The sequence below is a fragment of the Paenibacillus sp. FW101-FHT12H11 genome (assembly GCF_058790355.1).
The window spans coordinates 439,175-554,517 of the sequence record NZ_JBYTCO010000003.1 but is presented as its reverse complement, the minus strand read 5'-3'; the positions used below and the strand labels follow the sequence as shown (position 1 = coordinate 554,517).

General features: G+C 44.9%; 93 protein-coding genes (2 of these 93 running past the window's edge). 13 read left to right on the top strand and 80 right to left on the bottom strand.

The window, feature by feature from the left end:
• From AC3WTJ_RS12615 to AC3WTJ_RS12595, 5 genes are all read right to left on the bottom strand, one after another.
• Positions 1-428 carry the 5' end (the start) of a mannitol-1-phosphate 5-dehydrogenase gene (locus AC3WTJ_RS12615; protein WP_492522231.1) on the bottom strand. Its footprint begins 730 nt before the window's first position, so the window shows 428 of its 1,158 coding nt (coding positions 1-428); the start codon lies at positions 426-428; its stop codon lies off the left edge, out of view.
• Positions 428-862 carry a PTS mannitol transporter subunit IIA gene (locus AC3WTJ_RS12610; protein WP_492522033.1) on the bottom strand — a complete coding sequence of 145 codons (435 nt, stop codon included), beginning with the start codon at positions 860-862 and terminating at the stop codon, positions 428-430. The genes AC3WTJ_RS12615 and AC3WTJ_RS12610 overlap by 1 nt, the downstream gene beginning before the upstream one ends.
• Before the next feature lie 24 nt (positions 863-886).
• A complete protein-coding gene (locus AC3WTJ_RS12605) occupies positions 887-2,926 on the bottom strand; it encodes a BglG family transcription antiterminator (protein WP_492522032.1) in 2,040 nt (679 codons plus the stop codon).
• 65 nt (positions 2,927-2,991) lie between these two features.
• Positions 2,992-4,422 (bottom strand): PTS mannitol transporter subunit IIBC, encoded by a 1,431-nt coding sequence (locus AC3WTJ_RS12600; RefSeq protein WP_127449027.1) that lies wholly within the window; start codon positions 4,420-4,422, stop codon positions 2,992-2,994.
• Positions 4,423-4,611: 189 nt separating this feature from the next.
• Positions 4,612-5,649 (bottom strand): NADH:flavin oxidoreductase/NADH oxidase, encoded by a 1,038-nt coding sequence (locus AC3WTJ_RS12595; protein WP_492522031.1) that lies wholly within the window; start codon positions 5,647-5,649, stop codon positions 4,612-4,614.
• Between the two features lie 292 nt (positions 5,650-5,941).
• On the opposite strand from AC3WTJ_RS12595, the gene AC3WTJ_RS12590 reads away from it, so the two are divergent.
• A complete protein-coding gene (locus AC3WTJ_RS12590) occupies positions 5,942-6,841 on the top strand; it encodes a LysR family transcriptional regulator (protein WP_492522030.1) in 900 nt (299 codons plus the stop codon).
• Here AC3WTJ_RS12590 and AC3WTJ_RS12585 read toward each other — a convergent pair.
• The 5 genes from AC3WTJ_RS12585 to AC3WTJ_RS12565 form a co-directional block, all read right to left on the bottom strand.
• Positions 6,795-7,166: a LysR substrate-binding domain-containing protein gene (locus AC3WTJ_RS12585; RefSeq protein ID WP_492522029.1), complete on the bottom strand. Its 372-nt coding sequence runs from the start codon at positions 7,164-7,166 to the stop codon at positions 6,795-6,797. The genes AC3WTJ_RS12590 and AC3WTJ_RS12585 overlap by 47 nt on opposite strands.
• A gap of 13 nt (positions 7,167-7,179) precedes the next feature.
• Positions 7,180-7,302 carry a LysR family transcriptional regulator gene (locus AC3WTJ_RS12580; RefSeq protein WP_492522028.1) on the bottom strand — a complete coding sequence of 41 codons (123 nt, stop codon included), beginning with the start codon at positions 7,300-7,302 and terminating at the stop codon, positions 7,180-7,182.
• A gap of 635 nt (positions 7,303-7,937) precedes the next feature.
• A complete protein-coding gene (locus AC3WTJ_RS12575; RefSeq protein ID WP_492522027.1) occupies positions 7,938-9,104 on the bottom strand; it encodes an iron-containing alcohol dehydrogenase in 1,167 nt (388 codons plus the stop codon).
• 42 nt (positions 9,105-9,146) lie between these two features.
• The gene (locus tag AC3WTJ_RS12570; RefSeq protein WP_127449019.1) at positions 9,147-9,608 is read right to left on the bottom strand and encodes a DinB family protein; all 462 of its coding nucleotides are present in this window, start codon (positions 9,606-9,608) and stop codon (positions 9,147-9,149) included.
• A gap of 19 nt (positions 9,609-9,627) precedes the next feature.
• Entirely contained in the window at positions 9,628-10,290 is a 663-nt protein-coding gene (locus AC3WTJ_RS12565) for a type 1 glutamine amidotransferase domain-containing protein (RefSeq protein ID WP_492522026.1), read from the bottom strand.
• Positions 10,291-10,600: 310 nt separating this feature from the next.
• Between AC3WTJ_RS12565 and AC3WTJ_RS12560 the strand changes: the two genes are divergently transcribed.
• Positions 10,601-11,389 carry a GNAT family N-acetyltransferase gene (locus AC3WTJ_RS12560; protein WP_492522025.1) on the top strand — a complete coding sequence of 263 codons (789 nt, stop codon included), beginning with the start codon at positions 10,601-10,603 and terminating at the stop codon, positions 11,387-11,389.
• Between the two features lie 91 nt (positions 11,390-11,480).
• On the opposite strand, the gene AC3WTJ_RS12555 is transcribed toward AC3WTJ_RS12560, so the two are convergent.
• The 16 genes from AC3WTJ_RS12555 to AC3WTJ_RS12480 form a co-directional block, all read right to left on the bottom strand.
• A complete protein-coding gene (locus tag AC3WTJ_RS12555; protein WP_492522024.1) occupies positions 11,481-15,278 on the bottom strand; it encodes a rhamnogalacturonan lyase family protein in 3,798 nt (1,265 codons plus the stop codon).
• Positions 15,279-16,386: 1,108 nt separating this feature from the next.
• Positions 16,387-17,502 carry a type I phosphomannose isomerase catalytic subunit gene (locus tag AC3WTJ_RS12550; RefSeq protein WP_492522023.1) on the bottom strand — a complete coding sequence of 372 codons (1,116 nt, stop codon included), beginning with the start codon at positions 17,500-17,502 and terminating at the stop codon, positions 16,387-16,389.
• Positions 17,503-17,504: 2 nt separating this feature from the next.
• On the bottom strand, positions 17,505-19,601 hold the full coding sequence (locus AC3WTJ_RS12545) for a beta-galactosidase (protein ID WP_492522022.1): 2,097 nt from the start codon (positions 19,599-19,601) through the stop codon (positions 17,505-17,507).
• An 18-nt stretch (positions 19,602-19,619) separates the two neighbouring features.
• Positions 19,620-20,678 (bottom strand): Gfo/Idh/MocA family protein, encoded by a 1,059-nt coding sequence (locus AC3WTJ_RS12540; protein ID WP_492522021.1) that lies wholly within the window; start codon positions 20,676-20,678, stop codon positions 19,620-19,622.
• A complete protein-coding gene (locus AC3WTJ_RS12535) occupies positions 20,675-21,499 on the bottom strand; it encodes a sugar phosphate isomerase/epimerase family protein (protein WP_492522020.1) in 825 nt (274 codons plus the stop codon). Before AC3WTJ_RS12535 ends, AC3WTJ_RS12540 begins: the two co-directional genes overlap by 4 nt.
• Positions 21,500-21,525: 26 nt before the next feature.
• Positions 21,526-23,052 (bottom strand): extracellular solute-binding protein, encoded by a 1,527-nt coding sequence (locus tag AC3WTJ_RS12530; RefSeq protein ID WP_492522019.1) that lies wholly within the window; start codon positions 23,050-23,052, stop codon positions 21,526-21,528.
• 27 nt (positions 23,053-23,079) lie between these two features.
• Positions 23,080-23,958 carry a carbohydrate ABC transporter permease gene (locus tag AC3WTJ_RS12525; protein WP_492522018.1) on the bottom strand — a complete coding sequence of 293 codons (879 nt, stop codon included), beginning with the start codon at positions 23,956-23,958 and terminating at the stop codon, positions 23,080-23,082.
• A gap of 12 nt (positions 23,959-23,970) precedes the next feature.
• Entirely contained in the window at positions 23,971-24,936 is a 966-nt protein-coding gene (locus tag AC3WTJ_RS12520; protein WP_492522017.1) for an ABC transporter permease, read from the bottom strand.
• Positions 24,937-25,113: 177 nt separating this feature from the next.
• A complete protein-coding gene (locus AC3WTJ_RS12515; protein ID WP_492522016.1) occupies positions 25,114-27,465 on the bottom strand; it encodes a helix-turn-helix domain-containing protein in 2,352 nt (783 codons plus the stop codon).
• Positions 27,466-27,650: 185 nt separating this feature from the next.
• Positions 27,651-28,094 carry a VOC family protein gene (locus tag AC3WTJ_RS12510; protein ID WP_127449014.1) on the bottom strand — a complete coding sequence of 148 codons (444 nt, stop codon included), beginning with the start codon at positions 28,092-28,094 and terminating at the stop codon, positions 27,651-27,653.
• A 17-nt stretch (positions 28,095-28,111) separates the two neighbouring features.
• Positions 28,112-28,996, bottom strand: coding sequence for a TolB family protein (locus AC3WTJ_RS12505; protein WP_492522015.1), 885 nt, complete (start codon positions 28,994-28,996; stop codon positions 28,112-28,114).
• 34 nt (positions 28,997-29,030) lie between these two features.
• Positions 29,031-29,729 carry an SDR family oxidoreductase gene (locus tag AC3WTJ_RS12500; RefSeq protein WP_492522014.1) on the bottom strand — a complete coding sequence of 233 codons (699 nt, stop codon included), beginning with the start codon at positions 29,727-29,729 and terminating at the stop codon, positions 29,031-29,033.
• A 23-nt stretch (positions 29,730-29,752) separates the two neighbouring features.
• On the bottom strand, positions 29,753-30,205 hold the full coding sequence (locus AC3WTJ_RS12495; RefSeq protein ID WP_492522013.1) for a VOC family protein: 453 nt from the start codon (positions 30,203-30,205) through the stop codon (positions 29,753-29,755).
• A gap of 37 nt (positions 30,206-30,242) precedes the next feature.
• Positions 30,243-31,142, bottom strand: coding sequence for a carbohydrate ABC transporter permease (locus AC3WTJ_RS12490; protein WP_157324923.1), 900 nt, complete (start codon positions 31,140-31,142; stop codon positions 30,243-30,245).
• Positions 31,143-31,160: 18 nt separating this feature from the next.
• Positions 31,161-32,048, bottom strand: coding sequence for an ABC transporter permease (locus tag AC3WTJ_RS12485; protein ID WP_492522230.1), 888 nt, complete (start codon positions 32,046-32,048; stop codon positions 31,161-31,163).
• Positions 32,049-32,138: 90 nt separating this feature from the next.
• Positions 32,139-33,818 carry an extracellular solute-binding protein gene (locus tag AC3WTJ_RS12480; RefSeq protein WP_492522012.1) on the bottom strand — a complete coding sequence of 560 codons (1,680 nt, stop codon included), beginning with the start codon at positions 33,816-33,818 and terminating at the stop codon, positions 32,139-32,141.
• Positions 33,819-34,251: 433 nt separating this feature from the next.
• Between AC3WTJ_RS12480 and AC3WTJ_RS12475 the strand changes: the two genes are divergently transcribed.
• Positions 34,252-35,112, top strand: coding sequence for a 3-keto-disaccharide hydrolase (locus tag AC3WTJ_RS12475; protein ID WP_492522011.1), 861 nt, complete (start codon positions 34,252-34,254; stop codon positions 35,110-35,112).
• Here the strand turns inward: AC3WTJ_RS12475 and AC3WTJ_RS12470 are convergent.
• Positions 35,109-36,152, bottom strand: a complete 1,044-nt coding sequence (locus AC3WTJ_RS12470; RefSeq protein WP_492522010.1) for a LacI family DNA-binding transcriptional regulator — start codon at positions 36,150-36,152, stop codon at positions 35,109-35,111. The genes AC3WTJ_RS12475 and AC3WTJ_RS12470 overlap by 4 nt on opposite strands.
• 104 nt (positions 36,153-36,256) lie before the next feature.
• Between AC3WTJ_RS12470 and AC3WTJ_RS12465 the strand changes: the two genes are divergently transcribed.
• Positions 36,257-37,090: a sugar phosphate isomerase/epimerase family protein gene (locus AC3WTJ_RS12465; protein WP_492522009.1), complete on the top strand. Its 834-nt coding sequence runs from the start codon at positions 36,257-36,259 to the stop codon at positions 37,088-37,090.
• A gap of 79 nt (positions 37,091-37,169) precedes the next feature.
• Here AC3WTJ_RS12465 and AC3WTJ_RS12460 read toward each other — a convergent pair whose 3' ends face one another.
• From AC3WTJ_RS12460 to AC3WTJ_RS12410, 11 genes are all read right to left on the bottom strand, one after another.
• Positions 37,170-38,369, bottom strand: a complete 1,200-nt coding sequence (locus AC3WTJ_RS12460) for an MFS transporter (RefSeq protein ID WP_492522008.1) — start codon at positions 38,367-38,369, stop codon at positions 37,170-37,172.
• A gap of 61 nt (positions 38,370-38,430) precedes the next feature.
• Positions 38,431-39,030, bottom strand: coding sequence for a TetR/AcrR family transcriptional regulator (locus AC3WTJ_RS12455; RefSeq protein ID WP_492522007.1), 600 nt, complete (start codon positions 39,028-39,030; stop codon positions 38,431-38,433).
• Positions 39,031-39,136: 106 nt separating this feature from the next.
• Complete coding sequence (locus AC3WTJ_RS12450) at positions 39,137-40,327, bottom strand: oxalate decarboxylase family bicupin (protein WP_492522006.1); 1,191 nt, start codon at positions 40,325-40,327, stop codon at positions 39,137-39,139.
• 172 nt (positions 40,328-40,499) lie between these two features.
• Positions 40,500-41,171, bottom strand: coding sequence for a deoxyribose-phosphate aldolase (gene deoC / locus AC3WTJ_RS12445; RefSeq protein ID WP_492522005.1), 672 nt, complete (start codon positions 41,169-41,171; stop codon positions 40,500-40,502).
• Positions 41,172-41,201: 30 nt separating this feature from the next.
• Positions 41,202-42,158, bottom strand: coding sequence for a DNA-binding transcriptional repressor DeoR (gene deoR / locus AC3WTJ_RS12440; RefSeq protein ID WP_492522004.1), 957 nt, complete (start codon positions 42,156-42,158; stop codon positions 41,202-41,204).
• A 285-nt stretch (positions 42,159-42,443) separates the two neighbouring features.
• The gene (locus tag AC3WTJ_RS12435) at positions 42,444-42,761 is read right to left on the bottom strand and encodes an NIPSNAP family protein (RefSeq protein ID WP_492522003.1); all 318 of its coding nucleotides are present in this window, start codon (positions 42,759-42,761) and stop codon (positions 42,444-42,446) included.
• A gap of 39 nt (positions 42,762-42,800) precedes the next feature.
• A complete protein-coding gene (locus AC3WTJ_RS12430; RefSeq protein WP_492522002.1) occupies positions 42,801-43,754 on the bottom strand; it encodes an aldo/keto reductase in 954 nt (317 codons plus the stop codon).
• Between the two features lie 60 nt (positions 43,755-43,814).
• Entirely contained in the window at positions 43,815-45,014 is a 1,200-nt protein-coding gene (locus AC3WTJ_RS12425) for an MFS transporter (RefSeq protein ID WP_492522001.1), read from the bottom strand.
• A 187-nt stretch (positions 45,015-45,201) separates the two neighbouring features.
• Positions 45,202-46,944: an ABC transporter ATP-binding protein gene (locus AC3WTJ_RS12420; RefSeq protein WP_492522000.1), complete on the bottom strand. Its 1,743-nt coding sequence runs from the start codon at positions 46,942-46,944 to the stop codon at positions 45,202-45,204.
• A gap of 195 nt (positions 46,945-47,139) precedes the next feature.
• Positions 47,140-47,844, bottom strand: coding sequence for an aspartate/glutamate racemase family protein (locus AC3WTJ_RS12415; protein WP_492521999.1), 705 nt, complete (start codon positions 47,842-47,844; stop codon positions 47,140-47,142).
• 15 nt (positions 47,845-47,859) lie between these two features.
• Positions 47,860-48,750 carry a LysR family transcriptional regulator gene (locus AC3WTJ_RS12410; protein ID WP_492521998.1) on the bottom strand — a complete coding sequence of 297 codons (891 nt, stop codon included), beginning with the start codon at positions 48,748-48,750 and terminating at the stop codon, positions 47,860-47,862.
• Between the two features lie 117 nt (positions 48,751-48,867).
• Between AC3WTJ_RS12410 and AC3WTJ_RS12405 the strand changes: the two genes are divergently transcribed.
• Positions 48,868-50,058 carry an MFS transporter gene (locus tag AC3WTJ_RS12405; protein WP_492521997.1) on the top strand — a complete coding sequence of 397 codons (1,191 nt, stop codon included), beginning with the start codon at positions 48,868-48,870 and terminating at the stop codon, positions 50,056-50,058.
• A gap of 63 nt (positions 50,059-50,121) precedes the next feature.
• On the opposite strand, the gene AC3WTJ_RS12400 is transcribed toward AC3WTJ_RS12405, so the two are convergent.
• From AC3WTJ_RS12400 to AC3WTJ_RS12350, 11 genes are all read right to left on the bottom strand, one after another.
• Positions 50,122-50,667: a glutathione peroxidase gene (locus tag AC3WTJ_RS12400; RefSeq protein ID WP_492521996.1), complete on the bottom strand. Its 546-nt coding sequence runs from the start codon at positions 50,665-50,667 to the stop codon at positions 50,122-50,124.
• A gap of 181 nt (positions 50,668-50,848) precedes the next feature.
• The gene (locus AC3WTJ_RS12395) at positions 50,849-51,832 is read right to left on the bottom strand and encodes a glucosamine inositolphosphorylceramide transferase family protein (protein WP_492521995.1); all 984 of its coding nucleotides are present in this window, start codon (positions 51,830-51,832) and stop codon (positions 50,849-50,851) included.
• 147 nt (positions 51,833-51,979) lie between these two features.
• Positions 51,980-52,327, bottom strand: coding sequence for a helix-turn-helix domain-containing protein (locus tag AC3WTJ_RS12390; protein WP_157324967.1), 348 nt, complete (start codon positions 52,325-52,327; stop codon positions 51,980-51,982).
• Complete coding sequence (locus AC3WTJ_RS12385; protein WP_492521994.1) at positions 52,324-53,274, bottom strand: hypothetical protein; 951 nt, start codon at positions 53,272-53,274, stop codon at positions 52,324-52,326. Before AC3WTJ_RS12385 ends, AC3WTJ_RS12390 begins: the two co-directional genes overlap by 4 nt.
• Before the next feature lie 35 nt (positions 53,275-53,309).
• The gene (locus AC3WTJ_RS12380; RefSeq protein ID WP_492521993.1) at positions 53,310-53,975 is read right to left on the bottom strand and encodes a YoaK family protein; all 666 of its coding nucleotides are present in this window, start codon (positions 53,973-53,975) and stop codon (positions 53,310-53,312) included.
• Positions 53,976-54,021: 46 nt separating this feature from the next.
• Positions 54,022-55,635 (bottom strand): ATP-binding protein, encoded by a 1,614-nt coding sequence (locus AC3WTJ_RS12375; protein ID WP_492521992.1) that lies wholly within the window; start codon positions 55,633-55,635, stop codon positions 54,022-54,024.
• Between the two features lie 167 nt (positions 55,636-55,802).
• Positions 55,803-64,499: a cadherin-like beta sandwich domain-containing protein gene (locus AC3WTJ_RS12370; protein ID WP_492521991.1), complete on the bottom strand. Its 8,697-nt coding sequence runs from the start codon at positions 64,497-64,499 to the stop codon at positions 55,803-55,805.
• Positions 64,500-64,885: 386 nt separating this feature from the next.
• The gene (locus AC3WTJ_RS12365; protein ID WP_492521990.1) at positions 64,886-66,169 is read right to left on the bottom strand and encodes a hypothetical protein; all 1,284 of its coding nucleotides are present in this window, start codon (positions 66,167-66,169) and stop codon (positions 64,886-64,888) included.
• Between the two features lie 44 nt (positions 66,170-66,213).
• Positions 66,214-67,329: a GerAB/ArcD/ProY family transporter gene (locus AC3WTJ_RS12360; RefSeq protein ID WP_492521989.1), complete on the bottom strand. Its 1,116-nt coding sequence runs from the start codon at positions 67,327-67,329 to the stop codon at positions 66,214-66,216.
• 36 nt (positions 67,330-67,365) lie between these two features.
• Positions 67,366-68,529 carry a Ger(x)C family spore germination protein gene (locus AC3WTJ_RS12355; protein WP_492521988.1) on the bottom strand — a complete coding sequence of 388 codons (1,164 nt, stop codon included), beginning with the start codon at positions 68,527-68,529 and terminating at the stop codon, positions 67,366-67,368.
• Positions 68,526-70,055: a spore germination protein gene (locus tag AC3WTJ_RS12350; protein WP_492521987.1), complete on the bottom strand. Its 1,530-nt coding sequence runs from the start codon at positions 70,053-70,055 to the stop codon at positions 68,526-68,528. Before AC3WTJ_RS12350 ends, AC3WTJ_RS12355 begins: the two co-directional genes overlap by 4 nt.
• Before the next feature lie 376 nt (positions 70,056-70,431).
• On the opposite strand from AC3WTJ_RS12350, the gene AC3WTJ_RS12345 reads away from it, so the two are divergent.
• Positions 70,432-71,622 carry an MFS transporter gene (locus AC3WTJ_RS12345; protein ID WP_492521986.1) on the top strand — a complete coding sequence of 397 codons (1,191 nt, stop codon included), beginning with the start codon at positions 70,432-70,434 and terminating at the stop codon, positions 71,620-71,622.
• Between the two features lie 70 nt (positions 71,623-71,692).
• Here the strand turns inward: AC3WTJ_RS12345 and AC3WTJ_RS12340 are convergent, their stop codons facing one another.
• The 4 genes from AC3WTJ_RS12340 to AC3WTJ_RS12325 form a co-directional block, all read right to left on the bottom strand.
• Complete coding sequence (locus AC3WTJ_RS12340) at positions 71,693-71,983, bottom strand: ArsR/SmtB family transcription factor (protein ID WP_492522229.1); 291 nt, start codon at positions 71,981-71,983, stop codon at positions 71,693-71,695.
• Positions 71,984-72,063: 80 nt separating this feature from the next.
• Positions 72,064-73,755, bottom strand: coding sequence for a CotH kinase family protein (locus AC3WTJ_RS12335; protein ID WP_492521985.1), 1,692 nt, complete (start codon positions 73,753-73,755; stop codon positions 72,064-72,066).
• A 111-nt stretch (positions 73,756-73,866) separates the two neighbouring features.
• Positions 73,867-74,379: a GNAT family N-acetyltransferase gene (locus AC3WTJ_RS12330; protein WP_492522228.1), complete on the bottom strand. Its 513-nt coding sequence runs from the start codon at positions 74,377-74,379 to the stop codon at positions 73,867-73,869.
• 133 nt (positions 74,380-74,512) lie between these two features.
• Positions 74,513-75,676, bottom strand: a complete 1,164-nt coding sequence (locus AC3WTJ_RS12325) for a DUF4317 domain-containing protein (RefSeq protein ID WP_492521984.1) — start codon at positions 75,674-75,676, stop codon at positions 74,513-74,515.
• 291 nt (positions 75,677-75,967) lie between these two features.
• Here AC3WTJ_RS12325 and AC3WTJ_RS12320 point away from each other — a divergent pair, with 291 nt between their 5' ends.
• Together AC3WTJ_RS12320 and AC3WTJ_RS12315 are read left to right on the top strand one after the other, a co-directional pair.
• Positions 75,968-76,726: a phytanoyl-CoA dioxygenase family protein gene (locus AC3WTJ_RS12320; protein ID WP_492521983.1), complete on the top strand. Its 759-nt coding sequence runs from the start codon at positions 75,968-75,970 to the stop codon at positions 76,724-76,726.
• 36 nt (positions 76,727-76,762) lie between these two features.
• Positions 76,763-77,593, top strand: a complete 831-nt coding sequence (locus AC3WTJ_RS12315; protein ID WP_492521982.1) for a helix-turn-helix transcriptional regulator — start codon at positions 76,763-76,765, stop codon at positions 77,591-77,593.
• 49 nt (positions 77,594-77,642) lie between these two features.
• On the opposite strand, the gene AC3WTJ_RS12310 is transcribed toward AC3WTJ_RS12315, so the two are convergent.
• The 20 genes from AC3WTJ_RS12310 to AC3WTJ_RS12215 form a co-directional block, all read right to left on the bottom strand.
• On the bottom strand, positions 77,643-78,470 hold the full coding sequence (locus tag AC3WTJ_RS12310) for a carbohydrate ABC transporter permease (protein ID WP_492521981.1): 828 nt from the start codon (positions 78,468-78,470) through the stop codon (positions 77,643-77,645).
• A 15-nt stretch (positions 78,471-78,485) separates the two neighbouring features.
• On the bottom strand, positions 78,486-79,367 hold the full coding sequence (locus AC3WTJ_RS12305) for a carbohydrate ABC transporter permease (protein ID WP_492521980.1): 882 nt from the start codon (positions 79,365-79,367) through the stop codon (positions 78,486-78,488).
• 101 nt (positions 79,368-79,468) lie between these two features.
• On the bottom strand, positions 79,469-80,821 hold the full coding sequence (locus tag AC3WTJ_RS12300) for an ABC transporter substrate-binding protein (protein ID WP_492521979.1): 1,353 nt from the start codon (positions 80,819-80,821) through the stop codon (positions 79,469-79,471).
• A 242-nt stretch (positions 80,822-81,063) separates the two neighbouring features.
• Positions 81,064-81,840, bottom strand: coding sequence for an AraC family ligand binding domain-containing protein (locus AC3WTJ_RS12295; protein WP_492521978.1), 777 nt, complete (start codon positions 81,838-81,840; stop codon positions 81,064-81,066).
• A gap of 25 nt (positions 81,841-81,865) precedes the next feature.
• A complete protein-coding gene (locus AC3WTJ_RS12290) occupies positions 81,866-82,441 on the bottom strand; it encodes a LysE family translocator (RefSeq protein ID WP_492521977.1) in 576 nt (191 codons plus the stop codon).
• Positions 82,442-82,611: 170 nt separating this feature from the next.
• Positions 82,612-87,906: a cadherin-like beta sandwich domain-containing protein gene (locus tag AC3WTJ_RS12285; protein WP_492521976.1), complete on the bottom strand. Its 5,295-nt coding sequence runs from the start codon at positions 87,904-87,906 to the stop codon at positions 82,612-82,614.
• 250 nt (positions 87,907-88,156) lie between these two features.
• On the bottom strand, positions 88,157-88,717 hold the full coding sequence (locus AC3WTJ_RS12280) for a HupE/UreJ family protein (protein ID WP_492521975.1): 561 nt from the start codon (positions 88,715-88,717) through the stop codon (positions 88,157-88,159).
• Between the two features lie 2 nt (positions 88,718-88,719).
• A complete protein-coding gene (locus AC3WTJ_RS12275; protein WP_492521974.1) occupies positions 88,720-89,391 on the bottom strand; it encodes a hypothetical protein in 672 nt (223 codons plus the stop codon).
• Positions 89,392-89,686: 295 nt separating this feature from the next.
• Complete coding sequence (locus tag AC3WTJ_RS12270; protein WP_492521973.1) at positions 89,687-90,907, bottom strand: MFS transporter; 1,221 nt, start codon at positions 90,905-90,907, stop codon at positions 89,687-89,689.
• A 101-nt stretch (positions 90,908-91,008) separates the two neighbouring features.
• Positions 91,009-91,686: an ABC transporter ATP-binding protein gene (locus AC3WTJ_RS12265; protein WP_492521972.1), complete on the bottom strand. Its 678-nt coding sequence runs from the start codon at positions 91,684-91,686 to the stop codon at positions 91,009-91,011.
• The gene (locus AC3WTJ_RS12260) at positions 91,683-92,801 is read right to left on the bottom strand and encodes an ABC transporter permease (RefSeq protein ID WP_492521971.1); all 1,119 of its coding nucleotides are present in this window, start codon (positions 92,799-92,801) and stop codon (positions 91,683-91,685) included. Before AC3WTJ_RS12260 ends, AC3WTJ_RS12265 begins: the two co-directional genes overlap by 4 nt.
• Before the next feature lie 63 nt (positions 92,802-92,864).
• Positions 92,865-94,241 carry a sensor histidine kinase gene (locus AC3WTJ_RS12255; RefSeq protein ID WP_492521970.1) on the bottom strand — a complete coding sequence of 459 codons (1,377 nt, stop codon included), beginning with the start codon at positions 94,239-94,241 and terminating at the stop codon, positions 92,865-92,867.
• Positions 94,238-94,915: a response regulator transcription factor gene (locus AC3WTJ_RS12250; RefSeq protein WP_492521969.1), complete on the bottom strand. Its 678-nt coding sequence runs from the start codon at positions 94,913-94,915 to the stop codon at positions 94,238-94,240. Before AC3WTJ_RS12250 ends, AC3WTJ_RS12255 begins: the two co-directional genes overlap by 4 nt.
• A 163-nt stretch (positions 94,916-95,078) precedes the next feature.
• The gene (locus tag AC3WTJ_RS12245) at positions 95,079-96,293 is read right to left on the bottom strand and encodes a M24 family metallopeptidase (protein WP_492521968.1); all 1,215 of its coding nucleotides are present in this window, start codon (positions 96,291-96,293) and stop codon (positions 95,079-95,081) included.
• Between the two features lie 43 nt (positions 96,294-96,336).
• Entirely contained in the window at positions 96,337-97,083 is a 747-nt protein-coding gene (locus AC3WTJ_RS12240) for an amino acid ABC transporter ATP-binding protein (protein WP_492521967.1), read from the bottom strand.
• Between the two features lie 13 nt (positions 97,084-97,096).
• A complete protein-coding gene (locus AC3WTJ_RS12235) occupies positions 97,097-97,741 on the bottom strand; it encodes an amino acid ABC transporter permease (protein ID WP_492521966.1) in 645 nt (214 codons plus the stop codon).
• Positions 97,742-97,767: 26 nt separating this feature from the next.
• On the bottom strand, positions 97,768-98,631 hold the full coding sequence (locus AC3WTJ_RS12230; protein WP_492521965.1) for a transporter substrate-binding domain-containing protein: 864 nt from the start codon (positions 98,629-98,631) through the stop codon (positions 97,768-97,770).
• A 191-nt stretch (positions 98,632-98,822) separates the two neighbouring features.
• Positions 98,823-99,287 carry a DinB family protein gene (locus tag AC3WTJ_RS12225; RefSeq protein ID WP_492521964.1) on the bottom strand — a complete coding sequence of 155 codons (465 nt, stop codon included), beginning with the start codon at positions 99,285-99,287 and terminating at the stop codon, positions 98,823-98,825.
• A 53-nt stretch (positions 99,288-99,340) separates the two neighbouring features.
• Positions 99,341-99,727, bottom strand: a complete 387-nt coding sequence (locus AC3WTJ_RS12220) for a WecB/TagA/CpsF family glycosyltransferase (RefSeq protein ID WP_492521963.1) — start codon at positions 99,725-99,727, stop codon at positions 99,341-99,343.
• A 296-nt stretch (positions 99,728-100,023) separates the two neighbouring features.
• On the bottom strand, positions 100,024-100,491 hold the full coding sequence (locus AC3WTJ_RS12215; RefSeq protein ID WP_127448935.1) for a hypothetical protein: 468 nt from the start codon (positions 100,489-100,491) through the stop codon (positions 100,024-100,026).
• Between the two features lie 199 nt (positions 100,492-100,690).
• Here AC3WTJ_RS12215 and AC3WTJ_RS12210 point away from each other — a divergent pair, with 199 nt between their 5' ends.
• Together AC3WTJ_RS12210 and AC3WTJ_RS12205 are read left to right on the top strand one after the other, a co-directional pair.
• Positions 100,691-101,101, top strand: coding sequence for a MerR family transcriptional regulator (locus AC3WTJ_RS12210; protein ID WP_492521962.1), 411 nt, complete (start codon positions 100,691-100,693; stop codon positions 101,099-101,101).
• Between the two features lies 1 nt (position 101,102).
• Positions 101,103-101,864, top strand: coding sequence for an SDR family oxidoreductase (locus AC3WTJ_RS12205; protein ID WP_492521961.1), 762 nt, complete (start codon positions 101,103-101,105; stop codon positions 101,862-101,864).
• A gap of 376 nt (positions 101,865-102,240) precedes the next feature.
• Here the strand turns inward: AC3WTJ_RS12205 and AC3WTJ_RS12200 are convergent, their stop codons facing one another.
• The gene (locus AC3WTJ_RS12200; RefSeq protein ID WP_492521960.1) at positions 102,241-102,762 is read right to left on the bottom strand and encodes a GNAT family N-acetyltransferase; all 522 of its coding nucleotides are present in this window, start codon (positions 102,760-102,762) and stop codon (positions 102,241-102,243) included.
• A 220-nt stretch (positions 102,763-102,982) separates the two neighbouring features.
• Entirely contained in the window at positions 102,983-103,549 is a 567-nt protein-coding gene (locus AC3WTJ_RS12195) for an HXXEE domain-containing protein (protein ID WP_492521959.1), read from the bottom strand.
• 314 nt (positions 103,550-103,863) lie between these two features.
• Here AC3WTJ_RS12195 and AC3WTJ_RS12190 point away from each other — a divergent pair, with 314 nt between their 5' ends.
• From AC3WTJ_RS12190 to AC3WTJ_RS12180, 3 genes are read left to right on the top strand one after another with little or no spacing between them, the layout of a single operon-like run.
• Positions 103,864-104,946 carry an endospore germination permease gene (locus tag AC3WTJ_RS12190; protein WP_492521958.1) on the top strand — a complete coding sequence of 361 codons (1,083 nt, stop codon included), beginning with the start codon at positions 103,864-103,866 and terminating at the stop codon, positions 104,944-104,946.
• Positions 104,943-106,346, top strand: coding sequence for a spore germination protein (locus tag AC3WTJ_RS12185; protein WP_492521957.1), 1,404 nt, complete (start codon positions 104,943-104,945; stop codon positions 106,344-106,346). Before AC3WTJ_RS12190 ends, AC3WTJ_RS12185 begins: the two co-directional genes overlap by 4 nt.
• On the top strand, positions 106,343-107,452 hold the full coding sequence (locus AC3WTJ_RS12180; RefSeq protein ID WP_492521956.1) for a Ger(x)C family spore germination protein: 1,110 nt from the start codon (positions 106,343-106,345) through the stop codon (positions 107,450-107,452). The genes AC3WTJ_RS12185 and AC3WTJ_RS12180 overlap by 4 nt, the downstream gene beginning before the upstream one ends.
• Positions 107,453-107,581: 129 nt before the next feature.
• Here AC3WTJ_RS12180 and AC3WTJ_RS12175 read toward each other — a convergent pair whose 3' ends face one another.
• The 5 genes from AC3WTJ_RS12175 to AC3WTJ_RS12155 all read right to left on the bottom strand — a co-directional run.
• The gene (locus tag AC3WTJ_RS12175) at positions 107,582-108,052 is read right to left on the bottom strand and encodes an HAD family hydrolase (protein ID WP_492521955.1); all 471 of its coding nucleotides are present in this window, start codon (positions 108,050-108,052) and stop codon (positions 107,582-107,584) included.
• 462 nt (positions 108,053-108,514) lie between these two features.
• On the bottom strand, positions 108,515-109,252 hold the full coding sequence (locus AC3WTJ_RS12170) for an SDR family NAD(P)-dependent oxidoreductase (protein ID WP_492521954.1): 738 nt from the start codon (positions 109,250-109,252) through the stop codon (positions 108,515-108,517).
• Between the two features lie 430 nt (positions 109,253-109,682).
• Positions 109,683-110,894, bottom strand: coding sequence for an MFS transporter (locus AC3WTJ_RS12165; RefSeq protein WP_492521953.1), 1,212 nt, complete (start codon positions 110,892-110,894; stop codon positions 109,683-109,685).
• Between the two features lie 63 nt (positions 110,895-110,957).
• Positions 110,958-111,485, bottom strand: a complete 528-nt coding sequence (locus AC3WTJ_RS12160) for a TetR/AcrR family transcriptional regulator (protein ID WP_492521952.1) — start codon at positions 111,483-111,485, stop codon at positions 110,958-110,960.
• Between the two features lie 646 nt (positions 111,486-112,131).
• On the bottom strand, positions 112,132-115,343 hold the 3' portion of the coding sequence (locus tag AC3WTJ_RS12155) for a glycoside hydrolase family 9 protein (RefSeq protein WP_492521951.1). 3,181 nt of this gene lie beyond the right edge of the window; the window shows 3,212 of its 6,393 coding nt (coding positions 3,182-6,393); its start codon lies off the right edge, out of view — the gene reads right to left on this strand; its stop codon occupies positions 112,132-112,134.

Sequence of the window (115,343 nt, the reverse complement as noted above, 5' to 3'; positions counted from 1 at the left end):
CGCAGCTCTTCACTTAGCAAAGCATACACGTGTTCTTTGAGCTGCGAACTGCCGCCAATCGCATTCTCACACGCGATGATGTGCAGCGGCGCGGCTCCCCTCGCGATTCTTCGCTCGATCCCTTTGGCAATTCCGCCTGCAATATGCTTCAGAATATTGACGCCAACCGCTGTTGTCACAAGATCAGCCTGAGCAACAGCTTCAGCTACATCTTCCAGATTTTTGCCGTTGATTGCTGTAACGCCGGAAACCGTGAAAGTCTCTTGCGCTTCATTCGCATAACGCACCGTATACGTTTTTCTTTCCTGCAGCAGCTCCACCAAGGTATCGTTGACATCCGAGAAGATAACTTCATAACCGGCTTGTGACAAAAGCAGTCCGATGAAGCCTCTTCCGATGTTACCCGCTCCAAAATGTACAGCCTTCATCATTCCATCCCGCTTTCAAAAATTTTCACCATCGCTTCAGGTGTAGAAGCTTGCATGATTTGCTCGATGTTCTCATCTTCCGAGCAGATCATCGCGACATTGGTCAATATGTCCAGATGATCATTGCCTGCGGCAGCAATCCCGATTACCAAATTGGCCGTCTCTCCGTCACCAAAGTCCACACCGTCCGGAATTTGAACAATGGACAGCCCCGTAGAAAGGATCATTGATTTGGAATCCTGTGTGCCGTGTGGAATGGCTAATCCATTGCCCATAAATGTCGATAAGGTTTGCTCTCTTTCGATCATTTTATCGATATAACCGGCTGAAGCATGGCCTGCATCTACCAGCAATTGGCCCGCCATTCGAATGGCCTCGAATTTGTCTTTAGGTTTCGCGTTCAGCATTACTTTATTGGTTGATAAGATACTCATCGTAGATCTCTCCCCATATCCGATTTATTTTTTATTCTCTAGAAAAGCTGCTAACTCTTGGGATAAAAAGTGCTTAATTTCTGACTGGCTGCCTGATCTCAACAGTTCAATCATTTCAGGGATGAGCAGGAAAGAGCTGATTTCGCTTAGCACTTCCAAACTCTCCTTGGAGAGCTCCTGCGGACCGAGCATAAGCAGCAATTGTCTCACGCCGGATTTTTTCCCGCTTTCTAACGGCAAGTCATCATCTAATCGAAACAAAGTGAAGGAAGGTTTTTTCACCTGTTCACTTCGGATATGGAAAAGCGCCAGACCCGTGTCAGGAATCACTTGACTGCTCAACTTCTCCCGCGCAAGCAGCAGCTCAACGATAGGTCTTACATCTTCAAAGACACCCGCTCTGCTGACATAGCTGCATATATGCTGCAAGGCCTCTTCCAAGTCTTCATAGCTTTGCTCGATGTGAAACACCGTAAATTGATCAATGATGCTTACAATTTCATTAATATAAAACTGGATGCGATGCAAACGATCTCTTGATCCTGCCCCCAGGTGCATGGGAATCGGTTCAACAGACTCTTTTTGTAAAGTCACATTTTGAATAAAAAGCCTTAGCCGTTCCGCCTCATCTTTCGTCAATAACGGACTGAGCTTCATGTATTGATCGGAAGGGATCGGAAGGTCCACTGTCGATATGATTAAGTCGTAGTCCTTCTTAGGGATACGCGCAGCTTCAAACCAGGAAGCATTGCCGATAATATTTATTTGCGGGAGCTCTTTCGTTAGGCGTACAGCCAGCATTTTCGAGGTTCCTATGCCGCTTGTGCAGACCAGAATGGCTCTTACATTTCGCTTAAATTGTTTCTGCCTCTCGATGGAAGCACCGAAATGCATGACCAGGAACCCGATTTCTTCGTCCGGTATGGCCATTTCACTGATGGTCGTATCGACAGCTTCCCGAATGGCTTCGAACAGGACTTCATAATCTTTTTTGATTTGCGTCAAAAGCGGATTGCGAATCGTAGCTCCCGCCAATAACCGTTTAATCGCAGACTCCAGATGGCTCAGCAGCCCATCTTTCAAGGAACGGTCATCGCTGAATGGAACTCCTAGATTTCTTTCCATTCTGCGGATCAGCTTCCATACCATTTCCATGTAACTCAACTCATCGATCGGAAGCAGTAAATTGGCATGAGGTTCAGAAGTAGGTTCCAACAGCTCAGCAATATACGAGATTTCAGCTGGAGTTAGCTGGATTGGAATTTCTTCGGTCAAGTGATCAATGGTATGGGTAAGCAGTTTGCTAGGACGCGCCGAGTGATGATCACTATTCGCCTCGATCGGTCTGCCCATCTGAATTCTGGCAATTGTTATCGAGAGGGAAATGAGTAAGTTGGTATACTCCTCCTCGGAGATATCGCTTAAGCCTTCGTCTTCAGCCAGCCAAAGCGCTTCTTCCACTTTCGTAAAATTCTCTTTTCCTATCAGCTTCAAAAGCTTTTGCGCTAACGGTGAATGTTGGCTCTCATTTTTTCCAAAGAGATCAGACTCATCAAGCCCGTTTCTCGCCAGGTATAAGATCATCCTCCGTTTGTTAGCTTCTGTGCCGCTCAACTCAACGCCGTAACCCCTTTTGCGAACGAGGGTGAGATTAGACCGATTAACCCAGCTATCTAACTCATCCAGATCATTCGTAATGGTTGGAATCGTGACAGCCAACTCATGGGACAATGTAAAAAGCTTAACGGGCTCCTCCTCCTGAAGCAGTAGGCAGAGCAGCAGCATCCTTCGTTCTTCAGCTGAATAGGCCACATTCACCCTGCCATCTAGCAGATATCTCAATGCCTCCAACTTCTCCGGCTCCGCCAGAAGTTGAATCCCTTTTCCCGATTTCTTACGCAGCGCTATGCCGAGATTCCCCAGAACAGCCTCCAACTCAGACAATTCTCTATGAACCGTTCTAGTGCTTACATTAATCTCAGCAGCTATTTCTCCTGCCGTAATGTCATCCCTTTGCTTCATTAACAGCTCAAGGATCTGCCGATGCCTGTTTGAGAGGCTCATAATTATTCTCCTCACGAACAAAATGGAGATAACGCCGGCAAGATGCCAGCGTTAGATACTTATATTTAGCCCAATCGTTTCACAAGTTCATCATATTCCGGGCTTTTCATGAAATTATCAATCGAAATATGTTCAGCTTGCGGTGCTTTGTTTCGTGCGCGGTCCGTCAAGGATTTATGCGTAATCACGATGTCAGCATCGGATGGGATATCATTAATTGCGGTATTGATGACGTTGATATTGATACTGGCTTCTTTCATTTTCTTTCTTAAAATAGAAGCTCCCATCGCGCTTGATCCCATCCCGGCATCACAGGAGAAAACGATTTTCTGCACATTGTTGGCAGACTTCGTTACAGGAACATCTACACGCTCTGCTGCCGCTGCAGCCGGGGCTTGCTTCATTTCTTTCATTCTCGCTTTAGCCTGATCCAAATCTTCGCTTTCCGTTTGCTTCGTTGTTTTCAACAACAGAGCGCCTACTGCGAAAGAAACGATCGTTGAAGTGATTACGCCGCTGAAAATCGGCAGCATACCGCCTTTTGGAGCCATCGCGATGTAAGCAAAAATACTTCCTGGTGAAGGAGGCGCAACCAGACCCGCATTGAAAAGAGAGAACGTGAACGTACCTGTCACACCACCTGCAATCACCGCTAGAATAAGACGCGGATTCATCAGGATGTATGGGAAATAGATTTCATGGATACCGCCGAAAAAGTGAATGATAGCAGAACCTGGAGCGGAAAGTTTCGCTGCACCGCGTCCAACAATCCAGTAGGCCAATAGAATACCAAGTCCTGGACCAGGGTTGGACTCTAGCATGAATAAGATGGACTTGCCTGTTTTGGATGCTTGATCAAGTGCGATCGGGCTTAGAACGCCGTGGTTAATCGCGTTGTTCAAGAACAGCACTTTACCTGGTTCGATGAGAATATTGGCCAGCGGAAGCAAACCTGCATTAACTAACGCTTGAACTCCGGAAGCAAGTGCTTTACTCACGACTTGAACGGCAGGGCCGACAACCGTGTAAGCCAGAACGGCTAGGATAGCTCCAATGATGCCTGATGAGAAATTGTTTACAAGCATCTCAAAACCGGACTTGATTTTACCCTCAATCGACTTATCGAACTGCTTCAACACCCACGCGGCGAAAGGACCTACGATCATTGCCCCCATAAACATCGGAATATCCGTCCCGATAACGACCCCCATCGTGGTTACTGCCCCAATGACACCACCACGTGTGCCGTGAATCATCGTCCCTCCCGTATACCCAATCAAGAGCGGAAGAAGATAAGTTATCATTGGACCTACGAGCTTAGCCAAATATTCATTTGGAATCCAGCCCGTTGGAATAAATAAAGCTGTAATCAATCCCCAAGCGATAAACGCCCCGATATTAGGCATCACCATGCCGCTTAAGAAACGACCGAAACTTTGCACTTTCACCCGGAATCCGCCGGATGATGCTTGCTTTTGTGCAGCAATTTCACTCATTAGAATAACCTCCCTTTGTCTGTTTCATGATCTTATCGTAATGCAAAAACGCTTTCATGATCAATCAAATCAAAATCCCTTTTCGTCATGAATAATGTTGACATCATTTAAACCTGTTATTACTGCACTCCCTGTTAACGTGCAAAAGACAGCCGATTGATCACCGGCTGCCTCCTCATTATGATCGATTTACTTAAGTCCAAAACCCATGCCATATACGCCAGGAAACTCTATTTCTTTTCCTAGCTTCTTAGCAGCTTCTAACGTCCAATATGGATTTCTTAACATCCCGCGGCCCACACCCACGAGATCTGCGTCCTCGTTGCCGATCACGGAATTCGCTAACGCCGGATCGTCTAACCGTCCCACGGCAATCACCGGTACATTCAGCGCATTCCTGATTTCTCTTGCCATAGGTACTTGATACGCCACATGGGTGCCCGGTCTCCCGTGCGCAAGAATTGGCCCTTCTCCACCGGAGCTGATATGAAACATGTCCACACCTGCTTCCTTATACACTTTGGAAAAGGCAATACTTTCTGTAAGCCCATAACCGCCATCCACGTATTCTCTTGCCGAAATACGCATCAAAAGCGGCATGTCATCAGGCATCACGCCTTTGACGGCCCGAATAACCTGCTGACCGAACAATGGCAAATCTTTGCCGTATTCATCCGTGCGTTTGTTTGTATACGCAGACTGGAACTGGTGAATCAAATAGCCATGAGCTCCGTGAATTTCAATCGTATCTACGCCAGCCTTGATCGCACGTTCGGCAGCCAGACGATACTTGTCCACCATGTGCTTGACTTCGTCCGTAGTGAGTGCTCGTGGTGTTTTATATGTTTCCGTCTCATCGAATGGAATAGCAGAAGGCGCTACAGGAACTTCTGCATGTTCCGCTTTACGTCCCGCATGAGCAATCTGAATGCCCACTTTGGCCCCGTATTGGTGAACGGCATCAACGATTCGCTTCAATGGTGCGATCTGTTCGTCAGACCATAATCCAAGGTCAAAATCCGTAATTCGGCCATCTGGCTCAATATCCGTCATTTCAATGATGATAAGTCCCGCTCCGCCGATCGCGCGGCTAAGATAGTGATTATAATGCCAATCATTTATGACTCCGTCATTATTTCTGACAGCATATTGGCACATTGGCGGCATGACGACACGATTTTTCAGTTCCAATCCTTTCAGCTTGTAGGGTGTAAATAAATGGTCCATTTTTTGTTCCTCCTATCATTATATGAAAGAAATAGTCCTCATCATTTTTTTAACCATAACCAGTAGCATAACCATCAAACATAGCAATATCCCAGTAGGAATGCGTTCCCCCATCGTTGGATATATTACCAGGGCTCCACGTATCCTTACGTAAATAATTTGTTCCCGAAATGCAAAAGATCATCTTAGCATTTCGTCGTGTTTGCCGTATCCATACTGTAACATCTTAGAGCTTCGAATCGAACTACCGATAAGTTAGGTGAGGAATAACCAAAGGTTATGGGGGATGGACGTGAAGATCGAATGGTTAGAAGCCTTCCGGCAAACGGCTGAAACGAAGAGTTTAACAAAAGCTAGTGACATTCTGCATATTAGTCAGCCCGCCTTAAGCAAACAAATTCGCACCCTGGAGGATGAATTAGGAGCACAATTATTGGTGCGTTCCTCCACTGGCGTAACGCTAACGCAATCCGGCCAGATTGTACTTGAAAGAAGCAAGAAAATAATGAACGAACTAAACGATCTGAGAAAAGAGATTGCGCTAACTCAAGACGAAGGCAAAGTTGATCTTGTCATTGGATCATGGCCAAGCGTTGCAACTATGTTTTTGCCAAACCATATGGCGGCTAGTCAACGGGAAGATACCAAAATGGCATTCAAAATCAGGGTGTTTTACAGCTTTTTTGACCTGATAAAAAATATAGAAAACGGTACCATCGATGCGGCCTTATTTGATGACAGAGGCGTCCAACATCATTTTCATTCGACCCCCGTTTTTAAAGAAAACTTTTTCTTATTTGTGAATGCCAATCATCCCTTTTTCGGAAATAAAGAAAATGTATCCTTTCATGAGATAAAAGATGACCCCTTTGTTATGCTTCCTGAGGGGTGCGATGTCAGGATGCTGGTGGAAAAGGAATTTTCAACTAGAGGAGAAACGTTACATATCGCGTTAGAAATTGAGTTGGGACAGAGCATCCTTGGTTTTGTACAAGCCAATCTGGGCATAACCATTTTGCCTGAAATCTTCATTAACCAAACGAATGATTCGATTAAAGCAATCCCGATTACAGATTTCAGATTAACCCGTCAAATCTCTGTCGTTACCCGTGAAAAATCAATAAGTAAGCAATTATTAACTTTATTTAATGCGAGTTCGAAGCCAAATGAACATCTCCCGGTTCATCCCTGATATCTTCCGAAACACGCTGAATAAATTCATTAATGACGAGCACATGTTTATGTTTGGATTTAAAACCAATGAATATTTCATTATGAACCTTCAAATCTTCGAAAATGATTTTCCATCTTGGATTGGTCCCATTCTGATCCTTCAAAATATGCGTTGGGAGCAGACTCATCCCCGCCCCTTCCTCAACGGCCTTTAGAATTAAATGCATGCTAGGGATAACATGGGCTGGATTAATGGTGGTCCCTTTTTGAAAAACTCTTTCCAATATCTTCTTATAATAGGAAGTTCCAGGCCATAGCTGATCCACTTTTGTTCGGAGAGCCATCGTTCCTTCTCCTTCAAAAGCGTGAAAGGTGCTGGCTCAATGCGGGCTGGGTCATGATCCGCGTCTTAGCGGCCTCCGATACGGAATTATGCTTAAAAATGGCAATAAAGCTTCTGTACCATTCAAAATCGACCATGGCCACTCCTTCCTCTCACATACACAACAAATTACAAAATAAAGACTCGTAAATAAATTTATTTATATACAGGTCAATTAATTTACTGCTGTAGCCATACCGTAACATGATGAATGCGTGATTAGAACTATCATTAAGTTTAGAATGCATAACAAAAAGTTATGGCTCATGTGCCTTCACTCAGGACTGCAACGCTAGAAATTCAACGTTACTGTGACACTAAGCAAGGGGAATCTCATACTAGCTTGAAGTTGGTCAACACCCTAAAGGAACTACAGGCCACTATTCTAGCAAATTCAGCCGCTTACACGTTCAAGCGGAACTGCAGGACCTTATTTGACTGCCTAACCCCGTTTTCTTTAAGAAAACGGACAAATAGCGCCCCACAGTTCCCCTCCACGCAAAAAAGAGCCTTTTTCGATGAGATAGCGCCCTGTAGTTCCCCTGCTAGGGACGAGTCGTTCAAAAGCTTCCCCCAAATCGTCGACTGGATTTAAGAGAACCACTTGATCTCCCAAAGGCGCAGAATCTCTTAATAGTTTTGACTGACTTCAGTAAGCGCGGTCGGAGAAATGAATTAAAGGGCTATCTCTCTGGTCGTATGAACCTTCGAGACAGCCCCAATTTTCAATAAATTACAGTGAATTTCTCAAAATTTTTCGGACATCCTCATTCGTAAGAGGAACATAGTTACCTATTTGATCGGCGAGCATAGCTCTTTCCGTCATTAACTCAATTTCCTTATCATCAATGCCATAGTCTGAGAGCTTAGTAGGCGCTCCAATGGATGTCCAAAATTTCACGAGCGACTCGATCGCTTCCGCTGCCAGTTGCGTATCCGTTTTTCCTGCTGGATCCAAATCGAATACACGCACACCCAACTGCGCGACTTTCTCAGGACGCACAGCCGCGACATGTTCCATCCAGCGTGGGAAAAGAATCGCTAGGCCTCCACCGTGCGGGATATCATGGACAGCCGATACGGCATGTTCAATGTAATGCGTTGCCCAATCGGTTTTAACGCCCATTGCGGTTAGTCCGTTCAAGGCCAATGTTCCATTCAACAACATGACTTCTCGATATTCGTAATTGTTCAAATCGTTCACGAGCTTAGGTGCCGTCTCGATAACGGTGTGAAGAATCGCTTCACCGATTCTTTCTTGAAGTGGTGCATTGCTAGAGGCATGGAAATACTGTTCGAAGACATGGGACATAATATCAACAATGCCGTATACCGTTTGATCACGTGGTACAGTGAAGGTAAGCTCTGGATCCAGAATACTGAATCTTGGATAGACATGAATGGAGTTAAACGATTTTTTCTCATTCTCTTCCCAATTGGTAATGACGGAATTTCCGTTCATCTCGGAACCTGTTGCCGCTAACGTTAGAATAGCACCAATCGGAACAGAGATTGATGAAGCTGTCGCTTTCTTAAGCACGAAATCCCATACGTCTCCATCGTACGGCACGCCCGCGGCAATTGCTTTTGCACAATCGAGCACACTGCCGCCACCAACGGCAAGGATGAAATCAAGCTGATTTTCTCTTATCAGGCTAATCCCTTTTTTGACGGTCGTGAGACGCGGGTTTGGCTCAACGCCTCCTAACTCAACAACTGTAGCGTCGATTTCTTTCAGTTCCTGAATAACCTTGTCGTAAAGGCCGCTCTTTTTGATACTGCCGCCACCATACAATAACAAAATACGTTTGCCATAAGCGGGAATTTCTTTTTTCAAACTGCTTAATTGACCTTTTCCAAATAGAAGCTTAGTCGGATTATAAAACTCAAATTTATCCATTATCGTTGTTACCCCTCTCGAATGCGAATGAATTTCTGCTAATTATACGCTCAAATCGACATAAAACGGCGGCGTTACGCCTAACATGCGGGCATATACGAAGAGCTGTCCTTTATGATGGGCCTCATGTCCAATTAAACGATGAAGCACTTCTACGATTGGTTCTACATTTTCAAAAATAGTTGCGTCTTGTTGCAAATCTGATTCTGAATAAGAGGCAAGTTTTTGTTCGTGTTCGGCGGTTAACTGCTGAAGAAGCTCACGAGCTTCCGAAATGGTCGACGGAACGGGTGGGACGATCATATCGCGCGATTCAATAGCGGCAAAAAAGAAATCCGGTGTCATCGCAAGATGATGGATAAGCTCAATTGTCGTCATCCCGCCGTCCCATGGGCGCCATGTTCCTCCTGATTCAGGCAATAGCGCTACAAGTTCACGCAAGGCATTGCGGTGCATTTTCCAACGTTTCATTACTTGTTGTGTAGTTGTAAGTTCATTTTTCATTGTAAATAGCCCCCCCTGATTATTTATTTAGTTGACGAATAACTTCCTTAGCGGCACTTTCCGCAGATTGTGGGTTTTGGCTTGTAATGAGATTGCCGTCCACTTGAAAGTTATCAGTCCAATTCGGCGCTAAGACGATATTAGCTCCCAATTCGCGAAGGCGTGTTTCTAATAAAAACGGCATGTATTTATCTAAAGTCGTTTCTCTTTCTTCCTCATCGGTGAACGCCGCGATCGTTTTTCCTGCTACGAGAGGCGTGTCATCTGACAATTTCACGCCGACAAGTGCTGCCGGACCATGACAAACAGCGGCAACGATTTTACCGGATTCATACATCGTACGGATCATGGATTGCAGCACCTCGTTATCTGGCATGTCGAACATCGTTCCATGTCCACCCGGGATGAAAATAGCATCGTAAGAATGAATGTCGTTCACATTTTCCAACTTCATAGTGTCTTTCAGGTATTTAGCCATATCTAACATCTCTTGAGGAGCGCCTTCTAGACTTCTATGATCTAGAGGAACCTTCCCACCTAGTGGGCTTGCTATCGTAACTTCATATCCTTTATTGTTAAATGCGAGGTATGGCTCTACAAATTCTGACAACCATAATCCTGTTCGCTCATTCTCATTTATTTGATCGGCAGTTGTGACTACCATTAGAATACGTTTGGTCATTGAAATTCCCCCTTTTCGTCCATGCAGCTGACTTACGAAAGATATTATTGCCTCTGAGACGCTTATTACACATCTTAAAAACCGAATGTGATGATATTTTTTATATCAGCAGCTGCATTCGCCTATTGTTTTGGCGGTAAACATACTTTAACACCTTGGCACTGTGGATTGTACTACAGGTAAGTTGGGGGCGACATAATGAAAAGTTATGGGGATAACCTCATAAACATTTCGTTATTTGTTCGAAGAAATTTTACGCTTTACAATAACGGAATGCAGGCCCTAATCCTATACCCAGTGAGGTCAAACCATGATAAGCACGCCAGACATCATCAAACAAAACATGATTCATATTATGAAGCAAATGAGCGGCTCCTGTCCTCGCATGTCATTCGTGAAGGCACCACAAGTGATTCGTTACGAAAGCGATCTTCCTCATTCGCTATTCAATCGGATTATCACCTATGAAGGACTGAAATCCGATGGCGCATTGAACGATATCGCAACAATTGCCGATCATTATCGGTCATCTAAGCGCCCTTTCTCATGGTTGATCTGGTCGCATGACACCGATGCGGCTGAGCTGGCAAGTGTTCTGGAGGAACAAGGACTTAAAAAGTCCGGTCAATCTCCCGGGATGTCACTTTCCCTTACGGATTGGACGTATAAGGCTCCAAGCATTTCTAGCTTCGAAATCAAACCTATCCGGACAACAGCGGAATTCTCCTGGTTCAAAGAGATTGCCCTTCCTGCATTCGGCCTACAAGGAGAATCTGGCGAGGTATTCATGCAAGTAAACGAATCGTTAGCGCTCGGTAAACAAGCCATTTTACGGCATTATGTCGGATTCCTGGATGGACGTCCTGCCGGAGTGGTTACAGCCTTTCAAGATGGAGAAACCATTGGCATCTACAATGTAGCTACTGCTGGAGAATACAGACGGCAAGGTATCGGAAGCGCTTTGACCGCGCATGCCATTCGTGAGGGACAAGCCGCAGGCGGCAAGATAGCCGTACTGCAGTCAAGCGAGATGGGCGTTAGTGTGTATCGAGCGCTTGGATTCAGCGAAGAGGTTCGAATCGATTTTTATATCGGATAAATATACACTAAAAAACGGAGCCTTTAGACCGCAAATGCGGGGCTCCGTTTTTGGTTGCTTTTGTATTTGTTATTTTGCTCCTGCCAGTTTCCTAGTTCAGAATCTGAGTAGCAAGTATGACCAGATCCTCAATGTCTACAGTGCCATCGCCGCTCAAGTCGAACTGCTTCCACGAGTTCCAGTCGGAATCCGCGGACGACTTGCCGTAAGCTTTGGCCGCCAGCGCCAGGTCGCCGATGCTGATCTTGTTGTCATTGTTGAAATCGCCTCCGCCATTCGGCTTGATGACTGCATCCAGGAACGTCTGCAACGCCGTCTGCAGCTGAGCTGTCGCCTGATCCACCGCTGCCTGATCGGCTGCCGGGTTATTCGCAACCGCCTTGGCCTGATCGATCGCCGCCTGCAGCGTGGCCTTCGTACCTGTCGGATAATTACCGACTCCGCTGCCCTCCGCTGCTTGGTCATGCTTAGCCTGGGCATCCGCAATCAAAGCATTCAGAGCCGACTTATCCACCACAACCTGCTGCTCAATTCTCAAGCTGTGGCTCACTTCGTCGAGCGTTGTCTCCACGCCGTTAGCATCCGCCGTAATCGCCTTGCTGAGCAGGATCGACGTATTCCCTACCGCTTCCGGCTTCGTCCTGAAGCTCAGCTTCAAGAGTTCCCCATTCGGATCTGTCTGCTTCGCGCCAAGATGTACACCCAGTACACGCAGCTTGCCGTCAACCTGTTTGTGACTGACGACAACGAATTGATTATCGGCCATCGTAACAGGATCGTAAACCTGCTCCACAACCGTCGGATCGAATTCGAAGGTCAGATCCTGGGCCATCACTCCTGATTCCAGATCCTTCCCGCTGTAAATCAGATCGAACGTTTCACCGGGCTGTGCCGTAGCCGGTCCCGTAAGCTTAATTTTGCTCTGGGCATTCGGTGCCGTCTTTGGAATAGCGATGTCCGTCCTCATAGTGGGCAGCTTTGCCTCGTCACCCAGATAGAAGCTCGCGAATCCCATCTGATCGTAGCCGGTGTTCTTATTCGCCACGCCGCTGCGGTACATCGGATCGTGCATCAGTGTGCGAATACCGTACTCCGTCGGCGACAGAGTCGTGACGATGGCCAGACGGTTATTGCTGCCCCGAAGAATGAGCTCCTCGCGCCAGTCTCCAAACATGTCGGCCTTGAGTGTCGGAGTGCTTTTATTGCCGGTCGACGTAAGCCCGGTCGCGAGATAAGAGGTGGTCGCGAAGGTCAAGTCATTGACCGTGTTGATCGTAGCGCTGTTGACGGCCATGGCTGTCAAGCCGCCACCGAACCAGATGGCATTCTGGCCGCTGCCTAAATTTCTGCTGCCGTTCAGGAGCTCACCCGTGATCATGCTCCTGGCGCCGTTCTGCGAGTAGCCCTGCGCGCCGGGCCAGCGGTTAGAGAAGTTGCCGGCTACTGCGCCCTCGGCATCGGTACCGGCGTATACGCCGAAGACCAGCGAGTTTTCATAAATAATCTCGCCCTGCGCATTCAGCCGTTTGCCCTTCATCGGGTCATGTGCCTCCGGGCCGGGCAGCCATCCGTAATGCTTGCCGTTGCGTATGTCGTCCAGCATGTGCTCCTCGCTGCCGGACCACATTCGGATGCTATTGTCTTTGGCAACCGGGAGCAGTGCACTGCGGTCGCCGTGACGAAGCGGAGCCCACACATTCAGCGGGTTATTCCGAACCGCTTCGGTGGCGAACTCGAAGCTGTCAGCAACCGGAGGGATGCTATTCTGACCCTCGATTGTCGGCATGATGTCGCCGTTCAGTACCTTGGGCAGAATCATGGTCTTGTCGGCGTTCAAACCGAGAACCATCGCTTTCATCACGATCTCATCCCGTCCGTCGCCGTCAAGGTCGGCGGTTTGAGTTTGATGGTTGCCGCGGTTCTGGTAGTCATACGCGGAACCTCCCAATGTCCAGTACCTCGGGTCGGCCGAGTCGAAGCTGGCCTGAAGGTTGACTTTGCCGTTCACGATATTGTAAGCGGCAAAAGTCGTCCTTGCGTAGTAGCCGCGCTGAGAGACGGCATAATTGTTAACACCGTCAAGAGCAGCTACGACGCCGAGATAGCGGTTGGCGCGGTTACCCTGCGCGTCGCCCCACACGGCCGCCTTCCAGGGGTGCTCAAGCCAGTAGGCTTCTTTTTCAGCCATGATCTGTGCTTTATAATCACTAGTCGAGCTACCGGCACCCGGGCCGGGGAAAGCCAAATAAGAGTAATTCCCGCGCTGGGATTCTGGCGTCATAGCCCAGTTCTCGCCGTCAATGCTGCCCTTGTAAGGAAACGGATATTTGGCGCTGTCCATGAGCACGCCTTTGCCAGCTTCGCCGTCCCACTTAAAAGCCGAGAAAAACTCTTGATCGTCTTTGGCGGAGCCGATCGGGCCAACGTGGTAGGTCTTAATCCACCGTTTGACCGTCGGATCATTGACTCCATCATTGCCGCCACCGGCTATCGGGCTGCGATAGGAAATGGTGAAGCTGTTAAGGAGAGACCAATAGGTATTAAGGGCCTGTTCGTTGCCGGATGCGAAGTATTCCTTGAACTTGTCTGTGGTAGCATTCAAGCCGTCATTGCCACCCACAACGGTATTGAGGGTATCTTGATATATGACGGACTGTGACTCTTCATCCCAATTTCCGATGCGAGTGCCCAAGGCAGTCTTCAGCATTAGCTCGGCTTTGCCGTCACCGTCAAAGTCTTGGCTAAACAAGGTGGTCTCGTGGTCGTTGGCTGCTCTTACGTTATAGCCCATATCGACGCGGAACAGCAGCGTGCCGTCCAGCTTATACACGTCTATGTACTCGGGAGCGGTCAAGTTGTTACTGCCACTGAAGATCGGCTCGGAATACATAGGATCTTGCTGGGTGCTGCGCCACTTCACGACGATCTCATACTCGCCGTCGCCGTCAAAATCGCCCACCGTCATGTCATGGGTGGAGTAGGCGCTGCTTTGCGATGTATATATGGCCCCCGTGCCGGTTTTCGCATAGGGAAGTTTCGGTCCTGCGTCCAGTTCCTCAACGTACTTCATGAACTTGGCCTCCAGCTCTGCGTACAAGGCATCGCTGATAATACCGTCGGTCCCGAGCGAATGGGGCGGTTGCCAAGTTTCCTTATTGTACTCACCCAGCTTGTCGACCCATCCGCTAAGGTCTGCAGCGCTGACAGGGGTTTTGTTGTCATGCGGCTCGCGGAATGCCCTGAGCAGATCCATGTCGACGACATACCAGTGCTGGCCGCCCGTACCGGGGATTACCATGTTGGCCGTAGTCAAATTAGTGCCCGGGCCGAACCTGTTGCCGCGGTAGGTAAAGTGCGCGAGCGGCAAAGGAGATGGAGCCGGCTTCATTGGGATATAATGCACGGCGCCCCTGTTGGCCTGTCCGGCGCTTCCCGCCAGAGCCGACAGCATGGGTACGGACATCCCCTGCCTGACTCCCTCAGCGCCGTTAATGACTGGCGCCACTTCATAGATGGAAGATATGAGACCAGCCGGGTCGGTGTAATTAGACGGGGTGACGTTTTCTTTTACAATGCCGGGGTTTGTCTCGTAATTGCTCTCTGGCTGTACGTCCCGGGGTATGATGGTTGTGATCTTCACAAAATCAGCATCTCCATCTTTGCGGTAGACGTTCCAGGAGAGGCCATCGGGTTCGTCTCCCAGGAAGCGCCAGCTCAGGAATATGCCGCCTGAGACTTGGGCAGCGACCAAGCCGCGTGTCAGATATTCCATCGGGCGCAGTCTGGGCGCTGCACCATCAGCTGACGCCGGGACGATGAAGGCGAACAAGGACAGGCACATAGAAAGCGCCAGGGACATAGATATGAGTCTGAGCAGTGACTTTTGCATTTTTGTTTTCCTCCCTCTAATCATGTTGATATATCCATTTGATCCGTTCTCAAGCACTGTTAATTTTTCGAATGTAAACGTTTTCTAAAATGTTCTATATCATGTGAAACTGTTCCAACATGCAGGTGCACGAAGTGAACAATGATGGAAAGTAGGATTAGAAAATTATGCGATGCAGAATGGATCTCTGCGTATCTTGTGTGATATACCTCCCACATCTCTTCGGGCATCACTCAGGTAACCAATATCCGCCGATAGGAAAACAATGATATATCTCCAAACCCAGGTGCCGTTGATCTCTACAGATCGGAAACCATTTGACTCACCCCCTTGATCCATTTCGTAGCAAAACATCGGAATCGCTGCGAAATCCGGATAGTTCCACCTTACACTACGTGTCGGTTCAGGGGTAAGTTAAAAATCATACCTATTTGTTCAAAAATCAGAGGTGTTCGTTTGAACCATTATTTAATCGATGCAACAGCATCCTACGTTGTACTTTGCGCAACCATTTGGCTGTAATTTGGCCTCAGTTCACCTCTATATTGTACTTTGTGCAACCATTCATGCATGAAACTCCTTGCATCGCACCTTTTCGCAACAAAGGGTTGTATAATGTGCAACGAAAAACGGTATTAGCGGTCAGCACACGCCATTTCGTTGTAATAAGTGCAATGTAAGCCTTCGACTTCGACCTTGACTTTACTGCTCGGATGTCCCTCCGTCACCTCATCCCCAACACTTATCGCTCTTCACCTACTACCTTATCCTCTTCCATATTCCCATCCCATCACCGAGCACCCATCCCTCCTCACCATACTCCCACATTCTAACTGAAAAAGTACCGCTAATCCGTTCATTTCCACCACTAAAAATCCATTAAGTGGAAATCCTCCAGCTAATCCCTCAAATTTCAGCCGGGATGAAACGAATCGTCTGAATTACCTTGACAAATTCCAGCTATTTCATTGAAACTCCACTCCACTCCATATGTAACAGGAGAAATTCCAATTACTCCGCCAACGACCAGACACAAACAAGGAGAAGCAAAGCTTGTCCCTAATAAAAAAGAAGAAGCATCAGCTCCTTCCTTATTCAATCCAAACAATTATGAAATTGGGGGGTAACAAAAGATCACCTGCAAAGGTGAATCTCCCTCACTAACCCACTTCATCGTGGCCATAGAAGCCGGGATGAAAAAGGTATCTCCTTGATCGATAACGCTCATCCCTGACTCATAGGATAGAGTTCCTTTTCCTTGCGTAACTATAGCAATAGCGAAGGAACCGTTTAACTCATTTGAAAACGTACCATTTACGTTCAACCGGTCCATGGTAAAACGATCTGTGTCCGATGCTTGAATGAGTGCGGACAAGCATCCACCGTCCGTTTCCTGCAATATGCTCGGCTGCTTGTACCATTTGTTTTTTATTTGTTCCAATGAATGGTTGTCATAATGAAAACAATTCAACATCTCATCAAAACCCAATCCCTGGTGACAGGCTTGATCCGGCACAGGGTTACCTCGTGGTGTGGTTCTCTCTGTCCGAAGCGTGTAATCGGTTGGTTCCTGGATTTCAATCAGGAAACATCCACTTCCGATTGCGTGAGGCACTCCACCTTCTACAAGGAAAATATCCCCTTCACGTACGGGTATCCGATGCAGCGCATCCATCATCCCTGGAATATCCTGCGATTCGAATAAATTCTTCCAAACTTCGGCCGTCACTCCCGGTTTAAAGCCAAACAAAACATAAGGCTCTTCGCCATCTATGGTTCTGCCCCCCAACACATACCAGGCCTCCGTTTTGCCGAATCGAGAGTGGAATCTCGTTTCCGCAAAGTGCCGATCGGGATGCACTTGAATCGTCAGCCGCTCACTGGAATCGAGCAATTTAACCAATACAGCCGTTTGCGAGCCGAACTTTTCGACATGGGCTCTGCCCATAAAGGCTACCGGATCAGAATCTATCACTTCTTGCAAGGTCGTCATCGACCCGTCAGGGAGCTTAACCTTGCTCAGTCCTTCTTGGACGTGTTCACGGCCAACATTAACGGCTTTCACGACCGAAGCCACCCATTCCTCGGGAAAGCTGCTATCTTCCGGAGCAGCTTGCTTCTCCCATTGATCGATAAGTTTGCCGCCTGAATAGGTTCGCCATACCCGATTTGGCTGCAGCAGAATAGGGTGATTACTCAACCCATCAAAAAGATGATGCGACACTTTTATCCCCTCCACGAAAGTTTATAGATGCCAACATCCTTGGCAGGAATTGAAACACCGAGAGAAACACGTCCAAGCTCCTGATGGCTCTCAACTTTGCAGCTGTTTGAAATGCAGGAGACAGCCTCTAATTCTGTATCTATGCCGCTTAGGTATACATCGGAGGAAATCAACTCATTTGTATAATTGAATACAAACAAGAGCATTCCGCCTTCCCCTTTCAGGGAACACAATTTCAATCTGGCATCCGTTATAGAATGAAGCGATAGCGAATATAACGTATCCACATGCTGCACCCAATTTCGCACATGCAGTGAAGGCTCTTTATGGTATCCGTACCACAACATAGTCGAAATATATAAGATATGGCCTTTGCCAATCGGTGAGTGCAACATGGCGGGAGCGTTATCCGAATAACTACCCCAGACGTCCACATTCGGGCTAGTAACATTTAGAATTTTTCGCTCAAAATAGCCTGGCAGGCTTGACAGCTCGCCTTCTTGAAGTGAAATCTGCAGCTCTAACGGATCAATGTCGACCAAATGATAACCAAGATCAGCGTTCAAATCCCCGCCCGGCAACTGGTCATTCATAAGGCTATCTTCCTTGATTTCTCCAAATTTACCATCAGCAATTATGGTTCCGCCTTGTTCTGCGAATTGCTTGAGCGCTGCTGCAAGTTCAGAACCAATCGTCAGCTGATTCGTTAAGAACAGTGTCCCAAACACAGACGCTTTGCCATTCTTCACATCATCCGGCGTGATAAATTTCGCGGGGATGTTCAGCTCCCATAAACACTCATACAATCCGGCAATCGAATTAAGATAGATGTTGGTTTCGTCAGGCACAGTTAACGTAAAAGCTTTCGTAAAATCATGCGTCAACTTATCATACAGAATAGCCACGCGCGGCTGCTCAGGATCATAGTTGGTAAAAGCGGACCGATGCTCCATAAGAATGCTGCCGATTTCAGCAGCGGCATCCGCTCTTGGCGTAAAGCCTCCTTGCGCATCAACCAAACCTCGTCCAGCCGTTTGAATCCCTTTCATAAAAGGGTCCCATTTCCAATAAATAAGTCCCTTAGCCCCATGCGAAATCGCTTCCCAGTTCCACCATTTTAGTTCGTACGGGTGCACCACGCTTTTGGGTTTAAACATACTCCTATGATGGCTTTGCAGCTCCGAAATCCAGAAACGGCCTGTTCGTGTCGCAGAGTGCACACCGACAAAGGTTTCCCAACGTTTATAATGCGGGGTTCCTTCCAATGTCTCTTTGGGATAAAACGAGATGCCATACTCATCTACGTTCTCAGCTATGTTCCAATCATCATGAGGTCTCGAATAGAAATTATCCGTAGAGACCATAGAGTTAATGTTGTCAGCGATTGTCAACCGTTCAGGATCGACTGCTTTGATATAGCCCCGCCATTCACTCAGAATGATTCCCATGTTCTCTTTCCGGAATTGCTCCCAATCGACGAATGGCATTACGCTTGCCCACAGCCAGTAGGTGAACTCGATTTGGTTCCAGTCATAATACGAACGGTCCCATACTTCATTCAATCGTTCAATACGGCCATATTTCTCCTCTAGCCAGCTGCGGAATAACTGTAAAGTAAACCGATCATAGGAAGTAAACATCGTTTCATTCAAAATATCATACCCGTATAGGGCTGTTGAATGCTTATAAGCTTCTGCTGCGGCTGTATAATGCTTCTTCACAAGCTGCTTGACTTCCGGGTGATTGTAGTTTAAATAATCAAAAATGATTTTGTCGTTATCAACCGTTCCGTTTGCTTTTTTGGCGTAATAGTCTTCCTTCATTAAAAAATCCGGCGCATACTCGAGTGCGGTAATTTGGCCTGCCAACTCCATGATCACTTTCATCCCGATTTGTTCCGCATGCTTTAAAATGTCAATCCCTGTTTGAAAAGGGTAATTGGCGTTCGCTTTATTCTCCCACCAGAAGAAGGCCGGCCAGATGACAACGAAATTCATGCCGCAACGCTTCATATCGTCCAATTTTCTTCGTATATCTTCAAGCGTAAACTCTCTGTGCACCTTAAGAACGGAGCCATACGGAAAATCTGAGTTCTTCATTGGAATCTCCTAACAACCTTACGAATTTTGCCGATGGCATTCTTCCATCACTGCAATTTGTTGCCGTACTTGCTGCGGTGTAACCTCAAGTGCTTTCCCATTTACAATCGTTTGATATAGCATGGTATAAAAGCTTTCCGCCATCGTATGGAATAAATCTTTGCCCTGATCAATCGGGGCATCCCAGCTTTCTTCATACCACTTCAATTGTTCACGGCAATAAGCTGGCTCATTTTTTTCATTGACCAGCGGGGTGGTCACCAATTTCAGCTCTCCCGCTTCCTCTTGTTTGAAATATTTCCAGTCCAAATGTTTGGTGCTCCCATTAATCCCGCCTCTAGTCCCTTGGACATTATAAGTAAAGCTCGGATATGCGCAGCAGGAGGAGATTTCCACATCAATGACAGGACGTCCATGGCCGTGTAGGATGATCTTGACGTAATCTTCGGCATCCCCGGCTGTATTCGCACGATCCATAATTGAAGTGATATGCGGCATTTCCTCGCTGCCAAAAAATTGGAGAGCCTGATCTACCGGGTGCGGTCCCGTATTTAAGAGATTGCCGCCATCATTTGCGCGTAATGTCTGCCAATCCCATCGTCTTGCAAAATTGTTGTAGCCAATACTAACCTGAACCACTCTGCCTATGACGCCAGATTGAATAATTTCCTGCACCTGACGATAGGCTGGTGCGTACCTGGACTGCTGATAAATAGCAAGTAATTTCCCTGTTTTCTTTGCCGTATCGATTAAAATATCAACTTCCTCTACTGATCGAGCAAGAGGTTTCTCAGATAGGACATGAAATCCGTTTTCCATCACTTCTTTTGAAATCCCAAAATGAAAATGGCTAGGTGATGCATTAATAATTAAATCCAGATCATCTCTCTTGAACAGATCATGGTAATCACGATAAACATCACAGTTCAGCTCTTTTTTGGCTCTTTCAAGCCTTTCTTCCAACATGTCCGCTACAGCAACAATTTCATATTGCTCTTTCATTTGACTCAAGGAGTAGGCGTGTATATCACGCCCACTCCGTCCTTGACCAATAATAGCAACTCTGATCTTTTTCATTTCGTTACCTCCGTTGCTAATTTGCGCATATATTGTACATACTGGGGAAAGGCAATTTCAGGATTCTCCAATTCAGGATGCCATTTTTTCTCCCATTCCAAAGTAAAATAGCCCTCATATCCCTCACGTTTTAATAACGTATAAATGTCTTTCAATGGGATATCACCTTCTCCGGTTAAACAGTATTGGAAGCCTTCTCCCCCGTTATCCACGGTACGTGAATCTTTCACATGCGTATATTCGATCCATTGTCCCAAGACTTTCCAGCTATCTTCAGGTTGTTCGCCAATCATGCGATACGGATGATGCACATCCCACAGGACCCCTATTGCATCGGTATCGACCAATTCCAATACCTGTTTCATATTTACGCAAGAAATCCAATCATCATGTGTTTCAATCAAAAGTTTAACACCGTATGCCTTAGCGATCTTTGCCATTTCACTTACATGCTTAACGACCTTTTGAATCGCCGTTTCCCGATCGGCATCCCCGATTTTGCCGCCAAATACACGAATGTAGCGAGTTCCGAAAATGCTGCAAAGCTTTGAGAATTCGGTAATCTCCTTGAGATTTTTTTCGTAATTTTCCTCTGAAAATAAATGGACGGAACTTGAGAAGCAAGAAACATGCAATCCGGCCTTGGTGATTTTATCCAGCGTTTGTTGCACCTGCACGGAGAACTCAGGAAGCTTATAGATGTTCATTTCACCGGTTAACCCCCTAAAGTCGATTGCGTCAAAACCATATTCGGTGGCGCTGGCAATTATTTTGTCTAAGGGCCATTCCGGACATCCTAGTGTAGTGAAGGATAATTTCATACAGATTCACTCCGATCGCTGGATTTTTAGCCATTTTTCTTTTTGTAAGATTCGTTCATTTCCTGAACAATTTTAAGAAAATTCGGATCTGCCTTTAAATCGGCAACGAATTTGTCGTAGCTTGCAGAAGTTTCCTTCCCGACAATCATCTTGACCTTCATATCGGCGATTTTTTTCTGGTATTCAGGCCAGTATTTCACCCAAGCATCCGAATCCACCCCGATAGACGGATCAAGAACGGCAAATTTAGCACGTTCATCAATAATTTTGGCGTGAGCATCGTAGTAGTCCTTCGTGATACCGGACTTGTACGCTTTCTGATATTTATCAAATTTCAAAAAGATTTGTCCCATCGCTTGTTGGGATACGTTATCTTTCTTCGCTTGCTCCGTCGGAATCTTGAATCCGTCCTGCTCGGTGAAATGGACATCCTTAAAGCCATAATTCGCCAAGTCGGATCCTTCATCGGATGCACCGTAGTCCATAAACTCCATAATTTTCTTCACTTTAGCCTCAGGTACTTTTTTAGGAATCAAGAACATGCCGAACGAACCTGGATCGGTTACCGATGTATCGTTCAATGAAACAAGTGGTTTCACATAAGCATCAGGATTCGTTTTTCTGAGCTCTGCCGTTGACTCCCAAGCTTGGTCCATAGGTACGGCATCAATACCGCCTTTTCCAGCCTTCATCATATCCAGCGTTTGCGTCTGCTTCAAAATACTGAAATCTTCCGGAATCAACTTCTCAACATAGAGTTTGTTCAAATAAGTAAGCGCTTCTTTTTGGGCTGGCAAGAAAATGATAGGCGTCAGAATGCCATTCTCCATCTTCCAATCTCCAACGGTTTTCGTAAAAGCGGTCTCGATGACATTGAATTTCCCTATTCCTGTCGGGTCCGCATAACCCAAGAAACCGTACGTATCATTTTTACCGTTCCCATCCGGATCTTTCGTTGCAAAAGCTTTCATCACTTCATACAACTCATCTGTCGTAGTCGGCTCTTTCAAGCCCAACTTATCCAGCCAATCTTTACGGATATTTAGTCCCGTCTGCCCATAAACAGGTCTTACACGTGGAATTCCATAGTTTTTACCATCGCCGAATGCGAGGTTCTTCCAAGTAAGTTCCGGGAACTTAGCGAGATTGGGATAATTTTTATATAGATTTGTTAAATCCCAGAATGCTCCCTGCTGAGCCATGCTTTTCACCAACGGATATCTTTGAGGATAATCAGCAAGAATCAATTCCGGCAAGTCACCTGATGCCAACGTTACATTTAACTTGTCAGCGTAGTTATTCGGCGATACCCACGTGATTTTAAGCTTCGTGTTCGTACGTTTCTCGATCTCTTTTACAATCAAATTATCTTCACCCGGGGGCTCCTGAGAGAAGAAGGTCGACATGATACTGATCGTCGTTGGCTCATCTTTCTTATCACTACCACCTGCATTCGTTCCCGACTTGGAACTGCAAGCTGCCGTTGTTGCCATCAATACAGCTGCAGTCATGATTGTAACCGTTCTCATCATGAATCTTTTCTTCATTACCATCTTGAAAACCTCCTCTTAATTTATATATCATTCCTTAACAGAACCGACCATAACACCTTTTGCGAAATGCTTCTGCAGGAATGGGTATACTAGGATAATAGGTACTGTAGCAACAACAACGGCTGCCATCTTTAAGGTTTCTTTCGGCATTTCTTGTTCAGAAGCAATTTGGCTGGCAAGGTCGCCTCCGCTCGTAGACGAGTCAATCAGCATATTCTGCAGCAAGACTTGAAGCGGCCACTTGTCAAAGTCATTAATGTATAAAATAGCGTGGAAAAAGACATTCCAATAACTAACCGCATAGAAGAGTCCGAAAGCCGCCAAAGAGGGAAGGGATAAAGGCAAGATGACTTTTAGCCAAATGCCCAAATCATTGCTGCCGTCGATGCTAGCTGCCTCTTCCAAGCTCACGGGTATACTGTCGTAGAAACTTTTCATCAGAAAGATGTACCATCCACTCGTTAAAGCCGGAATGATCAGCGACCAAATACTATTAATAAGCCCAAGGCTTTTGACAACCAGATACGGTGGAATAATGCCAGGATTAAACAAAATTGAGATCAGCACAAGCAGCAGCAGTACTTTTCTACCCCTCAAGCGTTTTCTGGACAAGGAATAAGCAAAACTTGATGTAACCGCAAGGCTTAAGACTGTTCCCACAATAGCGAGAAAGGCACTATTGCCCCCGGCCCGAATAAATGCGCCAGTAGATAACAAATATTTATAATTAACGAGTGTCCATTCCGATGGCAAAATGAACGCACCCGCTTTCTGGATGTACTCGGAAGGCGTAGCAAAGGAGACAATTACGATATAAATAAAGGGTATTATCGTAACGATCCCAGCAAAAATAAGGATGATCGTAACCAAGAGATCAAAAGTCAATCCCTTCACATTTCTTGTCATTGTCCAGCCTCCTCAATATAAGCCATCTTCCCCAAATTTTTTGGCCAGCCAGTTGGTCGATACGACCAGGATCAAGGCCACAACGGATTTAAATAGCCCTACCGCCGTTGTAAAACTAAACTGCCCATTCTTGACCCCCATGCGGAAAACATAGGTTTCAAAGACATCCGATACACTGGAAACCGCGCTGCTGGTCATCAAATATACTTGTTCAAAACCGACGTCCATGACTTGACCAAGCCTTAATATCAGTAAGGTAATGACCACATTCCGAATTGAAGGCAAGGTGACATACCACATCTGATGCAGTCGATTCGCACCGTCCATCTTGGATGCTTCGTAAAGAGCCGGATCTGTGCCGGCAATTGCCGCCAGGAAGATAACTGTTCCCCATCCCGCTTCTTTCCATATTGACTGTAACGTAAGCATGATCCAGAAATAATTGGGATTCGTCAGAAAATCGATTTTCTCGAAGCCCATCATGGCAACGACATTATTGATGACCCCTCCAGTACGTGAAAATAATAGGAAGGTCATGCCTGCTATAATGACCCAAGAAAAAAAATGCGGTAAATATACGATGCTTTGAATCGTTGTTTTAAATTTCATATTGTGAACTTCGTTTAATAGTAGAGACACGATAATCGGTACTGGAAAGAAAAACACTAGATTAAGGAGACTAATCATCATCGTATTTCTAAACAGATTCCAAAATTCGCTGCCAAGGAAAAAACGTTCAAAGTTCTCAAATCCTACCCATTTGCTGTGTAAAAACCCTTGATAGGGCGAGTAATCCTGAAACGCAATCAGAATGCCACCCATCGGTACATACTTGAAAATAAGAAAATAAAGAATGCCAGGCACCGCTAAGAGATACAAATATCGATCCCTTAGAATGTCTTTTACAGCAAGCTGAAATTTCGTTTTTCCTGCTGTTTGTTTGTTTACCTTCCCAACTTCTAGCCAAGTTTTTTGCATGCCTTACCACCTTTCTTCTGTTTCCATATTTCATGCTCTGAATGTACATGAGCGCCCTATTTATCACAATTCAACATTTTCCTGAAACCATTTACCGGGATAATACTTTTTCCTAAAAGCCCGTTTCAAGCCCATTTCAAGGCCATTTTCATAAAAAAAAGACTACATGCTCTCGCATTATAGCCCTAATCCTGCTTCTCTATATTCACCAGGTGTGACACCTTCTGATTTCTTAAACAACTTGTTAAAATAGGAAGGCTGGTAGCCCACTCTCCCGGCAATTTCAGTGACCTTTAAATCCGTGTTTCTTAGCAGCTCCTTAGATTTCTCAATGCGAACTTCAGTCAGGTAATCAATAAAATTTTGTTTGGTGACTTCCGCAAAAACGGCGCTTAATCGCTTCGGCAGGATGCCAATTTTGTCCGATAAATATTCCAACGAGATATCATTCATATATTCCTGAGCAATCATTTCCTTTACCTTATGAATCGTTTGTTTCATTTCGATCCCTTGCTTTTCGGATAAGGCTTTGAGAAAAGGCAGAATCACCGTATTTTTGAACCACTTATTAATCTCATCAATTTCCTTTAGTTTGAACAGCTGTTCATACAAATTGATTCCCTGGCTGGCGCTGGCATGGGCTACGTCAAGCTGTATCATTGCCCGTAAAACGCTGCTCAGCAGCTGAGCCGTAAATTGTTGGATCTGAAATGCCTTCCCTGCATTATGTTTTAATACCAGATGGAATTCATGCAAGAGCTGAATCGTTTCTTCCTCTGCCCTCATTTGCAGGGCATGAATCAATTCTTTCTCAATTTGGAACGGATAGTCCGGATTTTCTTTCACATATGGAATCAAATCATCTGTACTAAGAATTTGCCCGTGCTCCCCAATTTCCCGAAAATGCAGACATTTCTTGACCTCATCCAATGCTTTGGGCAAATTCTTGAGATCGCTGGTTGGCCTGCTGATCCCTACGGCTACATGTACGCCTAATAATTTGGTAATCATGCTGATTAATTCATTGGAGATTTTATAGAGCTCGCTTTTTATTTGTTCTCTTGGCTTATCATGCTCAAAAGAAACGAGTAAAGAAACGGATAAGTTATGGAGATTGATCACCTCCATATTGGCTTTATCCATGGAAAGCTCTTCAATAATATTGGCAGCCGCGAAAGTGACAAGCTGCTCGTCCCCTTCCACAAATCTTTTGCTTGTTTCAGAAAAGGGAGATAATTGAATGAGAAGCAGCGTAAACTTCTTATTTTCGGTATCCCAACCGTGCCGCTGCAAACGCTCCCGCAGCTCTTTCTCAGAGAAAAAGTAGAGCTGATCCTGTATCAATTGCAGCAAGAAGCCTTTTTTTATGCTGTATCGATTCTCTTCCAATAAAGATTGAAACAACTCACTTTTGCGCGTAATATTAAGCCATTTGTCTTCTATGAACTTGATTTCGTCCGAACGATCTTCTTCTTCCGGTATTTTGTTGCTTATTCCCCCGCCAAACATTTGGACCAAACGCTTAATCGGCCGATACATGCGTTGAGAAGCAAACCAAGACAATAAAGCGGCCATGACAATCCCCAAAAAACTTACACCTAACATAAGCTTAGAAGTTAATGTAATCGGTTGCATCACTTGCGAAATTGGCGTGGCAATCACATATCTCCATCCGGAGCGGGAGAATGTGGCAGAAGCAACGGAGTACTCCTCGCCTTCCCACTTCACAGTGAAAGACTCCTGATCCGCAACATCCTTTAATACTTTGCTTCTAATTACATTTTTTAAGGGTTGCTTGGAGGCGTCCGTCTCTTTGCCCGATGTGATCCAATCGCCATTCGGCTTCATAATAAAAGAAATCCCATTCTCATATGGATTCAATTGGGTAATTTCTTTATCAATCATGTTTTTGTCCAAATAGACGAAAAGAGCGCCATATGGCCTCGTACTTATGAACGGAAGCTTGTGTACCAGGACTAAAGGAAACAATGACGAAGAATCGCTTGGATAAAAGTTTTCTGCGTCACTCCAGTACATCAAGTCCTCCGATTTCAGGACCGAATCATAGGCTGACTTGTTCGAATCATCTTTGAGCCAAATGGCTCCTCGATCATTAGAAGCTAACATCTGCTGATTGTCTAAAAATAAATCAATCCTCATGATCATGGGATCCGAGCTTTGGGTCACAGCTAACCATCTGTAAATGTCCTGCATGACCTGAAACTCTTCTATGAAATTAGCATGCCTAATCTTTTCATCAAAAATGGAATTAGCTGCCCCTTTGTCCACCGTCATCTCAAGCTGCGAGAACTGCTCATCGAACCGTTTGAACACTTGCTCCAGCTGGTACTTATTTTTTTGGTATACTTCTTTTTCCACTTGATTAATACCAATTAGGTAAGTGCTGATTCCAATAATTGCAGTAGGGAAACTAGTTACGATCAATACAAAAATCAGGCTTTTCCGAAAATAATTGCCACCCAACCCCCGCTTGTACACTCGAAATTTCAACATGGACAGTACACTCATACAAATCTCCTTATATCTGAGATTGAAACAGAAAAAAGGTGCTGCAAGTATCATGGCTATGTAATATAAATTTCGACATATTTAGCCATTATCCTTTCTGCTGAGTCGAATAACGAAATTAAAAAAGCGCTAACACTGTTCTACTAGAACGGTGTTAACGCTTAGTCCTGGCATGAAATGTACATTTAATCAATATCAAGAAGTTCAAGAATGACGCCCAAATCGTCGGTACTTTCTACATAAGCATATTTATTGCCATTTTGAATAAGAGGGAACCCGAATTCCTCCAGTTTGGCAGCTGTTTCCAACATTTTATTTTTTGCCTTAAATGCGATGTGATGGACTCCCGGACCTTTTGTTTCAAGGAATTCCTTCCAAGTTGAAGGATCGTCTGTAGGTTCAATGAATTCTATGACGACATTCTCCATATGAAAAAATGAAAGTCGCACTCGCCCTTGGGTAGGTTTCCCCATGTAGCTGACGGTGTCGCTGCCATCTTCATTAGCCATGATGATCGTGGGAGCCGGGACTCCTAAAAGCTCGGCAAAGCGATGGGTCGCCTTTTCCACATCACGTACGATCATAGCAATCTGACAAACCAAAGTTGTACCCAGAATCGTCTGTTCCATCGTTTTTCTCCTTTACTTTAAGAAGGTTGTATACGATAACTAACAAAAGCCAAATGCCTGCTGTCAGGCGACCAGGAATTGACGTTAAGAGTTCCCTGTCCTCCAAAAAGCTCGACAACGGTTCGATAACTGCCTCCAGTGCTGGACATCACACGAATTTCTACATCTTTGTTAGCGGGATGGTCCCCGGGAGCGACATCGCCTTTGCGATAAGTGATATAAGCCACCAGTTCTCCATCCGGAGATACATGCGGAAACCAATTATTGCTCTCATCAACCGTCATTTGGGTCTGTTCACTGCCGTCGGCATTCATTCGCCATACTTGCATAAGACCTGTTCGTACCGAGTTGAACCAGATATGTTGACCGTCAGGCGAATATTCAGGACCGTCATTTAACCCCGTTGTAAACGTTAATTGTGTTTCTATGCCCCCATTCACAGGAATGGTGTAGATGTCGTATTCGCCATTCCGCTCCGCACAATAAGCTAATGTGCTTCCATCCGGTGACCATCCGTGCAAATAGCTTGGCGCTATCGGCGTAATGAGTGTCGGATCGCCACCCTGCAAAGGGAACGTATAGATGCGAGATAGACCGTCCTCGTGAGTGTGATGGCTTACCGCAACAAAAGCGTTATCCGGTGAGAGCACATGGTCGTTATTGCATTGAATAGCGTAACCGGATTCTATGGCTGTGCTGTCCCTTGTCAAGATGTGAAACTTATAAAGACGGCCTAAGCTATTATACACAAGGTGGTCGCCGTCACTCGTCCAATTGGGTGCTTCAATTAGAAAATCAAATTCAGCCAAGATGGTCCGTTCGCCAGTCATCACATCGACTGTTTCCAACATACTGATTACGTTTCTTTTTTCTACCTTCCGTGGTTCCTTTAACGTATTCATCGCGAATCTCCTTCGTTTTCAATTCGCCTAACGATTAAATAGGCATCGGTTCTCCTTTGTAATTGACAAAAAAGGTTTCCGGATCAATCACTTTTTTCATTTCGAGGATATCGATGATGCCATTAGCACTTTCGACAGGATCTCCGGGAGCTTTCTCGCCGCCCATGTCTGTCTTAATCCAGCCAGGGTGAATGGCGTACACACGGATTCCTCTGTTTTTTACATACCTTTTAAGCTGTTTAGAGAACATGTTGATCGCCGTCTTGGAAATGGCATAAGGAAAATCTCCCCCGTAAGCGTTGGACATACTGCCTGCTTCGGACGAAATGTTAAGAATGGCTCGCGAGCTGCCTTCCTCCATGAGAGGAAGCATATGTTTGATGAGCATCATTGGGCCAAACAAATTAACTTCGAAGGAACGAACCACATCCTCGATAGGCAATTCTTCTAGAGCAACACCTCTTCCGAGCAAAATTCCCGCGTTGTTTATAACGGCATCAACCGTTTGTTGATCTTCACGTAACGTTTCCGCTAACCGGGCAATCGATTTTTCGTCGCATACATCGAGCTGAACAGGCTTAACTTGGCCGGGGAAACGGCTGACCAGTTCCAACAATTTCACATCTTCCTGCGGTGAACGATTTCCCGCTATGACCTTGTGCCCTCTCTCTACGGCAGCGAGTGCCAATTCATACCCAAGACCACGATTGGCACCGGTAATGACGATATTCATGCATGCTCCTCCTTTTGCCCCTGCTAAGCTCGGGGTTTGATGTTTAAATTAACGCCCAAATCATCCTCAGCGTCGACAATTGTCCAGCTGCTGCCAGGGTAATAACCAATCGTCCGCATGGCATAACCCATCTCCTCCAACTCGCCGATGATGGCATCACGTTTCTCGCCTACCTGGAAGCCTAGATGATGTACCCCGTTGCCATGTTGATCAAGAAACTCCCTGAAAGTGCTGTCCTTCTCATCAGGTTCGTGCAATTCAATAACAAAATTGCCAACTCGTATATTCGCTAGCTTCAGGCCGTAGTAGGCGGGTTTGCCACGATAAGTCAAATCGGGGTTATGTGCAGGAGGCAGATAACGAATTTCCGGCACAGGAAAATTTAATAGATTTGCCCATGCCTCAGCAGCTTTCTGGATATCATTTACGACAATCGCGATTTGAATAAAGCCATCGAAACTAATGTTATTTTTCATAATTTCACCTTCCAATTTTTATTTTCGCTTCTTCGGCCTATTCCTTCACACTGCCCATTACGAGCCCGGTTGTAAAATACTTTTGCAAGAAAGGATAAATGCATAAAATCGGAATCATGGCCAAGAACATTTGTGCAGCTCCCGTCGTTCGGGCACTGACCATGGACAAATATTTGGATAAGTTGCCGCTAAGATCCGTGTTGTTCCGAATAAATTCCTCCGGATTCACGACAACCGTTTGCAAATAGGTTTGTAAGGGATAGTTTTGAATTTTGTTCATATAAATCATGCCGTCAAACCAGCTGTTCCAGTGATCTACGAATGAAAAAAGCGTTACTGTCGCAAGTGTGGGTATGGAGACCGGCAAAACCACACGGATTAGTGTCTGCACATGACTCGCACCATCCATATACGCTGCCTCCAGCAATTCCTTTGGCAGACTGCGCATATAATTCATGACAACGAGCATGCTGAACACGGGAAGTGCTCCTGGCAAAACAAGCGCCCAGATCGTATTCATTAATCCGGTGCTTTTCACGACCATATAGGTAGGAATTAATCCGGCGTTAAAGAGAATCGTCACAACGAAAAACCATGAGAAAATACTCCGCGCACCAAAATCTTCTTTTGATTTCGAGAGAGGATAGGCGGTCAGAATGATCAATAATAAATTGAGCGGAACGCCGATGGCCGTTCGTTTAATAGAAACCAGCAGCGACATGAAGAACTTCGATGTATTCGTAATAAATTGGTAAGAGATCGTTGTAAATCCCACTGGGAAAAAAGTAACCTCCCCTGCCGCTACGGCTACTTTATCCGAGAATGATACGGCCAACAGGTTGATAAAAGGCGCAATGCATAAAAGTGCAACAAGCAGCAGGAATATGGCATTGCTCACTAGGAATATTTTGCGTGATAGGGAAGCCTTTATTCCCATGGTCATCTCTCCTTTCCGTTAAAAGACTCTATATCCGGTTAATTTGTCCGCCAAGTAATAAGATACGACGATAAAAATTAGCGATACACACGATTTAAACAGGCCAGCCGCAGTGGAGAGCGCATATTGCGCCTGTTCAATGCCTAGACGGAACACGAAGGTATCCAAAATATCGCCGGTAGAGTAGACCACGGGACTGTACATATTATAGATTTGATCGAAACCGCCATTGAGAATATTGGCAAGACCCAACACGGTCATCAGTACGACCATCGATGAGATGCCGGGCAGGGTAATATGCCTGGTCTGCTGCCAACGGTTTGCGCCATCAATGACTGCGGCTTCGTATAGTGCAGGATCTATGCCTGTGAGAGCAGCCAGATAAATAACCGATCCGAATCCAAAAGTTTTCCAAATATCGCTGATGACCATTGTTGCTGGAAACACATTCGGGTTACCCAGGAAAAAGATAGGTTCAATACCAAGCTTGGATAGAAGGATATTGACAAAACCCTCGTTCGGTGACAAAAGATTTAATAAAATTCCCGATAAGATAACCCAGGACAAAAAGTGCGGTAAATACACCAGCGTCTGAAAAATACGTTTGGTTAATTGATTCCTGACTTCGTTGAGCAGCAAGGCGAACCCCACTGGAACAACAACGCCTGCAATCATTTTGCATAAGGCGATTACAACCGTATTGCGAATGACCAACCCTATATTCGGCATAGAAAACAACGTAACGAAATTTTGAAAGCCTACCCATTGTTGGTTCCCGAACATCCCTTTCGCCGGAATAAATTTCTGAAAAGCGATGATTACGCCGGCCATAGAACCATAGCTGAAGATTGCAACCAGAACGACAGCGGGGAGCAGCATGAGATATAACGGTAGTTCTCTTAGCATCTTGTCTTTTCGTTTCAGACTCGCAAACACCACTTCACCACCTGTCAATGATTTACTGTGAGATATCACCCACCACTGCCATCTAAACCTTTATTTGGCCGGGTACATTTTATCCAGTTCGTCAAGTGATTTTTGACCGCCTGCCTTCAACCACTGCTGTACAAAGGTATCGAAATAATCGACAGGCTTAGCTCCTGTTATGATATCCGTAAAGGTCGTGATGGTCAGGGTGTCCAAGGAAGCAACGTTCGTTAACCATACGTCGGGCCTTTGAATGCCCAGGATACTCTGGACGATGGCCTTGTCGGGGATATATTTGTTCAAAACGATGGGTAAAGAGCCTGACTTGGACATTTGACCCCAAGTACCGAAGGCATTGTCATCTTTGGCAAGAGTTCCATTTTCAAAGCCGGCAATATAGTCATATAAGGGCTTTGCGGCAGGAGGAAGGCCTTCGGACGAGCCTTTATCCATAGCTTTCAGCAAATCTGCTGCGTAAACCTCACCCGGTTGATCGATGTAAATTGGCGATAAGCGATATTGCTCATTAGCCCAATATTTATCGTAGACATCCTTAGTTGAATAATTAACGGTCTCATCGTACAGATTTAGCATTTTAATGACGGCTTCGGGGTTTTTGTAATCTTTCCTTACCATCGTCATCTGGCCTACAGCATTACTCTCGATACCAATCTTGTAATCGTAGCCGGACTGTGTGGGGATTGGGTAGGGACGTACGATGACACCATCTTTTTTATAGACATTATTGTAAGGATACCAGGTGCCCCAGTTGCTGCCGAAAGCCATACCGATCTTGCCGCTGGTGATATCTTCTACGAGTGCTGATTCGCTTTTGGAAGTAAAATCCTTATTGATAAGTCCTTGTTTATACATATCTGCCAATGCAGCAAGCGCCGGCTTCATGTTCGGCTGAATCCAGGCAAACGTCATTTTGCCATTTTGATCACGATAAAACATGCTTTCGTCGCGCCCAGGTACGCCAAACGCGGAAACCAAACCAAGAATGCTGGCATGATTTTGTCTGATGAGATCCTTGTTCAGGGCAAGCCCAATCGTGTCACCATTCTTACCATTTCCATCCGGATCTTCGGTGGCAAACTTCTTAGCTAGAGCAATAAGTTCTTCGATGGTCTTGGGCGGTTGAGAATTCGTTCGCTTAAGCCAGTCTTCACGTATCCACAGAAACGGCGCTTCGTGGAAGTTATCGTTCATTCGAGGTATCGCATAAAGTTTGCCGTCTATCGTAGCTCCCTTAAAGGAATCGGCAAATCTCTTTTGATATTCCTTAATGGAATCCGTCGCATATTTGTTATACACCTCAGTGAGATCAGCCAGCTGCCCATTCTGTGCCAACTGCAGAAAAACGTTTGTATCCTGCGTTTTGAATACGTCCGGCAGATCGCCTGAAGCAATGATGGCATTCAGTTTATTTTTATATGCATCGGTACTGCTGTCGGCCGTGAAAGCAACCTGAAGATCAATATTGAGCTTATCTTTGAACAAGCGGCTCCAACGGTTATCTTCCCAAGTTTCATTGTCCAGGAGTTTGGAAGCTGCTGCTGTTTGAACACCCCAGGTCATGGTGACCGGTTTCTGATATTTCCCATTGGCGTCCATGTTTTCTGAAGGATTGCTAGTGCTTTGTCCATCAGACCCCGTGGTAGCGGTTTCACAAGCTGAAATAGTAAAAACCGTCAGTAGGGCCACCAAGGTGTGCGGTAGGACTCTTTTGATTTTCAGCTCTTTCACGTGTAATTCCTCCTGTATTTGGATTGTTATTATGACACAGCTTTGTAAGCTATGATAAAGCTAAGGCTGATGAACATGTAACCAAAACCTGCATACAGTTTCTAACGTGTTCCGCTTTGTAAACACGCGTTTATTTTTTAGTGTAACTAACCATTGAAATGTCAAAAACCGACTGAACGCGCGTTAATTATGGCACAAAAAAATATCAGTCTTCTAACCCGCCATTTCCAAGCTTCAATCTGCCACTAACTTTGTGAACACGTGTCTATGGACTCATCATACACAACCGATAAAAGCGCTGTCAACCTTTAATTTCTACACTTTTCTAAATAAAAACTTTCACCTCTTATAATCGCCATTGTCTAAACACGCGTTTATGATATAATTATCAAACAGAGAATTTTTCACTCATTGTTGAACACAAGGAGGTATTATGGAGAAAAACGACGCAAATTTCATCCCCATTTTTGATGGCAAAACGCTCACAGGATGGCATTTCGTTCCCCGCTTGCCTGTTCCCCGCGCTCCCGGCGAACCTGGCCCTGATCCTACCACCGAGAAATACCAACGAGCTGCGCAGACATGTGGAAAATGGACCGTTGAAGACGGTGCTATCACAGGCCGGCAGGATCCGCCTGGATCCGGTTATGGCGGTTATCTGCTTAGCGACGGGCTTTACGGGGATTTTGAATTAATTTTCGAGGCGCGCCCCGATTGGCCGGCGGATACCGGCATCTTGGTCCGTGCTTCAGCGCTTGGCTCTCAAGGATTCCAAATCCTTCTGGATCACCGCCGTTCGGGAAATATCGGTGGTATTTATGGCAATGGGATCGGTGGCTTCCATGGCATTTCTTTCACGCTTGATGCGACATATGATGCGCAAGGAAATCCCACAGGGCTGCGACTGGAAGATCCCTCAACAACCATTGAACCCCTTACACCCGACAAACCCGCACTGCTTGATTACGCAGCCAACGGCGAGGAATTCCTGTCCATATGGAAATGGAATGATTGGAATACATTCAAAATTCGTGTAGTAGGGGCATCCCCGCGAATCACCGTACATATTAACGATATGAAAATTTCAGAAATGAATACTGCGGATCTGAAGCATCCTTGCTATGATGCAGCTAAAGTCCGGGAACTCCTTGGTTCAAAAGGACATATCGCGTTTGAAATCCATGATAATGATCCCGGAATGGGAGAGGCACGCTGGGCATCAAACGCAGCTTGCAGATGGCGCAATATTCGAATTCGGGAGCTTAGTCAACCGGGGAACGAAACAACGATTTAAATTCTTCGACATGATTCTCTGACCACAAGGCTGCAATCAACCGTAATTTCTTTTATATCCGTAGTCTTCTGTTCAATTTTTGTGATTAAACAGGAGGTCATGCGTTTCAACATGTCGCTAAAATCAACACGTATCGTCGTCAAAGCGGGATGATGTTTTTCACTTAGAGCATGATCATCAAATCCAATCATGGATAGATCTTCAGGGACACGCAGCTTATGCTCTTTCAGCGCCCGAATGGCTCCAAACGCTACACTATCGTTCGCTGCAATGATCGCTGTTGGCAGATCCGTTTCTTGACTCATTAGTTTTTGTATAACTTTATAACCGCTTCTCTCATGAAAATCGTCGCCATTCAGAACCCAGTTCGGATTCACCAGCAAGCCGCACATGCGCATCGCTGTTTTGTAGCCTTCAAATTTGGTCTGACCGGATAGACGATTCATATCCCCATTAATGACACCAATTTTGGTATGGCCAAGTCCTGCCAAATAGGCTACGGCCTGTTTCATGCCCGAGTCATTATTAAATTTGGATACGATTCGATTCGGTTCCGGATGATCCGAAAGCGTTTGATCAACGATGCCGATCACAAAACCTTCATCGACTAATTCTTCAATGAACGGTTCATGAATGGCTGCTCCGATAAAGATGCCTCCATCGATTCTACGTTGGAAGAAGATCTCTTTTACGTTTTTGATCATTTCCGTATCCTTGGCATCACGAATAATGTGGGTAAGCACATAATAACCGTACTCGGAAGCGTGTTCGATAACACTAACGATCAGCATATTTGTCAGCATATCGCCGGACACGTTCCCTTGCTCAATGAGAAACAGGCCAATCGTACGCGCCCGCTTCCCAGCAAGGACCTGGGCAGACACATTCGGGAAATAATTATATTGTTGTATCACTTTCAAAACCTTCTCGCGCGTTTCAGCAGGTACATTGGAATAATTGTTGATGACCCTGCTTACCGTGCTCCTGGAAACCCCGGCAAGCTTAGCTATCTCTGTGCTGTTGATCTCTGTTTTTTTCATGTTGCTCATCCTCTTTCGTGAACGCGTGTTTACGCACATCATACACATGCCTAGAAATCGTTGTCAATATTTTTTAATATCAATTTACAAAAGGTGGGGTTCCGATGCGTCTTGGCGGTCAAGTATTTCTGAATGAGAAAAACCCGGAGAATTGGGCGCTTGCCCTTAAAGAAGCTGGCTTTCGCGCAACAACTTGCCCGATTAGTGGTGAGGAGGATCTCCGTGAGCTTGAGGATTATCTGACCTTGGCCAAACGGTATGACATCCTCATCTCCGAAGTCGGCGCCTGGAGCAATCCAATCAGTCGCAATGAGGAAACAAGACGGAAAGCTATTGCCTATTGCATTAGAAGGCTGGAGTTGGCAGAACGGATCGGCGCGCAATGCTGCGTGAATATAGCCGGATCCCGAGGAGAGCAATGGGACGGGCCGGATCCCGAGAATTTTAGTGAGGACACTTTCGAGCTGATTGTGGAAACAACCCGCGAAATTATAGACGCTGTCAAGCCTGAGCGTACTGTTTTTGCGCTTGAGATGATGCCTTGGATTTTCCCGGATTCCGCAGATTCTTACCTTTCTCTCGTTCAGGCTATTGACCGTAAAGGCTTCGGAGTTCATTTCGATCCTGTGAATATCGTCACGAATCCGCGTACTTATTATCGTAATGGTGACATGATTCGAGATTTTTTTGCGAAGCTTGGACCCTATATTCGAAACTGCCATGCCAAGGATATTCTTCTCAGTGGCAAATTAACCGTCCATTTGGATGAGGTTATCCCTGGTCAGGGCTATCTTGATTACCGGACATTCCTCACAGAACTAAACAAACTTCATCCCGATACTACGCTCATTATTGAGCATCTCTCAAGTAACGAAGCCTATCGGCAAGCTGCGGGGTATATCACAGAAATAGCCTCCGAGCTGAAAATACCATTGTAAGAAAAAACAGAGCCCGCTAACTCGCGGAGCTCTGTTCATCCTTTTTTCTCGTCACACGCGTTCCTCACCAAAAAGATTCTTAGGCCCCCTGCAAGCTGCGTTTTTTGGCTGCAACCGATAAAACGCAACAAATTAACAAGACCAAGCTCGCCAGCGTATATGGATAATTGACATTCAAGTCTAATAAAAAACCAGCTGCAATAGGCCCAACAATGTTACCAAGACTGGTAAAAGCGGAGTTCAAGCCAGCAACATATCCTTGCTGATCCTCAGCCACCATGGACAATTGGGTACTGATTGCGGGGCGTAAGACATCGATCGCCAAAAATACAACAAAGGTAACAGCAAAAATCATCCAGAATTGGTGAACGAAAAGCGTCAGCAGGATAAACAAACCTGCAAAGAAAAGACAAAGAGAAATAACGCGTTGCTCCCCCAAACGATTCAATATCCAACTAAAGGCAGTGACTTGAATGACGGCGCCAGCTATGGAACCGAACGTTATGATAAAGGCGATATCCTTGGGCTGAAAACCAAATTTTCGATCCACAAAAAGTCCATAAATCGTTTCGTAATTAGCAAGTCCAAAAGACATTACAAAAACGATGATTAAACTTAAAAAGTAGGGCTCTTTGTAAGCATTCTTCATTTGTGATAAAAGCCCTTTTCGTTCAACTGCCGCGCTAGGTGGCGTATCTGATCTCTTCTCTTTTGCAGGAAGCGACTCCCGTAAAATAAACATGGTGATGCACGCCGCGAAAAGTCCCGCAGCCGCCGCGGAGTAAAAAGGTACGCGAATTCCAAATTCAGCGATATAACCGCCTATACCGGGTCCAATAATAAAACCCGTCGTAATCGAGGCTGTAATATACCCCATTCCTGCCGCTCGCTCTTCCGGAGTCGTGATATCCGCTGCGTAAGCCATAACGGCCGGCATAATCATAGCTGCACTGATACCGCCTAGCATCCTTGAAACAAATAACAGGGCAGGCGAACTGGCTAATCCAAATATGCCCTCAGAGACGGCGAACACAATCATGCCGATGACGATCATCTTTTTCCTGCCAAATGAATCAGCCAAACGGCCGGCCAATGGCGAACAAAGAAACTGCGTCAGCGAAAACGAAGCAATCAACAACCCGATAACTCCTCCGGTGATCCCTAGACTATCCATAAATTTAGGCATAATAGGGATAACAAGCCCTATTCCCGAAAAGACTAGAAAAAGATTAAGCATAAGTACTAATAAGGCTCCTTGATGTCTTGTCAATAATGTCATTTAAATTCCTCCCAATCTCGAAAAACACTGAATATATATTCAGTATTATTGCAAAAAAAAGCTAGCGGATGGGCTTGGCAATGCCCTGCAGAAACACATCCACAGCCAACCGATAGGTCGCTAGCGCTTCCACTCGTTCCATTCTCCGGCAATGCTGACTTAAACCGAGCAACAAGCTGTCCAAAATAATCGCGTGCCCGGAGACATTCGAAATTTCGAATTCATGGTTATCGATTCCCTTTTGAAGCAATTCCCGATTAAAGTCAATGTACCCTTTAACCATTACGTTTATTCGCTCCTCCACATCCGGAGCTTTCTCCGCATTATTAAAAAACTCGTCAGCTGCCCTCGTCAACGGATGACTCAGTTGATCAAGCGCCAAATATTCGACCATGCCGTATAATTTATCGGTTGTCGTCAGGTACAACTTCTCTTTAACCAACCAATTACTATCCCATTCCCTGTTCCATTCCTCAAGCAAGTATAAAAAAAGCCCTTCCTTGTTCTTGAAATGATAATATATGTTACCTGCACTGCACCCGACTGCTTTTACAATGTCTTCAATAGCGGTTGCTTTATAGCCCTTTTGGGCAAATAAAGCTCTTGCCGCGTCAGCTATCTTCTTCTTTGTTAGCTCGGTCTGCTGTTTCTTTTTATTCACACTTGCTTCACCGCTTTCTGGCTGACAGATCCGGACAATGAAAATCACCTATAATACTGAACATTCATTCAGTATTATAGGTGATAATGAACATCTTTGCAAACACTTATTTGTTCGTTCTTGGGTAAGAAATCCCCGGGTTTTTCACGATAAATTGTTTTTCTTTATTCAATGCCTGCATGAATTCAGGTCCTACATGTAAGTTTTGTGATACGATTTGAGGAGGTGTGAGCGCCATCCATTGATTCAATGAAACATCTTCAAAGCGGTCACTCCTGAACATCTCCAAAGCCCACACGCTTTCATTTCCCGTGTTTTGAATATAGTGCCCGAACGCCCGCGGTACATATCCCACATCGCCAGCACGATAATTAAACGTACGTGCCGTACCATTGGGTGCCATAACTGTCATGCGCGCCGTACCCGAGATATAATACTGCCATTCATCCGCGTTTGGATGCCAGTGCATCTCTCTCATCGAACCCGGTTTGATTTCAAGTAACGCTGCGGATATTTGAGTCGAAATAGGGAAATTTCTTGAATCCACGATACGCACTTCACTCCCGCCCGGGGTTATAATCGGCTCTTGTGCAAGCAGTCGATGTTTAAAGGGCAATGGCACCGTACCTTGAGGGTCTGCCACCTGTTGGCTTTCTATGGGACCGGGCACTTCGGATTGAAAAATGTACACCTGATGGTTGGGGATATTGTTAAAAGCACTTTGGGGAACGCCAAAATTCGCTGAAAGAACTTCCTTTGGTGTATGTGCGAAGAAATCAGAGATAGCTAATGTATTAAGATCAGAGAAATTACCGTCCGGGAAAACGAGCAAAAACTCCGTACCTTCCTCGAGTCCTTGAAGAGAATGCGGAATCCCTGGAGGGAAGTACCAGAGGTCTCCTACGCCTATGTCGGCAATAAAGTTCCTCCCGTTTTGATCGACGGATGTAATGCGTGTTCGCCCCACAAGCACGATCGCCCATTCCGCTTGCTGATGCCAATGCATCTCTCGCACACCACCCGGAGTCAGAGCCATATTCACTCCAGCAACCTCGGTCGCAATCGGAAGTTGTCTAACCGTTACTTCACGTGACCAACCACCGTGATTCAACTGCATATTCGTATCGGAAAAAGAGAATTTCAGATTGGGAAGCGAACCGGCATCGGTGACAGGAGAAACCAGCATGTCAGGATTCTCCTTGTCTCGCATAATGTCACGTGGTCCTAAATCCCACCAACCAGCCCCATCACTTCGGATCGGTTGAGGTATATGTTGATTCGGTGTATTGATTTTCATATATTTTGCACCCCGTATTCTAACCACTTCAAAATTTGTCACTGGTTAAGTGCCTATCTTAAGTTATGAATACAGCCCGAAATTGGAAATTTGTCCTCACGATTTGTTTAGCTCATTTGAAACATAAAAAAAGAACAGAACCAAATCCCAGGGATTCGTCTGTTCCTTTTTTTTAATAGCCTTGTCCTTTGCCGCCGGTAACGATGGCGATGCTGGAGCTTGCACCAATCCGTGTTGCTCCGGCCTCAACGATCTTGCGAGCTGTTTCAAGATCGCGCACGCCGCCAGATGCTTTAACGCCCATTTCGGGGCCGACCGTTTTTCTCATCAAAGTAATATCTTCCACTGTTGCTCCGCCATGGCCAAAACCTGTCGATGTTTTCACGAAATCCGCTCCAGCTTCTTTGCAGATCCTACTAGCCGTTACTTTTTCCTCATTGGTCAACAACCCTGTTTCCAAAATCACTTTAACGACCGCTTGGCCGTTGCTCGCTTGAACGACGCCTTCGACGTCTTTTTTCACCGTGTCCAAATCACTGGATTTTAACGCGCCGATATTCAGCACCATATCCACTTCCGTCGCTCCGTTCGCAATGGCGTCGCGTGTTTCAGCCATTTTGGCGAATGTTGTGGTTGCACCCAGAGGAAAGCCAATGACGGTAGTAATGCCTACGCCCGAGCCTTCGAGTTCTTTCGCTGCAAGCGAGACCCACGTTGGATTTATGCAGACTGTAGCAAAGCTGTATTGTTTAGCTTCGCCGCAAATCTTCAAAATTTCACTTTTTGTTGCATCCGGCTTCAGAAGCGTGTGATCTATCATTTGAGCAATATCTTTATTTTCCATGGGATTTACTCCTTTTACTATTCCAATTGTTTATAGTGATTGTTCATTGGCATAAGCCAATAAATGTTGTGCGGTAAATTGATCTGTAATCAATGTATTCGTATAATTACCTTTGATAACACTGTAGATGGCTTCGACCTTTTTCATGCCGCCTGCAACGAGGATTGATTTCTCTTTCGTTCTCAATTCGGCGAGATCGATACCAATCGTACGAAGATTCAATTCTTCACTGCACACTTGGCCTTCCAGATCGATAAATCTGGAGCAAATGTCACCCGCACCCTTTGCGTGGATGATCTCCAGATCGGCTTCGGAGAAATAATTCGCTTTGATCAGCACCGAATCTTCTGAAGGTACACCAACGGTGAACACCGCGATATTCGCACGCTTGCCAATTTCAAGAATTTTGCGGATATGCCGATCCGCCTCAATCGCCTGCTTCACAACTGCGTGATCCACGATCGCTGGCAATGGCAACAAATGCGGAGTAGTATTGAACGCATTACCAAAAAGATGAATAATCTCGGAAGCGTACGTATTCGTCTCCGAATAGCTGACACCACCGTTCAGTTGAACGACAGTCACATCTTTCACAAGCTTATTCGGCAAATGAGTGGCAACCTCGTAGAGCGTTGTTCCCCAAGTCATCGCGATCGTGTCGCCATCCTGCACGACTTCATCTAAATATATAGCGGCTGCTTCTCCAATATATTTCTTAACGATATGATCTTCATATTCAGGGACCGAAGCGACGACCGCCTTTTTGAGCGTGAACTTTGCTTCCAATTGTTCGGCTAAAAGTTCTTTATTTTCGGTCGGATCCATAATTTTGATCTGGACTATCCCCTCTTCTTTTGCCTGCTGCAAAAAACGGGATACAGTCGGACGAGATACGCCTAGCTTCTTGGCTATATCTTGTTGACTATAATCCAATTGGTAGTACATGCGAGCCGCATCTACAATTTTCTCCAGTTTGTCTCCGCCCATGCGTTTCCGTCCTCTTCACATTTTGAAATTATGTTCATGAATTATGAACATAATTTCATATCTATTATAACTCAACTTTTTACATTTTCAAATAGTTGTGGATTTACGCATTTTTAACCCAAATACAAGTTGATAAATAGGGAAAATGAATCTTCTTCCAAATGTTAATTAAACACTTCAAACAGCAAAAAAAACTTCTGGTAGACAGTGCATAACTTTGCACTGCTACCAGAAGGGGATAAATCATCGGGTAAGTTCCCACCCAATTTTCAATTGCCGCAGACATCAAAGCACGAAGTAATCCGCTCTTTTCATAAAAATCTGCTCGACAGATGCAACAATTTTCCCGTCCAGCTCCGATTTCTGCTTTACTTCGTTCCACTCCTTGTCCTGCGAGAAAACTTCCCATTGTCTTGTTCTTTCTTCCATACTTTCATATTTCATCGTGTAATAGAGCTTGGGCTGCTCCTCCAAATCCTCCCAGAAATCACACACCTGCATGCCTAGTCTGGCAAAAATACCTAACGTATGATCGGAGAAACGCTTTCGAATCGCATCGATTCTTCCCGGATGAATGGTATAGATTCTCAACTCATATATCACTCAGCATTCACCTCCATTCTCTCATGATTTGGATCTACCTCAAAACGGAGGCGAATAGACAAAATCTTTACTTACTTCATCGAGTGAATTGAGAACATCCTCGGTAAGCTCAAGGTTAACCGCCTTTAGATTCTCATCGATTTGGTGTTCTCGGGTCGCTCCGGCAATAACCGTGCTTACTGCAGGTTGGTGCAACAACCAGGCCAGCGAAAGAGCCGTGGCCGATGTGCCGATCTCCGCCGCGATCTTCGCCACCTGTTCCCCGACCTCCACGCGAGCGGAGTTCACACGCCGCACGAAGTTAGGATTCATGTCCAACTGTGATCCGCTTGGTACAGAACCTCCCGAATATTTTCCTGTAAGAATTCCTCCTGCCAGCGGGAAATAAGGAATAATGCCAATTCCCTGATCCACGCAGAATGGAAGCAGCTCTCTTTCCACACCGCGGTCAACCAGTGAATAGCCTGGCTGCACCGAAACATACTTCACCAGCCGCTCCTTTTCGCTAATCGACAAGGCTTTCATCATTTGCCAGGCTGCATAATTTGAAGCGCCTACATATCTCACTTTTCCGGACGTCACCAGATCGTCCAAAGCACGAAGAGTTTCTTCAAGCGGAGTCTTTGGATCAAAAACATGAATCTGATACAGGTCAATATAGTCTGTTCGCAAGCGGCGCAAACTGCCTTCGAGTTCCTTTAGAATATGTTGACGCGAGGAACCTCTTGTGTTCGGGCCTTCTCCTCGTTGTATCCCCACTTTTGTCGCAAGGAGCACTTCGTGGCGCCGTCCTTCAAACGCTTCTCCGATGATCTCTTCCGATTTCGTGCCAGTATAAATATTCGCAGTATCAATAAACGTAATCCCATTATCCACGGCATGATGCAGGACTCGAATCGAGGTATTTTTGTCTGCGCGCCCCCCAAATGCATTTGTCCCCAAACCCAGCACCGAAACTTCCAATCCGCTTGTCCCCAAATTCCGATATCGCATAACGAATCCCTCCAGATTTTAGTTTTACAAACTTTATTGCTCGGGAAATATTTCAAGTGTTCACAGTTGCTCGATGACGATCGAATTCCTCCTATTCAATCGTCTTTCCCTGTATAACACCATTCCCATAATAAGTAACGATAGCGCTACAAGTGAGCTTGGTATAAAGAAGATTTTCGGCGTTATCCCCTGAATGAACAGAGGCAAGAAATATCCGATTAAAGAAGCCGTTTGCGAGATGAACACGTATAGGCTTGCCCCAAATCCTGTTCGGTTTAAAAACATCCGCTGCACATACCCCATGGCAACTCCGTACAGAATCGAAACAAAAAACGAATACAATGGCTGAACGGCAAAGAAAACCGGAAGCGAGGTACTGCTCGTATACGTCAAATAGGTGGCGAGTGCGAAACAACCGCCGAGTAAAATAATCTTTTTGCTACCGTACCGTGCCGCCAAGTATCCGCCCAGTGTCATGAAAAACAGCTCGAATACCGCCTGTGCGCTCCATATATAGGACATAATCTCCGGCTTACCGAACAACTTTAATACGACAAGCTGTAAATATAAGCCTCGAATGGCATCAGCACAAGCGAGCATAAGCAGGGCAATCAGCATAACAATGGAGAACGGTTCTCCCTTCACTGCTTGCTTTACTCCCGGTTCACCCGTTGTCTCTTTGTACACCAGCAAGAGAACGACCAAACTTACATAGCCGGCCAAATTCCCCCACAGTACGCCTTTAAACGTTGCAATAAGGAAGATGTTTGCTCCTAACAGCAGCCCCGTAAAAAAACCAATACTATACGTGGCCCGAAGCCATATTTGAGCCATCTCCACAATCTCACCGGCACTGCGGGCAAAATGATTTCTAGCCATGCCAAACAGCTGCCCCATAATCAATCCGGACGGTGCAACGGTTATCGTCATGCCGATGAGAGCACTCCGAAAATCTGATGCATTCATGTAGATGAACAATCCAATTATGCAAAGAATGGCCGCTATTACCGGGAGCTTCTTCTTGTTCTTCAGCCGGTCGCTGATCCAACCAACGGTAATCGTAATGGCCATATTGCAGAACAAGGATACCGCGAAAACAGCAACGATCTGATTTTTCGAAAGCCCTACACTCTCGTTAAGATACACAGCGTTCATAGGCGCTAAAATACCGGTTCCTATGCCGTAGAGAAATAGCATGGTAAGCAGCGTTCTCGCTCCGGGGATCGAAACAAACTTGCGAACATCTCGAATGATTTGCATGTCTACCTCATCATTTATTCTTTATTATCAATTATAAATAGTCATTCCTGTTATGAGAAGGAGTAAATAATTTTATACTAAGTTACCTAGAGTTAAGTGGAGCTGAAGCGGCAAATAAAAAAACAGATATATTCCAATCAATGGAAATACCTGTTTTAAAAAGAAGGCCGATTTGCGGCTTGAGCGTTTATACTTGTAATTCAAACTGCTTGGCATACAGATGGGCATAAACGCCATTTCGTGCCAATAAAACTTCGTGCGTTCCCTGTTCCGTAATGCCGTCCTCTGTCAATACGATAATGCGTTCGGCATTACGGATCGTGGAAAGTCGATGGGCAATGACAATCGTGGTTCGCCCTTTTGCTAATAACTCCAGTGATTCCTGGACCAGACTCTCACTTTCGTTGTCAAGTGCGCTTGTTGCCTCATCTAATATAAGAACGGGCGGATTCTTTAGAAATACGCGGGCGATGCTTAGCCGTTGTTTTTGACCACCTGACAATTTAACGCCTCGCTGCCCGATCTCGGTATGATAACCGTTCGATAAATTCATGATAAAATCATGGGCATTCGCGAGTTTCGCAGCCTCGATAATGGCAGCTTCGTCCGCATCCGGGTTTCCATAGCGAATATTGTCCATTACCGTTCCTGCAAAAAGGAAAATATCTTGCTGCACGACCCCGATATGATTTCTTAATGACCGCAGTTCGAGGTCACGGACATTAATGCCATCCAATAATACATCCCCATGGGTTACTTCATAAAAACGGGGGATCAGGGAGCATAATGTCGTTTTCCCCCCACCGGACGGCCCTACTAGCGCCACATACTCTCCAGGTTGCACGCGTAGGGACACATTATCTAATACAGGGTTCAAGTGGGCTTCATACCGGAAGGAAACCTCCCTAAACACGATGTCTCCATGTACTTCAGGAAGAATCAAAGCATTCGGCTTGTTGGCAATCGTCGGCTTTACATTCATGATTTCCGTAAACCGCTGAAAGCCCGTTATTCCTTCTTGCAGCTGTGAGCTCATATGCGTTAGCCGTTGTATGGGTTCAATCATAAAGCTGATATATAGCAAGAAAGTGATCAAATCCGCTATATGGAGCGTCTCGCGGACGATACTGGCACTGCCAAAGATAATCACCGTAATGGTAATCAGCTGGATGATCGACTCCACAGCGTTGTAGAAATACGCTTCCGCTTTGTATGTTCTCTTTCTGCTATCGAGAAAATGATGATTGGTCCGCTCAAACTTTTCGATTTCGACATGCTCGTTAGCGAACGACTGGACGACGCGGATGCCCGATAGGCTATCTTCTACCTGAGCATTTACGTCCCCGATTCGTTCCTTGTTATTTCTAAGGGCATGATTCAACTTCTTATTGAAATACAATGAAAAAGCGCCTAAAACCGGAAAGAAACAGAACACGGCGATCGTTAAGTTGGCGTTAATGGAAAATAAAATGAAAAATGCTCCAATAAAGCGGACAAGGTATTTCACATAGTCTTCTGGACCGTGATGGTAGAGTTCGGAAAGCAGCAGCAGGTCATTCGTTATCCGAGACATGAGCCGCCCCGTCTTTTCCTTATCATAAAAACCAAAGGAAAGCGTCTGCATATGTGCAAACAGCTCGCTGCGCAAATCTCTTTCCATGCGTGCGCCAACTTCATGACCTTTGTAATCTACAAAGTAATTCCCGATATTTTGGATCGCGACTAAAACAAGCATCAACCCGCCAATTTTATACACGCTGCTTAATGCTGAGGACAAGTCCCCCTTCAAAACGTCTTTCGTTATATGCTGAACGAGCAGCGGAAACAGCAATGTCACAGCAGAAACGATAAAGGAACAAGCCAATACACTAAGAAACAAGGGTAGATAGGGTTTGTAATAAGAAAAAAACTTTTTCACTGGAAAACGCATGGTTTTACCCCTTTTTCGTGTTATTTAACTAACACATCCAAGGGTGTACACCGCTAACCTTTTAAGTAAGGGTTCCACCCTTAGATGCTGGTACGGTGATATAAATCGTTAAGTTTTCCATGTAAAATGCCTCCTCTATTCATTGATGCTTTGATTATAAGCGATATCTGTCGGGAATAGACCCGTATAATTTAGTTATATACATTTATTACTAATTGCATAATCTACAGCGTATTCAGCATGGATTTTCGTTGTATCGAATATAGGAACCTTGCAGTCCAATTGAGATATTAGTATCGTGATCTCCGTGCAGCCGAGAATGACGGCTTGTGCCCCATCTTGGACAAGACGATCGATTATCGCTAAATAAGACTGTTTCGAACTTTCATTTATGATTCCAAGACAAAGTTCCTCGTAGATAATATCATGTACAATCTTCCTGTCTGCTTCATCTGGAACGATGACGTGAAGTCCAAACTTTTCAGTCAGTCTACCCTTGTAAAAGGCTTGTTCCATCGTAAAAGCAGTTCCAAGCAAAGCGACTGTTTTTATTCCACATTTAACAATTTCACTTGCGGTTGCGTCAGCGATATGCAGTACAGGTATGGATACCGATTCATCTACTTCTTTTGCCATCTTGTGCATTGTATTCGTGCATATGACGATGAAATCTGCACCACCGGCTTCGAGTTTTTGAGCTGATTCCATCATGATGTTTGTAGCTTCATCCCATTTCCCTTCATATTGAAGCGTCTTGATTTCGTGAAAATCCACTGAATACATTAAGCTTTTTGCGGAATGATGCCCGCCTAACTTTTCCTTTACGCGTTGATTGATGATTTGGTAATAAAGCAAGGATGATTCCCAACTCATGCCACCTATCAGTCCTATGGTTTTCATAGCCAACACCTCATCTCATAGTTGGGTCTCTTTGGATAAACCCTCAAAATATTCAACAACAATCTCACGAAAATCCAGTGCTGCCGGTGATATGTAACGACTCTTGTGCCATAATAATGCGATTTTTCGCACCACTTCGTGTGTCTCTACTTGCAAATATTTGATTTGTGCTCGATCATTTCTAGCCGTGCTTGGTATGAAAGCTATGCCAATTTCGGCTTCCACCAGATTGACCAACCTTGCCGGTTCATCCCCTTCGTACACATAATGAGGAGTAAATCCAACCGATTTGCACACGGGGTCCATTAAATCGCGTGTACCGTAGCCAACTTTTAGCCCGACAAACCATTCATCCTTCAGCTCACTCAAAGATACGCTGCTTCGATCCGCCAACCGATGCCCCATCGGAACGGCAACAAGGATGGGGTCGATGAAGACGACTTGACATTCGATCTCATCCCTTTCAACAGGAGGCGAGGACAAGCAATAATCGACCTCACCTCGCTCTAGAAGCATAATCATTTCTTCTGTAGTCAGCATTTGTACATGAAATTGAATATTCGGCCGCTTTTTTCGATATTTCCGAAGAATGTCGGGCAATACGCTTGCGCTGGTTACTCCTAATTCAAGCGCGCCATGATCGGGGCTGGCTAAATCGCTAAGCTCCTGCTTCCCCTGTTCCAATTCGAACAAAGCCCTTTCTGCACGCCGAAGAAATCTTCTTCCGAACTCGTTTAGTTGCAACTTCCTGCCGATTCGATCGAATAGCAAGACGCCTAGATCCTCCTCCAGACGTTGAATCGTTTTGCTCAATGACGATTGTGTGACGTGCAGTTTCCGAGCAGCTTCGGTCACATGCTCCGAACGAGCGACCGCAAGAAAATAGTGCAGTTGAAGAAGTTCCATTCCGTACACCTCATTCATTCCTTCTAATCAATGAGATTATAGCATGAAATGCATTGGAATAAATAACAGATTTCAATTACGATGAGTATAGGAATTTCAAAGAAAGGATTGAGCATCGTGAATCGTAAATTCGTTGTTTATCTTGTTGCGTTTGCTGCATTTCTTGGACCGTTCACGCAAACCATTTACACCCCGGTGTTACCCGAGGTTGCCAGCCAGCTCCAATCCACCTCATTCGTCGTCAACTTGACGATTTCCGTGTTCACCTTATTTCTTGCCATGATGCAGGTGATTTATGGTCCGCTCACGGACTTAAAAGGGCGCCGCAAAGTCATGCTGTTCGGAATAACCCTGTATGTTATGGCTTCGGTTGGCTGTTTCTTCTCTGACACGATAGCGCTGCTGCTAATCTCCCGAGCGCTGCAGGCGATTGGCATCGCTGCCGGATCTGTCGTGGCCGTTACGGTCATCAGCGATTTATTCGAAGGAAGAGAACGCGGCCAAGCAATGGGAACCTTTCAAATGCTCGTTTCGTTAGGCCCTGTGCTCGGACCGGTCATCGGCGGCTTCCTTAGCGGGCTGTTCCATTTTCATTCCGTATTTCTCGCGCTTGCGGCAACGGGTATGCTTGTGTTGGTTTTCAACTACCTTTATTTGAAGGAAACGAAGCCGGACAACATCGAAGGCGGGCGGTTTCAACTGCGGGATTTTGCAGGCATTCTTCAGAATCGGATCGGATCTTCCATTATCTATCTTGGGTTCATTCAATATTACGTGTTTTATTATTTCCTGGTCTTCTTGCCGAATATTTTAACCGAGCGTTACGGCTTGTCAGCTGAGCAAAAGGGTCTTGTCTTTCTGCCGATGTCGCTTGGCATCGTGGTTGGCAGTTATTTAGGCGGGAAAATTCAAACACGGATAGAAGGGGAAAAGCTGCTCGTTCTGACGACGTATCTAAATGCAATTTCGATCCTGTTTTTCCTGATCTTCTACGCAATTTCTTTACCATGGCTGTTGGTTGGCATTATTTTATTTGGCTTATTTCTCGGACTCTCGCTTCCGGTGCAAACCACGCTGCTGACTGGAGCGTTCACGAAAAACCGTGCGACCGCTGTCGGAGCATACAACCTTTTCCGATATATGGGAATGGCTCTCAGCCCGATCGTTGGCAGCCTATTTTACCGTATCGGCGGCTATTACTTGTTGTACGGTTTTATCGTGGTAGCCTTTCTGGCCTTTGCCTTTCTGTTATCGCGACGTCTCCTTGGCGCACAAGTAACGAGTAGTCCGTCCTTTGAAAAAGGATGAGTTATGCATTGTGTTAACAAGCATAAAGCCAGCAAACTCAAAGGTTTGCAGGCTTTCCTTATGCTACAACAACGATGCAATTTTAGTATCAATTTCAGAGGGCAACACCGTTGATTCGAATCTTGCTATGACTTGTCCTTCACGATCAATTAAAAACTTAGAGAAGTTCCATTTAATCCCGTCGCCCATATAGATGTCCGGATATTTTTCACGCAGAAACTCGTCCATCCATAGACCATCCTTCGTCTGCGTATCAAACCCTTTAAAAGGTGCTTGCTGTGTAAGATATTGAAATAATGGGTGAGTAGATGGACCTCTTACATCCGTTTTCTCAAACAATGGGAATGTGATCCCGAAGTTATTCTCGCAAAATACTTGTACTTCCGAATTGCTGGATGGCTCTTTCTCGTTAAATTGGTTGCATGGAAATGCTAGTATTTCAAAACCTTGTTCTTGACGAGATTCATAAAGATTTTGTAAATCAGCAAATTGACGCGAAAAACTACATTTACTTGCAGTGTTGACAATGAGAAGAACTTTCCCTCTGTAGTCTGACAGATTGACTTGCTTTCCGTCTATCAGATTTGCCTGAAAGTGATAAATTGACATGGTAATGTTGTTCCTCCTCTTGTTCTGGTAATTATTGATATACTTATCATATGGTCAAAGTTCCTATTGGTCTAATATATTAAATCGATTATCTTTATAGTTAATTCCAATAAACCTCCCATGCTTCGCACTCCGTTATAAATAAAAAAATCCGCGACCTCCGCGGATTAGATGTTGGTTACTACCATAACTGAGCAATAAGCTGCAATTTTTTAATAATAGTGCGAGACAGCTTGTAAGAGCTATAGAAAGGTCTGTTCACGAAGCGTTTAGTCTTCCAAGCGAGATAGTTCTGTTCTTTGAAAAAATGCCCATCAACCGCGATCATCCACTTATTATCCTTCATTTGGAGATGATCGATATGATGCATGCCATCCTTCCGCCAGCTTCCCTGTTGGCCAGATCCCGTCAGCAAACCAGGCTCAATGGCCTCCTCTGCATATTCTGTCTCACTCAGCTTCGTGATTCGAAAAGCTCTAACCATCTTCCCGTACGATGGAACCCCATCTTGTGTAAACCGGTAAATCTCCCCATCCTGACAAACCACTTTTCCCGCCGGTCGAGATATATGCTGATCATTTTTAATAATAGGATTACAGGGATGTTCCACCCATTCTCCGTCCACACGGTCAGCATAGAACAAATAAAGATTCCTTCCATCTTTGCTGCCAACGAACATCCACCACTTCTGATCATGATAGAAAAGGGTCGGGTCCACAAATGGGCCAGATAGCAGCTGTTTTTTTCTCTCCCAGTTATACGGAAATTGCATGGATTTATATAAAAATACGCCACCTGCTTCCGACGACTCCGGCAGCATATAATAGTCATTCTCATATGTAAATACGTTTGGATAAGACAGGTGAAAACTCTCTTTAAGGACAACTCGGTCATAATGCCATATTTCCCCGTCCGTACTGACAGCAACCGCAATTTCACCGCGTTCAGAATGTTTATTCAACACTTCAAAAAATACATAATACTTCGAACCATCCGAAACTACGAAAGGATCCGCTACAAACTCTGCCTCAACATCGGTAACATCCGAGCACTGAAGAGTAGGGTAGGTCAAATCAAGTGTGTTAGCTCTTTTTGGATAAATCGTGTCACTTTCTATAATCTTAATCGACCATACGGCAAGCTCAATTTTTTTGTTAAGATTCAACAATGTGCCTCCTCAGAAGAACGGTTATTCTAAATTATAAAGTTCTTCCAGGAATTTTTCAACTATTGATGAATTAATATGAATTTTTATCTTCTAAAGTTGAATCTCATGACACAATTGAAAAAGGAAAGCCTTTCTTCCCTATTTTTATTTTCGAAAAAATGAACGAAGCCAATCCGCCAGCAAATCTCCCTTCTTATAATAGATTTCATCCTTTACTTTATTGTTGATGGCACTCCATATTTCAAGTTCTGTTTCACTTAAGTTATGAACCTCATTTTGATCATCATCAACAAATTGGGCGAAGTAGTCCAATGGAATTCCGTAGAACTTTGAAATGTTGGCCATGATTTCGAACGAGGCCGATTTTCTTTGCCCTTTTTCAAGCAGACTCATATATTGTAAGGTTATACCGGTCGCAGAAGCCGCTTCTTCCAAGGTTAATCCTTTCTTTTTACGCAGACGTCTTAATTCTTGACCCAGCCGCTGACTCATTTGTATCCTCCTGTCGTAAGAATTTTTTTTAAATTAAACACATAATACCAACTGATTACCGCTTCTAAAATCGTGACCCATATTTCCTCAAGAAAGAGTGGGGACTTTTTGTATTTTCTTAACTCGCAGTGAATCCATTCATGTACCAGCGTATCCAGTTGCTCCGGATAATCCAGTTTATGATCAATCACAATGATACGTTTGTTTGGATAATAGATTCCCTTTATGGAGCCCAAATCCATCAATAGAACCTGCAGCTGAAGTCTTGTACCAATGAGAGAGATGAGCTGCTTGACATGTGATTCGTTCACTTGCATCCTTCTCGAATGACAGACTTTAACAACAATTAAATACGCCAAAAAAGCTGACATGACGACCGGATAATTGAAATAATTGAATACGGCCATATAAGGAAAAATGACACCGATTTCAAACCAAGTCGGTATGAACGTTGAAACGACTGGCGAGGTGGTCAGCTTACCGGACTCAAAAAATGAGAAAAAGTAAGCGAGCACCCAGTTTACCACAAAAAGCAGAAATAAGGTTCCCAGACGGCTGATGTAGGAGTGCGATGTCCAATTATAAAAAGAATTGCCTAAGACAATCGTAATCAAGCTGATTGACAGAGACGGCAGCAGATCATACCAGATGCTAACCCTTCTTTTCAACCAAATGATCAGCGCATCCGGAACAAGGTAGAAGAAACTATATAAAATCGAATGTTTTGCAAAAATAATGAGGCCGATCACGATGATAAAATAAGGAAGCCAAATCTTATTGAAAAGATGCATATAAATCCGTTCGATGATGGCTATTGATATGAGGAATAAGACTAGCAGCCAGTTGATTTTTGCCGGGAAGGTGATGCATTCAGAAACTATCACTAGCGCAATCACTGGAAAAATGAATACGTATGATTTTGGCCCCAGAAATTTTGTCTTATTCATGCATACCCCTTTTGTATGAGTTCTTCTCATCATTTTTAACGAAAGCGGATTGCCGCCATTGTCACAAGCCCGACCAACAGAGCTACTGGTATCCAGATGGACGCAAAGAGTGCGTGCGGTTCCAAAATAGCGGTAATTACCGCACCGAGACAATAAATGGCTACCGCCCATGTGCGCAACCATGCGTCTGCAGTAAAACGATTAGCTCGGCGAAAATGAGCAATGGTATCCTCAATGACATTCGCCAGATTATTGGTCAAAACTGTCGTTGAAATCCCTGCCACTTTCAAATGTCTGGCGACTGTCGTTTGCATGCCCATCCCCATACTCAATAGTAAAATGAGGATATATAAGTTCCTATCGCTGTCTCCCGCATAGGAGAGCAAAGCCGCAACCAAAAGCAGAAGAGCTTCGACGCCTAACGCAGCCGTTACTCCTCTGGACCAAATCTGCTCTTCCCGACCTCGCTTCACGATCATAGTTGCGAGGGCGATACCGGCAACAAAACCAATAAAAGCAAGAATGGAACGAAGCACAGCTAGCGGCTGCGCTTGCCCGATAGCGATTCCGATCAGCACAAGATTACCTGTCATATTAGCTGTGAAGACATGTCCCAGTCCCAAATAGCCGATCACATCAACGATGCCCGATATCAGGCAAAGCACCAAGACTGATCCGTTAAGGTATGTACGTGTTGGCAAAATCCATCAATCCTCCCATCCATTAATATGGCTAGGATCAGTTAAATCATGCTTGAAGTAACGGCAGCCGAATTTCTACTAAAGTTCCTTCATTCATTTTACTTGAATAGGTAATATCACCTTCATGCTGCTTAATAATCTTCTTGCAAATCATTAAACCAAGCCCAGTCCCCTTCTCCTTTAAACTGTAAAAAGGCTCCCCTAATTTCGGCAATAGCTCCTCCGGAATGCCGCAACCGTGATCTTTAATGGCAATCACACCATGACGCTCCCCGTCTTTGCGCAAACAAATTTGGATCTCTCCGCCATCAGGCATCGACTCCATTGCGTTCTTGATGATATTCAGAAGCATCTGTTTTAACTGATTTTTTTCTCCGCTGATCGGGAAGTGTGTCGCTTCGTAGCTCAATTGAAATTCAATATTTTTCAGGAGTGCTTCGGGGGATAAAATCTCAGTTGTGTATTTCACCAGCTCACGCAGGTCAGTAACTGTAAGTTGTGTCAATTGAGGTTTGGCTAATGAAAGAAATTCACTGGTAATGGCTTCAATCCGTTCGAGTTCGGATAACAGCAATTCATTGTGTTTTCTCGAATAATTGCCTTCTTTGTATACTTGTAGGAATCCCTTTATTGTCGTTAAAGGATTTCGAATTTCATGCGCAATCCCTGCCGCGAGCTCTCCGACAATCGAAAGCTTTTCTGACTGCAATAGAATTTCTTCCGCTTTTTTGCGGTCGGAAATATCGCGGCTGATGACGATGACATAATGACTACCTTTGACAGGCTGGCAGCGGGATTCAAACTCTTTCCAATGTCCTTCTTTATGTTTAAGGCGAACTTCCAATGAATAGCCTTCCTGCCCCCCAATCATCGTCGAAATCGTTTGACGAAAGATTTCCAAGTCCTTAGGGTGCACCAACATGCACAATAGATTCCCTATTAATTCGTGGTGTTCATACCCTAACACAAGCTCGTGGGAAGGAGAAAAATAACTCACCGTATGATTTTGATCCATAACGATGATCAAATCGGAAGTATGATTAGCAATCAGCTTGTACTTCGATTCGCTTTTTTCCAGCGTCGCTTCCATATATTTATTTTGCCTATTAATTCTTAAAAGCCGATCATTCGATTCGATCAGCAAGCCGCCCAAAATGACGCCTAACATGACAAACAGGACATATTGCAAATGAAATAACGGCTCGGTCAATAAGATATGAAACGACAGGATCGTTACCAAATATCCCGCAACATAAGCCATAAAAAGTGAGCCGATTTTTTTGGATTGTGAGCTGTGAGACATGATTTTATGTACAACACACAAAATCATCATATTGATCATCCAGCCTATGATTGCCGGAGCCCAATTTCCACCGGAAACAAGTCTGGTAAGCAGTGAGAATAACCCGGTTATCACCCCAGGGATCGGCCCAAAATAAGCAAAAACAAGAATAACGGGCGCGTATCTAATATCGTAGGCATACCCTTGCTGCTTGATAGAAAGGATGACGAGAATAACCGAAACAACCCCAGCATAAAGGCTTGCCCACAAACTAAAATACTTAATCGGCTTTTGGTGAATAAACGACCGGATGACCAATGGAGTGCTGACTAGCAGTGAAAATATAGCAATATTGACTATAAAGTCAAATAGAATCATAACTCCCTCACTTCTGTTAAATTCTTAAACTTGTTAGCGCATACTTCATATATTAAACCAACTCTGCAGCTTCTACCAGCAAAATAACAAGTTTAGAGAAACATGCGTTTTAACACGTAAAAGCCCATGAGCAGTTCATGCTCATGGGCTTTAATGTTTAAAACTTATTAATGACTAGGTACCACGTATACACTGCCATCAGACAACGTTTGTACGGTGCCGGAGGCTGATTCAATCTCACGAAGTGCCCAATGCTCCTGCGGTACATCCGGCCAGCTCGATGACTTCACATCGGCGGTCGGCCGCTTAAACAATCGGTTCAAAATCGTTACTGCTTCCGCACGATTCAATTGCTTTTCCGGCAGGAAGGTGCCATCCGAATACCCCTGCAAAATGCCCGCTTGCGAAGCTTTCTTAATGGCTTCGAAAGCCCAATGCTTTTGCGTATCGCTGTATCCCGCATAGGTGCTAACAGCATCTCCCGCAGGAAGCAGCCTTGCAGCAATGCTGGCCATTTCCCCGCGCGTAATCGCGTCATCCGGGCGGAAGCCGGTGTCATCGCCAAGCATCACGCCTGCGCGTTGCATATTGGCAATGGCTTCTGCCGCCCAATGTTCTTTGGCAACGTCCGGATAACCGCTAGGTTGCGCCGAAGCCGAATCATTGTTGATCGTACCAGCGCCAATCCGATTCAAAACCATCGCCAATTCCGCACGCGTAATGGCTTGTGATGGGCGGAATGTGCCGTCCGGATAACCGGACAAATAAGGTTTCAGTGCATTCGCTCCATTTTTCTGAATAATGGTAAATGTACTGAACTTACTGATCTCAATAGCAATACCGACTGGTTTGCCATCCGCATCATAACGGATTTCTCCGTGCGTTAGCACTTTTTCGCCGTCGCTATGTTCAATGTACACAGCCAGCTCATCCAAAATTTGTTTAGCCGCTGCTGCGTTATCCGGCAGGCTGAGGTTATTCAGCGGAAATACGACTTCCGTCTTGTATCCTGAATAGTTTGTCTCAATCTTGACCGGTTGACCAATAATGGAGACAGATCGGTCTCCTGCATCTTTGAGCACAAGCTCAGCAGCTTGCACGCGTTTTGTGACTTCACTGCGCTCAGCTTCAACACGGACCGGAATAATTCGGAAGTAAGCATCCTTACCGTCTTTGCCCATTTGCTTCAGGGACTCAGCCGATACCGTAATCTGGCCGTCAGGCAGCACCAGTTGCAGCGACAATCCGCCACCAGCAAGCAAGCTAACCGTTTCTGCATTTAAGCTGACAATGCGCTCATCTGCTGGATTTTTCGGCAAATCCGTTACATAGATGCGAGCAACATGGTCATTGTTCTGTACAGCTTTTTCCAAAATCGTACGTGCATCCGTGGCATCCAATTTCACCGTATCGAGCGATTTGCCATCTGATGATTGGGTCCTCACGATGTTGGTTTGGAATGTCCAGCCTCCTGAGCTTCCTACTACTGTCGTTTGGCGAATATTAGAACCAGAATCTAATTGCTCTGATTCTCCTATACGTTCTACATCGATGGAATAGGTCTGTGAAGACTTCAGGTCCGCCGACTCCACATTTACAATAATCGCATTGCTTCCAATGCCTATATCAGGTAAAAAGGTGCCGCCGCCTTTTTGTTTAACATGCTGTACCGTTACAGTCGCCTCTGGATCATTAGTAATCGCCGTGATTATCGTTTTGCCATTCTGGGTTGTTGTAATCGTTTTGTATTTAAGCTTGTATGGCGTAAAAGCACCTTCCAAGATCGTATCTGCCTGCAAACTCGCTAATAATGGCGGCTGTCCAGGCACTGTCTGCTTACGCAATACAGAAACGTTATAGGTGAGCGTCGTTCCATCTTGAGCTTTAACCTCAATAGCATAGGTTTGTGCATCCTTAGTAAATGGAAGGGGCAAGACCGCTCCGCTTGTTACCTTTTGACCATCGATATGAATTTCTGCATCCGACTGTTCGGGAACTGGCAGAAGCTTAAACTCGACCGCTGTGTAAGGCACTAGTACCTCATAATTTTTCACTGCCGGGTTAAAATCAGTTAACAGATCAGCTCCGTCCGTAGCAAGCCCCAAGCTTTGCAACAACGCATTGCCACTTGGTTCCCGCCATACGGCTACTTGGTACGTGCGTGTTTCCGCACCGTCCGGAGAAGTAACCACCACAGGCACTTGATTCTCGCCAACTTGCAGCTGAATCGCTTGGGATGCTTGCCCGCTCTGAACAGATTGTCCTTTTACCTTAATGCTGGAACCTGCTTTCATAGCACCAGGTGTCAAGGTTACTGTGTCCACGGTGTTATCCACATAAACAGCGTAGCTTTCTTCCGCCCCTGTGAAGGCTTGAGCCGGGATCACATCGCTTTTTTGCGAGGCCGTGGCATTCGTAAGTTTCAATGTAGCCAACAATGCTTCATTGGAACCTGTTCCATCAAGACTTAGTGTATAGAACTTGTCTCCTGCACTATCGGAATGCACTTTGATGGAGACCGATTTCCCTGTAACAGGTACCGCGATATCGACATAACCGCTCTCAGAAACTGTCTTGCCGTCAATCGTCACGACAGAAGCAGCAGCCATCGGAACTGCATAAACACGGACGTTGTCCGAATAAGCTAAAGCTTGATAAGCCGTTGTACCGAATTGATATGGGGCGCGCATCTGCGCGTTGCCAGTTGTCAATGCGGCTAGATCGCTAGGAGTTGTCGGAATCGCTTCGGCAACACCCCGAATGACTTCAAAACCATACTCGGTTTTGTTGCCAGCCCCGTCCGTAGCCGTCATCGTGAACTGCACTCGATCCGTCGATGTTCCCCACTCCAATGGTGCGTAATAGTCGAATTTTCCTTTATCATCCAAGGGAACATTCGTACCGTTCACAACAAGCTTGGCTCCCGCATCTGTTTGACCGGTGATATAAACCCTGCTTGTATCCGTAACTATACCATTTAGTAAAATCGGCTTGCCCTGCGCGTCATTGCCTCCGGAAGCGATCAACATCGGTCCGGTGCGGTCAATGAACACCTTGCGGTATGCTGTACTGCGGTCACCGCGCTCATTCACGGCTTCAACCAATACGTTATACTCCCGCTCTTTCAGTACAGCCGTTTGAAGCAGATCTTGCAGAACAAACGTGTAAGTTCCCCCAGCTGCTACGTGTTCGCTGCTGCCAAGCTGCTGTCCATTCACGGACAAAGTAATCGCAGCGTCTTGATCGGAAGTCACCTTCAAGGAAGCTTGTTCAGCTGTTGTAAGCAACAACGTCTCTTCATTTCCGTCATATGACGTATACGTTTGTTTAATGACGGGTTGTGCGCCAGCATCAAGCGCCACAGCTAACGTTGACGGCTGCGGAACTGGCAAATCCGTCGTCACACTCGCAGATGTTGGGCTGAGCACAACACGCCCTTGCTCATTGCCAATAGCCGAAACGGCTATCTGGTAAGTTGCTCCAGCCGTTAATCCAGTCATTACGGCGTTCTGCTCACTTCCCGCTTCAGGCTTTATATCCATCGCCGGAACTGCCGTTTTGCCGCTCGTGCTGTCACTTACCCAGATACGATAAGCAGTCACGTTACCTGCAATAGAAGCAAAGTGCAAGGATATTTCTCCATTTCCTGTAGAAAGCACGTTAGGTTGCTCAGGTGTGCTCAGTGAAATAGGCGCAGTCACCTCTACGGTTGTTTCCGCAATAGCATGGATCGGTGCTTTATCTGCACTTTCCCCTACTACAGAAAGATAGTAAGTTCCAGGCAGCATGGAAGTCGGAAGATCAATAGCTTTACTGCCGGAAGATGGCAGACCGCTTTGGATCACTTCTCCAACCCATTGATCGGCGCTGTCCGTTAGCATCATGGTTACTTGGGCATCAGAGGATGCATTCTCCATGGACCACGCTACTTTAATACGATTTTCCACGTCTGCTACAGCAGTCACGGAAGCCTTGATCTCTGGTTGAGGAATTAATTTCTGCATTTGAAGATCAACTTTTTTCGCGTTTTGAATCATCCATTTGCCAGCTGGTGCATTCAGAAGTGATACGTAAAGCGTATCCCTGCCGTCGTTCACTGGATTTGGTGTTGAAATATTCGTCTGCTCAAGCGGATCTCCGCTAGGGCTTGCACTCGATACTCGGTCTGACGCCGGTTGCAAATAGGCGTTGCCAGCAGGAGCATCAAAATTCAGCGTGTACGGCGAACCGTCAGGTGCCGTAATCACCGTGTTGGCATTTCCGCCGCTGACCGTCAACATATAATCGCCCTTTTCGGCGATATCAAAATATTTGCTAAATCGGCCTTCCATCGTCAGTGGTTTAATCGACTTAAACTTCCTTGTCGACTTGTAGGCAACAACACTCGTAAAACTGCTGCTTACAACTTTCCACTGTCCGCTCAAATCAGTACCATCCAGCAAAAACGTTTTCTTCTGCTGTGATTCATCATACAGCACATTCAAACCTGGCAAACTCGGGTCAGGTTGAAGCTTGTACAATTCACCATTTGGAGCATACAGCTTTGTCTGCTCATTCGCCCCGTAAATCTCTACAATCGCTTGACCATTATCTGTCTTGGTCATATCAAACACGGTAGGATAAGCTTGATCCTGCACCCACTGCGCAACATCCTCGATTTTCACCTTAGATGGTACTGTGCTTAATACGGCGCTTGGACTTGTGCCTGCGCTTATCATCCATGTTCCGGCCTCGACCGCATCCACTAACGTGTACACATGACCATTGGCGTCGCGCAAAGCATTCCAATTCGGTTCGTTCTGTGCCGTATTCAGACTGTATGGCCGTCCATCTGGTTTGTACACTATAACATCGCCTTGAGCTTCACCAACGTTAAGTACGTAGCTTCCACGCTCTTTCACTGTAAATGAAGTAACCGAGCGATCCGGTGTTTGCGACCACAGCTCCGCCAACTGATTCAAGTTCAGCGATTCGTTAGCAAATAACAATTCATTCACTTGAATGTGACTACTCGTGTTTGTTGTTAGACTCCATTTGCCAGCAAACAATGATACGCGCATATAGGTCGTTTGGTTGGCCGCATCATAGCTAATTTCTGGAAGTATGGTCTGTTCAAGACCTTTTCCTGATGGAGTAGCTTTTAAAACAGCAGCTCGTTGGTCTCCTGTCAAGGCAATCAGTGCCGTGAAGGAGCGATCCGCCGCAAAAGAAGCCGTCGACTTCCCGTTTGTAGCATTGGTTTCCGTTGTAATTAGAGGCGTTTGATCCAGCGATGTAAGCTGTCCATTCACAATGCGCGCTTTCGCATCGATATGCACCGGTTCCTCCGGTTGGAAAGACAGGCTGACCGGTTTTAGATCAAAGACGCGCTTGAGCGGGTTCGCAGCAGCGATCCTGACCTCATTGCCCTCTTTAATCTGTTTCCCTGAATCCGTATTCCTTAAGAACAATTCTTCCGCAATGTCCAGCCATGGTTCTGCTGCGTCCATAAAATCGGAAACATTGTTCACGAAATCCAGACCTTTTTCCCACCAGGACTTCTTAGGCGGCTCTGCTTCCACTTCGAACAGAATCGTATTGTTGTTGAACGTATACTTTAGATTAGCGCCTACGCCGTTATGTTTGAAAGTACCGTATATCCCTGTTTCATTTACACTGAGTGCAACGTTACTTACTGTCGCTCCGCCTATACGCGGAATCCCTTTTGGAACATAAACCGTTCCTTTAATTGCGCCGTTGAATCCTTTTTGGTTAAAAGAGTACGTGCCAATGGCTCCTTTGACGACTTCAAAAAGATTGATGTCGCCTTTCGTCGCAAAGCCCGGAGAAGAAAATCCTTTGATTCCAGCCGTTGCCGGATTCACTACTGTTTGCATGTTCATGTTCTTCACTGGCAGCCAATAGTAATATTCCGTTCCGCTGCCGTTAAAACCGTAGGTCGTTAGATCCGTATTAATGGAATCCGTACCGATCAGATTAAACTTGTAATTCGCCTGAGGATGCTTCATTTCAGGGACAATAACATCGTTCACAGATCCGGTGACAGCGAATTTTTGAGGAATCTGAGACATCTCAGCAAGTTTGTCCACGCTGCCGAACAGATAATTGACTTGAAGACCTGTCGACGCCAGCTTCACTTTCTGATACATGCCAAAGTTTACGCTATCCAAACGTCCTTGTTTGGTTCTCATATTCAAATCGAAGCTTAACTTCGTATCCGGTATGCTGCCTGTCCCCTGAACACCGACATAAGGAATGCGGCTTTCCACGACGAATTTGGTATCACTTGCTTTGATTGGGCCAACTTGAAAGCTATTTTTCATCGTAAAGGTGCCCGACAAATCAAAGCGGTTATTGCGGAATTTCAGACCATCAAACGGCACAGTTTCCTTAACCTTTTGACTGCCTACCTGCAAGCCGATTTCCAGATCACCGGTTAGGCGCAGGCCTTCTTTTGTGAAAATAAGCGAGCTTGCTTTGACGGGCATGTCCATATTCAAGTAGTCCGTCACTTCCGAACCGTTCAAGTCGAAAGAGAACTTGTCTGATGTGATGGTAAACGGCCCGTCATGAATCGTGTAGGATAGATTCGACCCGAGAGTTCCACCGCCATTGACGTATAAGCGGCCGTTGCCAGTTATTGTGGCTGGGTTAGTTTGTTTGTTAACAACAAGACTAGATCCCTTGAACATGACCGAGTCGTTAATAACTACTGGTTCAGTCGTGTCGTTAAGAACATAGATGCCAAGCTTTTTTTCATCCGGTTCTTCTGTGAAGGACCCTTGCAATCCAAGACTGTTTACTTCATTGCTTGCAGATGTACTAGGTACATCTACTCTGGCGAAGTTTCTTGGTTTGTAGAAGTCTAGTGCTGTTATTAGAAGACCGTCTGGGAAGACATAGTCGCCATAGTAAAGATGATTCAGATGTATATCATAATTCCCTGGAGGCAAAGCCCCATCTTTTTCATCCCAGAATAACTCCAATTGACGCTCATTAATAACATTGGTTTTAAGGTTATATTGGGTGCCATCCTTGCTTTGCAAATAGTAATGCATATCTCCTACAGGTTTACGAAATAGATTAGGAATGCCTGTACCCACTGCGACCAATCGCTTCTTGTCTTTCACATGCAGAACCGATGGGCCAATCCTGTCGTACTTAAGAACATCAGGTGTTTTTATCGTCTGATCATCATCATTCAAGATGATTGGCACTGGTTCCGTATAGCTCTTACCAATTTCGTTGGCTGCATAGCCGCGAACTTGATATTTTTGCTGCCACTTCAGACCCTTTAATACAACTGTAAAGGAGCTTGTTCCTTCTTCTGTACCTGTATAAGGTACTTGGATCCATTTGTCAAATTTCTGTTCTTCTCCTTCAACTTTTGGAAGGTATTCCCGGTACTCTACTCCTCGTGCGGTAATGTCTTTAGTACCGTCATCATAGACATTCGTAACTACGCTTATAGTGTCATCTATATGTTTTGGATCAAAATAGATCATCTCCATCGGATCCACTGTAAGCTTAACACCAGGCGCTGTCGGAGGCGTATAGCCATACAGCCAGGTTTCGTTCATGTTGCCTGCGGGTACAGAATCAACTACTGAGCCGAAAACTTTATCCATGATACTAATTTGATCGCGACTTCCGCCGAACATAACGAAGTTTTTGCCGTCAAACGCCATGTTGGCATAACTTAATGGGAAAGGCACCTGATTGGGTTGCCCTTGGACCTCATAAACCTTTCCGTCCTTATCCACATTACTTTTATACATAACCCCGGTGGAGAATTTTAAAGGAGCTTTTTCCCAACCGCTTTTATACCAGCCATAAGCCATGCTACCGAACGTCGGAGGGTACGTACTCGTTGGCAGCTTTAATTTTTTAACCAATTCGTTATCATAATTATGGACATAGTCGCGTTCTCCGCCAAAAAAGACAACGCGGCGCCCATCATAGGCCATCGCTTGCCCCCATCGGCCGTAACCCTCCGGACCATCCGTCGAACTCCATGACTTGGTTTCCCGGTTCCACTTCCATAATAATGGGGAGCTGTCATCGTGCGTGACCGACTTCGTTACTTTCGTACCAGTACTCGTATACTCTTTCGTAATAGATCCTGCATTCCCGCCGTAGAGCACAGCTGTTTGACCGTCAAAAGCCATCTGCCCGCCATAAGCAGCAGGCGGCTTTTCAGTAGGATTAGCCTCCGTCCAGCCCGTTCCATTCCACAGCCATGTATCATCTTGAAGAGTCTTAGAACTTCCGCTGCCCGAATATCCGCCGAATAGAACCAACTGTTCTCCATCGAAGGCAATTTGAGCGCCTCCGCGAGCTGTCGGGGAGTCAGGAAGACCTGTAAGTTGCTCCCATTCTTCATTCATACCATCCCAAAGCCAAGTATCACCCAGCAGTACGCCGGACGGACCTTCGCCTCCGAATAGAAGAACTTTCCCAGTGCCTGGATCATAAGCCATGGCTGCACCTTTGCGTTTTGGAGGAGAGCTCGCAAGGTTCAGGCGTTCCTGCCAAGTTTTTTGTTTACCATCCCATATCCATGTCTCATCAAAGAACTTGTTGTTATCCTGGCCTCCGAACATGAGCACATTCTCTGCCATCTCGTCAAAGACCATGGAGGCACCTTGTCTAGCAGCAGGCGAAAGATTCGGTGTTACTCTACTCCATGTATAATCCGTAATTTTTGTTGCTGGACCGTATGTATTCTGCAGCACTGTGTTGGTTCCGTTAGCCACTCCTGCAGCTTGTGCAACACTCAACCCGCCGTGTAAGAGCGGTATGTACTGTAGTAACAATGCAGCAATTAATAGTTTGGCCCATCCGGCTTTCCGACGTCTATTCAACGTTTACTCCCCTTTTCATAGTTTTCATCAACACCTACGTAAGAATAGTTCTTGAAACCCCCTACTCAATACCTATCTTTTGTAGAATTATGTCGATGTACATAAAGTTCATATCGGCATTTTCTCATAAAATGTTTAGAAAAGTATTAAAACAATAATAGTTTTTGTCGAAACAACGAAAAAGTTCCTTGCAACATTAGATAAATCCTCCTATTTAATCACTTCTAAAGTCACATTCCCAATAATGACATTGCATTACTTTAACGTGTTTAAGAGCCTTTAGACCCATAAAAGTGTTTAGTAACCAAAAACAACAAAAAAAATAGGCTAACCAGTAACAACTGGCAACCTATTTTTCTCTTTCCGTTCTCTTTTTAATTTTTACTCTAGTATGTTTGAAAATTTGGTACTGCTTCTGCTTCATCATATTCCGTAACGCCAAGCGCTTTATTATGCCATAAAGTGGTGATAACCCGCTCGTGATCATCCGCCTTGCACCGAACCATCATGACAACTTCTGTTGCTCTTACCCTGCCAAACAAATCCACTGTGGGAAGTTTCTTAATAGCTATTAATTTGATGAAAAATCCAAGCAAGCCACCTGAGACCAGTCCATATAATGCCCAAAGTACTGGCCCCTGTTTTAGTACAAACCCGTATATCCCTCCAACGAGCATAAGAATGGATCCAAGAATGGTCGCAAGATCAACGAAGCTTACACCATCCGAGTAATGAGAGTTGTCGAATATTTTCTTTTTCTCATTACGAATCCGCAGTGGTAACGTGAATAGATTGGATTTCTGTATGCCGATCCTTTCAAGCTCAGTAAGAGCTATTTCAATAGCGGTAGAGTGCTCAAATGAAGCCACGATTAACATGCTCGTCGTCTCTCCTCTCGCAGTCAGCGCCTGCAACGGTAATTTAAATGCACGACTTTGATATTCAGATCTCAGAAATTGGGCTTGGGAAAGTTTGAACTGGATATTGTTGATCACTGCCTGGGAATATGTGAAATAAACATACCCGCCATATATAGAGGGGATAAATAAAAACCATTGAGGATCAATGACAGTTTTTACTTTTTCAAAATTACCAATACACGTCTGGTATAAACCGATGTAGAAACGAGAAGCAGCGATCGTAATTGTCCAAGTAATGAGGCTGAAAAAGAACGAAATCAAGTGATTTAAGTACAAAGAACCTAATCCCGGCATAATCATTTCCCAGTAGGTAGCTGCTACAGGGCTAACCTTGTTCAGTGTATTGATACTGAATGACGAAGCTCTTGTCGTTTTGGTGTAAGAGGTCGTCCGAAATGAAAGGATATAATTATTATTCATGTCTACACATCTTCGGTAAGAATCAAACATTGTGAAAACATAGACCCCGATATACAGATAGAAAAATCGTTGATCAATTACATGCATCGCCCCACTAAAATCCCCCAGCATGGAGCAATAAATGGCCTGATTAACCTTTGCAAGGTTATTAATCGTAAACTCAAAGATAATTAATGAATAGCCGATCAACGGGCTGTTGATCAAGCAATGTCCGTACCCAGGAAAAGCTGCAGACCACCACAGCGCAATCCATGGGTTCAGCGGGTATTCAATGCTCGTGTTTGATGGAATATTGTGCATCAGATGTGAATACCGTCTAGGCTGGGACATGTTTGACCTCATGTTTAGAAAATAGTCTGATCATTGGTTTACCACTAAGTAATTTGGCCATCTTTTCTAGCCCTCACCATTGCGATTAGCGAAGCAATCAACAGGACGAACGGTAGGAAGATACCACACAGCGGAAACATATAATAGCTCCACCAGACATAAAACGATTCGAACTGGATTGCACTCGGATTAATTAGCGCAGTGACGAAAATAGCAGGTCCGACTATCCAAATGAGCCTATACCAACTTTTCATATTCAGCCATAAGGATGCTTCATAGCTGATAACAAAAACGTGTATGGATAACAGGGAAGTCACGCCGAACATCCATAGCGAAAACATAAAAGTATCGATTTGTTGGATAAACTCCATGATATCGACTGTTCTTAAGTACGAGAAGAATGGATCTTGCATTTTTGCCGCTAGCGTCGGACCAAAGACCAAGAGGCTCAACATAGCTACAGTGACGAATGTCAAGGTCGTAGCCCCGAGGGCAAATGCCGACAGAACAGCTGCCTTTTTACCGTCTTTCATAAATGCAACGAGTACGAACAAAAGGAGTGACTCCCCACCAAGCAGTGTGGCAAGCGGCACCATTCCTTTCAAGATCGGTGCCCAACCCGTATCATAAAATACGGGCATGACGCGCTCCCATTTTAAATTGTGAGTATTCAGTATATAGCTGACCATGGTTGTTGCAAAAAACAACGGACCCACGACTTCATTGTAACGTCCAATTCCTCCAATGCCCCCGTGCACGCAATAGAGTGTCAAAGCCGATAGAATGAGCATTACAACCCATACGGGAGAGCGATCAAGCAGTACGGTCTGAATAAAATCTCCACTGTACCGTAGAATTAGAACGGATATCGAAAACCAAGCTACAAAATATGGCAGGATGATAAGCCTCCCGAACCAAGGACCTAAAACTTTTTGACTAAAGTTCGTTAGTGTCTGCCCCGGGTGCATCAGGCTTAATCGGATAAATGCCAACGTCAGAAGAATAACCGCCACACCTGCAATCACAATGGAGATCCATGCGTCCTGCTTCGCTTCGACAATTGCACTTTTCACAAATGGAATAATATTGCATCCATCAATAACCAGCAGGCTCCAAATAAGTTGTGATCCAGAAAGCTGCATAACCCCTTTGATTCGCATGTGATCTCCCCCTCCTTTCCACCTTCACGCAGCTAGTCATTCCACAACGATTGGATCCGAGGCTAGTCCTGAATTACGTATACAATTCAAACGGGTTTCGACTGACACTTCCAGCTCTGCAAATTGTTCGTTCCAATGCTCTTTGGCTGCTTTCCAGCGCTCGGGATGCTGATGGTGATAGGCATTCCCGAAACCAAAAATATCAGCCCGATAATCTTTCTGCACATGGGCAATCATCGTTGCAATCTCACGACGCGTTTTATCATTAGCAGCCTGTTCAATAATGCGGAGGTCCTTAGCAAGATTCGGATTCAGATGGGTATTGTTCTCTACGACTGCTCCAGTTCCAGACAATAGGACGTTCACATGTACCTGATTACCAGAAATCTGTGTCTGAATTTGGCTTCTCAGGGCCTTGAACTTGAGGCTTATCGTGTCTTGTTCTCCTTCAATCGTCGAAGAAAAATCGAATCCCGTCTGTTTGCCCGCAATCCAATTGGCGTAGACAGATTCATGGTCATTGAGAAAACCCACGACCTTTAACCCCTCCTTCGTATGAAAAACAGCGGAACCATAATAATAAGGCTTAGCGTACGCAGTAAGGCCTACTGCCGGAACGAGTGGGTCTATACCTTCGGTTAGGGCATCCGTCATAAAATCGTGGAAATAAACGTACCGTAAGCGAAATATCTCCTCCTGCCGTTTCAATGCAAGTGACGTGAAAGGTTCGAATGTAGCTTTATTTGCCAGAACTTCCTTGGCATCACCGTCTTTGACAACGAATAACTTGGAACGCAAAACCGATCGGGGATTACGAACAAATTGATCCAACAATTTGCCAATACCTTGCTTGGCTAACCGCTCGCCAATGATGACAACTTCACGATGTCCCGGAAAAATCTCACGGGGTAACTCCTTCTGCGCTCTACGCATCGCATCGTATACATTAATGCCAGTCGCCGTTGTCAGTTCGAATGTGTTCTTGGATGCTCCCCCTCCGCCTGCCAAGCTTCCCCCGCCTATACCGGAAGGAATCGCGATCTGGAAACTAACCTGCAGCTTGCCATCCTTCGTCAGATCCAGTCCATCACCCATATCGAACGCCAATCGATCGGGCTCTCGCCGATTTCCGCATGAGGCAGTAAAGGGTACACTGAGGAAAAATAGTAATAACGTCATCATGACGCGAAGGGTACTCATGGCGGATCGCCATCACCGGAAGCTTCGGTTCGTTTCGTTAACCGTTGCGGCATTCGAAGCCACCAATCTTTCAACCATTGTCGGGAAATCGGCGCTAGCGGGGATAAGTAAGGCATTCCGAACGGTCGAAGTTGAATCAAATGTATAAGTATGGCAATGATGCCTGCTGTTAAGCCAAACAAGCCAAATATGCCGGACAGGATAAGTAGCGGAAAGCGCAGCATTCTCAGAGGAATTCCAAACCGGTAGCGAGGAATGATGAATGACGCGATACCCGCCGCGGAGACGACAATAACGATCGGTGATGATACAATTCCAGCACTCACCGCTGCCTCTCCGATGACAAGCGCACCAACGACGCTAACGAGCGGTCCAATCGGTTTGGGCAAGCGAAGACCTGCCTCTCGCAGCCCTTCGAACATCACCTCCATCATAAGGACTTCGATAACCGTCGGAAAAGGTGCGGTTTCACGAAGCGCAGCAATGGTAATCATGAGCTTGGTAGGAATCAGTTCTTGGTGAAAATTAGTAAGAGCTATGTAGAATGACGGTAAAAGCACCGAAAATGCTGCAAAGAAATAGCGAACTGTCCGGTTTAGCAAGATATATAAAAAGCGTTCGTAATAATCATCCGGGGCTTGCAAACCGCTCCAAAATGTCATGGGGACAATAAGTGTAAATGGTGACCCGTCAGTAATAATGACAACTTTACCTTCCAGTAACCCTGATGCCACGACATCAGGACGCTCGCTGCTCATGATTTGTGGAAAAGGAGAAAAATGCGTATCCTCGATCGCTTCCTCAATATACCCGGAATCAAAAATCCCATCGATATCAATCCGATTTATTCTAGCCCGAACCTCGTCCAGCAAATGGACGTCTGCTAGACCTTCCATATACACAATAACGAGGTCAGTCTTAGTCAATCTGCCAACCGAAACTGCTTCTATTTTCAAATTAGGCGATGTAATCTTCGAACGCAAAAGAACCGTATTCGTCCGCAATCTCTCTGTAAAACTTTCCTTTGGTCCTCGAAGCGCCGGCTCCGAAGTTGATTCTTCGATGCCTCGTGCAGCAATCTGCTTGACAGATATCAAGATTACTGTCTCTTCCCCATCTGCCAAAATGGCTAGATCGCCTTTCAGGATACGAGTAGCGACTTCGCCAAATTCAGTTGACCTCTGCAGCTGCAGGGCGGATAGAAGCTGCCGCTCGTACACTTGAGCAATGGATTCTATGGTTCCCAGTCCTTGCGGCAAGCCTTCGTAGATTAAAGGCTTCAACACGTTGGTTTCCACAAGCTCAGCCTCAATCATGCCATCTACATAGACCAGCAGCATGCCAGGCATGTCTTTCGGTGATAACGCTCGAAAAACGATATCCGAACATTGACGAAACGCTTCTTTCAGCGCTGCCTCATTCTCTTCCAGCATACTTGTAAGGTTTACTACAGTGGGATCGGGTGAATTCCGACTCTCAGTGAACGATTTATGTAGTTTCTTGTGGGCAAGCTTCGTCCAATCCATGTGAGATCCACCTTTTTCAGTATGCTTGCTCGACTAATGAAACCGACAGCACTACTAAATTTCCCCAGTTGCTCTGTCTTTATTCAGCACTTAGGCTCCGCATTGTTCTTAAGGCCCGTCTTATTTTAGTTAGACGATTATCAAAGTATCATATCATCATGACACTTATGTCAAGTATTTAATCGTTAATCTGAAAACATTTTTGCTCTTGACGATTATCACTTTCAATGCGATAGTTATACATGCGTCTAACTGATAACGAGGAGGTTATCCTTTTGTCACGATTCTAGCTTGATCCCAAAAAAAACTCATCCACATTTTTTCTGTCACTTTTCAATCAGTGATAAAAAAATTATACAAATAGGAGTGAATTTTTGTGTCTGTTACGAAATCAAAAGCCTTTATCATTTTTATCCTAGCTTTCGGGATCTTCGGAATTATTAATACAGAGATGGGCATTATCGGGATCTTGCCGCTCATTGCTGAAAACTTTGGCGTTAGCGTTTCAACTGCCGGTTTGCTTGTCAGCTTATTCGCACTCGCAGTAGCGATTTCAGGTCCAATTTTGCCTTTGTTGTTTTCAGGGTTTAATCGTAAGGGCGTTATGCTGCTGGTTATCGGGCTCTTTGTGGTCGGTAATCTTGTGTCCATGTTCGCACCCAATTTTACAATAGCCTTAATCGCCAGAATTGTTCCAGCGTTCTTACATCCCGTTTACTTTTCTGTTGCCTTTACGGCAGCTGCTTCCTCTGTAAATCCGGAAATGGCTCCGAAAGCCATCGGTCGTGTGTTCATGGGTGTCACCGCGGGAATGGTTATTGGAACTCCAATTGCTTCTTTCATTGCAGAGAACACGAATCTTGAGCTAGCGATGTTGTTCTTTGCTGTCGTCAATGCTTTAACCTTCTTGGCTATTCTTCTCTTTGTCCCTTCTCTGCCTGTTAAACAAAAGCAATCTTATGGTTCACAGGTTCGAGTATTGAAGAAAGGTGTCGTTTGGGCAGCCATCTTTGGTGCGATTTTTATCCTGTCTGGTATGTATGCAACCTTCAGCTTCTTTGCAGAGTACCTTGGACGTGTAACGGAAATGTCTTCAAATATGATTAGCATGATGCTTATCCTGTTTGGTTTAACAGGCATGGTGGGGAATTTGCTCGCTGGTAAATTATTAACGAACAATGCGTTGAAAACTGCCTTCGTGTTTCCACTCGTTTTCGTTGTAAGTTACTTGGTCCTATTCTTATTTGGATCGTTCACGGTTCCTATGATACTGCTTATTGCATTATGGGGCGTGTTGTTTACATTTGGCCTTAATATCTCCCAATATATGATCACGTCTTCGGCATCCGAAGCACCAGACTTTTCTAATGGTCTTTTCGTTGCTTTTGGAAATCTTGGGGTTACCATTGGTACAATGGTTGGTGGCGCATTTATCAATGGGTTGGGTATTCAAAGTGTGATGTGGTCAGGCATCGTGTTCTTACTAATCGGGTTCTTGTCTATCCTGTTCTTTATACCGCTTACCCGTAAAGCCAAAATCAAAGAAGTATCCCAGATAGCCGCATAAAATTCTCTAAAAGAAAAGGCCATGAGTCGTTAGGGTTACCACCTTAGCGACTCATGACCTTTTCTTTTTATTACTCAGCTAGATTTTTTATTAGATCCTCAGAAATTTTATTTAGATATGCTTGCAGTACCTCTGGTTGAAAAGCAAGGCTCATGTATTTACCTTCGCGAATGCTCTGTATTAAACCCGCAATTTCAAGCTCCTTAATATGGTGAGAAATTGTAGCTGCACTCACGTTATGGGTCTCAAGCAACATACTGCAGGGCAACGGTTGACTGGAATCCTTAATTTCTTTGAGTATCTGAAAACGCCGAGGTTCGGCCAATGCTCTGGATATTCTGGTAAATTGCGATTCGGTCATGTCAGACAAAATGTAACCCCCCCTTTTTTACAATGCATATATAATTATATATCCATCTAACTGTCGATGCAAGCAATGCTTCATTGGTTACCGCCATTCATCCCATTCGGAAATCGGCCTTGCCCGCCTCCGAAGCCGTCTTTGCCTCCGGGACCGCCTTTGCCCATCCCGTTGCCCATCTTCGACAGATCCACCGTTGAGGCATCGATCAGTGCGCTGGCGTCAGCTTTTTGACCCTCGGTCGTTGAGGGGATTTCTCCGTTAAGCTGACCTTGAATGCTCTCCGAGCGAAGTGTTCCCAGCTTCGTTAACTCCGTAACAGCAGCTTTGTACTCGTCATACGTGTTGAAGGCACTTGGGTCGTTTTGCACATGGCTGGAAATCAATTGATCGAGGTTCGCAACCGTTTGTTCGAATTTACCGTCCGCAAAGTAACCATCCACAATTTCTTGCAAGTAGGTATGATATTTCTCCAAGTACTCAGGCACTTCAAGCAGCTTGCTAAGAATCGGGCGATCCTCCAGGCTTACACCGGAGAGCGGCGTGTCAATGGCCTGATTGACGACATCTGATGCACTACCTCCCTGGAACCCGCCGAATGCCATATTGTAATCCCAAGGCAGCATGCTGAGTTGACCGTCATTTTCATAGAGGTAATAATTATGCCCCATATTGGAGGTGTAGCTGTCCATATTCACCACGACCGTGTGCGCGGCAAAATATTTCAATACCGCGTCCACATCCACCGACGACTCCAAATCTGTCCCTGTGCTCAGATTTTTTAGCGCCGCGATCACGCGTTCGTAGTCGGTTTCATCCGTTTTCGTTTCAGCATTATCAAAAATGGCGGAATAACTGCTGATCTCATCGTCGGTATAAACGAGGGAAACTCCGTTCTGCGCGCCATTCATGCCGCCTCCGCCAGGACCACGGTTCCCGTTGCCGTCCATTGGAGGCATGCCGGTTTGTTGCGTTGCAGCATCGCCTCCTGGCATCTGCGAAGAATCCGCAGCCTCTGCGCCAGTATCCCCTGTAGCGGCCTGTGTACCGGCTCCGGCGGTTTCGCCATTTGCGCCCGGAGCATTCCCCATTTTGCCCATGTCACCTGGCATGTCGCCATCATCATTGTTCGGTTTGTACAGCTCACCTTCGCCGTCTTTCGTTCTGTCGAGGAAGCTGCCGTCTATCACTTCAACCGCCAAGTAGAAGCCCCATGACTTGCCATTGACTTGGATATCTGCAAAAGCATACAGCGGTGCGTCGACCCCGATATAGCTCATGATGTCATAGCTCAAATATTCCTTCATGTAGCTGCTGTCGGACTGCATGTTGTTAACGACGATTTTGTCGAGACCCATCCACGTTTGGCCGTCTACGTACTCATCGAATTTAATTTTAAAACTGTAACGGTCTGTCGTATCGTCTGCTACAACTTGTTTCAAGCTGGAATTACCTTTGGGCCGGATTCCGACATTCTTGATGGTCGTTCCGTTAATCGTAACATCCGCTGAAATGTATTCCTCTTCTGCTGCGTTATCCAGCATCTCCTGCCACTTCGCTTCATCAACATCAATGGAGAATGACATGATTTTGGTTTTATCCATTTCCTTGACATACCCCAGCGTTTGCGCACTTGAAGTGCTCGCCGCGGCCGCTACTACAGCTTCCGTCGAAGTATCTGACGTTTGCGTTTTTCCTTGGCTGCATGCCGTCAGCAGAGCTGAGCATAATATCACATAGCTGGCTTGTTTCACTAACATTTTTATATTCATATTGGCATCTCCTTTTCTAAGCAGCCGCTGTTTGAACGACTGTGATGCACTTAGTTTAAGGGACTAACCTTTAATGAAACTTAAATGGTGAGAAGCCAACCATAAGCTTGTTCAAAATGTTCTAGCAACCTTATACACTTTTGTATATAAGGTATCTTTAAACACAGAAAACGTCGCTTCCGTGAGCGTTTGAGGGTAACTCATCATCTTGAGCGGTAAATCTGGCATCCCAATCTGAAGAGGCGGCTGCATATAGTCGAAATCATTCAGATGAAAACCGAGCCGTGTATAAAAACCTACTCTCCGCTCCGCTAGGTCTGTAACTGGGGGCTCCACTTCCAATAAAACGGGCTTTAATGATTCTCCTATATATGCCTTCATTAATTTTCCACCCAAGCCGCTTCCCCTTACGCCAGGATCAACAGCAATGTGCTCCACAAACCGAAACATAGGGAATTCCCATACGGCTAAAAAAGCAATGATCTTGTTGTCCTCGACTTCAGTGATAACTCGATAGTTAGGATCAGATAGCAGTTCCTTTGCTCCTGCATAAGTTCTACGTTCAATTTCAGGAAATGAAGTTTCCATAATCGCATAAATTTGATCAAACTGGCTGTCTTGCATCATCATATTCTCCCTTATGTAAGCTGCATTTCACACTTGCTATGATAACATTCACATTTCCAAACTAAAAAATGCCTGTTAATTAGAAAAAGGAGCCCGCAAACCCGCGTGGCCCCGCTTTGTTATTTTCGTTTTACAACGTCTCCGTACTGAGCGTAAATCCTTCGATAATGACATCTTCGTCAACCTCGATCAGGATACATCTTTTCCCTTGATAGTTCACTTGTCTCACATACTTTAAATCTTGCGGACTGACCGAAATCGTAGCTACTTTTGTGTCAATCTTAATGGATTTCGACGTGAACTTCGGAAGGACGCTGCTTGCTTTAATTTCATAGTTTTTGTCGTCGACGACATTTTGAAAAGCCCGTTCCACCTTTTCCTTCGTCACGTCCTCCACGCCGCTTACCATCAGCATACGTTCCACATCTTGATAATCCAGCTTCGGAGGCTCTTCTTCCTCGTTGGACTCGATGACCCGATGAATTTCCTCATACACTTGTGCGATCGTAGCGGCATCCAGTTCTTCGCCGGCTACTTCCTTCACGATATCCTCGAAAATAGCTCTTTCTTCCAGCGCCGTCACCGTCTTCTCTGCATTCAGGACCTGCTCGATGAAGGGTACATTCGGTTCATGTGCTCTCCCCGAGCAATACAGAATGCGATTTACATCGGAATAGTTGTCTGTCACGCTAGGGTAGAAAAACCCTTGTTCTGGCGTGTTCAATTTGATAATCGGATCTACGAAGACATTATACTTGAATTCCCTCTCGACATAATCAAACATGAGCGTTTTCCGCTGCTGCTCCGTAGAATTTATGCTGCACAAAATGAACAAATTCGCGAACATTTCGTCCTTTTCACTCTGCTCGGCTTCATCGTTCCTCGCCTTGGTCGGGCGGGAATATTGACCGCGGACAAAAGTAATCACCGTATCCTGCTCGTATACGGTATCCGCCAACATTTTATCCACCAATATAAGCATTAAATCCTGCCATTCTTGCGGATCACCGGTTATCAAACCTTGATGGAGAAGCACCTTTGTAGGCTGTTCCGCTTCTTCCTGAAATTTCAATTCGAACATCTTTTGATCTAATTCCCCGGTCAGCAGTTTTTTGAAATTCGCCATGTAGAGCTCCTGCTTCTCTCTGTCCAATAAGGCGAACGGCTGGCGCTCGTAGTGGTAGATCTCGTTGGTTTCCTTCATAATATACACATTAAAAATGTCGTAAAGATTTAGCATCTCGTGATCCAATTTAAATAACTTGCGAATATGCGCAATTTCTTTTTTCATCATGATCCGTCAGTCAACTCCGCTTCCACCATTACTTCCTTTGATAATTCCGCTACATATGAAACGAACATGTGTTTCTCTATTAATTGAATGAACACTTCCTGTATGTTAATTCATAATGATCATTTTCACAACCATTTTAAAAATTTACCTCCAAAAGGTTATGAAGTACATATCAATTTCAGACACAAAATATCTGATTCGCGTGCATTTTATTCCCTTTTAAAATCATCTACTATTATTAATATAAAGGAATTCCACATCCGTTTTATACGAACAAAGGAGGATTTGTTTATGACGATTCAAGTTCAATCAGAAAGAGTAAATCCACTTACACCGGAGCAAATCAAGCAGTACCATGAAGACGGTTTTATTATTATTAAAAATGGCTGCAGTGACGATCTGATCGATGTTTTTAATTCGCATATTCATGCTATCCGTTCTTCCGAATCTATGCCAGAATGGGCAAAACCAAGAAAAGGCGGAGCCGTGGTGGATGACAAGGACCGCTTTTCCCTCCGGTTGTTCAATCCTCACCTGCATGATGGCTTTTCCTTGCAGATGATGAAATTGCCGGTTGTACGCGGTGCACTGGCACAAGTGCTGGGCGATGAAGCCGCTGGCGTCCAAAGCATGTACTTTTACAAAGAACCCGGCTCCCCAGGGCAAGCAGCGCATCAAGACTATTACTACATTAAGAATGATCCGAACACGTTGACCGCCGCATGGGTTGCCATGGAATATACCAATGAAGCAAACGGCTGCCTGTACGTCATCCCCGGCTCTCAGAAACTCGGAGTTCTGCCCCACGGCGATGTGAAAAATTTACAGGAACACGAAGCTTGGACCCATGAGGTGGAAGGCATCGATTTAAGCAAGGAGATTCCAGTTATTTTGGATAAAGGGGATATCTTAATTTTTGACAGCAACCTTATCCACTCTTCTACTCGAAACCGTTCCAACCGCTGGCGCCGCTCCTATGTATGCCACTACATCCGCCATGACTCAACGATTGAGAGAGAAGATTTAAAAAAGAAAATCTCTCTTGTATAATGAAAGAAAAGCTGTCCGAAAGGATGGAATAATCGAATGGACATAGCATCCAAGGTGGAAGTCATTCCACCTTCTTTTGTTGTGACGAATACCTACGCAGGTACCGTGGTCTATGGCCCCGGCGGGAAATACGGTCCCCGTATGCAGTTGGACCTGCAGCTTGTCCTGGTCCATAGCGGCTCCATGACCGTAGAGATTGACGGCGTCCCCTTCTCTGTCCCCCCAGAGAGCATTGCGCTGCTCAAACCGGGTCATGAGGAGATGTTTCATTTTAATGAGAAACGTGACACGTGGCACCGTTGGATTGCAGTGGCTGTGGACCCGCTATTTCCGGACGCAGCGGCTTATTTCGATTCGTTACCGCTCTACATCCCTTTGACGCCGCGACTGAATCAATTGACAGATATGCTGATGTCTTTGCAAAACGATGGGTGTTCTACGGAGGACGAAGTGGTAAAAGCGCTAGGCCGTTCTGCTTTGTGGTTGTATGCGACGGAGTATTTGCATTTGGGATTGAATCACCTGAAACATCCGGCCGTTCTCCTTGCTGTGGAAACGATCCACGAAAGATTTGGGGAGGAGCTCAACCTTAAAGATTTATCGCAGATTACCGGAAAAACGCCCGAGCATATGATTCGCCTGTTCCAGCGTGATGAAGGGGTGACACCGATCCAATATTTATGGCAGTATCGGGTAAAAAAGGGGCTGGAATTGCTGCGCAGTACAGGCTTGAATATTGGTGAAGTTGCCGAACAATCCGGTTTTAAAACTTCGTATCATTTTGCACGAACCATCAAACGGCATACCGGTCTGACACCTAGTGAAATTCGTAAGGAACACTACAACAAGCCCTATCGCTCAGTATGATTAGGAAGAGCCCGGCCACGCTTCTCAGCGTAGTTCCGGGCTTTGTTGATTATCCTTTTACAGCTCCTGACGCAACTCCGCTGATAAAATACTTCCTCCCCACTATACTTAGTAGAATTAATACCGGAACCGCCATCAGAAACGCGCCTGTAATCGGCGTAGCATAGTCCTCTTTATAGGGATTATTCATTGTCGAAATACCTACGGATAATGTCATTTTGTGCTCCGAGGTTAAAAAGATCAACGGGCTTAAATAGTCATTCCACGAGTTCATAAAGTTGAGTAGGCCCACAATTCCGATACTGCTCATAGACAAAGGAACTGCTATGCTCAAAAATGTTCGCCATTCCGTGCAACCATCCACCCGTGCGCTTTCATACAGTTCTTTGGGTATGGCCGTCATCACTTGGCGTATCAAGAATATGTTAATGGCCGATATCGCTCCTGGAAATATTAAAGGAGAAAACGTATCCAACCATCCCCACTGTTTGAACATAATGAAACTCGGAACGAGCGTCATCTGCGATGGAATCAGAATTGTTGCGATCACAACGGTAAACAGCACATTTTTCCCTTTAAAATCATACCGTGAAAAGCCATAAGCTACCAAGGCATTACCGATCATAGAGAGCACAGAAACCGCTACAGCAATAAATATTCCGTTGAAAAATTGGGTCCAAAACGGTATCTTCTCGAACAGCAAGATAAAGTTGTCCAGCGTTGGATGCAGCGGGATCGGATTCAACGGAGATGCTACGATGTCATCGTACGTTTTAAATGATACACCTACCATATATAGAAAAGGGAGACTGAATAATAAACTCAATAAAACTAAAGCAGCATATACAGCTATACGATGAATCCGGTTTGCTGTCATTGTGGCATTCCCCCTTTACTTCTTCTCCTGAAACAACCGGATTTGAATAATTCCTACGATTAGTAGAATGACAGTAAACACATAACCCACAGCGGATGAATACCCGAAGTTTTGTAACCGGAAGGCTTGCTGGTAGATGTACATCGTCGGGAATAGCAGCGATTGCTCAGGTCCTGACTGTCCGGGCCCGGCAAGCACAAACGGCTCGGCAAACATGGTAAATGAGCCGATAATGGCCTGAAAGACGATAAAAGTCATGATAGGCCTCAGCAACGGTAAAGTCACAAACCACAACCTTTGGATCGCGTTTGCCCCATCGATTTTGGCCGCCTCGGTAAGCTCCTTCGGGATGTTTTGAAGTCCTGCCATAAAATAAAGGATATTTATGCCCAAATATCGCCACGTTAATAAAATGATTAATGAGGGAAGCGTCCACCTCGGATTCTCCAACCAACCGATCGGATCCATACCGACGAAAGCAAGCACTGTATTTAAAATGCCGAATGATCTGTTGAAGATGAATCCGAAAATGATGGCTACCGCAACAGCCGATGTAATATTAGGTGTAAAGAAGAAGGTTGCAAACCACCCCTTCTTCTTTTCAATGAAAGGCTGGTTAATTAGCAAAGCAACCATTAGCGCAATCGGCAAGATGATAAAGACACTGCCCCCTGTCGCTTTCAGCCCGTTCCACATCGATTTCCAAAAAACATCATCATGCATAACAAGCGAGTAATTCTTGAATCCTGCGTAGGTCAGTTTGCTGACACCTTGGTATAAGCTGAGCCAGAACCCGTATAGAGTCGGATAAAGGCTAAACACGGCAAAGTGAATAAAAAAAGGACTAATGAACAGATACGGTGCAAGTTTAAACCACTTTGACTGTTTGATAGGCAACGTTCAAACCTCCTAAAAACCAATGTCCAAACCTTATGTAACAAGAAGAAAGGAGGTGCAGGTTGCCCCTCATCTCCCTTGTCATTCAAACTGCCCGCCATCTAACCGGCCGTTTCATTTTTCTTAATCGACTGCTTTAATTCATCATCAACCTTTTGAAGAAACTGCTCAGGAGTCAATTTGCCACCTTCCAATTCAAATCTATACTTATCCCAAGCATCGGTGAATAAGGTCCGCCACCAAGCCTGGTTTTGGTTGGGCGCTACAGCTACAAGCTTCCCGTACAGATCTCCCAGATCCTGACCGCCGAAATACTTTGTATACTTGCTTTGCTCATGCAAGCCCGCCTCCTTGACGGAAGTCAGAAGCGCAGGGAACAGGTTCACAATTTGGAAGCGTTTGACGGAGTTTTCCGGTGTTAACTGCGCAAGCTTCATAAATTCCCAGGCTAAATCTTTATTTTTGGAAAACTTTGAAATCATCAAGCCTGTTCCGCCCCATACGGTAGTCGGAACTGATTTCGGGCCGCCCAAAGGCATGGGAACTGCCGCCCATTTCCCCTCTAATTCCGGTGCGTTATCCGCAAGCAGATTAACCCACCAATCGGGACCGAAAGCTGCTATGTAATTCCCTTTTTTAAATTGATCCCAATAGGCCGGGCCATCATAATAGTTTTTATCCATGATGCCGTCTTTTTTCCATGCGTACATCCGCTTCAAAGCGGTTTGGCCTTCCGGGGTATTAAATCCGGGTTGGCCATCTTTCGTTACAATATCTCCTCCCTCTTGCTTAATGAACAATTCGAAATAGGTTTGGTCCCCTCCGGTTTTCGTCGTGGAGTTTCCGGGAAATATAAAATGTTTATCACTGACTATTTTTTTAGCTTGCTCCGTAAATTGGTCCCACGTTTTGAGATCGGCTACATGAATTCCTGCTTTATCAAACAAATCCTTACGATAATAAAGAGCAGAAGCCGTTGCGGCATGTTCGATCCCATACTGCTTGTCGTTAATGGTGTACAACGCTTGCCGACCTTTCGACATCACTTCAGTTAGATTGTCTTTTTTCAAATAGTCATTTAAAGGCACGAATGGAATATCACCGCGAATAAATTTAGGAAACTGTCCTTGTTCAATGTCGATAAGATCAGGTGCGCCCTCTCCTCCTGATTTGGAAATAACGGAGTATTTGTCGACAAGCGCTGTGCTCTCCATTAAATTAATTTCAACCGTAACATCCGGCTGTTTTTTCTTAAAATCTTCCTTCACAGCCTCAAAAAACCGTTTATGAGGCTCTGCAAACACCCATAATGTTAGCTTTTTCCCGTCTGCATTTGTTTGCGCTGCATTTTTATTATCGCTAGATGTAGACTCTCCAACATTAGGTGTACATGCAGTTAACGCGATTGTTAACGAAATTGCTGCTGCAGTCGAAGACCACTTTTTCCTCATCATCTACACACCCTTTCCAATTCTTGAAAATTTAGTAGGACTGTCTATAATTCAAATCATAATGTATGCGTTTACAATTGGAAATGCACGAACATCCATTAAATTGTGTCCGAGATTGATATCTGGTTGACGACGGCAGCTCTGCCGGCATCCGCATTCCGACAGGAGATAAGCCCCCAGCCTGAACGGGCGCAATAACTTGCGTTCGTTCCGACTGGGGGCTTCATTCTCATTGGATATTTTTTTCAATGCAGATGTGATATATATTCAAAGGCTGTTGTCCCGTAGACACTTTTGAAATGTTTGTTTAAATGGGTTAAATCAACAAATCCGCAGGCAGCTACGGCCGAATAAATATCCTTATTTTTCTCGATTATACATTTCGCCCGTTCGATTTTGGCGTTCAAGAAGTATTGGTAGGGGGATATTCCCATATGCGCCTTGAATAAACGAATAAATTGAAACTTTGATAATTGAAGCTCACTTGAGATTTCGTCAAGTTTAAGCACATGTTCCAGATTGGCATGCAGCATTTCCCTTGCTTTACGAATCAACAGGTTATCTTTCTTGACGTTTGTTGAAAAATTCGTTTGAACCAGGCTCTCTGCGAGATTTATGAATAATTCGCTGCACAAAGCCTCATCTTTCTCACTCAAAATGGCCTGAGAGAGACCTAAAACGCGTTGTTTTAGCTGAACATCGTAGACAATCGGAGCTGAAAATCGCAAGATCTCCTTTTTCTCTGTAGCCTCCAAAAGCAATTGGGGCTCAAAATATAACATGACATAACCCAAACCTGTCCGGTCATGAGCCATGCCATCATGCGTCTGTTCCGGATTAAAAAGCATAACACCATTCTGATGCGATAATTGCAGACTGCCGTCCAAATTATATTCTTGAATCCCACGTAATGTCACCCCGATGGCATATTCCTGGTGCGCGTGCTTTTTATACTTAAAATCCGTCATACTTGCCGATAACGCTTTAATATCAGCCGACTTTTTATACACAAATTGGTTCATTTCATTCACCTCTTGGTAAGCTTGCTTACAACCAAATCATGACGGCAGCATAAGCCAAAGATAACGCCAATAAGACATTAACAATTTTGTTGTATTTATGTAAGAATGCCTTAAAAATCGCACCGAAAAGCACCCATGTGAGAAAGGCTAAAAATCCAATTCCAATGATAAGCACAATGCTTATTGACATCACCGTACGTGAGCTATAGCTAGGTATAATAAACGCTGGAATTACCGTTAGTGCAAATAACACGACTTTCGGATTCATAAACTGCATCAGAAAGCCCGACCGAAAGGTCGCCGCTTGGTTTACTGCCGGGTTAGCTGTATCCATTTTGCAAATCAAATAGGAAAGATAGAGCATATAAGCACTTCCAATGATCTGCAGAATCAGGATGATTTTCGGTAAAAACGCCATGAGAATCGAATTTAAAAAAGCGGAAATGATCAGTAAAACGCCAAAGCCAACCGTTGCCCCATACGTATATTTCATCGCCTTTTTCGCCCCATGATGATGGACGGTGGACAAAATCACGATATTCGTAGGTCCAGGCGTAAACGTAGCAATCATACAGTAAATCACAAAAGATGTAATATTCATGAGAACCTCCTCTTTCCGGCTTTTCTCATATCTTATATCTTGGCTTATGGTCGCTATAGTATATTATTGCAGAGATTGCGTGTTACGCGCTATATCTAGCCATATATTCCCAAACGTAAAAATCGCCAATCCAGCCTGTTCATACAGGGGATTGGCGATCTTTTTTGTTTTTATTTCAGCAGGTTGTACACCGCTTGAGCCGCTTCTGCACGTGTCGTGTGCTCGGTAGGTACGAACATTCCTTCTTGGCGCCCCGACAACAATTTGGCTTTTAACGCACTGTTGACGTAAGGCAATGCCCAGTCGCTGATCTCTGAAGCATCGGAGGTTACTGCTGATGCTTTAGTCAGCTTCGTTCCTGTTCGAAGCTCATAAGCATGGACGAGCATAATAGCCATTTCTTCTCTGGTGATACTGCGATTTGGATCGAACGTTTGCTGCGAATCACCCGTGACGATACCCGCTTTGTAAGCTGCCGATACTTCCTTGGCATACCATGCATTTCCAGCGACATCCTCGAATGGTGACTTCTCAACTGAAGACAGGCCAAGCGTGCGGACAAGCAATGTTACGAATTCGGCACGGCTAACGTCTTTATTTGGAACAAATGTCGAGCTAGTCTCCCCGTTTACGATATGTTTAGCGGAGAGTTCCAGAATGGTCTGGTAAGCCCAGTGCTGCTTTGCTACATCATGATAATTTTTATCCATAGCAAGCACAGCATATTGTCCGAGACGGCTAACCCCTACTTCTATGCCTGTATTTGCATTAACGTTCTTTCCACCCAAGTATACGAGGCTGCCGTCTTTTTGGATTTCGTAGATACCCGCCAGTTTCGGATCCATTCCGGCAGGAATCGGGAACGTAATCGTTACAGGCTTCGGCAGCTCGTTCATGGCATACGGCTTACCGGTCGTATCAGTCACGAAAATCGAAAGATCGAACACCTTTCCGCCCAACGTATAAATCGCGCTATCTTTGCGACTGGCTTCCTGCAATGTCCGATCGGATTGCTCAACTGCGACCGAATTCACTTTCACTGTAACGATTGCAGAATGATCAGTAGAAGGCAGCAAGCTAATAGCCGATTCCAACAGATTACTAGGCACGGTAAGCTTCACATTCGGTGCTTGGATAATTAAAGGACGTCCATTAAGCTGATCCGTCTGTGCGATCGGAATGATGAGCTGATTTTTTCCTTCCTTCAGTTCGACCGATACGGATGCAAGCTCAGACTTCAAGTCTTCTTCCTTAATGACAGCTGTGTTATCCGACAGCCCCGGCTTCGCCGGCTGTGACGGTTGTGACGGCTGAGCCGTAGAAGACTCCGACCCTGATGAGCTTGAAGATTTATCATTGCGGTTTACCACAATGACATACTCCTTCTTAGTTCCGTCCTGTGCAGTGACAAGAACAGAGAAGCGATTGGAGCCTACGCTCAGGTTGCTATCGCCGTTGATAGTCACTTGGGCTAATGCGTGCTCGGTGGAATATGTCACTGCTGCCACGGTTGTGCTATAGGATACAGGGACCGAGTAGCTTAGTTGGTCCGGTGTGAATCCGTTCATCGTAGTACCGTTGACACGCAGATCGCTCAGATTGGCATTGGACGAAAGTGTTTGAGCTTGTCTTGTTATCGAAATGCCATACACACTCATAGTCCCGTCTTGGGCTGTTACCGTCACGGTCACCGCATTGTCGCCGACAACCAAGTTCTCGCCGCCATGAATGATTACCGATGCAGCTGGATGGGAGGTCGTGTAAGTCACTTGTGTAACCGTAGTCTCAAACCCTACTGATAATGAATAATGGAGCTTATCGGATGCAAACCCATCCAGCTTCGTACCGTTTACTCGCAGATCAAGCAGTGAGCTGTCGGACGATGCTGCTTCTGAATGCCTCGTTACAAGAATCGTATATACCTTCATTGTTAGGTCTGGAGCCGTAACCTTAACCGTAACCGTGTTGGTACCGACCATTAATTGATCGCCGCCGGTAACTACGACCGATACAGCCGGATGTGTTACGGAATAAGTTACAGCCGCCACTGTGGTTTCATAGGGCACCGACAATGAATAGTCTAACTTGTCCAACCCGAAACTGCTTAAGGTGACACCGTTCACTTGCAGGTCACTCAAGCCATGCGGCATGTCGGCACGGTTCACGTTAATGACATACGTTTTGACATTTCCGTTTGGCGCCGTTACCTTCACTTTGACGATGTTATCACCAACCAACAGGTTGGAATTACCCGCAAGTTCAACTGCAGCCTGAGGTTCGGAGGCTGTATAAGTGATAGTGGCGTTCATCATGCTATTCGGAACATTTAGCGAATAGTCGAATTTGTCGGGCTTAAAGCCTTCAACCGAAACACCGTTCACTTTTAGTTCCGATAAGCTTGCGTTCCCGCTTGAAACCTGTTCGCCGGTAAAATCAATTTCACTCATGCTCGTAAAAGTTTTGGACACATCCGTATTGTAGGTTCCCGTAACTACAAATTTCACGTAGCGGCCTTGAACAGTCTTATCTAAAGACACGTAGTCTTTGTATATCGTACCTGTCCAAGTATTTCCAAACGTACCTGAAGCCTTATTGGCCGCATTGTTCAGATAAGCAGGATCGTTTAGGTCATTTAAGTTATCAGAGGCATAGAGTTCGAAAGTTTTCGGGAACTCCATCGCATTTTGATTCAGCCGGCTCTTTCTCTGGATACCGTTTAACTTATTCGTGCTCTCCATGTCGATAATAACCCAATGGGGAAACAGAGCAGCAGGCGTCTCCCATTTGGAGTGCCAGATCGTAGATTCTTGGCCATCCAAAATATTGCTAGCCACATTGTTTTCCAGATCATTTGTACTGAAAGATTGGATTGAGAACGCTGTTTTGGGAATGAATGTGTATATGACAGCATTCTTGGCTGATTGCAAAGCCCACACCAAATCAAGATAAGCTTGATCGATTACAGCTGCAGAATCACCAGCCGTCAAGGCTTTTGCGGAAGCGGTCCGAGCCGTAAGTTCGTTTTTCGCTTGTTCTGGTAAAGATAAACCGGTTGTACCTGCAATAAATGCAGCATATCCTTCAGCATCCTGGATCAGAGTTGTCAGCTGGCTGAAAGTGTACAGCGTCGTCGACTGATACGAATCAGATAACGCTTTGGCTTCTGTTGCGGACAGGGCGCGCTTCCAGATCTTCAGGTCGTCCAGTGTCACGTTAGTTCCACCGTTTCCTTTATTTCCGTCTGCACCGAGAATGATGTGATAAGGTGTATCCATGCTGGACGCACCTAAAGTGGTGAGATCCTTGCTTGCACGCATGACCCCGTCTACGTACGTAGTGGCCGTCTTGTTCGTCCTGTCTACCGAGATGGTGAAGTAATGCCATTCGGTCCCTACACCTGCAGCCGAATAATCAATACGATTGGTGCCGTCTGCCATATTAAGCGTCATATTGTTCGCTGTCGCTGGGCCAATGTACCATCCAGGATTTTTACCCGAATTCCAATTTTTGTTGGAGAGAACCGTCTGATCCCCCGCCAAATTGCCGGTGTGCCAGAACGAGACCGTGAAATCTGCATTTCCAAAATTCAAATCCGATCTTGCGCCAAGATCGATATAATTCGAATTCCCCGATGGAATGCTGGCCGCTTGCCCTGATTTACCGGTGACATAGGCGACATTGCCGTTCGGCGCAGCCAATCCGGTAGCCCCGGCAGCATCTTCGACCAGATTACCGTTGAATTTCATGTCCGATACGAGCTGGTTCCACATCGTGCTTGGATCGATTGGCGTCAATTCCGGAGGCGTGCCGTCAGTCCGGTAGAAGGTTTGTAGCGGTGAACTTTTGTTGCCGTATGCGTCAACAGCCGCTACAGTAATGACATACGACGTCGCCGGACTCAGCCCTGTCATTGGAATATTCATTTCATTCGGAATAGGAGAAAAATAATAATCCGACAACACATTGTACGATTTCGCTACTTGCGCCGTACGTTGGTTAAGCACTTTGATTTCATAATGGTGCAAAGACTGATCGTCCTTAGCCTGATTGAAAGAAAGGACAGGAACGTTATTAGAACCAGGCAAAATCTTAAGGTCTGGATTCACTGGAAAATGAGGCGGGGTGGTGTTGCGGTTGCTTTGCGTATACGCGAAATTGCTTTTTATTTCATCTCTGGTGCTGCCTTCTAATTTCACTACCCATTTCTTGCCTGCTAATGCGCCGGCACTTCGAAAGGAAGTCTGCGCGCCAGGTCCCTGCCACACGCCTCCAACTCTGATAGAACCAGCATCGCCATTATACTCGATGCGTTCAATCTCAATGCGGTCCTTATATACCTCGACAAATTGCGATTGCTGTACGGGGAACTCGAAACGCCCGTCAATCAGGCCTTCTTCTGTCACAGCGGAGTAACCGTGATCCACCTCAACATAAGACATGGATCCAACATTGACCGTTGTAAAATCCTTTTGATAGATGGAACGGTCATCATTGATATTTAAATGCGAGTGCCCGGAAAAAACAACCACCTGAGGATAGTCTTTCAGATCTGTATACAGATTAGGGTTGGCTGCTTGCTGGCCGTCCATGACGGTACCTGTGACGGGATGATGCAAAGTGATGAAAATTGGCTTATTCATATTCTCCGGATTTGCCGTCAAAGCTGCGAGTCTGCTCTTCAGCCAGTTTCTTTGCCCCGTGTCTCCGTTGTAGTTATTCGCATTCAAAAAGAAAAAAGAGTAGCCGCCGATCGTTTTCTCGTAGTAGCCATTCGGCTGATCCGTGAACCATTCGGTCGGGTAATATTGTTTCACTTCAGCAACGCTTGCGTCATGATTGCCGATCGCAATTTGAACCGGCAGGTTTGTCCAATTTTTACGTGTTAATTGCTCTTGGAGAACATCCCGAGCAAACTGATGATGCGGCCCTAAACCATTGCCGTTATCATTGATGACGTCACCGGCGATAAGAATCGCATCCGGATCAGGAAAGATAGAAGAAATGACATCGAAATTGCTCGCCCAACGACCACGCGTTGTTGCATTCTGGTCCGATGTGCCGGGACCGATATGGATATCCGACATCGCAGCGAATTTGAGCAGCGGTTCTTCCGTTGACTTGATGATATAGCCATAAGTAGCTGCATTACTCCAAACGCCATCTTTCCAAGCAATTACGGAAAGATTCGTCGATTCCGTGAGGACGATCGGCGTTCCGGTATACTTCAGGCTTGCTTCGTCAGGCATTGTGCCATCTAACGTGTAATAGATATCTGCCCCCGCAGTGTTGGAGCTTAGCGTTACACTGACGGACTGCTCATACCGGCCTGCAGGTGAAGCGGCAACAGGCGTGTCAACCACAGCTGCGGCAATTGCTATCGAGCTGTAACCCGCTCCAGCGGAGTGAATGGCTGTGCTTGCAATAGTGCAAGCTATGAATGCGGAAAGTAATTTCTTCGATTTCAACAAAAATATCCCTCCTCAATGGTAAGTGTACTTGAAACATTCGGTTAAAAATAAAACGATGATGACGATAAGTACAAGGTTAGTGCAAGTTGAAAAAGGCATCACCTCCGCATTATAACAACATAAAACACAAATTAATGTCGTTAATTGGTTGTTTTTATAGTTATTCAATTGCATTCTAGTCGTCCTTTGTTTGCGGTATGTTAATTCAATCTAATGATTTTGTAAATCATGGAAAGATGTGAAATCTTTAAACAACCCGTTCCAGAAACCAATACAACCCAAATAACCCGATTATGCCCGAAATGCCATAAACGGTATGAGCATTCCAGCGGGTGCGCCCGATATTATGAATAATTGGTAAAAGAATAAGAAATATCGCCAGTTGTCCCAGTTCAATTCCGAGATTAAAAGAAAATAACGGAAGCGCAACATTCCCCGAGAATCGGCCCTCAAGCACCCCTGCAAATCCAAAGCCATGGATAAGTCCAAAGCAGCCTGTAATTAGCCAGCGCCATTTATGCTCTTTTCGCAGCATATTTTCTACGGCCACGAATACTATACTGAGAGCAATTAAGGGTTCAATGATTGTCCCAGGGATCTGCACAATTTCGAGTGCAGCCAAAGCCAAAGTTATACTATGTCCAACTGTAAAAGACGTGATAATTTTCAAATATTCACTCCACTTGAAACGTACAATGACCAAGCCTAAGAGGAACAACAGATGATCATACCCTGTGAAAAGGTGCTCCATGCCATACGTCAAATAATTCCATATTGTATACAGCCATTCTGGAATCACTAGTTCCATCTTCATTTCCTCCGTTTTAGTTTCATTTTGAAAACATACACTAAGATTGCTATCGTCAATACTGCGCTAAGCAGCACTACGAGAAATACCCATAACGGTAACTTAATCACACGATTAACAATGGCTTGAGGACTATGCGGGTCTAGGTGAAGGTTTAAAGTTTGGTGATTCCTGTCAAAATCATGCTCAATGGTCATACCATCAGGTGAAGTGATTGTGGCAAAATTATGATGTGTCGGGCTAACGTTTGTGAACAGGATATTGTACTTGATTATCAACTCCTTGATTCCTTGACTGAAATCATAGTCTAAATTCAGCTTAATCATTGGAATACCTAGCCCTTGTTCAATCATTTCCATAGATTCAAGCTTCGCCTGTAATTCGACACCGTCCCCTTTAACTGAAAGTCCCTTCGCAACGAAATCCTTCATATCTGATTCCTTTTGCCTGGCTTCCTCCGTAGTAAATGTACCGTCCTGATCTAAATCAAGGTTTATAATAGGGCTCATCTCATCGGGTAAAAGCAACAATTCGTATCGCATCCCGTCTTCTTTCCATGCTATATGGGAATAACCGAAAGATGGACCATGTGCCTCTGCCTTACTCGGCTGAAGGAGCAGCCAAGCAATCAGTAACGAAATTATCCACAATCTTCTTACTAGCTGTTGATTCATAGGTTTGTACTCCTATCTTGCATATATGCAGCTTATTTTGCCGTTATCATCTACTTACGAGTTTCCTCCTCACTCATACAACATAAAACAATAATAATAATATTTATTTCATTGTTTTATATAGATTTTTCTTGTATTTTAAATTTATTTTGTTTGCTCTCTGTTAATTGCATATATATTTTTAGTAAATATAGGAATGTGGGCTTCGATCATGGGGGTGGGGGAGTGCGAAGGTAAGCGGCGGCGTCAAAATAGAAAACGGAGGCCACGAATTCGTGGCCTCCGTTTTTGCTTCTTATTTCGATATCTCCTTGGCTGCGGATACACTAGACTGGAAAGAAAACTTCGGCAGCTTAAGCAGCACAGCCACCAGCAACAACAAACTGCCGTTGATGGCGAACACGACGGGAATTGATAGTTGGGTTGCCAGAAAGCCCCCAATTAGCGGCCCCAACAGCAGGCCCATTTGATTGGCCGATTGATTAAGGCTGAATGCGCGGCTGCGGAAGCTTGGTTCCGTATGAGTAGCGATAAATGCATTAAGCGCTGGAAATACAGCAGCGAAAAAGAGCCCGTAAACAAACCGCAGCGATCCGAATCCGATTAAATCGTGGAACAATATTTGCAAAAAATTCCCGATGCCTCCGCCGATAAGCCCGATGAACAGCACCTTTTCGTAACCCAGCTTGCTTCCGAGCTTGCCCCAACGTGGCGCCGCAATCAATGTTGCAACTCCTACCGCGGAGAAAATGATACCCGCATGAAGTGACGCGGACGACTCGCTGGAGCCAAGCTTCAGCACATAGATCGTTAGTAAAGGTTCCAAAATCATGATGGATGTCGATGTAATAAAGACAATGAACAGCGCGTATACGAGCGTCCGATTCGCAATCGCTTCTTTAAGATCATTAAGCACCGAGGATCGCTTCGCTTCGGATTTAACAAAGGAAGGCTCCTTCACCCAAACCCATGCGATGATGAAGGCAATCAGCACCATCACACCTGCCAGCAAAAAAGTTTCACGCGTGCCGATCAGGTAACTTACACTTCCTCCCACCAACGGTCCTATGACGGAAGCGGCTGCACCGGAGGTAGAAATGATGCCTAGCGCATAGCCTACGTGTTTCTCCGGCGTATTCGTTGCCACCATCGCTATGGCTGAGGGAATATAACCCGCGAGCAAGCCTTCGATAATTCTTACGAGGATAAGCTCGTATGGATTTTGTACGATGAAGTATAAAAAATACGCGATGGACAAGCAAATTCCGGCGCGAAGCATCATCGGCTTCCTGCCATACTTATCAGCCATGGAGCCCCAGAATGGAGCGATTAAAGCAGCGGCCAAAAAAGTAATGGCAAATACAACCCCCGTCCATAGTTCCAAATGGCTTTGTACACCGAGATCATTTTGCAGAAATATAGACATAAACGGTATGGATACCGTATAGGCCATACTGACGAGGAAAGTCCCTACCCACAGCACGAAAAGATTTCTTTTCCAGGAATTATCAGCCAAAAAAGCACTCCCTTTTCTTCATTTGTCTCTATCTTACCATTAAAGTCAAGGGAGTCTTAATAGAACGTTTTTTTTAGATGATAAAATGTTGTAATGACTCTTTACTTCGTGATTAGTTTACCGTTCTCAAGCCAAAGCACTCGGTCACAAAGCGGCAGCACTCGGTCATCATGCGTAACCATAACGGCACTCTTTCGCTGGTCTTTGACTTGCTTGGCAATCATACGCACGACATCGAGTCCGCGTGAAGCGTCCAAACTCGCTGTTGGTTCATCTGCGAACAGGACGGCGGGGTCATTCATAAAGGCCCTGGCTATCGCTACCCTTTGGCGTTCCCCACCTGAAAGCTTCTCAGGATAGGCGTTTCGTCGATGCGAGAGCCCCATTTTATCAAGCAAAGCTTTGGCTCTTTGACCTGCCCGCGCCCTCTCCGTCCCGGCAAGCTTGGAGATCAGGATCAGTTGTTCCTCGACTTTGAGGTAAGGGATTAAATTGGCACTTTGAAAAATAAAGCCGATTTTTTGAAGCCGTAGTTCGGACAGTTCTTGCATGTCCTTACCCTGAATGGCTTCTCCGTCAATCAGGACCTGTCCGCTCGTTGGTTCAAGAAGCGCTCCTGCGATGGACAGGAACGTGCTTTTGCCTGAGCCTGAAGGCCCCATCACCGCAACGAGTTCGCCTTCGGCAACCTCTAAATCAAGCTTATCCAAAATCATTCTTTCATTGCCGCCATCCTGAAAAGTACGGGTAATCGCCTCTAGTACGAGTCTGTTTGTCATGCTGCAGTCCTCCCAATCGCGTCCAAAGCGTCAATTTTCACAATTTTCCACACCGAAATTAACGAGCCGGCAAGAGACATGGCCATAAAAGATAGACTAGTAACCGCCAATGTAGAGAAACCTAATTGAAATGGCATAGAACTCGGTATTACAGCCTTAAACAATTGAATGAAGAGAATACTAATAACTAAACTGCCAATGGATAAGACTAGAACCTGCAGCGCCACACTTTTTGCTAAATAGGCCGTACGTGCACCTACGGCTTTCAAAATGCCGAATTGGCTTGTTTTCTGAATCGTAATGACATAAAAGAATACGGCTAATACAAAAGCAGATATAACAAACAAGAATACAATCATCATCATCAACGAGCCTTGCTCTTCTTTGTATCCAGGAATAGCTGACACAGCCTCAGACTTTTTTATCACTTCCGTATGAGGCAGCATGCTTTGGAGTTGATCAGCTTTTTCATTCGAGGTATTTATCGCAATCGCATTGTATGGCTCCTCCGAAGAGTTGGATCCTCGACTGGACGACTGCTGAAGATTTTGCCAATCTTGTTTATTTAGAAAGACAGCAGGTGTGTGACTAAATGACTCGTTTTTTACAAAGCCACTGACGGTCCATTTTGTCCCCGAAGCTTGATCGACCAGCTCTGTGCCTATTTTGACGCCGGAATCCGACAATTTCCTGTCAACAAGAACATGTCCTGCTGTCAGTTCGGTCATCGGCGAACCCTCTACGGTTTGGGGTGCCAGCCAACCATCCGGATTAACAGCCAAAATCGTAACATCGATCTTCTCCGTTCCTCCAGCTTGCATAACCGTTGTCATTTTCACGCCAAGCGGTTCAGCGTTTTCTGGTCCTGCGACAAGGCCGGCTTGTTCGATCTGGTTCTTATCTATTTTCGATCGGGTAAATCGATGGTTGGCGTCCTGTTCCATTACAAAATGTGATGCGTTCATGTTTTTAACCGATGCGGCATTATCATACGCCAGACCCTGCGCAAGCCCGGTAACAAACAAAACAAGAAATGCTACAAGCACCATAATGGTGGCGATTAATGAATACCGAGCTTTAGCAAACCTCATTTCTCGAATAGCAAGATACATCATGCTTCCCTCCTTCGTAATGACTCAAGTATAGGAAGCGAAAATGAACGGCGAATGAATAAAAGATTACATCTGGGGCAGCGTTACCGTGAAGGTGGTTCCTTCCGGCGAACTGGCTACTTCTATACGGCCTTCATGAACTTGAACGATTTTCTTTACTATGGAAAGCCCCAGACCTGTCCCACCTGAGGAACGCTCGCGTGCACGATCTACCCGATAGAAGCGGTCGAACAAAAACGGCAGATGCTCTGTCGCAATACCGTCGCCTGTATCCTGAATCTGTATTTTGCAAAAAGAATTTGTCCGTTCCGCTCGAATTTCAATGCTTCTTCCCTTTGGGATGTGGTTGACGGCATTGCCAATCAAATTCATCCAAACTTGCATAAGCAGCACTTCATCGCCGTAAAGGTTGATCGTTTCAGGTACAGAAAGCTTTAACAACAGCTCCTTCTCTTCCATCTGCCATTGAAGGACTTGAACAGCTTGGCGAATCTGCCCGCGCAGCGAGAAGGATGTCTTGTTCACTGATTCTTGTCCTTGCTCAAGCGATGATAGCAAAAGAAGTTGCTTGCTTAACATCGATAAGTGGCGGCTCTCTTTCTCGATAATGGATGCATAATGCTTTCTTTCATCCTGAGGAAGCTCTCGATCTGCGAGTACGGAGGCGAAGCCTTGAATGGACGTTAGCGGTGATTGAATCTCATGGGAGACGTTGGCTACGAATTGTTGCCGTGCTTGATCGACTCTGTCCAATTCATGGCTCATGGTCATAAAATGCTCAGCCAATTGCCCGATTTCATCGCGGCGATGGATCGGGAGTTTAATCTTATAGCTTCCCTGAGCAATTCGTTTCGTCGCATCGGACAGTCGTGTGATCGGTTTCACTAAATAGGTTGTACTGATTAAGAAAAGCACGATGCTAATGACAATGGTGAACAAAATGATTTGTGCGAAAAATATGCGCAATTCACCAAATTGCAGGAGCACATCCGGGCGTAGGAAGAGGGCATAGGTCTTGTCTCTTCCATGAACGGGGACCCCTACCGTATTACTCAACCGATTATCGAAAAAACCAGAGATAAAAGGCTTGTTCGGGAACTCAGCGACACCGTGATACAAGTTGCCGCTGAGGACCGATTCTTTCGCGTGATCATCCATATCCTGTTCCCGGAAATCACGTCCATAGTAGCGATTGGTCCCTTGGCCATCTGTCCAATAGATTTGATACCCAAGTGCCGCGGCGTTTTGCAGATATTCATGGATGTCATCAGGTTGTTTCTCCGCATACTGCTTCATCTGCTCCGCAATGCCAATTAACTTCTCGTCGTTGTAGGGCTTAAGTTTGACATGATAGTACATATTGGATCCGAGAAAACCGATGATACTGCTTACAATGATGACCATTAGCGTAATAAGGAAGACCCGGGAGTATAGCGACTTCATGGTTTGCCCACCTCAATTTTGTAACCGATCCCGCGAACCGTTCTAATGGCGAAATCATCCGCGTAATCTACAAATCGTTCTCGAAGCCGTTTAATATGCACATCCACCGTTCGATCATCACCTTCGTAATCCATTCCCCATACAAGTTGAATGAGTTCATCGCGCGAGAACAATCGACCTGGGTACTCAGCAAGCTGTGAAAGCAACTCGAATTCCTTCATCGGCAGCAAAAATACAGCCTGACCGTCCGTAACCTCAATATTTCTACGATCAATTGTAATTCGATTTAATCGAATGGTGTCACTTGAAGCTCGATGATATCGTCGGAATAAGGCTTTAACCCTGAATACCAGCTCTTCCGGCTCGAATGGTTTGGTCAGATAATCGTCTGTTCCCTGGGTATACCCCTTTTCTTTGTCTTGCAATTGATCCCGAGCAGTAAGCATAATAATGGGGATATCGTAATTTCGCCGAATATAGTCACATAGTTCGAGCCCATCCATTCTCGGCATCATGACATCAACGATCGCCAAATCAATGGCTGTTTGCTTCATCAGCTCGATCGCTATCATGCCATCCTGAGCCTCGTAAATCCCATATCCTTCTCTCGTGAGCACATATCGAAGCAGTTCTCGAATATTCGCATCATCGTCTGCAATGAGCAGGTTCCTCACTATGATTTCCTCCTACAACCTGAATTCATTCCTCTATCGCATAGTTCCATACCTCTTTATTGTATCACGGAAGAATCTTATCAAATTTGGGTAAAAAAAAACACACAGAGCATTTCTTAACAAAAATGCTTTGTGTGTTTTTATTGATTTTGCAGCTCTGGAATCACAGAGAAACGAGCTCTCGGGAAAGCTGATTCAAACGTTCACAACCATGCGTTGTGACCACCACCATATCCTCGATCATCATCGCACCTATGCCATACCCGTAATAAGGCGTTTCAAGACAAATGACCATTCCAGGCTGGAACAATGTCGTTTCTGATGGACCCAGGAAAGGCGGCTCCTCGGCTGCGAGGCTTAAACCTGCGCTATGCCCAAGGTGCCCGCGATTGTAATTCGGAAGCCCCGAACGTCGGATCACTCCCATCGCATCCTCGAATACTGCCTGCATCGAGATGCCCGGTGTTATCATTTCCAAAAGGCGGTCGTGACCAGCCTTCAATGCGTTGTAGACCCGCGATATCGTTTCCGAAGGATTGCCGAGAACGAAGGTCCGCGCAATATCGGAGCCGTAGCCGTTCACATCCACGCCAACATCAAATTTGATGACGTCCCCTGTTTTCGCAGGGTAAGTATCAAAGCGATGAGCAGGTGCAAATGAAGCACCCACAGCAATCATATCGAAACGTGCGGATAAGCCCTTCACGTCTTTCATCAAAGACAGGCGAAACTCATGCACGATGTCCTGCGCTGTGCTGCCTTGGCGAATGCTCTGAATCGCATCCGTTATACCTGCTTCCGCGTAGGCGCACGCGGCTCGAAGCTGCTCGATCTCCCACGTTGTTTTGATCATGCGCAGCGCAGTGAACAGACCTTGGGCCTCCACCAGCTCCGCTTCTGGTACAGCCTGATGCAGCACTTCCACTGAGGAATGCCGCATGTTGTTCAGTTCGACAGCAATTCTGCCGGCCTGGCAGCCATATTCCGCTAGCGTCTTCTGGAGCAGACCGAACATTTCCTGTGCCTGATGACCTGTTGGTCGTTTGCCTTCATACTTGCCACCTCTCAAACCGAGCGGATCATCGACATCCACCCAAGTCGGATACGTTCGCAGCTCACAATTCGGCAAATTGCTGGATACGCCAGCCGCTTCAAAGTCATTCATAATCATGACTGTCTTGGAACTGGGGTCACGGAATAGGACAGCTAAAGCGACTTCGCTCATCCGCAAAGTATACATAAATGTGCTTTCATGCCCGCAAAGAAAATAGAAATTTTCATAAGACGATGCCACAAGCGCATCCAGGTTCTTTTCCTCCATCAGTACTCGTGCTCTTGCCGCAATCGTGTTTAAATGATGCTCATCGGGATGGGACACTGGTATTTTTCTCCTCTCCTTCGGCTTACGTGAGGCGATATGCCTACAAATCCCCTAACTGTCTTAGAAATCTCCGAGCACGTTCTGTCTGCGGCTGCACGAAAAATTGACTCGGACTCCCCTCCTCTTGAATGGCACCATCGCTCATAAAAATGACTCGATTTGCAACTTCGCTCGCAAACTTCATTTCGTGAGTGACAACGATCATCGTCATTCCATCAAGTGCAAGCTCCTTCATAACCTGAAGCACTTCACTGGTCAGTTCAGGGTCCAGCGCCGAGGTCGGCTCATCGAAAAGCATCACTTTCGGCTGCATCGCCAACGAGCGTGCAATCGCTACTCGCTGCTGTTGACCGCCCGAAAGGCGGGAAGGATATTCGTGTTTTTTCTCCAGAAGGCCGACTTTCACGAGTAATCTTTCTGCCAGCTCTGCCGCTTGCTTAGCGCTCAAATTTTTAACTAGCATAGGCGCCATCGTAATATTTTCAAGCACTGTCATATGGGAAAACAAATGAAAAGATTGAAAAACCATCCCGCTCATTAATCGAATGCGTCTAATGGCTTCCCGCTTCGCGGATTTGGCCATGTTAGCGTTCCATGTAACATCATCCATGCGTATTGTCCCGGAATCCGGCTCTTCCAGCCCATTGAGGCAACGCAGCAGCGTGCTTTTCCCTGAACCGCTCGGTCCAAGCAGCACGACGATTTCTTTGGCTTTCATTTTAAACTCGATCTGTTGCAGCACTTGCAAGTCATTAAAACTCTTCGAAAGCTGATTCACTTCAATCATACGGTTCACACCTTTAATAAGCCTTAGATAAATTCTTTTCAATCCTCGTCAGCAGATGGGAAAATAGCAAGCTCATGACCCAGTACATAACAGCAATAGCGATATAAAATGGCATAGCGATATAATACTGTGCAATCAAAAGCTGAGCCGTACGGAGCAGCTCTGTCACGGTAACAATGGAAACGAGCGATGTTTCCTTGAGCATCCCGATAAAAGTGTTGCCCATCGGCGGTATCGCTACGCGCGCGGCCTGTGGCAGTACAACCTTATACGTCGTTTGCCAAGGAGTAAGACCTAGTGACATCGCAGCTTCCGTCTGCCCTTTGCTGACAGATAGAATGGCACCGCGGAAAGTCTCCGATAAAAAAGCGCCAATATTAAGGCTGAGTGAAAGAAAAGCGGCCGTAAGGGGACCCAAACGTATGCCATAATCCGGTAAGCCGTAGTAGATGATAAAAATTTGAACGAGAATTGGCGTTCCCCGAAAAACAGAAACATAAAACTTCGCGATATTCCTCACAACGATGTTTCCCTTTAGACGAGCAAACGCCAAAACCAGAGCAAGAATGAAGCCGAAAAACATCGACACCACGGTGATTAACAGCGTGTAATACGCACCCTTCAATAGAAAGTCGAGATTTTGCCAAACAAGCTCCATACCTGCATCCTCCTACGCACTGATGCTCAGATGTTAGGATCGACTTTGAACCATTTTTGGAAAATTTGTTTAAAAGTTCCGTCTGATTTCATTTCGGCCAATGCATTATTCAATGCACTTAAGAGTTCAGCGTTATTTTTACGAATCGCGATACCGGCAAAGTCATCTTTTACAGAAGCACCTACGGTTTTAATCTGAAAACGGTTCTTCTCAACCAACGGTTGAATAGCAAAAATATTGTTGATTGTGGCATCTATTCTCCCCGCATTCAAATCCGTTAGCGATGTAATCACATCGTTATAGGTCACGATATCAAAGGTGCCAACCTTCGGCAGCACTTCGTTGCGTAAATACGTCTCATCATTTGTTCCAAGACCAACCCCAATTTTTTTCCCTTTAAAATCTTCAATCCCCTTCACAGAGGTATTCTCATTTTTAACAATGACACTCACACTGTTTTTTATGTAGGGCGTAGAGAAATCCATCGTTTTCTTGCGGTCATCTGTAATGGTAACTTGACTGACAAGCGCGTCATACTTATTTGTTTGCAGCCCTTCAATTAATCCGGAAAACTCGCCCGTAATGAATTCCGCTTGAACACCGATCCGCTTGGCTACTTCCTTGGCGACATCGGCATCGAATCCGTCTACTTCATGTTTATCATTGAGAAAATTGTAGGGTGCGTACGTCCCCATCAACCCAATTCTGATTTTGCCTGACTTCTTAATTGATGCCAACAAATCCTCTGAAGCAGCACTGGTGCTCTTCGGTGTTGCTGAGGCTGTTCCCTGCGTATTATCCCCCGATTTACTGGAGCAACCAACAACCGCTGCAGTTATCACACTTACAATTGAGATCCCTTTTATTAATTGCTTGACTGTGACTGACATGTTCTGTCCTCCTTGAGAAAGTAAACGCGAATTAGCTACACCTAAGGTTTCCCAATTTGCCCAAATCATACGCTGGTTTACTTCATTTTTGGATCTCTGTCGCGTAAACAAAAAAGCCCGCACCATAAAGGCACAGGCCGACATCATCATTTTATTCGTATGAAACTAAAAACGCTATCCAACCTCTTCAGCTATTTGTTCAGCTTGCGAATATAGCAAATTTGACCAATGTGATAGGCATTATGAGTTGATACATTTCCAAGTATCTCCCACCACTTGGCAGACACCGGAAATCCGATTACATCACTTTCAACTTTTTCTTCAGTAAGCAGTTCTTGCCATTTTAAAAGCACATCTAATAATTGATCTTTTAAATCAATGAATGTTTGGTCTTTAGGAATTATAAAACTATTATTATTATCTCCTATGGAAGGCACGGCATTGACATCAGATTTTTGGTGCCTGGTTTGCCATGTTTTATTCCAATAAAGTAAATGCTGCACAATTTCAGCGATACTATTGCTATCCTCACTTGGCTTCCAAAAAGCTGCTTCCTCCGACAAGTTTTCAACAGCAGCTGAAAATGGCAGGTACCAACTAGGGTCATTAGCATTCGCTAATAACTGATCGGATAACAAATCTTTTACATGAACCATACTTGTCACTCTCCTCCTTGACTAATTCTCCGAAACCTTTTTATGTTCCTTTATCACCGATTATTTTCTTTAAATAACAATGCTTTCATTGCAAAACGAGGCAAAATTAATTGTCTTCGCCATCTGGAAGGTTGATTTAATAATCGATAAAGCCACTCCACATTTAACTTCTGCCATATAACTGGTGCTCTTTTTACTGTCCCGGCAATGATATCAAGACTTCCTCCAACGCCAATAGCAACTTTAGCATTTAATTCGTTTTTAAATTTATGTATCCAAAATTCAGCTTTTGGGGCTCCAAGTGCAACCACTAGAACATCGGGCCTCAAGGTCGCAATCTCATTTACAATTTGTGCTTCATCCTTCTGATCAAAAAAGCCATGCTGTCTACCCAAAACGGATACATTTGGGTATCTCTTACTTATTACTTCTGCTGCCATTTTACTAGTGAGCAGTTCTCCATAGAATCCACCTTAGGCTTTTAGCCACATTTTAACATAAAGGATTACTCCAAACTATCCAACTCTTCGTATTCAAGGATAACTCTTAACTGCCTTACCGTTGGAAGAATAAACCACGCTCTACTATCTTGGAAGCGGCAACCGGTGGTCAAGCCAGTTGCTGAGATGTCTTCATTCCTCTGTCTTGACCACTGTTCTGGTATACTAACTAATACCAATACTAAAAACAGACCCAACAATTTCTCGTCGGGTCTGTTTTTATGACGGCACATGTCTTAAACTGTACCTGAGGAATCCGGTACGTCCGGACCATCGACGACATCGATCACCCCGATAGCCAGAATGCTGATAGCAGCCGCTTTTCCCAGCTTTTTCACGCCGTCCTTCAACCGTGCTTTATCGCTGTCCTTAAAGCCTGTCACGACATCTTTTCCGCTCTCAACCACATACTCGATGCCATGGACAACTCCTTTTGCCGTCGTAATGGCTGTTTGTTCAAGTTCATGGAGTCCAGCTTTCGATTGCTGCTTATCTGCCGTAATTAGGCCTGCGCTTAAATTCCATACACCGCTCGCTGCATGACCTGCGATTTCGCCAGTTTTGGCCGTTACCTGTTCTATATCATTGCCGATTTCCTTTATATAATCACTGCGAACAAGCTCCCCTGCCACACGGACAGTTCCTCCAAGCACTTTGCCTGTCACATCGCCTGCCAGCTTGCCTAAATCCTTCAGAAAATCCATCTCAAGCACCTCCGTACATCAGTATATGCTGTATTACGATTGTCGAAACACTTGGTTGCAATTTATGAAGGAACGTAGGCGTTTTTGGATTCAAATTTTTAGCCTTCAACAGACTATTAATTTCTTTGTTGACTTAAACCATGGTTTAAGTCGTATCATATTCCTGTCGACATGACATATAAAATTTGGAGGCCTCCAGATGAAGTATTATTCAATTAGCGAAGTTTCAGACAGACTCGATATCCCGGAATCAACGATACGTTATTATGAAAAAAAAGGGTTATTACCACAAGTTGAGCGTGATGAAGCTGGGAGGCGGTCATTTTCAGAAGATCAAATCACTTTCCTCGGAATCATTATTTATCTAAAAAACACGCATATGCCAATAAGTGTAATTAAACAATATGTTGATTGGGTAGTAGAGGGAGAGAGTACTATTGAATTGCGACTTGAAATGATGAAGAATCACAAGCAAAATGTACTAGCTGAAATTTCGCTAATGCAAGAAGCATTAAAAGGAATTGATGTAAAAATCGCACGTTATACAAAGTATACACAGGAAAGAAAAGAAGCAAGAGAAGATGAAATCATATTGGAAAAGAGGAAATAAGATGAAACTTTCAGGAAATACAATTCTTATTACAGGCGGAAGCACTGGAATAGGTTTAGCTTTTGCAGAGCGCTTTATCGAAGCTGGAAATAAAGTCATTGTTTGTGGACGACGTGAAGATGTACTTCAACATGCTAAAGAAAAATCCCCTAACCTTATTACTCGTGTAAGTAACTTGGATATTGAATCCGATCGTGTAGCATTGTTCGATTGGGTAACAGCAAACTATCCAGAAGTGAATGTGTTAGTTAACAATGCAGGGATCCAACAACGCTTTAATGTGTTAAAAGGGGATGCGAAGAACAATTGGAATTATTTCAGTAAAGAAATCACAACCAACCTTGAAGCACCTTTACATCTCTCTATGATGTTCGCACCATTTTTTGCAACAAAAAAAGAGGCGACTATCATCAACGTGACATCTGGATTAGCTTTTACACCGTTTGCAATTGCCCCTATTTATTCAGCATCCAAAGCGGCGCTTCATTCATTTACAATGAGTCTACGACACCAACTTTCTGAAACGTCTGTAGAAGTTATTGAAGTTGCTCCTCCGGCAGTAAATACAAATTTAGGTGGAGCGGGGGCGCATACCCAAGGAGAACCATTAGATGCCTTCGCAGATGGAATTTTCAAAGCATTAGAAGAAGGTAAAAAGGAAATTGGATATGGTACTTCTGTAAATCGCTTACGCATGACACGAGATGAAGTAGATGTATACGTGGAAAATCTGTATAAGGCCACGAGAAACCTAATTGAATAATTAAGCCTACTGGATTTTAACAGTGAGTTTCATCTACTAAATTCAGCAAGTCCAATGGAAGATGTATATAAAAGACACCGTATCTACCCGTCACTTGAATAAAATAAGGGACAGTTGCCGGCCTCGGCGATCTGTCCCTTCCTAAATTCCGCTCCCCGCTCATTCGTCTAAGGAACAAGATAAACTTTGACTTTCGGTAGACCACGCATTTCGTCAAGGCAACCGATCAAATCGGCAGCCTCTCCTGGTGTCATTCAACTATAGTTTTGAAAGGTTATATTATCTATTATCAAATTGCTTGACCGTTCATATGGTTTTTGTGCAGCATCTTTACTTCTGGCTCTGTTAAACTTTGTTGTTTATTTTCACTTTTATATTATGCTCTATTTGTTCGCTCTACAGAATACAGAAAAAAGTCCATCTCTATATTCCTAAAATTCTTAGTATCTTTATCAATAATATTCATACCGTTTCGAACAGCAACTTTTTGAGAGGCTATATTTGTGTCCCTAATAATAGAATAAACCCTATTTGCATTAAGAACTGAGAAAGCGTATTCCTTGCAAGCAATGGCCGCTTCCGTTGCGTAACCTTTGTGCCAATATGCTTTTTGAAACAAAAATCCTATTTCCAAAATTTCTTTTTCTCTCCAGCCTTGCATTGTCAAGCCACATTGGCCAATCATTTCGTTTGTTTCTTTTAATACAACAGCCCAAAGTCCAAAACCATACTCTTCATATCTTTTAAGATGTCTGTTAAGCCAATTTTGTGCTTCTTCTAAGTTGAATGCACTTTCATAAGCAGCACGCATTACTTCCTCATCACACAATATTCTACACAATGCATCATAATCGAACTGCACCATTTCTCTAATTATAAGACGTTTTGTTTCTATCAAGAATCTCCCACCTTTCTATTATATCAGTAACCTTTCAAAAATTCCTTTCTTCTCGATGTTCTATGAGTAAAAATGACCCGCCAGGAATAATATTCGGACAAGAGAATTATTAATTTAAATTGAACTATCCTGCCCATAGTTGAGCGGAGCGCACCGAAACGAAAATAAGCGATGGATCGGTTCATCGCCGCAGCGCTATCGTTTTTCGTTAGTTCCCGACCTATTTCTTATGCATCACTAACTTAAATAAGATGGCATGAACAAGAATCGAAAATAAAACCGAGCTAATCCACCAGGTCATTGGATGGGAAATACCTTTTGCCGTAATCACGTATGCACCATAAACGGATGCGATAGACTGAAGGCTTGCCATTACCAGCCCCGGATTCCATTCTCTATATTTAATTCCTGTATAAATATGGGTGGCACAGTTCATCAAGCTAAAAATGACAATTAACAAACCAAAGCCGATATTTACGATACATAAAAGTCCGAAAATGAGGAACGCCAGCCATACTAGAATAATATTGATCCAAAACACTTTCTCATCCGTTAAAGCCTCGTCACCCTCCGGCAACCTATTCACGACTCGATTAAAGTAATCCTTAAAGCCGCCCGGCCAATAATGCTCCTCGGTTTGATGAAACAAATATAAGGGGATGTTGATCAATGCCCAGAACATCGTATCGACAGGACTGAATGTCCAGAATAGCATTACAATGGTTATGAACCCCAACCAAGGTGTTAACTTAGCCCAATGTTGATTCTCTGCCCAATAATTCAGCATCTTACGTAATCTCTCCTTCCTGATTTATCAATTATATATATATTCGGTTAATTCATTTATTTTCCTATACTTAATTCCCTTTACTTCAAAGAATAAGAGAACAGATGGCGGTCACGGCTTCGATTTGTTAGTATTCATGGTCAGTTCCATTGTTCCAAATTTTCTTTAAGGATACTAAACTCAAATGCAAGATTAGCTTGCATCATATTATTTATTTCACGTGGGCTAACATCAAACTCTACTGCTGTCCCTATACCTAATTATGGAATAAAAACACTATTGTAGGGAAATATATGAATCAGGTGGTGAGTCCGATGTCTACGTTTTCCAATCCTAAAATTAATCCCTTTCACGGATATTTGCTGTGTTTGAGCGCTACGCTCGCTTTGGCTCAAATTTCAGGCATTATTATCTTAATTGAAGATTCTAAGCGCGATGGGCTTACCAGCGTTATCTTCGGGTGCGCCGCGTACTTCATTTATGCCTATTGGATTTACCGAATCGTTATCAATCAGCAACCAAACCAATCCTTTCTTGATGCTATTCAGTTGAAAATGGGAAGTTTGGCCGCTTGGACGGTGAGGTGCTGGATTGCCCTGTACTTGATCTGCGAACTGTTTGTCACTCACAAAAATATCGTCACATGGGTCAAATCCATGATCCTCCCTTTTACGCCGATTTGGGCGATTTCATTACCTATGCTGATCCTATGCGCCTATTTTGCCTTCAAAGGAATCAAACCGATCGCCATTTCCTTTTCTGTTTTATTTCCGATACTCCTAATTTTGATGTTCTTTATGGCTATCTTTACATTTAAATATAGGCATCATGACCTTCTTCTCCCTCTGTTCAACGAAGGAACCTGGCCCATCTTAAGTGGAACGGCGACATGTTTCCGAATAGGCATGGAGTTATTTTGGTTATTATTGTTGATGCCTCATATTCAAGGACAATTCAAGTGGAAGCATTTTGGAGTATTATGCTCCAGCACTTCGTTTTTCTTTATCAATATTGTTGTAGGTATAATCACTACATTCGGCATTTATGAAGCATCCAAGCAGCGTTTCCCGCTCTTTACTCAGTGGCGGCTGGTTAGTATCAGCAGCTTCGTGGAACATTTGGACTTTCTATCTATGTACCAGTGGCTGTGTACTACTGCTATACAAATCAGTTTGGGATTGTTTCTGCTCGGTGATTTGCTTACCTCCAGTCGTCAGAATAAGAAAATAGCGATCCTGACTTTCACAGCCGTTTTATTTATCGGCATAGAGCTTAAGATAAACGACAGTATTTTTTTAGCACTCACTAAAGCTTACTTCTATCCTCTATCTGCCTTATCCATTCTTTGCTGGACTCTGTTAGCGCACCTTACAACAAGAAAAAGAGGTTCATCATGAACATCGAACTTTCAAAAGAAGAGGATTTCAAAGCATTATTCGTTTGCTGCCACGATGTGAAAATCGAGGAGCGAGGCGGCGCGCACGTCATTTACTGCGAAGGTCTAATCGATTCTAAGCAACTAAACGAGAATATTCTCCCGAGATTGGCGGAAATGGTGGAGACTTCCGAACTAAAACTCTTAGACAAAAATGTGGAGCTCCGTCAAATTGAACAGAGTGTATTTTCAGGCAGCGTCATCATTCTATATTCCCGCGATAATGAGATTGATGTATACGAAACGAATATATCCAACCCGCCGAAGCGCCAACCTGAGGAATCTACTAGCGAAATATCGATTCGCGGGCCACGTGACGGTTTTACGGAAGAAGTAATTACTAATGTCGCTCTTATTCGCAAAAGGTTAAAAACCTCATCTCTTCAATTTGAACAGGTTATTGTAGGAAGTAGAGGGAACGTTCGCATAGCCATTCTGTACATCAAAGATATTATTAACCCTGCATTCGTTGTGGAAGTAAAAAGCCGGATTTCCCAAATCGATGTGGACACCATAATCGGATGCGCTCAACTGGAAGAATATTTAAGCGATTCGAGCGATTCCATCTTTCCACTAGTGGATACGATCGGAAGGCCTGACTTTGCAACCGAGTCGCTGCTCCGCGGCAGATTTGTCGTCCTATTGGACGGGTCTCCTATGGCTACTATCGGCCCATCCAATCTTATGGAACAATTAAAATCACCCGAGGATGTTCATTCTTCTTACTATTACTCGATTTTTCAGCGTATACTGCGTCTTATTGGTTTAGTTACGGCTATGTTCCTTCCTGGTTTCTACATTTCGCTCACCTGCTTTAATATCGATCAAATTCCGTTCCCCTTGCTTGCGTCCATTTCCGTTGCACGTACGGGTATTCCGTATCCTGCACCGGTTGAAAACCTGCTCACTTTCGGATTGTTTGAATTGTTCCGAGAGGCAGGTATCCGCCTGCCCAAGCCGGTTGGTCAAACGGTGACGGTAGTCGGAGGGATTATTATCGGTGATGCTGCGATCCGGTCCGGACTTGCCTCTCCTTCTCTTCTTATGTTTACTGCTGTGACGGCCGTTGCTTCTTTTACGATGGTGAATCAATCCTTAACAGGTACCGTCACACTTATTCGAATTTACATGTTGCTGATTTCATCCTTTCTTGGTACGTATGGATTTTTCATAGGTTTGATATCCGTGGTAGCGTACACCTCCACATTGACATCCTTCGGCACTTCCTATTGGTCTCCGATCTCGGAGATTAATATCAAGTCTTCCATATTGGCGGTATTTAACCGACCGTTCAAGTCCAAAAACAAAAGACCACACTTTCTTCATCCTACAGATTCTACATCACAAGGTGAAAGACCATGAGAGCGATGATAATCTTTTTCACGATCTGTTGTATGCTGTGCCTAACCGGTTGTTGGGACAATAAGAATATTCAAGAACTGCTTTACGCTACCGCGATAGGAGTAGATTATAAGGATAATCAGTATGAAGCTTATATTCAGATCGTATCCTTCAATCACGTAGCTAAAACGGAGAGTGCAGGGGGAAGCGACGGTCCGAAGGTGTATGTCGGCAAGGGGAAGGGGAAGACGCCCTCTATGGCCCTCAGCAATCTTTATGAAACGGTACAAAGAAGAGTCTATTGGAGTCATGTTCGTGCTTTTCTGTTCACCGAAAGCGCGTTTCGAGCCGGGGGAGATGAGTACTTTGATAATCTAAAGAGATATAGAGAGTTTAGGTATTCTCCTTGGGTATTCGGCACGCAAGGATCGATTGAGGACATTTTTAAAACACCGTCTTTCTTCCAAATGTCGCCGATTACGAACATTCTCGGCACTCCGGAGGAAAATTATTTACAAAGATCGTTCGTTAAACCCCTTCGAGCGCAGGAATATCAAATTTATATTAATGAGCCAGGCGATATTGCTCTGGTCCCTACCCTTTCCATTGATAAAACCGCGTGGCAGTCCGATGAGAAATCCGATACGAAATTGAAAATAAACGGCGTGTTCGCTCTTCAAAAGGTCGATTTTCATGGTTGGATGCCGAACAATAAGATAAAAGGACTGCGATGGATGAATAAAGAGTCATCAAGAACTGCTGTGGAGACCAAGTCCGCGATCGTTTCACTTGAAAAACCAAGGCCCAAAATATCAGTCACCGATCAAGATGGAAAAATGGTTTTCAATATTACGGTTAAAGTCCGGGGAAATATCGTAGAATTGCTGGACGGCTCGAAGTCAGAGCAAGAAATCGAGAAAGAAGCGGAGGAGCAGATCAAAAAAGAAATCCGATCGACTTATGAAGACGGACTGCATATAGGGGCAGATGTTTACAACTTCAGAAATGTGATGTTTAAGAAAAGATTCAAAAACTGGCAAGACACAGAGCTTACTTCTCCATCCTTGGATCAAATCGATGTTCATGTAAATATTCAACACACGGGAGAGCTGCAAAAGAAAGCATAACCCCATATCTGGACGTTTTGTCCAGCTACTATTGTATTAATCACATTTTACCACAAGTAGAAAAGGCAGCCGACCCTTCTGGATCGGTTGCCTCTTCTTATTGTAATTGAACTCTCGTTCTGCGTTAGTTCAATATTCCAATCCAGATAAACGGTTAATAATTCTAGGTATCTCCTTTAAGTTATCACAAATTGCATCAGGTTCTGCCGATGAACAATCCTTACTTTTTAGAATTGTGAACATTCCAAGTTCCTTAGCTGGAATTACATCAGCCTTAAGACTGTCCCCAATAAATACTGAGCGCTCACTCAATGACTTTAAATTATTTAAAGCGATATGAAATATTGCATGGTCAGGTTTTTTAATACTTACAGCACCTGAAGTCACTACTTCACTGAAATACTCTGAAATCCCTAAAGCGGTAATTTTGTTCCGTTGGTAAAAGTCTCTTCCATTAGTTATTATTCCCAGTTTATATCCTCTCTCCTTTAATGTTTTAAGCATTTCATGCAGCCCTGGAAAACCAACACTGTGTACATGAAAATTATTATTCAAATCATCAAGTAATTCAGTGTACAGGCTTTTAAAATATGCCCCCATAATCTGAATACGTTTTATCCTTATTTTACAACAGCCTTTTAAACATTACCTCTAAATACTTCAGTAGTTGTTATCCCTTGGCCGCCACGCTAACCTGCCCGTTTAACAATGAGCGCTCGAATTGATTCTGTCGGGAATGAGATCAAGTTCTTGTCAAAATCGGGAATGGGACTATGTCTTGTCACCGGACACTTGTGTCACAATCGACTTATTGCTTTTTCAATGATTATTATTTCACCCCGTTTGAAAACGAACTTTGAAAAAATTCAAAACGTTTAAACCCTCTTTCTCACAATAAAATATAGTAGCTCAAATCCCGTTGAACTCAAGCTGAGCCATGATTATATAAGAAAAAGGCACAGCTCCTCAAATCTCAGAGTAGCTGTACCTATTAAATTGATGCGCGCTTTACGGAGATTTAGGAAAAATGTTTACCTGCCGTTATCGCGGTTCCCCACACGATTAGATTTGACCAACTCCGCCGTCTACGAATAGCTCAATTCCATTAACATAACTACTTTCACTTGAAGCAAGGTACATGACAGCATTGGCCATATCTTCAACCGTTCCCAATCTGCCTAGCGGCGTTATGTTTTTCGCATGTTCAAGAACGGCGTCCTTACTCTCGCCGAATAAGTAATCGTAGGCAGGCGTACTAACGAATCCTGGACTTAGTACATTTACACGAATGCCGGTTCCTTTGAGGTCAAGGATCCAGTTGCGAGTCAACTGCCGAATCGCCGCCTTTGATGCTCCGTAGACGCTAAATGCAGCAGAGCTGGCCTTAGACCCCGTCAGAATGATGGATCCAACGTTATCCGGAAACAATGGAAGAGCTTTTTGAACAGTGAAAATCGTACCTTTCACATTAACATCAAACGTTTTATCATAAATCTCTTCCGTAATTTCACCCAATGGCTGCAAATGGCCAAGCCCAGCATTCGCGAAGAGAATATCCAAATGCCCGCTTTGCTTCTTTACCGTCGCATAGAGCTTATCTAAATCCTCAAGCTTGGAAATGTCTCCTTGTACGCCAGTTGCATTGTTACCGATTTGTTTTACTGCTTCATTAAGTTCCGCTTGTCTGCGTCCCATGATATAGACATAAGCGCCCTCTTGTGCGAATTGCTTGGCTGCTTGAAGACCGATGCCGCTTGTACCACCTGTTACGACTGCTACTTTACCATCAAATTTACCCATGATTTTTCCCCCATGTGATGTTCCAATAATCATGTATATGAATGTGATTGTTAACATCAATTTAGTATGCTTTACCATTCACGAATTTATTAAAACCGCTGGTGTTCTTATAATTGAAGTTATTGCTTGTGTGGCCACGAGAGTCATTATGGGTCATAAGTTATGAAAAGAAAAGTACGTACTTTCAGGTGATACAGTAACCGAAAGGTGATATTTTAGTCTTTCTGCATATACATATGTCATAGCAAATCTTGTCAACCGAGCTTTGTACATACATAATAATTGTCGGATGACAAGAATTTTGCAGATTTCCTAAAAGATAATAGTCTAAAAACGCTAAATGATGTAACAAACAGTAAAAGTTTTCTTTTAAATATATATACACTTTTGATTTTCAAATATCCACGCTATTCTGCCCTATAACTTTCAATCAATGAGATTTTCTTTCCTTAATCTTGAAAAACTCCGTCGCATAATACGCCATGGCGATGGCCGGTAAGGCGATTCCGATCAGCAGTGCCGCCTCCCAGCCCCCCTTTGCGTAAGCCCATCCCCCTGCCGCTGAGCCGATAGCGCCCCCTAAAAAGAAAATGGCCATATACAAACCGTTAAGCCTACTGCGAAATTCCGCTCCTAAAGAGAAAATCACCCGCTGCCCGAGAACCATGTTGGCGGAAACCCCCATGTCAAGTAAAATCGCCGCAACTACTAGAATGGGGACTGCGAATGCAGAACGTGAAACCAGCAAGGGAAGCAGCCCGGAAAAGATGACGATGGCCAATGCCCCTCCCGTAGCCGGGCGAACCCATCCGCGGTCTGCCATACGGCCCGCCGCTGGCGCCACAATTGCCCCCATTACCCCGACTAATGCGAACAGAGCGACCTCCTTCTGAGTGAAAAGGAACGGCGGACTTATTAATACCAACGGGACTGTAGTCCAAAACAAACTGAACGTTCCGAATACACAAGCATGATAAATTGCCCTCCGGCGCAAAGCCGGTGTCGCCTTCAGCAGATGCAGCATGGAGTGCAGCAACGCCGGGTAAGCTGTAGTGGCCGAAGGCTTCCTTGAGGGCAGTGTCTTTGCCAATACAAGAGCCAGCGTAAAAATCAATGCTGCGGAGAAGAAATATATAGCGCGCCAGCCCATATACTCCGCCACCAAGCTTGAAACGGGACGCGCGAACATAATCCCTAGAAGCAGCCCGCTCATGACGTTGCCCACGTTGCGACCGCGCACGGCTTCAGGCGAAAGATGAGCCGCATACGGCACAAGAATTTGTGCTGCTACGGAACCTACTCCGATCACGAGTGAAGCGGTGAGAAACAGGATGGCGCTTTTGATGACAGCGGCAATTGCCAAAACGGCGGCTGTAACGAGCAATGATGAAAGGATCAGCTTACGATTTTCCAAGATGTCTCCTAACGGTACGATAAATAACAAGCCGATCCCGTAGCCGATTTGAGTCAATGTAACGATGAGTGCGGCAGCCCCGGAGGAGAGCCCGATGGTCGAGCCGATCGAGCCGATCAATGGTTGAGCATAATAAAGATTTGCCGCTATGATACCGCAAGCGGCTGCCAGGATAAAAATCAGCGATGGCGACATCGATTTTTCCGTTGGATTGGAAGCAGAATGCATAGAAAATCCCCTTTGGTCACCAGAAATTTTTCGGAACAATCGTTCCGAAATGTGCAAAAAAATTTATAGCATTTCCATCGCCATGTCCATCATCTGCTGCATCTTGCTGCGGTCACCCTGCACCTTCGCAACGATATTTATACTATGATTCAGGTTTGAGAGCAGATAAGATAAAGTCTTGATATCTTTCTCAGGCATGATTTCTCCCGTCTCCTGACCTTTGCGCAGCAGCTCGTAGAAGGATTTCTCCAACTCGTCAAACCGCTCCCTGATCAACGCATTCAGTTGCTCATCTGGCGAATCCATGCCAACTGCTGCATTAGTAATGAGACAGCCCTTCGGCGACTCGTCGCCTAAAGCGGAATCGATGTGTATCTTGAAGTACTGCCGGATTCCCGATTTTGCGGATGTCGCATTGACTAGGATGTCCCGTTTCGCTTGCTTCCACTTCTTGTACCAGTTGATCGCCTCGATGTAAAGTGTTTGTTTGTCCCCGAACGTTTCGTACAGACTTGATCTGCTAAGATTCATAGCTTCCAGCAAATCGGGAATGCTTGCCGCTTCGTAGCCCTTCTTCCAAAAAACGAGCATCGCTTTATGAAGTACTGCTTCTTTATCAAACTCTTTGTAGCGTCCTATGGTTCTCCCTCCGTTTCCGTAGGTACAGTATATACTTTTCCGGAACGATAAGTCCAGTATTTTCCGCAGATATGATAGTTAGCTCAGGTTGGGATAAGATGAATTACAGACTTTTAAGTGAAATTTTAATGGACCTCTGCTATTCGATCACCACTTTCTAAAGAATAGCATTTGCTAGGTATTAGAGTAATCTGCCCATAGCTTAATGAAAAGGGAGCTGCTGCCGCCCGCGGCAAACTGCTCCCTTAGGTCTTGGATTCATCGATTTATACAATAAAGTCACTTCTGGCGGTATATCCAGTTTTCACCGTCAAACTCATTTAACAAAATCTCGAATTTCCCTCTAACTTCTCAGCATATGTTTCGTGTATTGGAAGGTCTAACCACTCACCTAACTGTCATTCTTTACAGCGTATATTTTCATAAAAATGTTGGTGTAGCTTATCCACAGGTGCCTACAGAGCGGCCCGACTGTCGCCCCCGGGCTCCTCATCCATATTCATAAAGAGATGCTGAGACTTTGAATAGTAATAAAAAGTTAGCCCCAATAACAAGAATAGCTTCATTCTTGTTATTGGAGCTCAAATTTACTATTTAGTTATTTATTATCCAGCAAATTATACGCAACATAAGAAAGGTCATAAATATCCACCTTGTTGTCCCTATTCACATCTGACCTTTTTGCCTTCTCCCAATCGATGTCGGTAGCATCCTTTCCATAATAGTAAGCTACAATCGCAAGGTCTCCTATACTGATAATTCCGTCGTTGTTTATGTCTGCATAAGCTACTTTGTTCATAAAGACAATCACTGCACTATTAAGTGCCTCAACGGAGCTGTCTACCTGGGATTGTGTTGCATTATAGTTATTGTACACTGACTTGGCCGCATCTATAGCCGAACCGAAGATATCTTTTGCTTCCTGCGGATATTGTCCAAGCTGTGTCCCAACTACTGCCTCTGCATAAAGGCTCTCAGCACTAGTAATAGCAACTCCTAGGGCTGTCTTATCAACACTTTGTCCAGCTATCACTGAAGAAAGGAAGATATTTTTCGAATTATTCAAAGCGATTACTTGACTGTCTACCTGTGCCTGTGTTGCACTGCTGTTGTCATTCACAGCTTTTGCTGCATCTATAGCTGCCTTAAAGATATCCTTGGCTGTTTGCGGGTATTGGCCAGTCTGTGTGCCTACTACCGCATTGGCATAAAGGGTCTCTGCGCTACTTATAGATGCTCCAAGTTGAGCCTTATCAACCTCAGATGAAGCGCCTACTACAATGGTTTTACTGCTCAATGCCGCCTCAATTTCTATTCCATCAGGCATAGTACCAAGGACCGCTTGGGTAACTGCAATACTTCCGGAAGCATTTGTTTTTGCCTTGAAGGTGACGTTGAGTATTTCCGCGCTTGGCGTAGCCAAACCATTTGTGGCCACAGAAATAATTCTTACAGCGCCGGGAGTGGTTCTAGAGTCTACTACCATGATTTTGTCATTTGCACCTTCCACAGATACATACTCGAAGATATTAGGGTCATATCCAAGTGAAATATCCTGAGCATAAACGCTTTGTGACACATTATCCAGACTGATTTTTACAATAAAGCTACTTTCAGGCTGTACATGGCTTGCTGCCGATATGTTTACTCTAGGTTTAGTTAGATCAACTACTGGAGCAGTTGACATTGTGTCGGCTGCTTTTCCAACTACAATCCATTTGGCAGCGGTTTCGATACTGTAACCTGTTTCGTCTGGCAGATAGTTGTAATCGTCAACGGCTTCAGGGAAGTCCGACAGAACGTTGGCAGAACCGGCAACGATACCACCTGCGATGAAGTAACGGTCGGCACGGTTGCTGCCATACCCGTGTTTCGACGACTTGGTGCCCACTCCAGACACCCAAGAGGTGTCGTTATACATATGTGTGCCCAAGATATAGTTCGCTGCGCTGAGCGTATATTTCTCGCTCACAATCTCAGGAAAATACTTGTTCAGGATGCTCATGCTAACGCCCATGTTGAGAACGCTGACATTGCCGCCAGTTACCGGCACGCCAAACGGGTTTGAGATCTCGCTGTCCAAAACAGGGATATAATTTGTTAGGGCTTGCTTAAATTCCTTCTTGAACCCTTGATCCATATAAGTAAGGACACGCGCTGCTTTCCATCCGCTCATTCCGAAGTTTGAAGTACTCAGCTCAAGTGCCGAAACTTCCTTAATAAACTGTTTATATGTTTCCTTGTTGCCATTGGTGGCGATCAGGAGCTGCACAGCGGCCCTCCACTCAGCAGCAACCTGCGTTCCGCTAGTGACAAGGGTCTCTGTATTCCAGATGTTTTCTGCTGTTGCCAGGCAGCGAGCGGCAAGTGCATCGTCAAAACCTTTGAGAGCATAGGCTGCCGATGCTAGCGCAGCTGCTGCGTCATACTGCATTTCCACGTTCTTGGTACCGACAAAAGCAAGTCTGTCGTCAAGTATGCCAGATTGTAAGCCATATCTAGCGTCCGACGCGAGAGCATTGTCGTAAACGAATCCGTCTGAAGCCTTCGAGGCGTCACCTGACTGTGAATATTGCTTCAGGGTTGGAACCTTCATACCCTTGAATACGAAGCCGACATTTTCAATTTGGCCTAATATCTGCAGGATTCCCTGCTTCACTTGCTGCTGAATATCATTAATTCCATCCATTCTGTGCATCTCAACGAAGCTAGATGCATTATCCATTGTGAATGTGTCATAGTCTACACCTAACTCTTTAAATGCCAAAGCGAGATCCTGGATCACTTCAAGGTTGCTCGCAGTATCAAGTTCATAACCGCTTGGATTGTACCATCCACCAACGGCCAATCCAGGAATATGCTCATAGGGTGCATAGGTAGAATCAGTTACAGTCCCCATGTTCCATCCACCAAACGACTGCATATTGAGCGGAGCTTGAAGAGCGTCGTCTTTAAATGTCTGATTATGCCAGATGCGGTAACTCTCGCGAACCGTCATATGATCCATATGGACAGCGAGGAAGCCACTGAGGGATGACTGCCATGATCTGTCATAAACGTTCTTTTTTATCGGGAACGGATCTGTGCGTTCTCCAGCGTAACGGATTACGTACATACCAGGATCTTTGACTGAGGAGAAGTCAAAATTTCTATAAGTATAACGTGCCAATGAAGTAGGTGCGCCAAGCTCACCGGAGAATACTTCCGTATAGGTGCCATTCATATTCAAACGGTCAATATAAGCTGTCGTTGGTGCGTTGAAGTTAGGATCAAGTTCGATTACGGCAGCCTTTGATAAATCCATCGCATATCCAACCTGGCTGTGAGCAACATTGGGTTTGCGGGTCCAATCCTGCTTAACGTCAGGGCTGATGTGCCATGTGATTTCGGTGGCGTTTGCTGGAATCATGGTGCGAAGTATAAACCAGCCGTCCTGTGTATTGTTACGTCCGTCATAGAGCGAGAGATCACCGCTGTCCGACGAAATACGAATACGGTTTTCATTATCCTCGGCGGCAAAGGTCATCTTCTTGCCGGTTGCGAAAGGCAACGGTTGCATGTTGCCTTTATCACTTGCCTCGGTCCTAGCTCTCTCAGCACTCACCATATCGTCCTGAGGAACGAGAGGGAATACGCCGAAGGAATCATAATTGCCATCGCCGTTAGTATCAGCCTGGAAGCTCTTGCTGATGAACTGTGATGGGGCAAATTGTAAGCTGAAGCCCGCTTTGCCTATAAGATCTGCTGGCAGAGGATTGTCTAGCTTAACCGTAAGCTTGATACCGCCAGCTTCGGGTTCTGCCTTCAGGT

Excerpts from the sequence above, each read along its gene's own strand:
- AC3WTJ_RS12610 (WP_492522033.1), bottom strand. The coding sequence starts at position 862 with ATGAGTATCTTATCAACCAATAAAGTAATGCTGAACGCGAAACCTAAA.
- AC3WTJ_RS12605 (WP_492522032.1), bottom strand. The coding sequence starts at position 2,926 with ATGAGCCTCTCAAACAGGCATCGGCAGATCCTTGAGCTGTTAATGAAG.
- AC3WTJ_RS12600 (WP_127449027.1), bottom strand. The coding sequence starts at position 4,422 with ATGAGTGAAATTGCTGCACAAAAGCAAGCATCATCCGGCGGATTCCGG.
- AC3WTJ_RS12595 (WP_492522031.1), bottom strand. The coding sequence starts at position 5,649 with ATGGACCATTTATTTACACCCTACAAGCTGAAAGGATTGGAACTGAAA.
- AC3WTJ_RS12585 (WP_492522029.1), bottom strand. The coding sequence starts at position 7,166 with ATGGCTCTCCGAACAAAAGTGGATCAGCTATGGCCTGGAACTTCCTAT.
- AC3WTJ_RS12580 (WP_492522028.1), bottom strand. The coding sequence starts at position 7,302 with ATGGTCGATTTTGAATGGTACAGAAGCTTTATTGCCATTTTTAAGCAT.
- AC3WTJ_RS12575 (WP_492522027.1), bottom strand. The coding sequence starts at position 9,104 with ATGGATAAATTTGAGTTTTATAATCCGACTAAGCTTCTATTTGGAAAA.
- AC3WTJ_RS12570 (WP_127449019.1), bottom strand. The coding sequence starts at position 9,608 with ATGAAAAATGAACTTACAACTACACAACAAGTAATGAAACGTTGGAAA.
- AC3WTJ_RS12565 (WP_492522026.1), bottom strand. The coding sequence starts at position 10,290 with ATGACCAAACGTATTCTAATGGTAGTCACAACTGCCGATCAAATAAAT.
- AC3WTJ_RS12560 (WP_492522025.1), top strand. The coding sequence starts at position 10,601 with ATGATAAGCACGCCAGACATCATCAAACAAAACATGATTCATATTATG.
- AC3WTJ_RS12555 (WP_492522024.1), bottom strand. The coding sequence starts at position 15,278 with ATGCAAAAGTCACTGCTCAGACTCATATCTATGTCCCTGGCGCTTTCT.
- AC3WTJ_RS12545 (WP_492522022.1), bottom strand. The coding sequence starts at position 19,601 with ATGAAGAACTCAGATTTTCCGTATGGCTCCGTTCTTAAGGTGCACAGA.
- AC3WTJ_RS12540 (WP_492522021.1), bottom strand. The coding sequence starts at position 20,678 with ATGAAAAAGATCAGAGTTGCTATTATTGGTCAAGGACGGAGTGGGCGT.
- AC3WTJ_RS12535 (WP_492522020.1), bottom strand. The coding sequence starts at position 21,499 with ATGAAATTATCCTTCACTACACTAGGATGTCCGGAATGGCCCTTAGAC.
- AC3WTJ_RS12530 (WP_492522019.1), bottom strand. The coding sequence starts at position 23,052 with ATGGTAATGAAGAAAAGATTCATGATGAGAACGGTTACAATCATGACT.
- AC3WTJ_RS12525 (WP_492522018.1), bottom strand. The coding sequence starts at position 23,958 with ATGACAAGAAATGTGAAGGGATTGACTTTTGATCTCTTGGTTACGATC.
- AC3WTJ_RS12520 (WP_492522017.1), bottom strand. The coding sequence starts at position 24,936 with ATGCAAAAAACTTGGCTAGAAGTTGGGAAGGTAAACAAACAAACAGCA.
- AC3WTJ_RS12515 (WP_492522016.1), bottom strand. The coding sequence starts at position 27,465 with ATGAGTGTACTGTCCATGTTGAAATTTCGAGTGTACAAGCGGGGGTTG.
- AC3WTJ_RS12510 (WP_127449014.1), bottom strand. The coding sequence starts at position 28,094 with ATGGAACAGACGATTCTGGGTACAACTTTGGTTTGTCAGATTGCTATG.
- AC3WTJ_RS12505 (WP_492522015.1), bottom strand. The coding sequence starts at position 28,996 with ATGAATACGTTAAAGGAACCACGGAAGGTAGAAAAAAGAAACGTAATC.
- AC3WTJ_RS12500 (WP_492522014.1), bottom strand. The coding sequence starts at position 29,729 with ATGAATATCGTCATTACCGGTGCCAATCGTGGTCTTGGGTATGAATTG.
- AC3WTJ_RS12495 (WP_492522013.1), bottom strand. The coding sequence starts at position 30,205 with ATGAAAAATAACATTAGTTTCGATGGCTTTATTCAAATCGCGATTGTC.
- AC3WTJ_RS12490 (WP_157324923.1), bottom strand. The coding sequence starts at position 31,142 with ATGGGAATAAAGGCTTCCCTATCACGCAAAATATTCCTAGTGAGCAAT.
- AC3WTJ_RS12485 (WP_492522230.1), bottom strand. The coding sequence starts at position 32,048 with ATGCTAAGAGAACTACCGTTATATCTCATGCTGCTCCCCGCTGTCGTT.
- AC3WTJ_RS12475 (WP_492522011.1), top strand. The coding sequence starts at position 34,252 with ATGGAGAAAAACGACGCAAATTTCATCCCCATTTTTGATGGCAAAACG.
- AC3WTJ_RS12470 (WP_492522010.1), bottom strand. The coding sequence starts at position 36,152 with ATGAAAAAAACAGAGATCAACAGCACAGAGATAGCTAAGCTTGCCGGG.
- AC3WTJ_RS12465 (WP_492522009.1), top strand. The coding sequence starts at position 36,257 with ATGCGTCTTGGCGGTCAAGTATTTCTGAATGAGAAAAACCCGGAGAAT.
- AC3WTJ_RS12460 (WP_492522008.1), bottom strand. The coding sequence starts at position 38,369 with ATGACATTATTGACAAGACATCAAGGAGCCTTATTAGTACTTATGCTT.
- AC3WTJ_RS12450 (WP_492522006.1), bottom strand. The coding sequence starts at position 40,327 with ATGAAAATCAATACACCGAATCAACATATACCTCAACCGATCCGAAGT.
- deoC (WP_492522005.1), bottom strand. The coding sequence starts at position 41,171 with ATGGAAAATAAAGATATTGCTCAAATGATAGATCACACGCTTCTGAAG.
- deoR (WP_492522004.1), bottom strand. The coding sequence starts at position 42,158 with ATGGGCGGAGACAAACTGGAGAAAATTGTAGATGCGGCTCGCATGTAC.
- AC3WTJ_RS12430 (WP_492522002.1), bottom strand. The coding sequence starts at position 43,754 with ATGCGATATCGGAATTTGGGGACAAGCGGATTGGAAGTTTCGGTGCTG.
- AC3WTJ_RS12425 (WP_492522001.1), bottom strand. The coding sequence starts at position 45,014 with ATGCAAATCATTCGAGATGTTCGCAAGTTTGTTTCGATCCCCGGAGCG.
- AC3WTJ_RS12420 (WP_492522000.1), bottom strand. The coding sequence starts at position 46,944 with ATGCGTTTTCCAGTGAAAAAGTTTTTTTCTTATTACAAACCCTATCTA.
- AC3WTJ_RS12415 (WP_492521999.1), bottom strand. The coding sequence starts at position 47,844 with ATGAAAACCATAGGACTGATAGGTGGCATGAGTTGGGAATCATCCTTG.
- AC3WTJ_RS12410 (WP_492521998.1), bottom strand. The coding sequence starts at position 48,750 with ATGGAACTTCTTCAACTGCACTATTTTCTTGCGGTCGCTCGTTCGGAG.
- AC3WTJ_RS12400 (WP_492521996.1), bottom strand. The coding sequence starts at position 50,667 with ATGTCAATTTATCACTTTCAGGCAAATCTGATAGACGGAAAGCAAGTC.
- AC3WTJ_RS12390 (WP_157324967.1), bottom strand. The coding sequence starts at position 52,327 with ATGAGTCAGCGGCTGGGTCAAGAATTAAGACGTCTGCGTAAAAAGAAA.
- AC3WTJ_RS12385 (WP_492521994.1), bottom strand. The coding sequence starts at position 53,274 with ATGAATAAGACAAAATTTCTGGGGCCAAAATCATACGTATTCATTTTT.
- AC3WTJ_RS12375 (WP_492521992.1), bottom strand. The coding sequence starts at position 55,635 with ATGATTCTATTTGACTTTATAGTCAATATTGCTATATTTTCACTGCTA.
- AC3WTJ_RS12365 (WP_492521990.1), bottom strand. The coding sequence starts at position 66,169 with ATGTCCCAGCCTAGACGGTATTCACATCTGATGCACAATATTCCATCA.
- AC3WTJ_RS12360 (WP_492521989.1), bottom strand. The coding sequence starts at position 67,329 with ATGCGAATCAAAGGGGTTATGCAGCTTTCTGGATCACAACTTATTTGG.
- AC3WTJ_RS12355 (WP_492521988.1), bottom strand. The coding sequence starts at position 68,529 with ATGAGTACCCTTCGCGTCATGATGACGTTATTACTATTTTTCCTCAGT.
- AC3WTJ_RS12350 (WP_492521987.1), bottom strand. The coding sequence starts at position 70,055 with ATGGATTGGACGAAGCTTGCCCACAAGAAACTACATAAATCGTTCACT.
- AC3WTJ_RS12340 (WP_492522229.1), bottom strand. The coding sequence starts at position 71,983 with ATGACCGAATCGCAATTTACCAGAATATCCAGAGCATTGGCCGAACCT.
- AC3WTJ_RS12335 (WP_492521985.1), bottom strand. The coding sequence starts at position 73,755 with ATGAATATAAAAATGTTAGTGAAACAAGCCAGCTATGTGATATTATGC.
- AC3WTJ_RS12330 (WP_492522228.1), bottom strand. The coding sequence starts at position 74,379 with ATGCAAGACAGCCAGTTTGATCAAATTTATGCGATTATGGAAACTTCA.
- AC3WTJ_RS12325 (WP_492521984.1), bottom strand. The coding sequence starts at position 75,676 with ATGATGAAAAAAGAAATTGCGCATATTCGCAAGTTATTTAAATTGGAT.
- AC3WTJ_RS12320 (WP_492521983.1), top strand. The coding sequence starts at position 75,968 with ATGACGATTCAAGTTCAATCAGAAAGAGTAAATCCACTTACACCGGAG.
- AC3WTJ_RS12315 (WP_492521982.1), top strand. The coding sequence starts at position 76,763 with ATGGACATAGCATCCAAGGTGGAAGTCATTCCACCTTCTTTTGTTGTG.
- AC3WTJ_RS12310 (WP_492521981.1), bottom strand. The coding sequence starts at position 78,470 with ATGACAGCAAACCGGATTCATCGTATAGCTGTATATGCTGCTTTAGTT.
- AC3WTJ_RS12300 (WP_492521979.1), bottom strand. The coding sequence starts at position 80,821 with ATGATGAGGAAAAAGTGGTCTTCGACTGCAGCAGCAATTTCGTTAACA.
- AC3WTJ_RS12295 (WP_492521978.1), bottom strand. The coding sequence starts at position 81,840 with ATGAACCAATTTGTGTATAAAAAGTCGGCTGATATTAAAGCGTTATCG.
- AC3WTJ_RS12290 (WP_492521977.1), bottom strand. The coding sequence starts at position 82,441 with ATGAATATTACATCTTTTGTGATTTACTGTATGATTGCTACGTTTACG.
- AC3WTJ_RS12280 (WP_492521975.1), bottom strand. The coding sequence starts at position 88,717 with ATGGAACTAGTGATTCCAGAATGGCTGTATACAATATGGAATTATTTG.
- AC3WTJ_RS12275 (WP_492521974.1), bottom strand. The coding sequence starts at position 89,391 with ATGAATCAACAGCTAGTAAGAAGATTGTGGATAATTTCGTTACTGATT.
- AC3WTJ_RS12265 (WP_492521972.1), bottom strand. The coding sequence starts at position 91,686 with ATGACAAACAGACTCGTACTAGAGGCGATTACCCGTACTTTTCAGGAT.
- AC3WTJ_RS12260 (WP_492521971.1), bottom strand. The coding sequence starts at position 92,801 with ATGATGTATCTTGCTATTCGAGAAATGAGGTTTGCTAAAGCTCGGTAT.
- AC3WTJ_RS12255 (WP_492521970.1), bottom strand. The coding sequence starts at position 94,241 with ATGAAGTCGCTATACTCCCGGGTCTTCCTTATTACGCTAATGGTCATC.
- AC3WTJ_RS12240 (WP_492521967.1), bottom strand. The coding sequence starts at position 97,083 with ATGATTGAAGTGAATCAGCTTTCGAAGAGTTTTAATGACTTGCAAGTG.
- AC3WTJ_RS12235 (WP_492521966.1), bottom strand. The coding sequence starts at position 97,741 with ATGGAGCTTGTTTGGCAAAATCTCGACTTTCTATTGAAGGGTGCGTAT.
- AC3WTJ_RS12230 (WP_492521965.1), bottom strand. The coding sequence starts at position 98,631 with ATGTCAGTCACAGTCAAGCAATTAATAAAAGGGATCTCAATTGTAAGT.
- AC3WTJ_RS12225 (WP_492521964.1), bottom strand. The coding sequence starts at position 99,287 with ATGGTTCATGTAAAAGATTTGTTATCCGATCAGTTATTAGCGAATGCT.
- AC3WTJ_RS12220 (WP_492521963.1), bottom strand. The coding sequence starts at position 99,727 with ATGGCAGCAGAAGTAATAAGTAAGAGATACCCAAATGTATCCGTTTTG.
- AC3WTJ_RS12215 (WP_127448935.1), bottom strand. The coding sequence starts at position 100,491 with ATGGATTTTCTGAAGGATTTAGGCAAGCTGGCAGGCGATGTGACAGGC.
- AC3WTJ_RS12210 (WP_492521962.1), top strand. The coding sequence starts at position 100,691 with ATGAAGTATTATTCAATTAGCGAAGTTTCAGACAGACTCGATATCCCG.
- AC3WTJ_RS12205 (WP_492521961.1), top strand. The coding sequence starts at position 101,103 with ATGAAACTTTCAGGAAATACAATTCTTATTACAGGCGGAAGCACTGGA.
- AC3WTJ_RS12195 (WP_492521959.1), bottom strand. The coding sequence starts at position 103,549 with ATGCTGAATTATTGGGCAGAGAATCAACATTGGGCTAAGTTAACACCT.
- AC3WTJ_RS12190 (WP_492521958.1), top strand. The coding sequence starts at position 103,864 with ATGTCTACGTTTTCCAATCCTAAAATTAATCCCTTTCACGGATATTTG.
- AC3WTJ_RS12185 (WP_492521957.1), top strand. The coding sequence starts at position 104,943 with ATGAACATCGAACTTTCAAAAGAAGAGGATTTCAAAGCATTATTCGTT.
- AC3WTJ_RS12180 (WP_492521956.1), top strand. The coding sequence starts at position 106,343 with ATGAGAGCGATGATAATCTTTTTCACGATCTGTTGTATGCTGTGCCTA.
- AC3WTJ_RS12175 (WP_492521955.1), bottom strand. The coding sequence starts at position 108,052 with ATGGGGGCATATTTTAAAAGCCTGTACACTGAATTACTTGATGATTTG.
- AC3WTJ_RS12170 (WP_492521954.1), bottom strand. The coding sequence starts at position 109,252 with ATGGGTAAATTTGATGGTAAAGTAGCAGTCGTAACAGGTGGTACAAGC.
- AC3WTJ_RS12165 (WP_492521953.1), bottom strand. The coding sequence starts at position 110,894 with ATGCATTCTGCTTCCAATCCAACGGAAAAATCGATGTCGCCATCGCTG.
- AC3WTJ_RS12160 (WP_492521952.1), bottom strand. The coding sequence starts at position 111,485 with ATGCTCGTTTTTTGGAAGAAGGGCTACGAAGCGGCAAGCATTCCCGAT.